At 56.2% G+C, this 115,343-nt stretch carries 81 protein-coding genes, 1 tRNA gene, 2 rRNA genes, 2 pseudogenes and 1 CRISPR repeat array (2 of these 87 running past the window's edge); of the genes and pseudogenes, 50 read left to right on the forward strand and 36 right to left on the reverse strand.

The window, feature by feature from the left end; genetic code table 11:
* From GP473_RS00440 to GP473_RS00450, 3 genes are all read left to right on the forward strand, one after another.
* Positions 1-1,000 (forward strand): 23S ribosomal RNA (locus GP473_RS00440); it begins 2,080 nt to the left of the window's first position.
* A 135-nt stretch (positions 1,001-1,135) separates the two neighbouring features.
* Positions 1,136-1,253, forward strand: a 5S ribosomal RNA gene (gene rrf, locus GP473_RS00445).
* A 113-nt stretch (positions 1,254-1,366) separates the two neighbouring features.
* Complete coding sequence (locus tag GP473_RS00450) at positions 1,367-2,941, forward strand: MFS transporter (RefSeq protein WP_246394810.1); 1,575 nt, start codon at positions 1,367-1,369, stop codon at positions 2,939-2,941.
* On the opposite strand, the gene GP473_RS00455 is transcribed toward GP473_RS00450, so the two are convergent.
* Positions 2,925-3,953 (reverse strand): pseudouridine synthase, encoded by a 1,029-nt coding sequence (locus GP473_RS00455; RefSeq protein WP_186276940.1) that lies wholly within the window; start codon positions 3,951-3,953, stop codon positions 2,925-2,927. The genes GP473_RS00450 and GP473_RS00455 overlap by 17 nt on opposite strands.
* Positions 3,954-4,251: 298 nt before the next feature.
* On the opposite strand from GP473_RS00455, the gene GP473_RS00460 reads away from it, so the two are divergent.
* Positions 4,252-5,151 carry a universal stress protein gene (locus GP473_RS00460; RefSeq protein WP_185769669.1) on the forward strand — a complete coding sequence of 300 codons (900 nt, stop codon included), beginning with the start codon at positions 4,252-4,254 and terminating at the stop codon, positions 5,149-5,151.
* 293 nt (positions 5,152-5,444) lie between these two features.
* Here the strand turns inward: GP473_RS00460 and GP473_RS09400 are convergent, their stop codons facing one another.
* Complete coding sequence (locus GP473_RS09400) at positions 5,445-5,837, reverse strand: restriction endonuclease (protein WP_343061443.1); 393 nt, start codon at positions 5,835-5,837, stop codon at positions 5,445-5,447.
* A 254-nt stretch (positions 5,838-6,091) separates the two neighbouring features.
* Between GP473_RS09400 and GP473_RS00470 the strand changes: the two are divergent.
* A pseudogene (locus tag GP473_RS00470) lies at positions 6,092-6,741 on the forward strand (TetR/AcrR family transcriptional regulator).
* Positions 6,742-6,877: 136 nt separating this feature from the next.
* Here the strand turns inward: GP473_RS00470 and yidC are convergent.
* The 4 genes from yidC to GP473_RS00490 form a co-directional block, all read right to left on the reverse strand.
* The gene (gene yidC / locus GP473_RS00475) at positions 6,878-7,693 is read right to left on the reverse strand and encodes a membrane protein insertase YidC (RefSeq protein WP_186276941.1); all 816 of its coding nucleotides are present in this window, start codon (positions 7,691-7,693) and stop codon (positions 6,878-6,880) included.
* An 82-nt stretch (positions 7,694-7,775) separates the two neighbouring features.
* Complete coding sequence (locus GP473_RS00480; protein ID WP_185769666.1) at positions 7,776-8,126, reverse strand: histone-like nucleoid-structuring protein Lsr2; 351 nt, start codon at positions 8,124-8,126, stop codon at positions 7,776-7,778.
* Positions 8,127-8,399: 273 nt separating this feature from the next.
* Positions 8,400-10,109 (reverse strand): alkaline phosphatase D family protein, encoded by a 1,710-nt coding sequence (locus GP473_RS00485; protein ID WP_185769665.1) that lies wholly within the window; start codon positions 10,107-10,109, stop codon positions 8,400-8,402.
* A gap of 185 nt (positions 10,110-10,294) precedes the next feature.
* Entirely contained in the window at positions 10,295-10,927 is a 633-nt protein-coding gene (locus tag GP473_RS00490; RefSeq protein ID WP_185769664.1) for a DUF6474 family protein, read from the reverse strand.
* A 362-nt stretch (positions 10,928-11,289) separates the two neighbouring features.
* On the opposite strand from GP473_RS00490, the gene GP473_RS00495 reads away from it, so the two are divergent.
* On the forward strand, positions 11,290-13,023 hold the full coding sequence (locus GP473_RS00495; protein WP_343061445.1) for a TM0106 family RecB-like putative nuclease: 1,734 nt from the start codon (positions 11,290-11,292) through the stop codon (positions 13,021-13,023).
* 173 nt (positions 13,024-13,196) lie between these two features.
* Here the strand turns inward: GP473_RS00495 and GP473_RS00500 are convergent, their stop codons facing one another.
* A complete protein-coding gene (locus tag GP473_RS00500) occupies positions 13,197-13,799 on the reverse strand; it encodes a superoxide dismutase (RefSeq protein ID WP_185769663.1) in 603 nt (200 codons plus the stop codon).
* Positions 13,800-13,943: 144 nt separating this feature from the next.
* On the opposite strand from GP473_RS00500, the gene GP473_RS00505 reads away from it, so the two are divergent.
* The 3 genes from GP473_RS00505 to GP473_RS00515 all read left to right on the forward strand — a co-directional run bounded on the left by GP473_RS00505 (position 13,944) and on the right by GP473_RS00515 (position 16,877).
* Entirely contained in the window at positions 13,944-14,909 is a 966-nt protein-coding gene (locus GP473_RS00505) for an L-lactate dehydrogenase (protein WP_185769662.1), read from the forward strand.
* Between the two features lie 151 nt (positions 14,910-15,060).
* On the forward strand, positions 15,061-15,885 hold the full coding sequence (locus GP473_RS00510) for a glycerophosphodiester phosphodiesterase (RefSeq protein ID WP_246394813.1): 825 nt from the start codon (positions 15,061-15,063) through the stop codon (positions 15,883-15,885).
* Positions 15,886-15,965: 80 nt separating this feature from the next.
* On the forward strand, positions 15,966-16,877 hold the full coding sequence (locus GP473_RS00515) for a DUF5926 family protein (RefSeq protein WP_185769661.1): 912 nt from the start codon (positions 15,966-15,968) through the stop codon (positions 16,875-16,877).
* A 142-nt stretch (positions 16,878-17,019) separates the two neighbouring features.
* Here the strand turns inward: GP473_RS00515 and GP473_RS00520 are convergent, their stop codons facing one another.
* From GP473_RS00520 to GP473_RS00530, 3 genes are all read right to left on the reverse strand, one after another.
* Positions 17,020-18,459 (reverse strand): LCP family protein, encoded by a 1,440-nt coding sequence (locus tag GP473_RS00520; RefSeq protein WP_186276942.1) that lies wholly within the window; start codon positions 18,457-18,459, stop codon positions 17,020-17,022.
* A gap of 88 nt (positions 18,460-18,547) precedes the next feature.
* Positions 18,548-19,324 (reverse strand): CPBP family intramembrane glutamic endopeptidase, encoded by a 777-nt coding sequence (locus GP473_RS00525; protein ID WP_186276943.1) that lies wholly within the window; start codon positions 19,322-19,324, stop codon positions 18,548-18,550.
* The gene (locus tag GP473_RS00530) at positions 19,315-20,715 is read right to left on the reverse strand and encodes an amidase (RefSeq protein ID WP_186276944.1); all 1,401 of its coding nucleotides are present in this window, start codon (positions 20,713-20,715) and stop codon (positions 19,315-19,317) included. Before GP473_RS00530 ends, GP473_RS00525 begins: the two co-directional genes overlap by 10 nt.
* 45 nt (positions 20,716-20,760) lie before the next feature.
* Here GP473_RS00530 and pheA point away from each other — a divergent pair, with 45 nt between their 5' ends.
* On the forward strand, positions 20,761-21,720 hold the full coding sequence (pheA, locus tag GP473_RS00535) for a prephenate dehydratase (protein ID WP_185769657.1): 960 nt from the start codon (positions 20,761-20,763) through the stop codon (positions 21,718-21,720).
* Between the two features lie 60 nt (positions 21,721-21,780).
* Entirely contained in the window at positions 21,781-22,617 is an 837-nt protein-coding gene (locus GP473_RS00540; protein ID WP_186276945.1) for a histidine phosphatase family protein, read from the forward strand.
* Between the two features lie 142 nt (positions 22,618-22,759).
* Here the strand turns inward: GP473_RS00540 and GP473_RS00545 are convergent, their stop codons facing one another.
* Entirely contained in the window at positions 22,760-23,110 is a 351-nt protein-coding gene (locus GP473_RS00545) for a metallopeptidase family protein (protein WP_186276946.1), read from the reverse strand.
* 46 nt (positions 23,111-23,156) lie between these two features.
* The gene (locus tag GP473_RS00550; protein ID WP_185769654.1) at positions 23,157-24,224 is read right to left on the reverse strand and encodes a septum formation family protein; all 1,068 of its coding nucleotides are present in this window, start codon (positions 24,222-24,224) and stop codon (positions 23,157-23,159) included.
* Between the two features lie 186 nt (positions 24,225-24,410).
* Between GP473_RS00550 and serS the strand changes: the two genes are divergently transcribed.
* The 18 genes from serS to GP473_RS00640 all read left to right on the forward strand — a co-directional run bounded on the left by serS (position 24,411) and on the right by GP473_RS00640 (position 53,426).
* Positions 24,411-25,685: a serine--tRNA ligase gene (gene serS, locus GP473_RS00555; RefSeq protein WP_186276947.1), complete on the forward strand. Its 1,275-nt coding sequence runs from the start codon at positions 24,411-24,413 to the stop codon at positions 25,683-25,685.
* Between the two features lie 140 nt (positions 25,686-25,825).
* Positions 25,826-26,773 carry a lysophospholipid acyltransferase family protein gene (locus GP473_RS00560; protein ID WP_185769652.1) on the forward strand — a complete coding sequence of 316 codons (948 nt, stop codon included), beginning with the start codon at positions 25,826-25,828 and terminating at the stop codon, positions 26,771-26,773.
* A gap of 35 nt (positions 26,774-26,808) precedes the next feature.
* Positions 26,809-27,681 carry an HAD family hydrolase gene (locus GP473_RS00565; RefSeq protein WP_185769651.1) on the forward strand — a complete coding sequence of 291 codons (873 nt, stop codon included), beginning with the start codon at positions 26,809-26,811 and terminating at the stop codon, positions 27,679-27,681.
* Between the two features lie 212 nt (positions 27,682-27,893).
* On the forward strand, positions 27,894-28,352 hold the full coding sequence (locus GP473_RS00570; RefSeq protein WP_260620000.1) for a TIGR02611 family protein: 459 nt from the start codon (positions 27,894-27,896) through the stop codon (positions 28,350-28,352).
* Between the two features lie 55 nt (positions 28,353-28,407).
* Positions 28,408-29,577 (forward strand): UDP-galactopyranose mutase, encoded by a 1,170-nt coding sequence (gene glf / locus GP473_RS00575; protein WP_185769649.1) that lies wholly within the window; start codon positions 28,408-28,410, stop codon positions 29,575-29,577.
* Between the two features lie 332 nt (positions 29,578-29,909).
* On the forward strand, positions 29,910-30,758 hold the full coding sequence (locus GP473_RS00580) for a GDSL-type esterase/lipase family protein (RefSeq protein ID WP_185769648.1): 849 nt from the start codon (positions 29,910-29,912) through the stop codon (positions 30,756-30,758).
* A gap of 243 nt (positions 30,759-31,001) precedes the next feature.
* A complete protein-coding gene (locus tag GP473_RS00585) occupies positions 31,002-33,056 on the forward strand; it encodes a glycosyltransferase (RefSeq protein WP_185769647.1) in 2,055 nt (684 codons plus the stop codon).
* On the forward strand, positions 33,057-33,590 hold the full coding sequence (locus GP473_RS00590; RefSeq protein WP_185769646.1) for a phosphatase PAP2 family protein: 534 nt from the start codon (positions 33,057-33,059) through the stop codon (positions 33,588-33,590).
* Positions 33,591-33,664: 74 nt separating this feature from the next.
* Positions 33,665-34,690 (forward strand): decaprenyl-phosphate phosphoribosyltransferase, encoded by a 1,026-nt coding sequence (locus GP473_RS00595; protein WP_185769645.1) that lies wholly within the window; start codon positions 33,665-33,667, stop codon positions 34,688-34,690.
* A gap of 422 nt (positions 34,691-35,112) precedes the next feature.
* Positions 35,113-36,141, forward strand: a complete 1,029-nt coding sequence (locus GP473_RS00600) for an alpha/beta hydrolase (protein ID WP_185769644.1) — start codon at positions 35,113-35,115, stop codon at positions 36,139-36,141.
* Between the two features lie 486 nt (positions 36,142-36,627).
* On the forward strand, positions 36,628-38,625 hold the full coding sequence (locus GP473_RS00605) for an alpha/beta hydrolase-fold protein (RefSeq protein WP_186276948.1): 1,998 nt from the start codon (positions 36,628-36,630) through the stop codon (positions 38,623-38,625).
* Positions 38,626-38,730: 105 nt separating this feature from the next.
* Positions 38,731-39,321, forward strand: coding sequence for a DUF732 domain-containing protein (locus tag GP473_RS00610; RefSeq protein WP_186276949.1), 591 nt, complete (start codon positions 38,731-38,733; stop codon positions 39,319-39,321).
* Positions 39,322-39,377: 56 nt separating this feature from the next.
* Entirely contained in the window at positions 39,378-40,295 is a 918-nt protein-coding gene (locus tag GP473_RS00615) for a cutinase family protein (RefSeq protein ID WP_185769641.1), read from the forward strand.
* Positions 40,296-40,685: 390 nt separating this feature from the next.
* Positions 40,686-42,539, forward strand: a complete 1,854-nt coding sequence (locus GP473_RS00620) for a FadD32-like long-chain-fatty-acid--AMP ligase (RefSeq protein WP_186276950.1) — start codon at positions 40,686-40,688, stop codon at positions 42,537-42,539.
* Between the two features lie 255 nt (positions 42,540-42,794).
* Positions 42,795-47,855 (forward strand): polyketide synthase Pks13, encoded by a 5,061-nt coding sequence (pks13, locus tag GP473_RS00625; protein WP_186276951.1) that lies wholly within the window; start codon positions 42,795-42,797, stop codon positions 47,853-47,855.
* A 77-nt stretch (positions 47,856-47,932) separates the two neighbouring features.
* Positions 47,933-49,489, forward strand: a complete 1,557-nt coding sequence (locus GP473_RS00630; RefSeq protein WP_186276952.1) for an acyl-CoA carboxylase subunit beta — start codon at positions 47,933-47,935, stop codon at positions 49,487-49,489.
* 187 nt (positions 49,490-49,676) lie between these two features.
* The gene (locus tag GP473_RS00635) at positions 49,677-51,389 is read left to right on the forward strand and encodes an AMP-binding protein (RefSeq protein WP_186276953.1); all 1,713 of its coding nucleotides are present in this window, start codon (positions 49,677-49,679) and stop codon (positions 51,387-51,389) included.
* A gap of 363 nt (positions 51,390-51,752) precedes the next feature.
* The gene (locus GP473_RS00640; protein ID WP_186277227.1) at positions 51,753-53,426 is read left to right on the forward strand and encodes an AMP-binding protein; all 1,674 of its coding nucleotides are present in this window, start codon (positions 51,753-51,755) and stop codon (positions 53,424-53,426) included.
* Between the two features lie 42 nt (positions 53,427-53,468).
* Here GP473_RS00640 and GP473_RS00645 read toward each other — a convergent pair whose 3' ends face one another.
* Positions 53,469-54,722, reverse strand: coding sequence for an MFS transporter (locus tag GP473_RS00645; RefSeq protein ID WP_186276954.1), 1,254 nt, complete (start codon positions 54,720-54,722; stop codon positions 53,469-53,471).
* A gap of 84 nt (positions 54,723-54,806) precedes the next feature.
* Between GP473_RS00645 and GP473_RS00650 the strand changes: the two genes are divergently transcribed.
* Positions 54,807-55,742 (forward strand): LysR family transcriptional regulator, encoded by a 936-nt coding sequence (locus GP473_RS00650; protein WP_186276955.1) that lies wholly within the window; start codon positions 54,807-54,809, stop codon positions 55,740-55,742.
* Here GP473_RS00650 and GP473_RS00655 read toward each other — a convergent pair.
* The 6 genes from GP473_RS00655 to trmB all read right to left on the reverse strand — a co-directional run bounded on the left by GP473_RS00655 (position 55,729) and on the right by trmB (position 63,421).
* Positions 55,729-57,816: a PhoX family protein gene (locus GP473_RS00655; protein ID WP_185769634.1), complete on the reverse strand. Its 2,088-nt coding sequence runs from the start codon at positions 57,814-57,816 to the stop codon at positions 55,729-55,731. The two genes, GP473_RS00650 and GP473_RS00655, sit on opposite strands and share 14 nt — an antisense overlap.
* 320 nt (positions 57,817-58,136) lie before the next feature.
* Positions 58,137-58,556: a DUF3054 domain-containing protein gene (locus GP473_RS00660; protein WP_185769633.1), complete on the reverse strand. Its 420-nt coding sequence runs from the start codon at positions 58,554-58,556 to the stop codon at positions 58,137-58,139.
* A gap of 88 nt (positions 58,557-58,644) precedes the next feature.
* Positions 58,645-59,700, reverse strand: a complete 1,056-nt coding sequence (locus GP473_RS00665; protein ID WP_281381135.1) for a lysylphosphatidylglycerol synthase transmembrane domain-containing protein — start codon at positions 59,698-59,700, stop codon at positions 58,645-58,647.
* Positions 59,697-61,910 (reverse strand): MMPL family transporter, encoded by a 2,214-nt coding sequence (locus GP473_RS00670; protein WP_186276956.1) that lies wholly within the window; start codon positions 61,908-61,910, stop codon positions 59,697-59,699. Before GP473_RS00670 ends, GP473_RS00665 begins: the two co-directional genes overlap by 4 nt.
* A gap of 63 nt (positions 61,911-61,973) precedes the next feature.
* Positions 61,974-62,612 (reverse strand): NYN domain-containing protein, encoded by a 639-nt coding sequence (locus GP473_RS00675; RefSeq protein ID WP_246394923.1) that lies wholly within the window; start codon positions 62,610-62,612, stop codon positions 61,974-61,976.
* A 23-nt stretch (positions 62,613-62,635) separates the two neighbouring features.
* Positions 62,636-63,421, reverse strand: coding sequence for a tRNA (guanosine(46)-N7)-methyltransferase TrmB (gene trmB, locus GP473_RS00680; protein ID WP_185769630.1), 786 nt, complete (start codon positions 63,419-63,421; stop codon positions 62,636-62,638).
* 45 nt (positions 63,422-63,466) lie between these two features.
* Here trmB and GP473_RS00685 point away from each other — a divergent pair, with 45 nt between their 5' ends.
* From GP473_RS00685 to GP473_RS00695, 3 genes are all read left to right on the forward strand, one after another.
* On the forward strand, positions 63,467-64,456 hold the full coding sequence (locus tag GP473_RS00685) for a hypothetical protein (protein ID WP_185769629.1): 990 nt from the start codon (positions 63,467-63,469) through the stop codon (positions 64,454-64,456).
* A gap of 1 nt (position 64,457) precedes the next feature.
* Entirely contained in the window at positions 64,458-64,820 is a 363-nt protein-coding gene (locus tag GP473_RS00690; RefSeq protein ID WP_185769628.1) for a DUF6802 family protein, read from the forward strand.
* Between the two features lie 106 nt (positions 64,821-64,926).
* A complete protein-coding gene (locus GP473_RS00695; protein WP_185769627.1) occupies positions 64,927-66,747 on the forward strand; it encodes a phosphoenolpyruvate carboxykinase (GTP) in 1,821 nt (606 codons plus the stop codon).
* 185 nt (positions 66,748-66,932) lie between these two features.
* Here GP473_RS00695 and GP473_RS00700 read toward each other — a convergent pair whose 3' ends face one another.
* Positions 66,933-68,105, reverse strand: a complete 1,173-nt coding sequence (locus tag GP473_RS00700) for a dioxygenase family protein (protein WP_185769626.1) — start codon at positions 68,103-68,105, stop codon at positions 66,933-66,935.
* A gap of 331 nt (positions 68,106-68,436) precedes the next feature.
* Here GP473_RS00700 and GP473_RS00705 point away from each other — a divergent pair, with 331 nt between their 5' ends.
* The gene (locus tag GP473_RS00705) at positions 68,437-69,993 is read left to right on the forward strand and encodes a YeeE/YedE thiosulfate transporter family protein (protein ID WP_186276957.1); all 1,557 of its coding nucleotides are present in this window, start codon (positions 68,437-68,439) and stop codon (positions 69,991-69,993) included.
* Between the two features lie 93 nt (positions 69,994-70,086).
* On the opposite strand, the gene GP473_RS00710 is transcribed toward GP473_RS00705, so the two are convergent.
* From GP473_RS00710 to GP473_RS00720, 3 genes are all read right to left on the reverse strand, one after another.
* Positions 70,087-72,357 carry a 3-hydroxyacyl-CoA dehydrogenase NAD-binding domain-containing protein gene (locus GP473_RS00710; protein WP_186276958.1) on the reverse strand — a complete coding sequence of 757 codons (2,271 nt, stop codon included), beginning with the start codon at positions 72,355-72,357 and terminating at the stop codon, positions 70,087-70,089.
* Positions 72,358-72,417: 60 nt separating this feature from the next.
* On the reverse strand, positions 72,418-73,647 hold the full coding sequence (locus tag GP473_RS00715) for an acetyl-CoA C-acetyltransferase (protein WP_186276959.1): 1,230 nt from the start codon (positions 73,645-73,647) through the stop codon (positions 72,418-72,420).
* A 305-nt stretch (positions 73,648-73,952) separates the two neighbouring features.
* Positions 73,953-74,759 (reverse strand): class I SAM-dependent methyltransferase, encoded by an 807-nt coding sequence (locus GP473_RS00720; protein ID WP_186277228.1) that lies wholly within the window; start codon positions 74,757-74,759, stop codon positions 73,953-73,955.
* A gap of 79 nt (positions 74,760-74,838) precedes the next feature.
* On the opposite strand from GP473_RS00720, the gene GP473_RS00725 reads away from it, so the two are divergent.
* Positions 74,839-76,104, forward strand: a complete 1,266-nt coding sequence (locus GP473_RS00725; protein WP_185769622.1) for a glycosyltransferase family 4 protein — start codon at positions 74,839-74,841, stop codon at positions 76,102-76,104.
* Here the strand turns inward: GP473_RS00725 and GP473_RS09655 are convergent.
* Positions 76,087-77,757, reverse strand: a pseudogene (locus GP473_RS09655) (MmpA family trehalose lipid delivery protein); the annotation flags it as partial. The gene GP473_RS00725 and the pseudogene GP473_RS09655 overlap by 18 nt on opposite strands.
* A gap of 254 nt (positions 77,758-78,011) precedes the next feature.
* Entirely contained in the window at positions 78,012-79,229 is a 1,218-nt protein-coding gene (gene pgfA / locus GP473_RS00730; RefSeq protein ID WP_185769621.1) for a cell envelope lipid trafficking protein PgfA, read from the reverse strand.
* Between the two features lie 161 nt (positions 79,230-79,390).
* On the opposite strand from pgfA, the gene GP473_RS00735 reads away from it, so the two are divergent.
* On the forward strand, positions 79,391-80,569 hold the full coding sequence (locus GP473_RS00735) for an acyltransferase family protein (RefSeq protein WP_186276960.1): 1,179 nt from the start codon (positions 79,391-79,393) through the stop codon (positions 80,567-80,569).
* 124 nt (positions 80,570-80,693) lie between these two features.
* On the opposite strand, the gene GP473_RS00740 is transcribed toward GP473_RS00735, so the two are convergent.
* The 3 genes from GP473_RS00740 to GP473_RS00750 form a co-directional block, all read right to left on the reverse strand.
* On the reverse strand, positions 80,694-84,278 hold the full coding sequence (locus GP473_RS00740; protein ID WP_186276961.1) for an alpha-(1->3)-arabinofuranosyltransferase: 3,585 nt from the start codon (positions 84,276-84,278) through the stop codon (positions 80,694-80,696).
* A gap of 26 nt (positions 84,279-84,304) precedes the next feature.
* Positions 84,305-84,520, reverse strand: coding sequence for a DUF2613 domain-containing protein (locus GP473_RS00745; protein ID WP_185769618.1), 216 nt, complete (start codon positions 84,518-84,520; stop codon positions 84,305-84,307).
* 93 nt (positions 84,521-84,613) lie between these two features.
* A complete protein-coding gene (locus GP473_RS00750; RefSeq protein WP_185769617.1) occupies positions 84,614-85,126 on the reverse strand; it encodes a universal stress protein in 513 nt (170 codons plus the stop codon).
* Positions 85,127-85,164: 38 nt separating this feature from the next.
* Between GP473_RS00750 and GP473_RS00755 the strand changes: the two genes are divergently transcribed.
* Together GP473_RS00755 and GP473_RS00760 are read left to right on the forward strand one after the other, a co-directional pair.
* Positions 85,165-86,415 carry a glycoside hydrolase family 3 N-terminal domain-containing protein gene (locus GP473_RS00755; protein WP_186276962.1) on the forward strand — a complete coding sequence of 417 codons (1,251 nt, stop codon included), beginning with the start codon at positions 85,165-85,167 and terminating at the stop codon, positions 86,413-86,415.
* 372 nt (positions 86,416-86,787) lie between these two features.
* Positions 86,788-88,395, forward strand: coding sequence for a VanW family protein (locus GP473_RS00760; protein WP_246394924.1), 1,608 nt, complete (start codon positions 86,788-86,790; stop codon positions 88,393-88,395).
* A gap of 1,178 nt (positions 88,396-89,573) precedes the next feature.
* Here GP473_RS00760 and GP473_RS00765 read toward each other — a convergent pair.
* The 3 genes from GP473_RS00765 to GP473_RS00775 form a co-directional block, all read right to left on the reverse strand.
* On the reverse strand, positions 89,574-90,557 hold the full coding sequence (locus GP473_RS00765; protein ID WP_186276964.1) for a nucleotidyl transferase AbiEii/AbiGii toxin family protein: 984 nt from the start codon (positions 90,555-90,557) through the stop codon (positions 89,574-89,576).
* Positions 90,517-91,083, reverse strand: a complete 567-nt coding sequence (locus GP473_RS00770) for a type IV toxin-antitoxin system AbiEi family antitoxin domain-containing protein (RefSeq protein ID WP_185769610.1) — start codon at positions 91,081-91,083, stop codon at positions 90,517-90,519. Before GP473_RS00770 ends, GP473_RS00765 begins: the two co-directional genes overlap by 41 nt.
* A gap of 392 nt (positions 91,084-91,475) precedes the next feature.
* Entirely contained in the window at positions 91,476-91,958 is a 483-nt protein-coding gene (locus GP473_RS00775) for a hypothetical protein (RefSeq protein WP_222104956.1), read from the reverse strand.
* A gap of 108 nt (positions 91,959-92,066) precedes the next feature.
* Between GP473_RS00775 and GP473_RS00780 the strand changes: the two genes are divergently transcribed.
* Positions 92,067-92,687, forward strand: a complete 621-nt coding sequence (locus tag GP473_RS00780; protein WP_185769609.1) for a TetR/AcrR family transcriptional regulator — start codon at positions 92,067-92,069, stop codon at positions 92,685-92,687.
* A gap of 109 nt (positions 92,688-92,796) precedes the next feature.
* On the opposite strand, the gene GP473_RS00785 is transcribed toward GP473_RS00780, so the two are convergent.
* Positions 92,797-92,870, reverse strand: a tRNA-Gly gene (locus GP473_RS00785).
* A gap of 69 nt (positions 92,871-92,939) precedes the next feature.
* Between GP473_RS00785 and dcd the strand changes: the two genes are divergently transcribed.
* On the forward strand, positions 92,940-93,506 hold the full coding sequence (gene dcd, locus GP473_RS00790) for a dCTP deaminase (protein WP_185769608.1): 567 nt from the start codon (positions 92,940-92,942) through the stop codon (positions 93,504-93,506).
* A 257-nt stretch (positions 93,507-93,763) separates the two neighbouring features.
* A complete protein-coding gene (locus GP473_RS00795) occupies positions 93,764-95,194 on the forward strand; it encodes a UDP-glucose dehydrogenase family protein (RefSeq protein ID WP_186276965.1) in 1,431 nt (476 codons plus the stop codon).
* 133 nt (positions 95,195-95,327) lie between these two features.
* Here the strand turns inward: GP473_RS00795 and GP473_RS00800 are convergent, their stop codons facing one another.
* From GP473_RS00800 to GP473_RS00815, 4 genes are all read right to left on the reverse strand, one after another.
* The gene (locus tag GP473_RS00800) at positions 95,328-96,572 is read right to left on the reverse strand and encodes a pyridoxal phosphate-dependent aminotransferase (RefSeq protein WP_281381137.1); all 1,245 of its coding nucleotides are present in this window, start codon (positions 96,570-96,572) and stop codon (positions 95,328-95,330) included.
* 119 nt (positions 96,573-96,691) lie between these two features.
* Positions 96,692-97,396, reverse strand: a complete 705-nt coding sequence (locus tag GP473_RS00805) for a hypothetical protein (RefSeq protein ID WP_186276966.1) — start codon at positions 97,394-97,396, stop codon at positions 96,692-96,694.
* Between the two features lie 218 nt (positions 97,397-97,614).
* On the reverse strand, positions 97,615-100,686 hold the full coding sequence (locus GP473_RS00810; protein ID WP_186276967.1) for a (Fe-S)-binding protein: 3,072 nt from the start codon (positions 100,684-100,686) through the stop codon (positions 97,615-97,617).
* Between the two features lie 150 nt (positions 100,687-100,836).
* Complete coding sequence (locus tag GP473_RS00815; protein WP_186276968.1) at positions 100,837-101,871, reverse strand: alpha/beta hydrolase fold domain-containing protein; 1,035 nt, start codon at positions 101,869-101,871, stop codon at positions 100,837-100,839.
* A gap of 266 nt (positions 101,872-102,137) precedes the next feature.
* On the opposite strand from GP473_RS00815, the gene cas3 reads away from it, so the two are divergent.
* The 9 genes from cas3 to dnaK form a co-directional block, all read left to right on the forward strand.
* The gene (gene cas3, locus GP473_RS00820; RefSeq protein ID WP_186276969.1) at positions 102,138-104,957 is read left to right on the forward strand and encodes a CRISPR-associated helicase Cas3'; all 2,820 of its coding nucleotides are present in this window, start codon (positions 102,138-102,140) and stop codon (positions 104,955-104,957) included.
* A gap of 121 nt (positions 104,958-105,078) precedes the next feature.
* Positions 105,079-106,779, forward strand: a complete 1,701-nt coding sequence (gene casA, locus GP473_RS00825) for a type I-E CRISPR-associated protein Cse1/CasA (RefSeq protein WP_186276970.1) — start codon at positions 105,079-105,081, stop codon at positions 106,777-106,779.
* The gene (casB, locus tag GP473_RS00830; RefSeq protein ID WP_185769603.1) at positions 106,776-107,489 is read left to right on the forward strand and encodes a type I-E CRISPR-associated protein Cse2/CasB; all 714 of its coding nucleotides are present in this window, start codon (positions 106,776-106,778) and stop codon (positions 107,487-107,489) included. The genes casA and casB overlap by 4 nt, the downstream gene beginning before the upstream one ends.
* A 44-nt stretch (positions 107,490-107,533) precedes the next feature.
* Positions 107,534-108,700, forward strand: coding sequence for a type I-E CRISPR-associated protein Cas7/Cse4/CasC (gene cas7e, locus GP473_RS00835; RefSeq protein ID WP_186276971.1), 1,167 nt, complete (start codon positions 107,534-107,536; stop codon positions 108,698-108,700).
* Positions 108,701-108,703: 3 nt separating this feature from the next.
* On the forward strand, positions 108,704-109,411 hold the full coding sequence (gene cas5e / locus GP473_RS00840) for a type I-E CRISPR-associated protein Cas5/CasD (RefSeq protein WP_185769601.1): 708 nt from the start codon (positions 108,704-108,706) through the stop codon (positions 109,409-109,411).
* Positions 109,408-110,076 (forward strand): type I-E CRISPR-associated protein Cas6/Cse3/CasE, encoded by a 669-nt coding sequence (cas6e, locus tag GP473_RS00845; protein ID WP_185769600.1) that lies wholly within the window; start codon positions 109,408-109,410, stop codon positions 110,074-110,076. The genes cas5e and cas6e overlap by 4 nt, the downstream gene beginning before the upstream one ends.
* A 53-nt stretch (positions 110,077-110,129) precedes the next feature.
* Entirely contained in the window at positions 110,130-111,020 is an 891-nt protein-coding gene (gene cas1e / locus GP473_RS00850) for a type I-E CRISPR-associated endonuclease Cas1e (protein WP_185769599.1), read from the forward strand.
* Positions 111,020-111,364: a type I-E CRISPR-associated endoribonuclease Cas2e gene (gene cas2e, locus GP473_RS00855; protein WP_185769598.1), complete on the forward strand. Its 345-nt coding sequence runs from the start codon at positions 111,020-111,022 to the stop codon at positions 111,362-111,364. Before cas1e ends, cas2e begins: the two co-directional genes overlap by 1 nt.
* A 105-nt stretch (positions 111,365-111,469) precedes the next feature.
* Positions 111,470-114,607: direct repeats of the CRISPR family, unit length 28 nt; unit sequence GTGTTCCCCGCGCAGGCGGGGATGAGCC.
* 433 nt (positions 114,608-115,040) lie between these two features.
* Positions 115,041-115,343 carry the beginning of a molecular chaperone DnaK gene (dnaK, locus tag GP473_RS00860; RefSeq protein ID WP_186276972.1) on the forward strand. 1,548 nt of this gene lie beyond the right edge of the window, so only the first 303 of its 1,851 coding nucleotides appear in the window; it begins with the start codon at positions 115,041-115,043; its stop codon lies off the right edge, out of view.

Genomic DNA, 115,343 nt, shown 5'->3' on the forward strand with positions numbered 1-115,343 from the left:
TTAAGCCCCAGTAAACGGCGGTGGTAACTATAACCATCCTAAGGTAGCGAAATTCCTTGTCGGGTAAGTTCCGACCTGCACGAATGGCGTAACGACTTCTCTGCTGTCTCAACCACAGGCCCGGCGAAATTGCAGTACGAGTAAAGATGCTCGTTACGCGCGGCAGGACGAAAAGACCCCGGGACCTTCACTATAGCTTGGTATTGGTGTTTGGTTCGGTTTGTGTAGGATAGGTGGGAGACTGTGAAGTGGCCACGCCAGTGGTTGTGGAGTCGTTGTTGAAATACCACTCTGATCGTATTGAGCATCTCAACCTCGGCCCGTGATCCGGGTTAGGGACAGTGCCTGGTGGGTAGTTTAACTGGGGCGGTTGCCTCCCAAAGAGTAACGGAGGCGCCCAAAGGTTCCCTCAGCCTGGTTGGCAATCAGGTGGTGAGTGTAAGTGCACAAGGGAGCTTGACTGTGAGACTGACAGGTCGAGCAGGGACGAAAGTCGGGACTAGTGATCCGGCACCGGCTTGTGGAAGCGGTGTCGCTCAACGGATAAAAGGTACCCCGGGGATAACAGGCTGATCTTCCCCAAGAGTCCATATCGACGGGATGGTTTGGCACCTCGATGTCGGCTCGTCGCATCCTGGGGCTGGAGTAGGTCCCAAGGGTTGGGCTGTTCGCCCATTAAAGCGGCACGCGAGCTGGGTTTAGAACGTCGTGAGACAGTTCGGTCTCTATCCGCCGTGCGCGTTGAAACTTGAGAAAGGCTGACCCTAGTACGAGAGGACCGGGTTGGACATACCTCTGGTGGGCCAGTTGTCACGCCCGTGGCATGGCTGGTTGGCTACGTATGGGAGGGATAACCGCTGAAAGCATCTAAGCGGGAAGCCTGTTTCGAGATGAGGTTTCGTTTGAGGTTCCCTAGAGATGATGGGGTTGATAGGCCGGATCTGGAAGCGCTGTGAGGTGTGGAGGTGACCGGTACTAATTGGCCGAGATGGTTGTTAAAGCTTGTGTGGTGGGCTTGCTTGTGTGTGGGGATGTTCGCGTTCGTTGTGCAGTGTCTGGGACAGCACCTGCACTGGCTGTGTTGGCTGCCGTTGTGGTGGTTGGTGTGGTTGGGTGTGTGTTCTTTGTTGTGTGTGTCGGTGGTTGTTAGCGGCGGGGTCACGCCCGGTCCCTTTCCGAACCCGGAAGCTAAGCCTGTCTGCGCCGATGGTACTGCACCTGGGAGGGTGTGGGAGAGTAGGTCACCGCCGGCCTAAAAACTTAAATACATGGTGGGTTGGATCCATTGCCTTAATATTAAGGTGGTGGAACCAACCCGCCATTTTTTATTTTCATAAATGTAAACACAAGTTATTTTATTCACCCTATGAGTTGTGAAAACACCGCACCTTTAGCTCCGATCACGGCAAACGGTGTAGATCTGCGTACCCATCCCATCATGCGGTGGTTACTTCTTGTTACTGTTGGAATGGGCGTTTTTCTCATTACGTTAGATAACACCGTCCTGTACACAGCTTTGCCAACACTTGTAGCGGAGCTTCGCGCTACCAACTCCCAAATGCTGTGGATTATGAACGCCTATCCCGTGGTAGTTTCCGGTCTTCTATTGGGTACGGGAACTCTTGGCGATAAAATCGGCCACCGAACAATGTTATCCCTCGGACTGGCAATTTTCGGCGTCGGGTCGATTGCAGCGGCGTTCGCACCAGACGCCGCTGTGCTTATTTTAGCCCGCGGCGTGTTAGCTATCGGAGCTGCGTGTATGATGCCCTCCACGCTGGCGCTGATCCGTCTGACCTTCCAACAGCCCCGCGAACTAGCCCTAGCTATTAGTCTGTGGGCAATGCTCGCAGTCCTAGCCAGCGCTTTAGGTCCACTCATCGGCGGTATTTTGTTGGAGTGGTTTTGGTGGGGTTCCGTTTTTGTCTTAAACCTTCCTTTCGTTCTTGCTGCCTTATGCGCTATCCCTTTTGTGGCCCCACGTACTAGTTTGGATAGATCCAAACACTGGGATTTTTATTCGTCTTTTTTGGCGTGTCTTGCCTTAATGGGAACCGTGTTGTTTATCAAGGAGCTGGTTCATTCCCCGCAGAACTGGAGACTTATTGGAGGCGCGGTCGTCGTATCTGTTTTGGGTTGGTTCCTCTTTACGCGACGCCAATCTCAACTTCCTGAACCCCTTATTAGTCTCGATATTTTTCGTAATCCCGTGTTTGTTGCAGGAACCATTGGCGCATCGTTTGCGATGTTTGGCATGGTTGGTTTGCAATTCATCATCACGCAGAAGGCTCAACTAGTGGATGGATTGACACCTTTAGAGTCCGGCCTATTAGTGACAATATCTGCCGCTGGTTCCGCGCTGACTTCACTGATCGCTGGGGCGAAGCTTCATATTATTGGCGCCCGTCTGTTAGTGGCTGGTGGGATGCTTGTAGCCGTAGCAGGAACAGTAGCAGTTATGTTCGGCGCTGCGTTCCACTGGTGGTGGGCAATTATCGTCGGGTTATTCGTCGTAGGAGCGGGTCTTGGTGGCGTAACTGCGGTGGCCTCGATGCTCATTGTGAGTAATGCTCCGCCCCACAGGGCAGGTATGGCATCGTCGGTGGAAGAGGTCTCCTACGAAATGGGCTCTCTCATTGCCGTTGCCGTATTGGGTTCCCTCCTCAGCTTCATATATTCCGTTACTCTGCATTTGCCTTCGGGTGCTCCGGCCCGTGCACATGACAGCCTGCAAGACGCGCTAATGGCAATGACCGAGGAAAAGATGAAACCCGAAGTCGCCAGTGCACTCGTTGACAGCGCCACGGCTTCTTATGAGTATGCGTTTGTGGCATGCACAGCATTAGTGGCAGCGGTTCTTTTCTTAGGATTCCTACTGACCAATACGCGCCTCAAAGGATACAAACTGCCTGAAGAAGAATCATCTAAAACAGCGAGGTAAACTTGCGTTCATCACCGGTGAGCGGATCGGTGAACTCCAGACGTTTAGCGATAAGACCCATGGGGCGAGAAAAATCTTCTGCATCCACAAAAGCAGGACGAGGGGGCTCACCTTCAGGAGTCAAAAGCGCGTGATCGGACATATCTTCATACAACGGATCGTTAAGTATGGGCAGTCCTAAAGACCGCATCACGACCCGTAGCTGATGCGTGCGGCCGGTTTTCGGTTGGAGTGTCCATACCAGCACGTCGCGCCCAGAGCGTGACTCTTGGCGTACACCGGTGACCAAAGTGCAAGCATTCATCTTGTCCAACGGAACAGACTCATCTAAATAGGTAGAGAGCCGTCCGCGAACCTTGACCATATGATGGCTCAGTTGCCACGGACGGTCTACGCTCGGGGGAGCCCACGTCTGCCAGTCACAAAGTCGGGGGATAGGTGAAAATACGGTCTTATCGGCCAGAGGAGTGATGGCCTCATAAGTTTTCCTGGGAAGACGCTGGTCAAACATTGATTGATATGCTCCTCGCGCCTCAGGTCTTACGGTCATCATCAGCACTCCACGGGTAAGGCGGTCAAGCCGATGGCAGGGAGATAAATCAGGGATATTGAACTGAACTCGAGCCTTAACCAAGGCTGTTTGCCGAATATGCTGCCCCCGCGGAAGCGTAGAAAGAAAAGGGGGCTTATCTATGACTAAAAGTGTGTCGTCGGAATGAAGGAGACGAAGTTCACCCGGTACCTCCCTCTCCGGAGCCGGCGTGCGATAGAAGTTGACGAAGGTTCCCGGCGAGAGGACATCATTGGCAGAGAGCACTTGTCCGTTGTCCAGACGCACGTGTCCGTGAGCGAAACGCTCCTCCACGGCGCGTTCGTCATCCTCGGGATGGCGATGACGTTGCGTGGAGATGAGGTGCCAGAGAAAGTCCCGAGCCAGGAAGGGCTCAGGCCAGTCAAGGGGAACCTGAGCGCGCGTGGGATTCAACCCTTCGCGTATTGGCAACGGATTCATCAAGGAATATACTTTCCGCTTATGGATATTAACGCGATTACTGATTCTATCGTTCAGTTTTTACAGACAGACTTAGGCCACAACCTATGGAATGTGCTGATGGACGTTTACCACAACCTTTATCCGGCGAACGCGGAGAGCGCCCACTAAAGAGTCGCCTAAGACCCCATATCGTGCGATCTGCAAAGGCAACCTCGTCCATTGCCGCCCATTGTGATTGACAAAGTTGGCGTTGGCCGCAGATCGGGGGGATACTAGAAGTGAAAGTACCTACGGATAACAAAGGACTTGGTTTTCCATGACCGCCCCAGTAAAGGACATTGTTGTAGCCGTTGACGGCTCTGAAGCATCTGATACCGCCGTACAATGGGCTGCCAACACAGCTCTCAAGCGTAACCAGCCATTGAAACTGGTCACCGCCTATAGCATGCCGCAGTTCATGTACGCCGATGGCATGGTTCCGCCACAGGAACTGTATGACGAACTTGAGGGTGAAGCCGGAGACAAACTGGAAAACGCTCGCCGCATCGTCAAGGAATTCGACGAATCCATCGTCGTGACTGCCGAGGTCAAGGAATCCTCACCGATCGATTACCTATTGGAGCTTTCTGAAACAGCTGAGATGCTTGTCATGGGCTCCCGTGGTCTGGGTGGTCTGTCTGGCCTGGTTATGGGATCCGTTTCTGCAGCTGTAGTGTCCCACGCCGACTGCCCAGTTGTAGTTGTTCGCAAAGATAATCACGTGACCGAGGCCAATAAGTATGGTCCAGTGGTCGTGGGCGTGGATGGGTCTTCCGTTTCTCGCCAAGCGATGGAGGTTGCATTCCAGGAAGCTCAGGCTCGTGGGGCTGTGTTGCGTGCTGTGCATGCTTGGTCCGACGCGCAATTCCACTCGTCGTATATTGGTGTGATCGAGGCTCAGTCCCAGATGGAAGCATTGATTGCTGAGCAGGAGAAGCTTCTGAATGAAGAGCTCGTTCCGTTCATTGAGAAGTACCCGGATGTCAAAATTGAGGAAATTGTTGAGAGGGAGCGCCCTATCCATTCCCTTAAGGAAGCAGCAGAAGATGCACAGCTGATGGTTCTGGGTTCTCACGGACGCGGGGGTTTCAAGGGAATGCTATTGGGATCTACGTCCCGGGCATTGCTGCAGTACTCCCCATGCCCAATGATGGTGGTACGCCCGCAGGGTAAGTAGTTTGGCAGTGAGGCGAGCCCTTCCTACACAGCGAGGAATCGGCTCGTCATTATTGTCCGGTGGTGTCCGCACAAGGTATTTTGACAAGGTTTTCTGTGATGCGCATAGTCGGATCCCATAATTAGGAGAAAAGGACTGTGGGCACCACTGAATGTCTTACCTGTTTCTTGGAGGCTCTGCAACACGGTCACTACTGATGAAATCAACCGTCGGAACTGAAGACGTTGCCGCCTTACGTGCCCATTCGGTAAAACGGCGCAAGGTCGCAATGATGGCCGGCTTGGAACCCCTTATTATGGGCGATTAGGGGCATTACGCTGGTACAGACCAAGGTCTCTCTGCCAATGGGTTTGTCCTCTGGACGAACGCTCAATCTGCACTGCTACACGAGAAGACAGCACAGGACTTAACGGAGCAGTGCCGATTGCATCAACATCCTCATCACCAGACCCACCAGTGTGTTGGAGCTGAAGTCCCTGGCGGGGCAATAGGTGGATGATAGATTTCTCAAACCCTTCTGAAGGAAGCACCGTTTGAGGATTTGAGGATCTCTTCACCAGCTCGCCATCCTCGCCCCGCACGCGGTGCCTCCCCATACACCGGGCACCCACGCACTGGGTGCCACCCCATCGGCTGGGCGGCTTTTGTGTCACAGATAATGACCGCCGGAACTGCTCAGGCGACATTATCTCTCTTTTCTGTCGGAAGCTGGCTTCATAAGCCTCGCAGATGCCCACCGTGGATGGACTGGTGTCGTCTGGCAAACACAAGGTGCTAACTGTTGTGGATGATCGTAGTGGTTTGCATTATAGGTAGGCCAGGGCAGCATGTAGCCGCCGTGTAGTTGGCCTACTAAGTTTGACGCAAGCAATAAATAGACCGTTACGTCTACTACAATGGTCGCGAGCCCTTGTGAAGGGGCGAAGGTCTTTGCCGAAAGATGGTTCCTGAAGAAAAGGTGAGGTTTATGGCTCCAGTAGCAAAGAAGACCAGCTCCCGCCGGCGTAATCGTCCGGGGCCGCGCCAACGTCTTCTGGCTAGCGCTACGAACCTTTTTACCACCGAGGGCATCCGTGTTATCGGTATCGATCGTATTTTGCGTGACGCTGATGTGGCGAAAGCTTCCTTGTATTCGTTATTTGGGTCCAAGGATAACCTGGTAGTTGCCTATCTGGAAGAGCTGGATAATAAGTGGCGCGCTGCTTGGCATGAGATCGCGGATGAGCGGGAGAAACCGGAAGATCGTATTATCGCTTTCTTTGATCTATGTATACGGGAAGAACCAAAAAATCATTTCCGAGGCTCGCATTTTCAAAATGCCGCCGGGGAGTACCCGCGGCCGGAATGTGAATCGGAGGAACGTATTCGAGCGGCAGCTATGGATCATCGTGCGTGGGTCGCGATACGATGGCCGAATTGCTCACCGAGAGGTTCGGGTACTCTTCCCGTACTCTTGCAGATCAGCTTATGGTTTTCTTAGATGGGGGATTGGCCGGCGCGAAGATGAGCCGCACCGTAGTGCCATTAGAGACGGCTCGAGGTCTAGCACGTCAGCTGCTGCTTACTGCCCCGGCAATGTACAACATTTAGCAGTCCGAACTCCACTGTTGCATTAGTACTTTCACTTCTGGATTAGTGGTTCCTCGCCCGTGATTCCCGTCTTGCAGCGGAAGCGTTTTTTTGAACCTTCACATCTTCCAGAAATTCTTCTGGGTAAGGGTGTGTCTTATTCAAGAGCGTTCACAGTGACGGCTTGGATAGCAGTCCAAAGATTATTGCAGACCCAATAGATGAGGATTGCCAGAGGCGCGGGGCCGAAGATTCCAAAAAACCAGGGGAAAAGCAGAATGATGGGGGCTAGACACCACATGATTCTCATGAGGATACGCGAAGCTTTGACAGAATAGTCAATGGTGCGGAGGCTGCGTCGGAGTGAGTAGATGTAGTTGGCCGTAGTGCAGACGGAGGCGACGAAGATTAACGGTAAAGCCACTCGGAATACCTCATCCGATGTGACGTTCAAATAATCCAGCCGTTGAGGTGGCATAGCGACATAGGCAGGTAGAGGTATACCGGAAAATGTCGTGTGGAGAAACTGCGATACATCATGGCCGGTGAGTAAACCGCGACCATGATGAACCGCATCGAGGCCTTCCTGTGGACGTGCAATATGAAGGAGCAGGCGATAAAGACCCATAATCACCGGGATTTGAATGAGCGGAGGGAAGCAACCGTCGCTGACTCGATATCCCACAGAGGCTTGCATCTCACGACGTTTGGCGCGGAGCTGTCTCTGGCTTTCTTGATCTTTCTTGTCCGAATACTGTGCACGTAATCCCCGCATGTCCAGTCTGATATGAGCTAACAGTCGCGACGAACGATATTGACGGTAAATCAGTGGTAGTAGGCATGCACGGATCGTTGCTACTAAGAGGGGAATGGAGCAGAGCCAGGCAAAGGTAGCCTCCATTCCGAAGAAGGTAGTCAGTAACCAGTGCCACGTTGTGAGGATGAAGGCAACCGGATACTCCAGGACAATCATAGGCGCGAAGAATGAGAGAAACGCCCAACGTGCTCGTTAATAACGATGCAGGCAGGGCGTTCAGTGGTCTTGTGCATGAAAATTATGCGCGGGAATTAGTTGCCTTGTTGAATTGCTCGACCACGTCGGCAGAAATGCGACCTCGCTCGGAGACAGCGATGTTGTTTTCATGTGCCCACTCGCGAATGCGCTTGTTGCGGGCAGCATTGCCGGACGAGGCGGTGGACTTACGTCCGGATGCTCTCTTTGTAGCGCGACGTGCTACAGCGATGAATGGAGCTATAGCATCGTCAAATTTGCGCTTATTTTCTGGGCCTAATTCCATGGTGTAGTCCACGCCACCGATGGAAAAATCGATGATGTTTACGTCTCCATCGGCCAGCAGAGAATTGTCAAGATCGTCGAAATACTGGGTGACTTCACGGCGTGCCATGAGCAGGATGTCCTTTCGTTAATGACAACAGTTGTAAAAAACTGTTTCGCTTTTATTGCCGTAGTGACTTACGTGGCCGGTGATCTATGTGATACACACGAGCCATTTGGTCACCATGATCTGCGCAATAAATTTTACAAGCCCGATAAATAATATCTTGCACTTCACAGTACACACTGGTTATTGAGTTCTGCAATTAGCGCCTTGGCTTTAGAGCGTGCGACGCGGAACGAAGTTATAAGTATAGACGAGGTTTATCCTGAGTAAAAAATATTAGCGTGCAGAATGAAAATGAGGATTAATAGCGTCCCCATGCTGGGAGATTCCCTTACCTCGGTACGTGCGCGCAGACATTTTCCGAGTAAGAGGTTGGTTTGGCTGTAATTTACCGTCCGGAGTGAGAAGTAGATAATCCGCATGGACATACTCAGGAGTAACCTGAACAACCGTATATCCGTGAGAATCGAAATCCAAGTATTTGATATAGCGATTCAGACCAGTAAAAGCTCCTTCGGCGGTAAGCGACAGAGGGTTATCTTCAGGCAGTTTCACAATGTCATCAATATTGGAACTAGTGATAGATGTGCACACGATTTCCACGGCGGCCGGTCTCTTGGAGGGGTATTTTCCTGGCTCTACGGGTACGTCATTAGCCCACGACGAGTGAATATCGCCGGTGAGAAATATCGCATTATCCACGCCTTTGTCCTGGAGCATATGCAGAAGTCTGCGCCGCTCGGCGGCGTATCCGTCCCATTGATCCACGTTGTAAGGCATACCTTCTTCAGGCAGGCCAAGTAACTGGGTGACAGCTAAGGACGTCTCTGGATCCAGGGGCGGGATCAGCACGGGAGTAATCATCACCGAGTTGCCAATGAGGTTCCATGTGGCGTGAGATGATGTGAGTTTGCGGGCTAACCAACTAAATTGTTCAGATCCAAGCATGGTGCGAGATTCATCGTCGACCTTTCTTATCGCGGAGAATTCCACCTGCTTGTTGCGGTAAGTGCGTAAATCCAGCATGTTGAGCTCAGCGAGTGGGCCAAAATTCAAGTTGCGATAGATGTGCCCACCAGCTGAAACCTGAGTGGCGCGAATTGGCTGCCATTCCAAATAGGCGCGCATCGCCGCATTACGGCGCGTGATCCATGGCCCTTCTGTTTGTGGATCATGCCCTTCTGCGCCGCCGCTGTAGACATCATTGGCGAACTCGTGGTCGTCCCATGTCACAATCCACGGGCATGCCTCGTGGGCGGCTTGGAGGTTGGGGTCTGTTCGGTATTGAGCGTAACGTTCGCGATAATCCTGCAGGGTGACAATCTCATGGGCAGGCAAGTGGTCGCGGACTGCCCCGGATTTACCGGTATATTCGCCTCGTTTGTATTCGTAGATGTAATCGCCGACATGCAGGGCGTAGTCTATGTCCCCGCGATCAGCCATATCTTGATAAGCGCTAAAGTACCCAGCCTCCCAATTGGCGCAGCTAAAGAGCGCAAAGCGTAGTTCTTTGACGTGTTGACCACTGGCGGGAGCGGTACGGGCATGGCCAATCGGTGAAATCTGACCTTTGTAGGGGCCAGATTGGACGATAAAACGATAGGAGTAACCGGTGTACGGCTGCAGACCAGTGGCCTCTACCTTGGCTGTCATATCTGTATCCGACGTCACGAGCACCTCGCCGGAGCTGATGATGGACGTGAAGGAATCATCTTGTGCGACTTCCCACCGCAGGTGTGTGTCGACGCCCTTATTGCGGCCAGCATAGTCACCTGGATGGGATGTGACGCGAGTCCATAAGATAACGCTGTGTGCGTAGGGGTCGCCGGACGCTACGGAATGTTGGAAGACAACGTGGTCATCCGGGGCAGTGTGGGAAGGGGTGTCTGCCGAAACGGAAGAGGTGAAGGCGGACGCGGTGGCGAAGCTAGCGGTTGCTATCACACCAGTTTGGAGAGCTCGGCGGCGGGAGATGCTCTTGGTCATGTTTCAGATAAGAACACGTGAGCCTCGGCTCTGCAGTATATGGGGGTGAAAAAAGACAAATAGCTACCCCTAGGGGTAGCCGGGCAAAGATTTATGCGACCTATGCGAGGTTACTTGCCATGCAGGTGCAGGCCTGTGCTGTTACGTATTGCGTGTGATGCAGACCTGTGTTGTATCGGCCGTTCTTATTTGCCTCGTTTGATGTCGATCTGCGCTTCCACCAGATCTAATTCGCGAGAGATTGCCTGCAGAGCATGACGGGTTTGCTCATTGTTCATGTGTGAGGTGTTTTTCACAGCTTCTTCCAGGTCGTCCATGCGTTCGTCGACATCCTTAGCAAAGCCCATGGGAAGACCGCCCTTGGATATATCCTTACGTATCTGGCGGATACGAGCCTGCTGGGGAGCGCCATCCCCTGAGAACTGTGCCATATCCTCAGCTGATACGCCATGGGATTGGGCGGTGCCGCGCTCATTGGCTTCCTTCAATTGCGTCATTCCCCGGTAAATCAAAGGAAGTAGCGCTGGCAGTGCGACACGAGCAGCGCCGAGATAACGGTTGACGTTTGAGCGGTTGAAGTTACCGGCCTTCAGCTGTTCCAGGGCTGCGGCTGCCATCTTTTCCTCATGCTCACGGCGGTTCTTCAGTTCCTTGGCATCCGCTTTACGTACCTGCTTTGCGGTCTTGCGAAGGTATTTCTCTTTGGCTTTCTCCAGTTTGGCATCGGCCTTGGCCTCCGCGAGGGCGCGCGCCTTAGCTGCCTTTTCTACAGCCTTTTTCTCTTGGCGGCGCTTACGCATTGTACTGAGCAGTCCCATGTCTCTCCGAGTCTTGTGTCTGTGTTGTGTCTTTGTGCTGTGTGTTTCGTTGTCTAGGTACCAAGCCTTAAGCGCGGTAGTTGCGTTCACACGCTGAACAGCAAAGCATGGCCGACGAAACCTAATATCCTAATACTAGTAGCCCACTGTAGCCGGAATAGGCCATGAGTGCTGTAACTGTCGTTGGAAACTGTAGCCGGAATAGGCCATGAGTGCCGTAATTGTAGATTGAACAGGTTCGTCTGCCGTCACTCGCTGCAACCTGGATATACCGGAACAGACCCCATCCGTTGGGATATCTCTCGTGATTCCCACAGGCTTACTCTTTGGCTCTGCGTTGGACGCCTAAGATGGGAAGCGCTGTGAACTATTCCATGTGCCCTGTAGACAAGCGCGAAGATCCGCCTGCGCCGCTGACTCCCGCTGACGTTGTGGGATGCCGACATAGGGCGGTGTTGCGTCGGGTAAAAAGCATCAATACACCGGAGCGAATGCGCACGCTGCAGGATCTCGAGAATCAGATCCAATATCTTTCTCACCACATTGCGGAACAAGCACGGCGGCAGAAGATCCTCGCGCAACTACCTGGAAGTCCTCGTCGTGGGGATAAAGTACGCCCGACGCGGATAGACATCAGCCCGGGACCGAATGCCGTGGAAGATACGCTGGAAGCGATGGCACGTGGAATCCGCTTGATCACCGGAGCTGTCCTCGAAGAAGGAGCGCTGTCCACGACAGTGGACATTCTGCTGCGCCGCGATATGGGACACGGCACGGACCCCACGCTCGCTTATGCCCCACTCGTAATTTCGGGGCACTCTGTGGCCCGCCGCCTGCGAGGCAAACAAGCGGCGGATTGCCTGGTCATCGACCTATCTGCCCTGAGCCTGTCCCATGGAGTGGAAGTACCCCTCCGGCACCGCGCACTGGCCGGTGATTCTCAGCGCCTAGCGATGGCCTACACAATTCTCAGCGTCTGGGGTGTGGCATCGGGCGACGTAGGGCTCATTGGTCGCGCAGGAGCTGCGGATCCGGAACGCTGCTATATTTTTCCCGGCGACTCATTACTTCCAGGCTTGTTAACAGCTCTCAGGGAACCAGTGCCCCACGCGCCCAGCCGTGTGAAGGAATGCAGCTATTGCGAATACCACAACCACTGCCGTGCACAATTACTCGAACGCCAGGACGTATCACTAATGCTACCGGGAGATAGAAACCGGGCACTTCGAGAAGCAGGTATCCGTACCCTGCCGCAACTGGCTGAGGCACAGCGTGGTGAACAAAGCGCGCTCGCGGAGGCCTGGATGAAAGGGGAAACGGCTTTACGGCGACCGCTTCGGCGCTGGATAACCGACACCGAGCTGTGGGGCGGATATCAATTCGTCATGCCCCGCCGGGGTGACCTGACCGCCCAAAAGACAGGTCAAACTCCAGAAACATCCGCTCAACCCATGCAAGAGCAGTTAGCAAACGTGATCGACATTGACATCGACATGGAAGCTCATCCTCAACGTGGCACATTCCTGTGGGGCACTTTTGACGGAGCTCAATACGTGGCGTTTGGAGATTTTTCGAGTGCAGGAGACGAAGGCGCCCACGTGGCTGAGTTCTGGGCGTGGATTCAAGCGCGGGTGGCGTCAGCGGCGGCGTCGGGAAAAAGGTTGAGGGTGTGGGTTTATGCTGAGCAGGGTGAAAATTACTGGCTGCGCCACTACGCACGGAAATTCGGAGGCCGAGCTTATACACTCGCTGATGCGACGACTGTCACCATGCCAACATTAGACGAGGTCAACAGGTTTATTGCCTCTGAACAATGGTGCGACCTCTTCCGAATTGTTAATAATGCTGTGGCCGGCACTGGCTCCCTGGGCTTAAAAACAGTCGCTCCGCTGGCTGGTTTCCAATTCAGCCAAAAAGGCGTGGACGGGCGTGCCGCCATCACTCTTTACGAACAGGCCATTAGAACGGCGCGTGGTACTGCCCAGGCAGCACGGCGCACCCTTGAGCGCTATAACGCGGACGATTGCGTGGCGAATTCCTATGTGCGCACCTGGCTACGCAAGGGAGCGCCGGGGATCCCCCAGTGCCCCCACTAGACCCCTGCTACTTGTCCTTCAGTGTGCATCACAACGTGGTTGGTACGCCCATGTGATGGCAATGAATAGCCGCGAAGTATGCAGGAAAACGCCCCCTCGCGAAGGATGATCCTCAAGGCCATTACCTCCGTGAGGGGGCGCGGTGCAATCTGTCTGGGATTACTGTGTGGTGATTACTTCTGGGCAGCGTCGTAGCGAGCTGCAACCTCATCCCAGTTAAAAACGTTCCATACGGCCTTCACGTAGTCGGCCTTGACGTTCTTGTACTGCAGATAGAAAGCGTGCTCCCACATATCCAGGAGCAACAGTGGGGTGAGGTTAACGGAGAGGTTACCCTGCTGGTCGGTCATCTGCTCGATGACGAGACGCTCACCGATGTGGTCGTAGCCCAGAACTGCCCAACCGGAGCCCTGCAGACCCAGAGCGGCACCGTTGAAGTGCTCCTGGAATGCTTCGAAGGAACCGAAGTCACGGTCGATGGCTTCAGCGAGAGCGCCGGTGGGCTGGCCACCGCCATTGGGAGAGAGGTTTTTCCAGAACAGGGAGTGGTTGGTGTGACCACCCAGGTTGAATGCGAGATCCTTGGAGAGGGCGGTGACGACACCAGCGATGGAGCCATCTTTACGAGCTGCGTCAAGCTTCTCCAGAGCAGCGTTTGCACCGTTAACGTAGTTCTGGTGGTGCTTGGTGTGGTGGATCTCCATGATCTCACCGGAGATGTGTGGCTCCAGTGCGTCGTATGCGTAGTCGAGTTGTGGAAGTTCGTACTTAGCCATTGCGCGTACGGTCCTTTCCTTGAAAGTTTGTTCGTTACTGCCTCCAGTGTCCAGATGTTTAGTGACTTTCGCAACAATTCCTTTTCGTAAAACGTTCATTGAGTTGACACGTCTTCTGTCGGGAACGGGTCTAGGGTGGGCATCATGACCCTTACAACTGGAGCGAAAATTGTATTGATCGGCGCTGGCGATGTAGGCATCGCTTATGCATATGCACTGGTCAACCAGGGATTGTGTGATCACCTGGCGATCATTGACATCAACGAACGTAAGACCTGGGGTCACGTCCAGGACTTGAACCATGCGGTGCCATGGGGTGGGCATTCCATCAAGGTCACCGTGGGCACATATGAGGATTGCGCCGACGCTGCCATGGTCGTCAACTGTGCGGGAGTGGCTCAAAAGCCGGGGGAAACCCGCCTAGATCTTGTCGGTAGAAACGTCGTCATCTTCAAAGACATTGTGGGAAAAGTTATGGATGCGGGGTTCAACGGCGTCTTCGTTGTGGCGACGAACCCGGTGGATGTGCTGAGTTATGCCACGTGGAAGATGTCTGGCCTGCCCTCTCATCAGGTCATTGGTTCGGGAACAATCCTGGATACAGCCCGCTATCGATATGCGCTTGGCCGCTATTTTGATTTAGCACCAACCTCCGTTCACGCATATGTCATCGGTGAACATGGGGATACGGAGTTGCCAGTTTTATCTGCAGGTAGCGCAGGCGGTGTGCCTTTAAAGAAGATGCTGCAGACCAGGGCGCTGGAGAAAGCGGATACCAGTGACGCGGATAAGATCTTCGAGGAAACCCGAGATGCCGCCTACGAAATTATCCAGGCCAAGGGGTCTACGAGTTTTGGTATTGGCATGGGGTTAGCGCGGATCACTCGCGCGATTCTTCATAACCAAGATGTGGTGCTACCAGTTTCCGCCCTTCTGGAAGGACACTACGGTCTGGAGGATATCTACATAGGAACACCTGCGGTTATTGATCGTCGGGGTATACGGCACGTCGTAGAACTAGACCTCGATGACGACGAAGCGGCTAAGTTCCAGCATTCCGCCGATATTCTCACGCGAGTGATGCAGGATTCTGGTTTGCGGGCACTTTAGCGCATAGAGTGCGAGGTAAGGCCGCGCCAAGACGAGATCGTCCGCACTTGAGCAGCTATGTAGCTCGTGGTCAGGGAGGGGGAGGCCAGGCAACGTAGGAAGAAAACGTCGATGAACACTGAGTAAACCCGGGTGCATAAGAGGGAGTGTGGTGACTAAAAATAAAAGCATGAAGATTGTGGCTCACCGCGGAGCTTCGGGAGAACGCCCAGAACACACCTTGGGAGCGTACGAACTTGCCGTTGATCGAGGAGCCGACGGGTTGGAATGCGATGTCAGATTGACTCGCGATGGTCACCTTGTGTGCTTCCATGACCGCACCATGGAACGGGTTGCGGTAGACCGCCTGCCCAAAGGCGAAGCAATAGTATCCACGATGACCTTGGCGGAAATGCGCCAGATAAACGTCGGTACTCCTGAAGAACCAGCAGAGGTTATCACCCTCGCCGAGTTGCTGGAGTTTTACCAAGATACGCGCCGGGAGAACCTCGATGTGCACGAAGAGTGGGCGGGGTCTGTGTCACGCGAGTTGTTTATTGAGACGAAGCACCCCAACCGCTACGGGCCGCGCGTCGAACACACCCTCAATGAGACCCTGGGAAAATTCCGCCTCGACGATGACCCAAGCGTGCGCATCATCTCCTTTAGTCCGCAGTCTCTAGTGCGCTTTACAATGATTAACCCACGTTTGCGCAGAATTTTGTTGAGGCGAGAATTTCAGCGCATGGTTCATCCCAGCCTGGAAGCAATGGGCCTGGTGGGTGCGCACGGAGTATCAATTGCGAAGGCTCGGGTCAGACCCGACATCGTTGGGCGACGTAACGTCGACACCTATGTGTGGACTGCAGACAAGGAAGACGACGTACGCTGGGCACTACGCCACAGTGTGGATTGGCTCGCGACGAACTATCCGGGACGAGCGAAAATCTGGCGTGACGATGAACTCGAAAAGGAGTTCCGGCGCGGCATTGCCTGATACCTCATGTTGGGTAGACGTTGCGCTGGTACCGCCTGGGCGTCGGTACAAAAGGCGGTTGAGAATATAGAATCGCCACCGTGGCTAAAAAGAAGAAGAAAGAAAACCTGCCAGAGGGCATGAGCCGCCGTCAGGCGAAGCTCGCAGCTCGTGCTGCTGAGCGTGCCAAGTTGGCCAAAGACACACGACCATATGACGGATACGCACTCGAAGCCGACCTCATTGCGTTGCAAGAGTTCGTTCCTTCTGCCCATTTCATCGCTGATGTGAAAGGTATTGACCGCACAGTCCATGTGGGCACGGTTCTGCCAGGTGCGGTGGCTGCCTTGGTGCGCAGTGAGGACGATGGAGGCGAGGCATTCGTTGCTTTGCAGACCCAGCGCCGCGGAGATAATCCAAACCGCGACCTCGCCTTTGCTCTGAACTGGCTCAAGAGCGCTAGGCCAGGGGAGTCGCTAGAGATCGGCATCTCTGACGGTTCTGAGCCAGATCTGTCCGAATTGCTGGAGAAAGATTCCACTCCGGAGATCGTTGTGGAACAGGATTTCAACTGGTGGTTGACGGAAGAGGCCCTGAAGAACCCACAGGTCGCGGCGACCCTCCGGCAAGCCAATGACGCCATCTTGCCATCCGACCGCATCGACGCGAACATCTCCGGTGCGGCTTGGTGGATCAACCCGGGAGAAAAAGCCCACATCCGTTGGATCCGCCCGGAAGCTGAAGCTGACCTACTGAACGCTTTAGCACGCGTACATGCGGCTGGAGAGTTGCACGTGGGTGAAGGATCCAAGTTCGCCGGTGTATTCCGTACACACGGCGTGTTGGTTCCGGTATGGGATCTTGACAATTCCAAGGAACACAGCCACTGGGCAGCTGGCCTGGAAGCTTTAGACAAGAAGATTAGCGGCGCTATCGCCTCCACAGATGCCTTGACCGCTGATGAGCATAAGTCTAAACAGACGATCATCTCCCGCGAAGTGACCATCCGCTAGTGTGCTTGTGTTCGCAGCGTTCGCAGTGGGCACAAGCTTATGGGCGCGCGTGGGTGGGTGAATTCCGTCCACTACCGTTCGCACGCTGTACGCCGGTGCATGTGGTTGGCCTATTTCGCATCGGTTATGTGGTCTGTCTGAGCTATCTGAGGGATGCGAAGAGTTGTTCCGCGCCCTGCTCGTCCCACATAACCACGTTGCCCACGTCCAGATCTTGATAACCAGCCACGGGGATTTCTACTTGCTCGGTGCCGCCAGCAATAGCCAACCCCAGCCGAGTGAGGTTCCATACATGGGTACCCTTGTCCACGGTCAGTGAGCCGGTCATCCCTTTCACCACGGGGAAGAATGTGAACGGATTGAGTAGCGTGCCTGGACTAGCGATTTTCTTGCTCAGCGCGGATACGAATTCCCGCTGACGCCGCGCACGGTCAAGATCGCCTCCGGCGGACGTGTAGCGGGAGCGTACATAGCCCAAGGCTGTCACACCGTTCATTTTCTGGCATCCCGCTTGCAGATTGATGCCCGCCATCGGATCCTGCAGTGGTTGGTCGAGGCACATGGTGATCCCGCCCACGCTATCCACCAGGCTGGCAAAGCCGCCGAAGCCGATTTCTGCATAGTGGTCAATACGCCATCCAGTGGCCTGTTCGATGGTCTTTTGTAATAGTTGTGGTCCCCCTAGGCTGAAGGCGGCGTTGATCTTATTCATACCGTGGCCAGGGATATTGACGTAACTGTCCCGGGGGAAGCTAATAATCTTCGGCTTACCGCCGAATGTAGGGATGTTCACGACCATGATGGTGTCTGTGCGCCCTGCCGAATCGTTGATTTCCCCCGCGGATAATCTCTCCGCATCCGCTTCGGAAAGCCCGGCGCGGGAATCGCTGCCCACGAGCAGCCAATTGGTGCCCTTCGTGTTGCCAGGGCGCCCGTCGTATGTGGTGAGCGCATCAGTGCGGTTGAGGGAAGTATCAACCCATATTCCAGTACCGATCACTAGGGCACAGAGCACGAGGAGAATCGCGCCCAAGGTTTTGAAAAGTGGAAAGCGACGGCGCTTGAAAGAAGTGTTTTTCGCCTGAGGGCGACGCCACCGCTGCCCGTCTCGTCCATACTGAGAGGCAGAGAGGCGTTGGTCATAACCAGCCCGGGGAGCGTGTTCTCTGTCGCGATAGTCCTGGTTATCGCCGTATCCCTGAGAAGAATAGGCGCTGTTGCGGGAACTCCGAGCAGCGTACCTATCAGGAGGGTAATCCCCAGCTGGGTACGCGGCATTGGAATAATCCTGATAGCCGGAGTGAGCACTGGAGCCTGGGGCGATGGTACGTCGGTACTGCGGAGGCTGAGGTTGAGCAGATGGGCGACGATGCCGGCCTGTGCTATTAGAGTTGGGGCTGGACGTAGAGGAGCGTCGTATGCCGGCTCGCGATTGATCGGAGTGGGAGTTTGAAGATTGTGGTCGCGGCAGGTTGGAACGGCGACGTACTGGACGGCCAAAGCGATCCACGAGGGGATTGCCGTTATGGTCGTATGCGCAGTCATCATCCTTGTGTGAGTAATCGCCGGGACGTGAATTCATGTGGGACATCGTAGCCCACATTGCGCCGCACTAGCTGCGCACACGGCCGTAGTAACCCTGCGCGCCGCTGACGAGCTGTGCTGATGAACTAGCCGGGGATACCGCCGAGCATCGTATAGCCAACGAAGGCGACGCTATCGATAAGCCCGTGGGCGATAATGAGCGGCCATACGCGGCCGGTTTTCTTCCAATACCAGAGGTAAAACAGCCCCATGACGATATTCCCCACACCGGCTGAATATCCCTGGTAGAGGTGATAGCTGCCTCTCAACAGCGCGCTGAAGAAGAAAACCCATGGCCAGGGCACTCGTAATTGCCGTAAGCGTGTACCGAGCCAGGCGACAACAATAATCTCCTCGGCAAAGCCATTAGCCCAAGAGTTGAGGATGAGCAGTGGTAGTTGCCAGACATTGTCGTCAAGGCCGGAGGGAACGACTTGCTTTGTTAGCCCTAAATGTAAGGCAGTGAAGTAAAACAGCAGCCCCGGCAAACCGATGATGGCTGCTAAGCCTGCACCAAATAGCCAGTCCTTGCTACGCATGCGCCACACGGTGCGGGGTGCGAGGTTCGTTCTTAAAGGAACATGCCTGAGCAAAAGCAAAACAGCGAGCCCGCCCCAGGCGAATAATACGCCGCTACTGCTGATCTGTAGCAAAGGGTCTAGCCAGGGCGTAGGGGACTGCTGGGCGTTAAGCGTGGCGGTTTGCTCATTGAGTTTTGTGGAGCTGAGGGTGGCGTCGATCAATCGTAAAATCGCGCGCAGCCCAGAAGCTCCATAGGTGACGGTCAAGACGATGAGGAGCTCCCAGCGTACGGCGGCGACATTGTCATAACCACCGTGTGAGGGGCGTTGGTTTAGTGACATGGACGATCACCGTGGCCATGCTCAGAAAGTGTATGGGGTGCAGGGGTAGGCCGGTAGCCGAGTTTTTCGATGTCTCCAGGTGCGGCCAAAGAAAGCGACTCCGCTGGCAACATGCCCGCGAGATGCTGCACGCTACGAGCTAATGCCAGCAATGCGCCTTCAGAGACGCGATCACTGACTGCTCCTAGCAAAAGCGAGATGGGCCAGCGCCCCGGTACCTTCGTGGGATGAACTAAAGGAACGGATACGCAAGCCCAGCCGGTCATATTCCATAGCGTTCCCCATGGTGTCCATGCAGTCTGCGCGAGGAAATTCAAGCGGGGCTCTAGGGCGGAGAATGTACCCGGAGGTGGGGGAGCGCACGCAAGCATTGGAGTAGCGACGAGATCCAGATCCTGCCAGGAGATGCTGACTTCGTGCTGAACGGCCTGGAGTTCCGCGTGCACTTTTTCCAGACGCCACTTGTCCACCATCCGTCCTTGCTCTTTAAGCCACGAGGTGATTGGTGAAAGCGGTGCAGGTAAGTCTGTGCAGTGAGAGGCGAAGAACTCCGTGAACAGAGAGAACTTTTCGGGGGCGTACGGCGCGGGAGCCTGAATGACCGATTCCACTGCCGGGGTGGAGGCTAGCAAGCCTGTTACCGCAGCAGTCGCCGCTGCGATCTGGGGATCCACAGTGGTGAGGGAATGAAAAGGCCTATTGGTATAACCGATGCGTAGCGGGGCGTCCGCGAAAGAAGATAGCTCCGGAAGTTGGAGTCCGTAGGCTCGAGCCGTGGTGTACAGATCCTTGGCCAGGAAACCGTGAGCCACCGGGGTGAAGCCTCCGATGGAATTATCGTGCACTGGTTTCAACCCCACCAAGCCGCAACAAGCAGCAGGAATGCGGATAGAGCCACCTCCGTCAGTGGCGTGAGCAATGTCCACAAGACCCCGCGCAACAGCGACCGCCGCACCGCCAGAGGAACCGCCACACATGAATTCCGGGTTGAGTGGATTGACCGGCGCCACTTGCCCAACCGGTTCGGTGTAGGCGGTCGCACCGAACTCTGAAGTGCTGCTGGCCCCGACCAGGATGGCACCGTGAGATAACAGGCGCCGAGCAGCGGAATCATGATACATAGCGGTACGTGAAAGCCGTTCACTGCCAAAAGTTGCGATCTCGCCTTCCACCTGTTGTAAGTCCTTAATGAGCACTTCCTGGCCATAAAGGGGGGACTGTTGGTGTGGCTGCGGTGGCGTCGAGAAGAAATCCGACGGGTAGGGGTGAAGACTATGCGCCCGTTCATAGACCCTGGCGATCCCTAGCTCCGCAGGGGATAGTCCAGTCACATCCACAGCATGCGCCAAGCGCTGCGCGAAAGAGGAGGAAGGAAAGGAGGTATCATGCATCGCTGCTCACCCTACTCGCTGGATGAGACAGCTACAGTGAAGTTCATGAGCAACGCAATTACTGGCACCCCGACCGTCGCTTTTCTCGGACCGCGTGGAACCTTCACTGAACAGGCCCTGCACGATCTGATCGCCGCAGGTCACTTGCCAGTAGATTGTCGGAGCACGCCGGTGCACTCTCCACGAATCGCGCTCGATAAGGTGCGTGCCGGGGAGGCGGATTATGCGGTGGTTGCTCTGGAATCCGTCGTGGACGGGCCAGTCGCTCAGACTGAAGATGCACTGGCCAATGGGTCTCGTCTTCAGGTCATCCGTGAAACCTTGGTGCCGATCGTCTTCTCCATCCTGGTCCGTCCGGGAACTCAACTACAAGATATTAAGACTTTCACCACCCATCCTGTCGCTGAGGCTCAGGTGCGCAGTTGGGTGAGAGATCACCTACACAATGTGGATTTCATTCCCGCGTCGAGTAACGCAGCGGCAGCTCAGGCCGTAGCGGAGGGCAAGGCTGATGCAGCGGCCGCCCCTGCGCGTGCCGGGGAGCTTTTTGCCTTGGAAGCGCTGGCAGAGGGAGTGGCCGATATGAAGGGTGCTTTCACGCGTTTTGTTTTGGTTCGACAGCCGGGTGAGATTCCCGCTCGTACCGGCGATGACCGTACCGGGGTGATTTTCACACTGAAGAATGAACCCTCTAGCCTCATGACGGCCTTAGCAGAGTTAGCTACTCGTGGTGTGGACATGTCCCGTATCAGCTCCCGACCCACGCATAGGGAAGGCAGCCCGTACAGTTTCCATGTGGGCATCGTGGGGCACATCGAAGATGATTCTGTGGCGGAAGCTTTGGCCGGACTGAAGCGCAGCACCCATGAGCTGAGGTTTATGGGTTCATGGCCGCGCGCAGTGTTGGACGCTGACGGACGTATTCCTCCGGCAGGACATACCCCTCCGGATTACGCTGAGTCTAAGGAATGGGTGCGCCAACTGCTGCACCGGTCTAACCTCTAACCGTTCCCGTTTCCACGATCACGCCCCCAACGACACCATGCCTGGAGAGGATCGTTGCCAGTGAGCCACCTGTTTTTGGTCAGGCACGGACAGACGACATCGAACGAAATCCGCGCGCTGGATACAGCCTTGCCCGGTGCAGATCTCACTGAATTGGGGCGTGAACAAGCCACCAGCGTGGGGCGCATTCTCGCGCAGCGTTCGAGCTGTCTTCACGTTCTATCTAGCCAGGCTGCGCGTGCACAACAGACTGCGGCGCAGCTGGCAGCGAGTTTCGTTGACTTCGATGGCTGTTTGGCGCCGTCTGGCCCTGGCTCAGCTTTTTCCTCCTTCTTCACAGGGAAAGATCTTTCTTCTTTTTCCGACGCCACCGCGACTTTTCTCGCTGGGGAATTGGGTGAGAAGCTAGCGATGATCCACGGTGTGAGTGAGATTCCCGCTGGTAACTATGAGATGAAAACCGACCATGATTCCCTCGTGGGATACCACACCATCCTTGGTTCATGGATGGCGGGGAACGTGGAGCTCTCGATGCCCGGCGGTAGCACTGGCGCCCAGGTTTTGCGGACGTATGTGACGCAGTTGCTGGCTCTCATGGCCGCAGTGAAAGTAGAAGAACAGATGCACCCGGCGGGGACGAAAGGCTCCGAATCAGCAGAGATTGCACTGGTTAGCCACGGCGCAGTGATCCGTTTAGTGGCTCGTTACTTGGGGGCTGTGGATCCAGAGTGGGCCTTTCAGGGGTATTTGCAGAATTCGCATTTTATTCAGCTTGAGATTCCCCACAATGTGGACCAGCTTGCAGAGGCCATTGCGCAGGATTTTCTGAAGGGATACGGTGCCTTCACCATCGTCGAATGGGGTGAACATGGACGCCCGCAGCCCTATTCGCCATAGACCCATTCCCCACGAACTCAATAGTCCTCACGTGTCGAAGAATCACCGCAGGAAACCCAGTAGTCCTCACGTGTCGAAGAATCACTGCGGGAACCTAAGAGTCCTCACAGGAGAGATTCCACAGGAGATACATCACGGCCGCCTAAGCCCAGCCCAGTTCGTGCAGGCGTTCGTCATCGATACCAAAGTGATGAGCCAGTTCATGAATAACGGTAATGGCGACCTGTTCGACGAGCTCCGTATGGTTGGCTGCCATCTCGCATAGCGGCTGCCGGTAAATAGAGATCTTGTCCGGAAGGATGGACGTGTATTCACTGGTGCGGTCGGTGAGCGCAACGCCCTCATACAGCCCCAGAATAGTGGGGTCCTCACTGTTGGCATCCTCGACGACGATCGCCACGTTAGTGACGTGGCGCAGTATTTCCCGAGGGATGCGTTGCAGCCCTAAGTCAACGAGTTCGTCGAACTCTTCCTCGGTGACATACAACGCCATGGTGAGTGTTTTTCCTGTGAAGGGGCTGGTAATTCTCAGCGCGACCCTATTGTCCCTGCGCTGGTGACGTGCCGGAATTATTGGTTCCGGCACCACTGTCCGTGGGGGCTTGGTTGTTTGCTTCTGAGCGCAGTGGATTACGCTTGGGAGGAGTAACCGGTTGCTTGCCATCAATGGTGAAACCCTGGCGGACATCGCCATTTAAGACAGCGAACCCTCCGCCTTCGCGACCGAAGGTGAGTGCACAGTTCACGGTGCGGGAACCTGCTTCCCAAGACTGAGCGTGGATTGTTGTCCAAAACGGTGTCAAGGTGGAGTAGTAAAGATTGTCATCGCTGCCGAGGTACTTCTGGGCAGCTTCCGTGCATCGTTTATTGAGAAACTCGTTTTGTTTATCGTCATTCGGCCATGCATCTGGGAAGGCGCTAGCGAGGTTCACAACGTCCGTGACCTGCCACGTGTGATCCTGGTTGCAGGGAACTTGGACGGGAACGTTGTTGTCCACGCGTACACACGTATCTGCAGGATAGGCTCGTGCCTGGTCGGTTTCTGCAGCTAGTCCCACAGTCTCAACGGAACGACCATTCGCGTCGGGAACCATCACCCCGCAGAGCATTGTGCGGTCGCCCTTTTCCCAGTACGAGGCCGGTGGGAGAATAGGGGAGATTTGATAACGTCCCTCAGGATCCAACTTGCCCTTTAGGTAGGCCAAAGTTGGGCCGTTGCATAGCTCGGCAGTGAGCTGCTGTTGACGTTCTAGGCCGGGCCGTTGTGCATCTTTACCGAATTCACTGGTGGGGTACTTGCTGAGGTCTTCACGAGCAGAAACCTCAAAGCGATGCGGCTGCGCACACTCCACACTGGTAAACCCCGTATTGAGGCCGTCTTTACCGGGAGTCCAGTTCACGCAGGAGCCGGTGTCTGCATCTGTGAATGTTGGGACCTCGGGTTCTGCGGGAGCTTTGGTGTTATGAACCTGGGCTGCCAGAGGGTTGGAATCCTTTGGCGACATGTACCCGTAAGCACCCGCGCTCACACCACCGCACAGCATCGCGGTGAGAACCACAGTGAGAGAGCGCGAACGTCGTGCGCGCTGTGAACGGCTAATGCTCAAGGCTTTTCACTTCCGATTTCGGCAGGTAGTGGCGTCGGTCAGGTCGGGCATTAAGCGAGTCAGCATAAAGCTCCACGATGCGGCGCGAGGCTAATTTGACAGCGCTGCCTTCCCATAGCGGGGTGATCCAATAACTGGGTTGAGTTAAGTGGGTCTCGTACGGCCACTATAGCTAAGCTAAGTAGCATGATCGATCTTAAGCTCCTGTGGGACAATCCTGAACTCGTGCGCGCATCTCAACGGACTCGAGGAGAAGATGAGGGGTTAGTGGATCAGCTGTTGGAGGCTGATTCCCGGCGTCGTGAAGCGATTGCAGCTGCCGATTCCGCTCGTTCCGAGCAGAAAGCTTTCAGCAAAGACATGGGCAAGCTGATGCGGAGCGCTTCAGATGAGGACAAGGCGAAGCTTCGCGAGGAAGGTAAGGCCAAAGCTGAGCGCGTCAAGGAGCTAGAGGCGGAGCAGAACGCCGCTGAACAGGCTGTGTATGACCTGCAGATGAAAATTTCCAACGTTGTGGAAGAAGGCGCCCCCGCTGGAGGCGAAGAGGACTTTGTTGTCCTCGAGCACATTGGGACCCCTCCGGAATTCGACTTTGAGCCGAAGGATCACCTAGAACTGGGCGAATCCCTCGGGCTCATCGATATGAAGCGTGGAACGAAAGTCTCCGGGGCTCGTTTTTACTTCCTCACCGGTGATGGCGCTCTCTTGCAACTGGGAATGCTCCAATTAGCCGTTCAAAAGGCGATGGCTCATGGTTTTCAACTCATGATTCCTCCAGTGTTGGTTCGGCCTGACATTATGGCCGGCACTGGTTTCTTAGGTGCCCACGCTGATGAGGTTTATCACTTGGAGGAGGACGACCTTTACCTCGTCGGTACCTCTGAGGTTGCACTTGCCGGTTATCATTCCGATGAGATTATCGATCTGTCCGACGGGCCGGTGCGCTACGCGGGATGGTCTTCGTGCTTCCGCCGTGAGGCAGGCTCCTACGGTAAAGACACCCGTGGCATCATCCGCGTGCACCAGTTCGACAAACTGGAGATGTTTGTTTACTGCAAGCCGGAGGAGGCTCACGAACAGCACCAGAAACTCCTGGGGATGGAGAAGGAGATGCTGGCCGCCATGAACGTTCCATACCGGGTAATCGACGTGGCGGGTGGCGATTTGGGCTCCTCCGCTGCGCGTAAGTTTGATACAGAGGCGTGGGTTCCCACCCAAAATACTTACCGTGAGTTGACCTCGACCTCTAACTGCACAACATTCCAGGGTCGCCGTTTGAAGACTCGTTACCGTGATGAAAATGGCAAGCCTCAGACCGTTGCCACGCTGAACGGTACGCTGGCTACCACTCGGTGGCTGGTAGCTATCTTGGAGAACAACCAGCAGTCCGACGGCTCCGTGGTGGTTCCGGAAGCTCTGCGCCCGTTTGTAGGCAAGGATGTCCTCACGCCTGTGCACTAACCCCTACGGGCCAAGGGAGTCTCAGTAGTGAAACCGTCAGCACAGCTAGGCAAGGATGGCTCCCCTCTGCCTACTCCCTTTTCGATTCTTTTCTTGTAGCCGACTTTTTCCGACGCCAACCTTCGTGTCTTGTAGAGGATATGTTCGCCGTGAGTAACTTTCACTTTCCGTCCGATTTCACCCCGACCTTCAGCCACCCTGAGAGTAAGGAGTTGGTGTATGGGCGCATTGTTATTCCTTTCGCCAAGTTCTGGATGAAGTATGTTCAGCGGCTTGAGGTGTTCATCAAGCATGCAGAGCGTATTCCGCAGGATGGGCCGGCGATGATCGCAATGAATCACACGGGGTATTGGGACTTTGTCTATGGCGGCATCCCGGCTGCATTCAACGGTGGACGTCTGGTTCGCTACATGGCGAAGAAGGAGATCTTTGATACCCCTGTTGCCGGCCAGATTATGCGGAGTTTGAAACACATCCCAGTGGATCGTGAAGCAGGGGCGGAGTCCGCACGAGAAGCCGTACGCCGTTTGAAGCAAGGGCAACTTGTGGGCATTTTCCCAGAGGCCACCATCTCTCGCTCTTTCGAGATTAAGGAGTTGCGTGAGGGGGCAGCACGTATCGCATATGAAGGCGGTGTACCGCTCATCCCGCTCATTTTGTGGGGATCGCAGCGAGTATGGACCAAGGGCTACCCCTCCGTATGGCGTCCGAAAAATGCCAAGATCATTATGTACGTGGGTGAGCCGGTAGAAGTCACCGCAGATGCGAAGGAAACTACGGAGCGACTACGTACTGCTATGCAGGAACTGTTGCTCAAGGCCCGCAATGAATACGTGGAACGTTTCGGCCCGATGCCTGAGGGTGAATACTGGGTACCTGCGTCTATGGGAGGCAGTGCTCCAACTCTCGAAGAAGCAACCATACAGGACCGCAAAGACGCTGAAGAGCGCAAGAAGAAACGCGCTGAGCGCAACGCCATGCTCGGGGTGCAGCAAGCCACAGACCGGGCTGAATTGGCGAACGCCACTGGTGTGAAAAAGTTATTGGTGCGGGTGAAGCAGCGCCTCCGGAAAATCCGCACAAACTAAACTCGCCGTTTTACGTATTTTTGGAGCCACGGTTTATGCAGCGCACCGCCCCACTCGCAGAACGTCCCGCTCCGCTGTTCGTCGTGTCAGATATTGACGGTACATTCCTCAACAGCAAGGAGCGCGTCAGCCCACGTTTGCGTAACGTCGTGGCAAACATGAAACGCCAGGGCACAGTGTTTTCCCTGGCGACAGGCCGCCCGGCGCGCTGGCTGCTTCCGGTGCTGGAACAACTTGTAGTCAAGCCCTTGTGCGTGTGTGCCAATGGGGCGGTGATTTACGACTCGGCCAGGGACAAGATCATCCGGGCAGTGGAGCTGCAACCCGCCGTCTTGACCGATACGGTGGCGAGGTTGGCGTCGGATGTGACAGCAAATCAGGAAGAACCTGCGCTGGAAGGCGTGACATTTGGCGTAGAACGGGTAGGAACTAGCGCATTTGACCGAGCGGACGAACTATTCTGCGTGACACGGTCTTATGATCATGCGTGGCTCTCTGAGGAGCATAAGGAGATGAGCCTGGAAGAGCTGGTGGCGCAACCTGCTGTGAAATTGCTGGTGCGCAATCCGCGCGTGTGCTCACAAGAGCTCTATGAGGCAGTTGCTCCCAGACTCAATTCACAACACGTGAACGTCACATTCAGTTGGGATGGTGGACTGGTGGAGATCAGCGCGCCGGGGGTTTCCAAACAATCGGCCTTGCAGTGGATCGCGGAGCAGATGGGTGTGACGGGCGAGGATGCGGTGGCCTTCGGGGACATGCCGAATGACCTGGAAATGCTCACTTGGGCGGGGGTAGGGGTAGCGATGGGGAATGCACATGATGATGTGAAAAACGCCGCGGACATCATCACCGGTGATAACGACAATGACGGTGTGGCCGAGATTTTAGAAACCTGGTTTCTTTAGGATTTCCGGCGACGGCGCATGTGTACTGAGGTTTGCGTCTCGGATGCGAAATCTCCGGTCATGAGTGCGGACGGTACCTGCGCCCCGGGGTGTGCCTCTCTCGCGTGATGTCCAGCCTGGACGAGAATGGGACGGTACTTGCGCACGGGGGTTTGCGGTCCAAAATATCTGTGGGGTGCGGTGACTGCCGTAGGGTGGAACTTATGTCAAAAATGGGTGAGGCGGTAACGCGCAAAGTAAGCAAAGTGCACATGCATCACCGCCGTCTCAAACAGAAGAAGCATGGATGGCTCGTTCGGCCATTGACCTTGGTCGGTGGCTGGCTCGTGGTTATCTTTGGTCTTATTACCATTCCATTCCCTGGGCCGGGCTGGTTCACGGTGTTTTTGGGCGTCGGTATCCTATCGCTAGAACTGGCATGGCCAAACAACGTCCTTGCATTCGGTATCCGTCAGTACGACAAATTTGAGGATTGGTGGCGCCCCCAAAGCAAAGCAGTCAAAGGATTTTGGATAGTTGTGATGCTCATAGTTATCTGGATTATCTTCATCGGCATCTTCATCATTATGTGGCGAACTGGCTCCTTGGAATGGACAGAAAGGTGGCTGCGTCCTCTGGTGGAGAAACTGCCTGACTGGGCTCTGAGGTGGCTTGGGGAGAAACAAGGGTGACCCGCCCAGCGTAATTGCTGCATGTTGTGGAAGTTCGCAGGTAGTGTGAGTGAGCATGAGCGGAAATGGCAAATATGACCTGATCGTGGTTGGTAGTGGTTTTTTCGGTCTCACTGTGGCCGAGCGAGCCGCCAGCCAGAAGAACGCGCGCGTGCTTATCGTCGAGAAGCGTAACCACATTGGTGGTAATGCGTACTCCGAGGCTGAGCCAGAGACTGGTATTGAAATCCACAAGTATGGAGCCCACCTATTCCACACCTCCAATAAGCGCGTGTGGGATTACGTGAACCAGTTTACGGACTTCACTGATTACCAGCACCGAGTGTTCGCCATGCACAAGGGCACTGCCTACCAGTTCCCGATGGGATTAGGGCTGATTAACCAGTTCTTTGGTAAGTACTACTCCCCGGACGAGGCTCGGCAGCTTATTAAGGAGCAAGCAGGCGAGATTGACGTGGACGAGGCACAGAATCTGGAGGAGAAGGCGATCGCTTTGATTGGCCGCCCCCTGTATGAGGCGTTCGTTCGCGATTACACCGCCAAGCAGTGGCAGACCGATCCAAAGGAGTTGCCGGCGGGGAACATTACGCGCCTGCCAGTGCGCTATACGTTCAACAACCGTTACTTCAACGACACGTACGAGGGACTGCCGGTCGAGGGATATACCGCCTGGCTGGAGAACATGGCGAAGCATGAGAACATCGAGGTGCGTTTGGAAACGGACTGGTTCGCTGTGCGTGAGGATATCCGATCCGAGTCTCCCGATGCTCCGGTGGTGTACACGGGCCCGCTGGATCGCTACTTTGATTATGCTGAGGGGCGTTTGGGTTGGCGCACCCTGGACTTTGAGACGGAGGTGTTGAACACTGGCGACTTCCAGGGCACTCCAGTGATGAATTACAACGACGCAGAGTTCCCGTTCACTCGCATTCATGAGTTCCGTCACTTCCACCCGGAGCGCGAAGACAAGTATCCGAAGGATAAGACGGTCATCATGAAGGAGTTTTCGCGCTTTGCCGATGACGACGATGAGCCGTACTACCCAATTAACACCCCGGAAGACCGCGAGATGCTGTTGAAGTATCGTGAATTAGCCGATGCTGAGACAACTAACGAGAGGGTGTTCTTTGGCGGACGTCTGGGTACTTACCAGTATCTGGATATGCACATGGCTATTGGCGCCGCTTTGTCCATGTATGACAACAAGTTGGAGCCGCTACTGTAGGCCGATCCCACATTGACCCGCTCTGGGTTCCCGGTGAGTCTGAGTTCCTGGTGACAGGTATTCCTCGCAAGGGGCACGGGGCGGGTTGCATGCTGTTGCTATAAATATGAAATAAAATATGGTGACTTCGGGAGGGGAGGATTAGGTAGTTGGGAGGGGAAAGGCCAGGTAGCTGAGTGGGGGAGGATCGGTTGATTCTGAGTGTGTAACAGAATTTTATGTGTGGGCGATAAGGCGAGGGTATTGTTTTGAAAACACACAGAAATGTTACGCAAGTGACAGATGAGGTTGGTTGAGTGACCTCACCTGAACGTTTTGATCGGAGAGACTGAATGACCAAGCAGCGTGCCTCCTTCAAGGCCACCCTGGTTGCCGTCGCTACTGCACTGGCAACTGCTGTGTCCCTAGCCCCATCGGCTGAAGCAGCACCACGCAATATCGTCCTATTCGGCGATTCAATGACCGCCAACGCATACGCGGGCATCACTGAGTACGTCCAGGGGCCAGGCAAAGTCTCTCCGAATGTGCCAGCTGAAGGACGCTGCCCGCGGGGAGCTGAACGTATTGCGCCGCATTTGGCGTGGGCGACCGGGCTTCCCGTCGATGATTTCCCTTGTAACGGCGCGGTCGCTTATGCCCCGGAAGCACCAGAGAAGCTTCTCAGCACCCAGGTTGACCAGGCAATCGGTCAACGCAAACTCACTCCCAACACAGCGAAAGTCGTTTTCCAGATTGGCTTGAACGACACCTATAAGGGCTTGGATCTCTTCGAGACTCAACAGCGCCGCTACCTTGACGCCGTGGGTGCTCAGATTGATCGCGTACGTGCAATTTCTCCAAATGCACGCATTACGCTCATGGGATACCCACAGTTGGCGGGTCCTAATGGTGAGTTCTGCCCAGTGCACTTTAACGGCATCGAATCTGGCGCTCTCCCGGTGATCCCAATCCGTAACATGCTTAATGCAGTGCATGCATGGATGCAGGAGACAGCTCGTGTAAAGAGAGTGTCTTTCCAGAGCTTGGAGGCAGAGACCGCTGGTCACGATACTTGTGCGCCTGCCGATCGCCGTTGGGTCTCTGGCATTGTGGACAACGAGTCCACTCCGTACAACATGACCAACCACTTGACCCATGAGGGTTCTCGTCAGGTGGCCTACATCATGGCTCGGAAGATTTAACGCACGGTGCCCATAGATATACTCAGGATCCCCGCATGTGAAATGACATGTGGGGATCTGTGCAATGAGAATGGACGAAGTCCGTCCAGTAGTCCGCGCCAAGAGTTGAAGTGAAGTGGGCGCGGAAACCCACAGAGGATAGAAACGCGAAAACTAAGGCGTGGCGAATTAAGCCAGCCGGGTTGAAATAAGGGATAATCAACCCTGTCTTATTGTCTACTCGTGAAGGCTAGCGCTTTTTCCATGTCTGATTCCACCCCCGGAACTGATCAAAAGGCATTTGCCACGGTTGATACCACCCGCCTTGCTCGCATCATTCTGCCTCAGCGCGGAGAGCCACGTGATGTACGTTCCCTGTACATCGTTGAGAATGAATCGACCCCTGGTCGTGTCACTGCCCTCTCCCGCACTGAGTGCATCATCCCAGCGGGTACCGAAGTATCCTTCGAGACTTATTTCAATGCTTTTCCGGCGAGCTACTGGCGTCGCTGGTCGCAGTTGACCGAAGTACAGCTGCGCGTAAGCCTGAGCGGTGATGCACGCATTGACATCTACCGCTCCAAAATCGACGGTTCCCGCATCGCTGTGACCGGGGACATCGTTGAGGTGGACGCCGAAGGAAACGGTGAAGCGGAATTCACCATTCCTCTGGATAATTTCGAAGATGGTGGTTGGATTTGGTTCGACATCACAGCAGAATCCGAAACTACTATTCACCATGCTGGGTGGTATGCCACCAAGGAAGCCGGCGAGCAGGTCGTGAAAACTCCCACCATCTATCGCGACATGGCGACTGGTGAGACACGACAACTGGAACCGGGTGATACCCTCCCGGCGGCGGAATCTAAGGTGACTATCGGCATCCCCACATTCAACCGACCAACCGACGCGGTCGCGGCACTCGAGGCTCTTTCCTCGGACCCGGTCGTCGACGCGGTAGTTGAGGCCGTCATCATGCCAGACCAGGGCAATCAGCATCCGGCAGACCAACCCGGCTTTGACACAGTAGCAGCTCATTATGGCGACCGCTTGCGCATCATCCAGCAGGGTAACCTCGGCGGATCCGGCGGATACTCCCGCATCATGTATGAAGCTCGCCACGATGAGCGTGGTACCACCAGCCCATACATTCTTTACATGGATGACGACATTGCGATTGAGCCGGACTCCATCTTGCGAGCCCTCGCAGTTGCTCGATATGCCAAGTCCCCCATGCTGGTCGGAGGACAGATGCTCAACCTCCTGGAACGCAGTCACCTGCATACCATGGGCGAAGTTATGGATTGGCAGAACTTCATGTGGGGCGGGGCGCCGCACACCCACTATGACCATGATTTTTACAAGCACCCATTGCGTGACTGCTCCGAGGAAGGAGCTCACGGCACTCCTACTGATAGGTCTCCAAATTCTAGGAACCTGCACCGCCGTATCGATGTTGATTACAACGGTTGGTGGATGTGCATGATTCCACGCGTGGTTGCGGATACCATCGGTCAGCCCTTGCCGTTGTTTATTAAGTGGGACGATAACGAATACGCTCTGCGTGCCAAAGATGCGGGCTACCCAACTGCATCGTGGCCAGGAATCGCTATCTGGCACATGGCGTGGACCGACAAAGATGACGCGATTGACTGGCAAGCCTACTTCCACCTGCGTAATCGACTGATTGTCGCGGCCATCCAGGGGCTTAAGGATCCAAAGCGCTTAATGCTGTCCCAGGCTAAGGCAACTGCTAAGCATCTGCTGTGCCTGGAATACTCCACCGTGGCCATCCATAATGAGGCAATGAAGGACTTCCTGGCTGGGCCAGAGCATTTGTTTGAGATCCTCGAGTCTGCTCTGCCTCGGATCAACGGGATGCGTAAAAATTATTCCGACGCCACGATCATCCGTTCGGCGGCTGATTTACCGAATCCCACCGGCGCACGGCCAGGTCTCACAACGATTCCGTTGAATCCCGTGTCCAAGATTAAGACATTAGCTCAGGGGCTGTTCAATAATGCGAAGACGGCGGATCCGCGCCACCACGAAGCTCCGCAGGTAAACCTCACGCCTATCGAGGCACGTTGGTTTAGCTTGTCGCGCGTCGATGGCGCCACTGTCACAACTGCTGACGGTAAAGGTGTTGTCTACCGCAAACGTGACCGTGATCAGGCGCTGGCTTTGGCAAAGGAATCCGCGGCTTTGCAGAAGAAGGTGCTGGAGAAGTTTGCTGAAATGCGCGACCGCTACCAAGCCGCAGCTCCTGAACTTGCTAGTCGGGAGGCCTGGAAGCAGATCTTTGAGCCGGAGGCTTAAATGAGCGCTCAGATTAAGGGCGATCCGTTCGGCGAATCCCGCGTGTTGGTGTCCCTCCAGGATGTGTTATTCGACATACCTGGTGCATTGACAACGGCACGAGGGATGAGCCATTTTGGCGAGCATGCCCTGGGCTGGTTCGCTTTGTCCGGTCTAGGCTATGCAGTCGAGAAGAATCCTGATCGCAGACCGGAATGGGTGGCAATGGGAGTGTCCGCCTTCGTGGCGCATGCTGCATCTGTGGTGATCAAACGGGTCATCCGCCGTCCGCGCCCGCATGCATCGGACATCAAGATTGGGGTGGGAACTCCTTCCCGGCTGAGTTTTCCTTCTTCTCACGCAACAAGTTCAACAGCAGCTTTGGTATCGCTGAGTGACATCACCGGCAGAAAGATGCCATTGCTGGGCGTGCCGGCGATGGCCTTGTCTCGTATGGTGCTAGGCGTACACTACCCAACGGATGTAGTTTCCGGCAGCCTCATCGGTTTTGCCACAGCGAAGATTGTGCGTCACTTTGGAGTGAAGAAAAAGTAGCCAAGTGATCCCCGCCGAGGTGGGGAGATGCGGAATTACACACAGATACACTCACACAACTACAAGGAGAAACGGTGAGCGAACGCTCCAGCGAATCTCAAGCACAACCGTTCCTTGACCCCGAGCCGCATACTTCGGGTCTTGAGAACAACAGCGCCACGAGCACAGGTACGGATGCGAAGACTCCACAGCCTCCGAAAAATGTGGTCGACGGCATGATCAAGGCTATGCGCCCGAAGCAGTGGGTAAAAAACATCTTGGTGGTAGCCGCACCTCTGGCCGCGGGGAGTGAATCGCTGTTTTCCACAAGGGTGGTTCTGGATGTATTGATCGCCTTTATTGCGTTTTGTTTGGCTGCGAGTTCTATTTATCTCATTAACGATGCACGGGATGTGGAAGCCGACCGTGCGCACCCAACTAAGCGTTTCCGTCCCATCGCAGCTGGAGTATTGCCGGTTCGCGCGGCATATGTGATGGCTATGGTGCTCATATTGGCCGCAGTCTGCGGGTCTTTCTTAGCTAGTTCAGGGTATGGACTCGCGATCGTCGTCGCTGTTTATATTGCACTTCAACTGGGATATTGCTTTGGCTGGAAGCACCAGCCGGTGATTGATATTGCGTTGGTCAGTTCTGGATTTATGCTGCGCGCGATGGCCGGTGGAGTGGCCGCAGCGATCATCTTGTCCCAGTGGTTCTTGCTGGTGGCAGCATTTGGTTCGCTGTTCATGGCTGCTGGTAAGCGCTATGCGGAGCTCAAATTGTCTCTCCGCTCAGGCGCTAAGATTCGTAAGTCCTTGGAGAGCTACACGTTGACGTACCTGCGATTTGTGTGGACATTGTCTGCAACTGCCGTGGTGTTGAGCTACGCTCTGTGGGGCTTTGACCTATCTCAGCAGGTCAACGGTTCGGAAGCAGTGTGGTACCAACTGTCAATGGTTCCGTTTACGGTGGCTATTTTGCGTTATGCCGCTGATGTGGATCGCGGTGACGGTGGCGCGCCAGATGAGATTGCGTTGACTGACCGCACCCTCCAGGTGCTTGCCGTTGCTTGGCTCGCTTGCATTGCGGTCGCTGCATATGTGATCCCGGCGTTGTCGTAGGAGAGTAGGAACCAATCTTTCGGTTCCAGGGTGTTTCCTGTCGCTGTGGTTATGGGTTTGATTTCTGTCCCTCTTGCGTAAGCACAGGCTATGCGATCCTCGGCAGCTGATATGTACGTCTCCTTATGGGGATGATAGCCTCAATTTAAAATTGATGAGGATATATTCCCGCACCGCATAAGTAGAGGATCGCAGCCATGTAATGGCCAGCAAGCGTGCTTATTTAATAAAACGCGAGCCGCACAATAGATATCTCTAACAAGATATCTATTGCATAAAAATTGCCGGTTCTACACAGCGGATTGTGTGCTGCTATTAGCCTTCGTTTCCCCTGGTGCAAGGGGAGATCGGGCAGCGTTTGGCAGCCGCATAAAGGTTTGGTAACGTAACCATCCGATAATCCTCTGCAGGAGAAGGAATATATGACATCTACACACACTTCTCAGCCGCTGGTGAAGCGCCTGGTATCTCTGCTGGTTGCGGTGGCAACTGCCCTTGGCTTGGCTGTTGCAGCTGCTCCGGCTGCATCTGCAAATCGCGACCAATTACGTAAGGGTTGTACGTGGGGTCCGGAGAACTGGTGGGTTCAGAACTGCTGGCTCTATTCCCAATCGATGGGGCAGATGATCCAGGTACAGATCCGTGCTGCTAAGAACGGCGGAAACGCAGGACTGTATCTGCTGGACGGTATGCGGGCTAGTTCGGTATACAACGAATGGTCGCGCGCTGGCCGGGCTCCTCAGACTTTCGTGGATGACAATGTGACCCTGGTTATGCCAGTGGGTGGTATGGCTCAGTTCTATACTGACTGGAATGGTTCATTTGTTGGCCCAGATACTCATCCGAAGAACCCTAAGTGGGAGACCTTCCTCACTCGCGAATTGCCTGCGTATTTGCAGTCTAACTTCGGCGTCTCCCCAACCAACAATGCTATTGCTGGCCTGTCTATGGGTGGTACCGCGGCTCTGAATCTTGCCGCAAATCACCGCGACCAGTTCAAACAGGTGACTTCCTTGTCTGGTTACACAAGTACTGCAGATCCAGCGATGTACGCCGCTCTCCAGGTAGCCATGTTGGATGTGGCTGGTCCAGGCGCGCAGATTTGGAACATGTGGGGAGTGCCAGGTTCGGAGCAGCTTACTCGCAATGATCCAACTACCTCTGCTGTGATTGGCAAATACAAGGGCATCAATATGTTCTTGTCCGCTGCTACCGGTGTTACGACCCCAGAAGAGCTTGGTCTTTGGGTTCAGGATCCCGGTGGAGTGCTAGCTGGTATGGGATTGGAGTTCTTGGCTCGTGCCACCACGAGTGCTTTTGAAGCTTCTGCCCGTGCCGGTGGGGCCAATATTGCAACCTCCTATCCAGCGATGGGTATCCATAACTGGGGTCTGTGGTCTAATGAGCTTGGCGCAGCCCGTGGTCAGATTAAATCTTCTGTTGGAGCTTAAGAGGTTTGATCTCGCATACCCGCAGTTGCTGCCTTAACCTCGAGAGAGACAAGGTGGTGCCGAGCCATCACTGACACCATAAGCGCACCCTCCCACATAGGGTGCGTTTTTTCATGCAGGGGAGTTGGAAGAGATCGTGTATGGTTGCGCGGATACGTTCGTGTAAAACCGGAGCCCATAAACTTATCGTTTTCTCCAGCTGGTCAGGGAATTCTGATAGGCTAAACCTCAAGTAAAACTTGAGGTTTAGGGCGTGTTGCCGAGAAACCGACGAGAACCTTGCCATAATGACATCCGTCACATGCCGAAACTGCATTTCGAAGCGGGAGGGGAACTCGCTTCGAAGAGCATGAGACGGACCGTAGCTCACGCGCACGGAACATCTCTAGGCTGCGTCGGCTCTAGGCGGGCTACACGTACCACGGACAACAAAAACAGCGTTCGCTACGGACGCTCACCTGACGCTCATCTAAGGAAGTAAGACTTATGCGCATTGCCGCGATCCTCCCCCCACGCCGTACTACCGGTGCGTCTGCCGGTGCGCGATCCAGCCGTCGCATTAAACCAGCAGCGCTGGCACTGCCATTGGCTGCTGTATTGGCACTTCCGCTGATCCCAGCTCCAGCAGCCGAGAGCGTCCTGCCAACGGCCCATGCTCAGTCCGCAGTGCCAGCCGGCTCCGGAACTGATTACTTGAATCCAAGTAATCCTCCAAAACGTACCCCGACTGAGGTGACCGGGCAGGATCTCAAAGGTTTACCGGAAGGGGTATCTGTGGATCGAGTTGAGTGGATTACCGACCGCTGGGCCAATGTTTTTATCAACTCAGCAGCAATGCCGGGCAAGCCCATTAAGGTACAGTTGCTGCTCGCTCGCGACTGGTATTCCCAACCCAACCGTACATTTCCTACCGTGTGGGCTCTTGACGGACTCCGTGCCAAAGAAGAAGAGTCTGGTTGGACAATCGAAACCAACATCGCATCCTTCTACTCGGACAAGAACGTTAACGTCGTGCTGCCAGTAGGCGGAGAATCGTCCTTTTACACAGACTGGCAACAGCCAGATAACGGTAAGCACTACAAGTGGGAAACCTTCCTGACTAAGGAGCTGCCAGCAGTTCTTCGTGAAGGATGGCGCTCTAATGATGAGCGCGCTATCACCGGTCTCTCCATGGGAGGCACCGCCGCTATGAACCTTGCGGAACGCTTCCCACAGATGTGGAAGTTTGTGGGGTCTTTCTCTGGTTACTTGGATGTGTCCTCGTATGGCATGCCACAGGCCATCGACTACGCCACCCATGACGGTGGTGGATACGATGCTCAGAAGATGTGGGGGCCATATGGTTCTCAGGACTGGATCGACCACGATCCAAAACTGGGAGTCGAGCATCTCAAGAATATGAGCGTTTACGTCTCCGCCGGTAACGGTAACACTGGCGCTTTTGACAAAGATGGCCCAATCCCAGGCGTGCCGGAGAATACGGTGGGCATGGGCCTAGAGATGATGTCGCGAATGACGACCGAGACCTTCGTCAATTACGCCAAGCGCGCAGGCGTGAACGTGGTGTCCAAATTCCGTCCATCGGGCACCCACTCCTGGCCTTATTGGCAATTTGAGATGACGCAAGCATGGCCGTATATCGCTAATGCTCTCAGCCTGCCCGCCGGAGACCGTGGTGCGAAGTGTGAAACGAAGGGCGACATTGGGCGGCGTATTGGCGAATTCCCTCAGTTGGGAGCCTGTATTTCGAATGAATATGATGGTGCCGATGGAGGCAAGATCCAGGACTTCCGTGGAGGGCGCGCATTCTGGAAGCAATCCTCTGGTGCTCACTTCCTGTGGGGCCGTATCGGTGCTCTCTACTCCAGTATGAACGGCACCCAGTCCTGGCTCGGATACCCCCTTACTGAAGAAATAGCGCTGAAAAAGGACAATGGTCGCTTCGTAAAGTTTGAAAACGGCCACATTTACTGGACACCACAGCTGGGAGCTGTTGCTGTCAAGAATGACTTCATGAAGGAATGGGGCAAGACTGGCTACGAGAATGGTCCACTGGGCTATCCTGTGGCAGCCGAACGCCAGGTGGCGGGTGGAGCTGTCCAGCAGTTCCAAAATGGTGTGATCGTCCGCAAGCCAGACGGTTCCACGCAGTATGTGCAAGGTAAGATCGCCGAGAAATACATGGAACTCGGCGGACCAGAATCTGGGCTGAAGTGGCCAAAGTCCGATGAACTGGATACCCCGAAGAACGGCAAACGCTCCGAGTTCGATGGAGGAGTGATTTACTGGTCCGCTGAAACCGGCGCACACTCTATTCTGAACGGTGCGATCCGAGACGCATGGGCTCAAGAGGGGTTTGAGGTAGGTCGCTTTGGTTTCCCAGTGGCTGACTTCGCTGCAATCCCCGCCGGCGGTAATGAGGTGAAGTTCCAAAATGGCGTGATCCGTGAGATCAACGGACATATCCAGAAGGATCCGCAGTAGAGGCTCGCAGTAGAGGACATCGTCGGGGTGGAGATTCTCTTCGTTGACGAGTCCCCACGAGAGTAGAAGAGTCTTCACGAGAGAAAAGGAAGTAGGCTGGCGTTCATGTCATTCAATACTCTGCGAGTACGCACCTCAGCACTCAGCAATCGTCATCCGCATCGGCGGGCGGCGCGCGGAATGGTGTCCGTCATTGCTGCAAGCTCCTTGCTGGGGCTCACCGCGTGTGGCGATGACTCCACCGTGGATAATTCACAGTCAGCTCCTTCTGTTCCGAGCGTGAGTAAACCTGCCGACGCCACTGAGTCTCAATCGTCAGAATCCAAGAAGGACAACACGTCTGAGGACACTGCTAACCACGGGGGTTCGCTGCCTCAGGATTCCGGTGCTGAAGAAGTGGAGGACGTTCCCGGTGGGACAAGCCGTTCAGAGCAGGATAATGACTATCTCAAGCGACTCAAAGATGGCGGTATCGATCTAGGTACGGTGCAGGGAGCACAGCAGCCGGGAGGAGTGGAGGATCAGCTTATCGCAGTAGCCCACGGTTATTGTCAGACCAAAGCAGCTGGCACCCCAGATGTCTTCACAGCTCTGGCCGCCGGCCAGCTGGAGACTCAAGGCGTGATTAAAAACCGCAAGGCTGAAGAAATGCAGCCAGTCATTGCAGACGCCGCGACCGAGGCATACTGTAAATAACCAGATCACGCCATAAATGAAGCAAATCACGTTCCGCTAGTTAGGACTAGCATTCTATGCGCAAAATTCTCACCATCATTGGGGTGGTGATCCTTTCGCTCGCCATCGTCGTTGGTGTGGGGCAATGGATGACCTCAAACCAGGGAACCCACGGTCCCGGCGGCCCGACACCCCCTGACAAGACCCAGGCGGAAAACCCGCCCGGGTGTTCCGCGTACGAACTGATAGCCATCCCCGGTACATGGGAATCTCGAGCAGATGATGACCCAATGAACCCTACCGCCAATCCGAATTCCCTTTTGCTGACCATGACGAATCCCCTCAAGGGAGAGTTCAAGGAAGATCAGCTGAAGGTATGGACGGTTCCTTACACTGCGCAATTTCGCAATATTAATGCGCTGCAGGAGATGAGCTATGACGATTCGCGTAATGAAGGCAAGAGTCGTGCGAGCGAAGAACTCAGAGCCACTCACACAGCCTGTCCAGCTACCCATTTTATCATGCTGGGGTTCAGCCAGGGTGCCGTCATTGCCGGTGATTTAGCCTCGGACATTGGCCAAGGCCGTGGATCGGTACCCGCGGAGTCCATCGCGGGTGTGACTCTTATCGCAGATGGTCGCCAGGAGGATGGCGTCGGGAAACTTGTCGGCAACAAGGCAAACAAGGGGGTTGGCGCAGAGATCGCTCTCAACCCGGTATCCGGTATCATTCAGCCGATCGTGCCCGGCGCGACCATGCGAGGACCACGTCCGGGAGGATTCGGTGAGCTGAACGACCGCGTGAATAATCTATGTGCGCCATCAGATCACGTGTGTGACGCCCCGCGTGATCTAGGCAATGCAATTCAACGCGCTCAAGATCTGATCACCAACAACGCAGTGCATGCGCAGTATGCCACTAATCCGAACGTCGTGCCGGGAGAAACCACGCCCGAGTGGGTCATCAGCTGGGTGCGGGGCCTCATCAACGGCTGAGTGAGATGGCAGCCGACGTGCGGGTCCTGGCCGGGTATTATCCACGGCCAAGCGGGATGAACGATTAACCCCAAGTCGGGACGCGCGACCACCCCGAGTGAGAAGAATGACAAACCCCAAGTCGGGATGAACGGATAAATTCGATTAACCAAGTGGGGTAATGGTGCGCTGCTAGGGCATGTCACAGTGCGCGCATGTGGGCAGCTAGCGGATGGAAAAGCACAGGAAAAACACCCAAATGTCGTCCTCTGGTCATTTCTTATGCTTCACTTGTTGGTGCCTAGAAAATAATTAACTGATCCAGTAGACAATTTATGACCGTCGAGTGCCTCTGTGCACAAAAGGACGTCGAGACACACCGTACAAACCGTATAGAGAAGGGGAATACGCATGGATATTCAAGCAGCAATGGGACAGTTCTTCGATGAGAAGGGCAACATTAATGTCCCGGATCAGCTGACCCTGTCCGGGATGTGCGAGATGCTCTATGCCATGGCGCAGATGGAGGGGACTCACGAGAATCCGCTCATTCGTTACTGGGACTTCTCTGACTCCCGCGAAGGCACGGTCCACGAGATCGACCGAGCAGCTGTCAATACCCGCATCAAAGCTGTGTGCGTGCGTTTGCAACAAGTTGCACAACCAGGCGATCGAGTAGCAATCCTGGCAAATAACTCTCCGGAATACCTGTACTCCTTCTTGGGAGCAATGTACGCCAGGATGGTTCCGGTGCCCCTTTATGATCCGAATGAGCCAGGCCATTCCGGTCACCTCAAAGCAGTACTGGGTTCGTCTGAGCCAACCGTTGTGTTGACCAACAAGCGATCAGCCGCGGCCGTGCGCACATACTTCTCAGACACCCCAGCTGGGAAACGTCCACGAGTGCTCACTGTCGACGCGCTACCTGATTCCCTGGCGCAAGAGTGGGTCAACCCGATGGTCGCGATCATGCAAGATCCATCGTTGGCCCCCCAATCCACCGACGAAGCCTTCCTGCAATACACGTCTGGATCTACCCGCACTCCTGCTGGTGTGATCCTCACTCACAAGTCCATCGTGACAAATGTGTTGCAGATTTTTGCGGCAGCTAAGTTGCAGTCTCCGATGCGGTTGGTGACTTGGTTGCCACTCCATCATGACATGGGAATCATCCTGGCTGCCTTCGTGATACTGCTAGGCGTGCCTTTCGATCTGATGAGCCCCCGCGACTTTATCCAAGACCCCGCGCGCTGGGCGCGACAGCTGTCCAAACGCAGCGACGATGAGAACGTATATACCGTCGTGCCGAATTTCGCGATGGAATTAGCTAATCGTTACGCTAACCCGGAGAATGTGGAGTCCTTGAAAGACCTTGATCTCTCCCGTGTCGATGGTGTGATTAACGGCTCCGAGCCGGTGACGAAGGCCTCTGTTGAAAGGTTCTTGGAGATCTTTGGAAACTATGGCTTAAAACGCGAGGCCATGCGCCCGTCTTATGGTCTGGCTGAGGCCACGCTGCTGGTTACTACTCCGCAGACCTCAGATCGTCCAAAGACTGTCTATCTGGACCGCGAGAAACTCGCCACCGGCACCGCTGTAGAGCTTGCCGACGGGGACGATAAGGCCATGCCACTGATGTCTGTCGGGCAGGTCTGTTCCCCTCAAGTATTGGTTATCGTTGACCCAGATACGGGGAGAGAACTCGAGGACGGGAAGGTGGGTGAGATATGGGTCAATGGAGAGAATATGGCCGCCGGCTACCTGGGGCGCGAGGACGAAACCACCGAGACGTTCCGTAATGCATTGCCGCAATCGCATCGCACAGAAAATAGCCGCGCGGGCAATGCTCCAGAGGATAACTGGATGCGCACCGGTGATCTGGCTGTGATTGTGGATGACAACGTCTACATCACTGGGCGTCTCAAGGATCTGATCATTGTGGCTGGTCGCAACCACTATCCACAGGACATCGAGGTGACCGCTGACGAAGCGACATCTCAGGTTGCTCCGGGAGTAGTGGCTGCGTTTTCTACGGCGGGCGCAGACATTGAAGGCTTGGTCATCGTTGCTGAACGCGACCCCGATGCAGAGGAATCTGGTGATGCTGGCGCCATTGATGCGATTCGCGCAGCAGTGACAAAGATCCATGGCGTCCAACCGGAAGATATTCGCATCGTCAACCCTGGTGGTATTCCACGTTCCTCGGCGAACAAGATCGCTCGCCGTGTGGCTGCTAAGGCATACACTGACGGCGCATTTAACTAGGGAACGTTCTACCTAGGTTCTTTCGACCCCGACCACGCGTCCATTAGGTAAGAATTCTTGCCCTGACGTGGGCCGGGGTCGTAGGTTTGAGCCCTTTTCCTCGTTAGGATGTAGCGAGACTGGTGGCTCTTCTTAAGAGTCGTGAGGTGGTCTTGTAAGCGCGCTACGACGGCGCGCGGCTGGCTCGCATTCATCGTGCGAGCCGATGACGAGACCCAGTGCAGTGTTAACCCGAGGAAGGAACGTACACTCCGCATGGCAGATAATAGCGCGATGAACCGCCCTGCTACCGTGCAGCAGATGCGCGAATGGTTGCGTCAGTGGGTCTCAGATACCACCGGGCAGCCGGTAAAGGATATTACCGACGAGCGCTCGATGGAAGAGTTCGGCTTATCGTCACGCGACGTGGTGGTGCTATCTGGTGAACTGGAGCGCCTCATGGGCATCACCTTGGATGCAACGGTGGCTTATGAGTTTAACTCCATCGCGTCTCTGTCTGACTACCTGATTAATGGTCGCTCGCGTCCAGTTGCCACTCCGGACGCATCGGTTCGTTCGCGGTCGGGCAGTGCATTGGCGGCTGAGGATCGCGATGTGGCGATCGTCGGTATGGCCGGTCGCTACCCAGGTGCCAATAATGCCGACGAAATGTGGGACATGTTCGTGGGCTACAAGACTGGCGTCGGTGACGTGCCAGCTGGGCGCTGGTCAGAGTTCTCCGGCGACGAGGATATGGCGCGTCGGATCGATGAGGCCACGCTGACGGGTGGGTACATCGAAGACATCGCCTCCTTCGACGCCGAGTTCTTCGGCCTGTCACCGCTGGAGGCCGCGAACATGGATCCTCAGCAGCGGATCATTCTGCAACTGACGTGGGAAGCGCTGGAAAATGCGGGTATCCCGGCGAATACCTTGCGCGGACGTCCTGTGGGTGTGTTCATGGGCTCCACCAACAACGATTACGGCATGCTCATCGCAGCGGATCCCAAGGAAGCACATCCTTATGCGCTGACCGGCAACTCAACCTCAATCATTGCTAATAGGGTGTCCTATACCTTCGATTTCCGCGGCCCGTCCGTAGCGATGGATACCGCGTGCTCATCTTCTCTTGTGGCGATTCACCAAGCTGTGCGTTCCTTGCGTGATGGTGACTCTTGTGTCGCTATCGCCGGTGGCGTGAATCTATTAGCGAACCCCTTTGCCACCGTGGCTTTTTCCGAACTGGGTCTGATGAGCCCGACGGGTGCGATACATGCTTTTTCCGAGGATGCCGATGGCATTGTGCGTGCTGACGGTGCCGGCGTCGTGGTTCTTAAGCGTTTATCTGACGCTCGACGCCACGGCGATCATGTCCTCGCTGTCATCAAAGGTTCGGCTATCAACTCCGATGGCCGCTCAAACGGTTTGACGGCACCGAATCCGGATGCTCAAGTGGCCGTCTTGCAGGCAGCGTATGCAGACGCTGGACTTGATCCGACATATGTGGACTATGTGGAAGCCCACGGTACGGGCACTATTTTGGGTGATCCGATTGAAGCGACTGCCCTGGGAGCGGTGCTCGGCAAGGAACGTGATGCCGGAAGCCCCGTCCTGCTCGGATCGGCGAAGACTAACTTTGGACACACCGAAGCCGCTGCTGGTGTGGCTGGGGTGATGAAGGTTGCCATGGCCATGCGCGAGGGCATCCTCCCGCCGAGCATTAACTACTCGGGGCCAAACCCCTACATCGACTTTGAGCGGGAGCACCTGGAAGTCGTGGAGGATGGTCGCGAATGGCCTGAATACTCTGGCCGCCCACTAGCCGGTGTGTCCGGCTTTGGCTTCGGTGGCACGAATGCACATATCGTTATGGCTGCTCCGGATGAGGCGGATGCTAAGGGGCTGGCTGGCGTCGGTAAAAAAGAACCAGGTCACGAGCCAATCGGCATTGATACAGCCGACGCCGAAGGAACAGAACCCACATTCTTGCTGCCGGTCAGTGGCCTCTTACCATCGCGCCGCCGTGCTGCCGCCGCCGAGCTCGTCGCTTGGCTGGAAGAAATAAAGGATTCTCCGAAGGCGCCGTCCATGCACACCATCGCCCGGGGACTAGCCGGCCACAACCACGGACGTTCCCGTGCCGTAGCTCTGGCGAAGAACATCGATGACGCCATTGATGGTATGAGCCGGATCGCCGCTGGTAAGCAGACAGGAAAAACGAAGTCGGCCGACTCCTCGAACACCATGGGAGCCGTGTGGGTGTACTCCGGGTTTGGTTCTCACCATCGCAAAATGGCAAAGGACCTGTACCAGCTATCTCCATTCTTTGCCGCTCGCCTGAACGAGCTGGATGAGATCGTGCAGCGGGAGTCCGGCTGGTCCCTGGTGGACAAGGTGCTCGATGATGAGCAGAACTACGATCTAGAATCTGCGCAGGTGGGAATCACTTGTATTCAGGTCGCATTGACCGACCTGCTACGCCGCTTGGGGGCCAAGCCTTCGGCTGTTGTTGGTCAGTCCATGGGAGAGATTGCCGCCGCCTATGCCGTGGGAGGACTGTCGCAGGAAGACACCATCCGGGTGGCCGCTCACCGTTCCCGCCTCATGGGTGAGGGCGAGTCATCACTGCCAGAAGACAAGCAAGGTGCCATGGCCGTGGTGGAATTTGGCGTGGAGGAATTAGAGAAATTCACCGCTGAACACCCCGAGTTTTCTGCGATCGAACCGGCTGTCTATGCCGCGCCGGGTATGACCACCGTGGGTGGTCCGAAGGAGCCGGTGGCGAGGCTGGTTGAATACCTGGAGGGGGAAGGGAAATTTGCCCGCCTGCTGCAGGTGAAGGGAGCGGGGCACACCTCCATGCTCGACCCCATCCTGGGCGAACTACATTTCGAGATCTCCGATATCGAAGCTCGTCCGATCGAGGTGCCCCTGTATTCCACTGTGGATCGCAACCGCGTGTATCAGCCGGGGGAGAAGATCCACGACGCTGACTACTTTGTGCGCTGCACGCGCCAACCGGTGTGGTTCTCCGACGCTACCGGCCAGCAGTTCGACGACGGTTACCGCACCTTCGTGGAGATCTCCCCCAATCCGGTGGCGCTGATGCCGATGATGAACAACTCCTTTGCCCACAATGCGATGGACTCTCAGCTGCTCTGCGTCCTCAAACGCAAAGAACCCGTGTCTGAGACCTTAGGTAATCTCCTGGCTGAGTTGTATGTTCAGGGGCAAGATGTCGACCTTAAGGCGCTGGTTGGCCCTGGTGAAATGGCGGATGTTCCCGGTATTCAGTGGAATCTCACGCAGTATTGGACAAATGCCCGTCCTTCTTCCGCCCCAGTTGTTGACATGCCTGGCACACGAGTGGATCTGCCGGGTGGTGCCATTGCATATTCTGTGAACGCAGATATGGTTCCGTCGATGTTGGCTTTGGCGGAGGCGATTGCGGAGGATCTGGATCCCGCCGCGGCTGTCCTGGCGACCGAAGAACATAGGCCATTGCTCAGTTCCGGCAAGCTCACCACTATGGTGACGCGTTCTCTGGGTGGTTGGGCTGCGAATGTGTATGATGCCGAGACGCCTGACATGCCGTTGGTGGGCGAGGCGTTCATCTCTTCTCTTTTCGATGCCACCACTGGCGCAACCGCAGCTCCTCAAACTTCCGGGGCTTCTGAGTCTCCAGAGGGGGGAGCCGTAGCTAGCGGAGCAGCGGCTGGTGTCGCCTCAGCTGACGAGAGTCTCTCGGTTTCTGCCGGCAGAAGTACATCGGCGCAGTCCGCTCGCAATAAGCTCCCGGAGGTGGACACTGATGCGCAGCGCTGGGATCCGAACTCTGGGCAGTCCGTGTCTGAGCGTCTTCGGGAGATCGTCAGTGAATCCATGGGGTATGACGTGGAGGATCTTCCTGGCGAGCTACCTCTTATAGACCTCGGCCTTGATTCCCTGATGGGTATGCGTATTAAAAACCGGGTGGAGTACGACTTCGACATTCCTCCATTGCAGGTGCAGGCGTTGCGTGACGGTTCCGTGGATGACGTGATTGCCATCGTGGAAAACATGGTGGAGCAACGGTATGCCGCTGAGACCCTAGCTGGTGGAGACACAGCCGGTGCCACCTCGGCCGCTGAGACCCTAGCTGGTGGAGACGCGGCCGGCACCACCTCGGTCGCTGAGACCCTAGTGACCGGAGGCAGGGAAGAGAAAACCCCCGATTACACAGCCACTGCCGGGGGAGTAGCTCCGCGTGATGCCTCAGAGCGCTTAGTGTTCGCGACGTGGGCCAAAATCACAGGTAAGGCTGCTGGGGGAGTGACCTCTGTGTTGCCGGATATCTCGGATTCTCAGGCTACCGCTATCGCGGAGCGCTTGTCGGAGCGATCCGGCGCGGAGATCACAGCGGAAGATGTTCACAGTGCTCACTCACTTGCGCCTCTCAGCGACAAGGTGCGTGCACAGCTGGAAACAGAGGTTGAGGGCAATATCCGCGTGCTGCGGGAGCGTGCGGAAGGAGACCAGAGCACCCCCTCTGTGTTCCTATTCCATCCCGCCGGTGGTTCTTCGGTGGTGTACCAGCCGTTGGTGCGCCGACTCCCGGACAACGTCCCGGTCTACGGAGTGGAACGTGTGGAAGGCTCGCTGGCTGAAAGGTGTGCAGCTTACATTGACGAGATCACTGAGTACTCGGCAGGCCAGCCCATCATTGTGGGAGGCTGGAGCTTCGGAGGAGCGTTAGCCTACGAGATGGCCAGCCAGCTGCAGCAGCGTACCGAAGCTGGACAGACATCCGCACAGGTGCAGCGCATTATCCTGCTAGATACCGTGCAGCCGAAACACCCTGCGCCGGATACTAAGGAAGAGATGCACGCCCGCTGGGATCGCTATGCCAACTTTGCGCAGAAGACCTACGGCTTGCCGTTGGAGGTTCCCCACGATCAGCTTGAAGAGCAGGGGGAGGACGTGATGATGCAGCAGTTCCAGGAGATGTTGGCCTCTCCTCTGGTCAGCCAGCTCGGTCTGCCCGCGGGGGTGCTGGAACACCAGCGGGCAAGCTTCGTGGACAACCGCATCCTAAACTCCCTCAATTTCAGCCAGTGGGCACAGGTCGATGTCCCGGTCACCCTCTTCCGTGCGGAACGAATGCATGATGGAGCCATTGAATTGGAGCCGGCTTTCGCGGAGATCGCAGAAGATGGCAACTGGGGAAAGATTGTCCGCGATTTAGAGATTGTGAAGCTCCAAGGGGATCATTTGGCGATCGTCGACGAGCCGGAGATCGCTACTGTCGGAGCGGTGCTGACTCGATACCTTCAGGGTTCTGAAGAAACTGCTGAGTGAGTGTTTGGTGGCGTCGGACTAAAAGAGACGGATTAAAGACCCGGACCAGAGAACAGACTAGAAGAAGGAAGCTATTCGTGACGGACACAACGGCAACGACCGCAGCCAAGCTCGAAGAACTCCAGCGCCGTTTAGACAAGGCGCAGGATCCGGGCTCGGAGCGTGCCAAGGCCAAGCGTGACGAAGCTGGGTTGACCACCCCACGCCAGCGCATCGACACGCTGCTGGACGAGGGCACCTTCATTGAGATCGGAGCCCTCGGCAAAGCCCCGGGGGATAAGGACGCTCCTTATGGCGATGGGGTGGTAACTGGCTATGGCCAGATCAACGGCCGAACTGTCGCGGTATATGCGCACGATAAGACCGTTTACGGTGGTTCGGTGGGTGAGACCTTTGGCAAGAAGGTTGTGGAGATCATGGACATGGCTACCCGCATAGGCTGCCCGATCATCGGTATTAACGACTCCGGTGGCGCGCGCATCCAAGACGCCGTGACCTCCCTGGCGATGTACTCCGAAATTGCCCGACGCCAACTTCCCCTCTCAGGCCAATCCCCACAGATATCGATTCTCCTTGGTCCGTCTGCAGGCGGAGCTGTCTATGCACCCGTCACTACCGACTTTCTTGTCGCGGTGGATAAGCGCACGCAAATGTTTGTCACAGGACCCGCTGTTATTGAGTCGGTGACGGGTGAAAAGATCTCCCACGAGGAGCTCGGCGGGGCTCATGCGCAGGCACGCAATGGCAACATCTCCTACGTGGCACCGAGTGAGGAGGAAGCTTTTAACTATGTGAAAGACCTCCTCGATTTCTTGCCATCGTCGATGTACGACGAGACTCCGCAGTTCTGGGCACCAAGTGATGACCTCATCGAACGCGATAGTGAGCTAGCCAGCGTGATTCCAGACGACCCGAATGCCGGCTACGACATTCTCGAAGTGCTCACGCGCATTTTTGACGATGAAAATGTACTAGAGGTTCAGGATGAATACGGGCCGAACATGTTCACTGGTTTCGCGCGCATCGATGGACAAGCCGTTGGCGTGGTAGCTAATCAGCCGATAGTTCTGGCGGGGTGTATCGACGCGGATGCGGCGGACAAAGCTGCGCGTTTCATCCGTATCTGTGATGCCTACAATATTCCGCTGGTATTCGTAGTGGACACTCCCGGATACCTCCCCGGCGTGGAGCAAGAAAAGGTCGGTCTGATTCATCGAGGTGCGCGGTTGGGTTTTGCGATGGTGGAAGCGACAGTGCCGAAGATCACCGTCATTGTGCGCAAAGCCTTCGGAGGTGCTTATGCAGTTATGGGTAGTAAGAACCTCGGGGCGGACGTGAACCTCGCGTGGCCGACGGCTCAAATCGCCGTAATGGGAGCTGAAGCGGCAGTGGTGATGATGCAGGGCAAGCAATTGGCACAGATGCCTGGGGAAGCTCGTCCGGCAGCTCGGAAAATGTTCATGGATTTTTATAACGCACATATGACGAGCCCTTACGTCGCAGCTGAGCGGGGGTATTTGGATGCGATTATTGACCCGCAAGAGACTCGAGTTCGCTTGCGTAGAGCACTGCGTCAGCTGAAGAATAAAACGGTTTTAGAGGCGGAAAAAAAGCACACCATTATGCCTATGTGATGTGCGCGTGAAGCGATTTTCACATTCAATTACCCGAAAAGTCTCGACAATAAGTTGAGGAATGTAGAGTGGTACGGGTAGTAATTTCTTTGTCAAACATTCAGTGTTTGGCGTGTCGCATTTCCATGTGATCACTACACACACGGAATGTGAAAAGTACCCACAACCAATTGTTAGGACTGTACCTGTGGCTGAATCTCAACCAACGGCGACTCTCAAGCAAAAACTCGCGAAGAAGAAATTTGACGCAGAAGGCGTGGCACTCAACGTCAAGCACACCTTGTCAGGAATTCCGAAGCTGCTGAAGTCCGGAATCGTGGTGAGAAACAAGGGGGCCATGGGCAAGGTTAACCTCTTCCGAGGCATCGCCCAGTACCGCTTTTCCTGCGCACGACAGCTCTGGTATTCCGCCTACGCAGAGCCAGATCGTGTAGCAATCATCGATGACTTTGGCGAAATCACCTACAAAGAGATGCTGGATCAGGCCAAAGCTCTGGCGCGTTATCTGCAGGCCAACAACATGGGCGTCGACGGACGCGTGGGAGTGATCGCGCGAAACTCACGCATCATTCCTCTGCTGCTGTCAGCCAAGGGCTTCTGCGGGTTCAACGTCTACCTGCTCAACGTTGCATCCTCCCCACATCAGCTCCAAGAATGCATCGAGGAGCATAGTTTGGATGCTGTGTTCATGGATGAAGAATTTGGCTATCATCTTCCCGCTGACTGGTCCAAGTCCAAGACCTATGTGGCTTATGCCGAGGACATGGACAACCCAAAGGTGGCCAACCCCGAGTGGCAGACTTTTGAACAACTCATCGCCGCTGCCCCGAGCCCTTCCGAGGAAAAACTGGCGACGTTCCCTAAACAGGGCGACATCATCATCATGAGCTCCGGTACCTCCGGTACTCCGAAGGGAGTACGTCTGCGCGAGCCCATCTACCCCGTCGCGTTGCCATCCATCATCGAGCGTGTGGGATGGAAGGAAAACCTCGTTATTCAGCAGACGGCGTCGCTTTTCCACGCATGGGGCTGGGCTAACGTCAATATTTCTATCGCTCACCGTTCCACCGTGATCCTGCGCCGTGTCTTCGATCCGGTACAAGCCATGGAAGATCTGGAGAAGTACCGCTGCCGAGCCATCATCACGTCGCCAATTTTCATTAAGGAACAGCTGAAGGCGGCCAAGGCTGGCAACTACGACATCGAGAAGCAAGAGTTCGTGGTCAACTCAGGCAATATTTTGCACGAAGATCTCCTCCATGACCTCGTGGGCTTCTTTGGGCCTGTTGTCCGTAACTTCTACGGCTCTACTGAAAACTCTGTGGCCACCCTGACCGACGCTGAGGATATTCTCAAATATCCGATGACCACCGGAAAGCCCGCTGGTGGTACGCGTTTGGAGATCCTGGATGAGAAGGGAAATCCATGCTCACCGAACGAAGTTGGTCGCATTTACTGCCGTAACGTGATGAGCCTGCGGGGTTACACTAATCCGCGGGATAAGGCCATCATGCAACGGGGTCTCTATGAGATCGGCGATAAGGGCTATGTGGACGAGAACGGACGTTTGTTCGTGCTCGGCCGTGCTGATGACATGATCATCGTCGGCGGCGAGAACATCTACCCGCGTTCTGTGGAAGAATGCCTGTTCTCAATGCCAGGTATCAGGGATCTCTACGCCCATGGTGTCAGTGATGAGAACACTTTCCAGCGCATTAAGGTATGGCTCGTGCGCGATGACAATGAGGCCGGCGCCGCACTGACTGAGGAAGCTGTTCAGGAATGGGTTCGTGAGAAGCTGATGGATCCTGCCGTCCCCCGCGATGTGGAATTCATGGATGAGCTGCCTCGTAACCCCACGGGTAAGGTGATGCCTCGTTTACTCCCGGGGCTGGATTAGACCTAGACGAGTCTAGGCTTGTTACGCAATTCGCCTCACCAACTACTTCGCGATACATGCTTTCTGTGCACGACAATCGCTGGGGTTGTTGGTGAGGTTTTGCTTTGCGTGAAGACGTGTACCTCGTGAATATTCTTTGCCGTGTTTTAAAAAACTCTGCGATTGTGGGTAACTTTTTTCCCGTTGCATACGTTGTATTAGAACGCTGAGCATCCGCGAGCTTCCGAAAGGTTGCTTACAGTGGATGCTTTTTGATGGCTGATGACGCTACTGCATGACCACACAAAGACGATAACGACGAGAATAGACGAGGATTTTTCTGTGTCACGAGGTACTAATCCGCACACGCTGAAGAACAAGCTAATGAACAAGGCGTATCAGGTGGAAGGCGTAGCCGTGGACTTGAAAACCCTTGCCACGAGCATTGTCCCCCTACTGCGTTCCGGAGTGACCATTAAGAGCACCGGTCTCAAGGGCAAGTACAACTTTGTTAAAGGTATTGTGAAGTACCGTTTCACCTGCTCCCGTCAGCTGTGGTACTCCGCTAAGGGAGAACCGGATCGCGTCGCTATCATCGATGATTTCGGTGAGATCACCTACGGTGAGATGCTGGAACAGGCCGAAGCGTTGGCTCGTTATTTCGAAACTCACGGTATGGGTGAAGGAAAACGTATCGGCGTGATGGCTCGGAACTCCCGTATAATCCCTCTGTTGCTGTCAGCAAAGGGCTTCGTTGGCGCAGACATCTATCTTCTCAACGTCGCGGCCTCTCCTCACCAACTGCAAGAGTCCATCGTCGAACACGACCTGGATGCTATCTTCATTGACGATGAGTTCGGCCATCATCTCCCTGCTGACTGGGACAAATGCCAGGTTTATTTGGGTCACCTGGCAGATCCAGCAGCACCTCATGTTTCTAACCCTGAATGGAAATCGATCCACCAGCTTATCGAGGAGGCACCTTCCGAATCTGAGGTGAAACTCAAGGCCTTCCCTAAGCAGGGTGCCATAGTCATTATGAGCTCCGGTACGTCTGGCACCCCGAAGGGAGTGCGTCACCGTGAACCTTTGTTCCCAATGGCGATGAACGACATCATCCAGCGTATTGGCTGGCGAGAGCACATGATGATCCAGCAAACTGCGTCCCAGTTCCATTCCTGGGGGTGGGCAAATGTGAATATTGCGATTGCACACCGGGCGACGGTAATCTTGCGTCGAGTATTTAACCCAGTGCAGGCGATGGAAGATCTAGAAAAATACCAGGCCACCGCGATAATCAGTTCGCCAATCTTCCTGAAAGACCAGCTAAAAGCTGCGAACGAGGGGAACTACAACGTTGCGAACCTGGAGTTCATTGTCTCTTCTGGCAATGCCATGCACGTTGATCTTTTCAAAGGATTGGTGGACTACTTCGGTCCCGTAGTCCGCAATTTCTATGGTTCGACTGAAGTGTCAGTGGCGACGATTGCCGACTGCCAGGAACTGCTCGCCCAGCCGGAGACCGCTGGTAAACCAGTTGGTGGTGTGCGCCTGCGCATCCTTGACGAAGATGGCAAGACTCTCGGGCCGAATCAGCCGGGGCGTATTTTTTGCCGAGGCATTATGACTATGCGGTCTTACACCAATCCACGCGACAAGATGCGCATCGAGCGAGGTCTCCTGGCCATCGGAGATAAGGGTTATGTCGACAAAGGGGGGCGTCTGTTTGTTTTGGGTCGTGCCGATGACATGCTCATCGTCGGTGGTGAGAATGTCTACCCACGCTCGGTAGAGGAAGTGCTCTACTCTATGCCTGGAATTAAGGACCTCTTTGCTCACGGCGTGAAGGATGAGGACACTTTCCAACGCGTGAAAGTGTGGCTCGTGCGGGAGGATTCTCCAGAAGGTGAAGCTCTCACCGAAGAGGCTGTGCAGAAATGGGTGGGTGACAACTTGTTGGCGCCCGCTATCCCTCGTGAAGTTGTCTTCATGGATGAACTCCCTCGTAACCCCACGGGAAAGGTCATGCCGCGGAAGCTACCCGGCATTGATGATTAAAACCGGAGGCACTGCGCGCAGCAACTGGGATAGCTCGGGAAATTAGTGATTCCTGCGGGAGCGCCAGATCAGCACGCTGAGGATCAGGGCCATCCCGAATAGCGCGCAGAGCCAGGACAGGAGAACAATCCAGCCACCGGCGAAGAAATAACCGGAGATCCAGCCGATGATGGAGGACCCAAGATAGTAGCTCAGCACGTAGGTGCTTGATGCTTCTGCGCGGTCATGCGTGGCGACGAGACCCACCCACGAGCTGGCGGTGGAGTGGGCTGCAAAGAAGCTGGCGGTAAACAGGAACGCTCCCAGGATGGTGGTCCATAACCACGGAGCCATGAGGAGCAGCAAACCCACGAGAGCCAAAGAGACCGAACCAGCCATCACTGTGCCACGACCGAATTTGTGCATGTACGTTCCGGCGCGGGCGGAGGACCACGTACCGGAGAGGTAGAGGATAAAAACGAATGCGGCGAGGGATTCGGGTAATCCGAACTGAGAAATAAGGCGGAATCCCAGGTAGTTGTAGAGAGACACGAAGGCGCCCATGATCAAGAAGGGCAGGATGAAGAGTTTGATGAGGGTGGGGTTGCGAATGTGTGATGTGAATGCTGCAGTCTCGCGGGCAAAGGTGATCTTCTTCGGGGTAAAGTAGCGCTGTTTAGGCAAAATGGCGGCAGTGAATAGCGCGGTGGACAGCGCGAAGATAGCTGAGACGATGGTGGCTCCGCGCCAGTCGAGGATTTCCAGTGCAAAGCCGGGGATCAGGCGGCCACAGAGTCCACCAAGGGTGGTGCCGGCAATATAGAACCCCATGATTTTGGGCAGGTATTCTGAGCGGATTTCCTCGGAAAGATATGCCATAGCTACGGCTGGCACACCAGCGACGGCCACGCCTTGTAGAGCGCGTAGGGCAATAAGGGCTCCGATGCTGGGCATGAAAGCGAGTAGTAGGGAGAGCACTGTGGCAACGATGACGGAGACTTGTAGCACTAGCCGCCGCCCCACGCGTTCACTGATGATGCTTGCTGGCACCACGGTGAGCGCTAGCGCACCTGTGGTTGCAGAGACGGTGAGCGCGGTGGTGGTAGGGGTGACGCCGAAATCGGTTGATAAGCTCGGCAGAAGCGCTTGGGTGGCGTAGAGGGCGTTGAAGGATGCTAAGCCTGCGCACATGGCTCCGAAAAGTATTTTCCGGTAGCCGGGGTCACCTGGACCGTATCCTTGTGCTTCACCGGAGGCTTCTTTATCGGCGACTTCTCCACCGGTAGCTGGCGCCGAGGTCTCTCTCGTTTGGGTCATGCCTAATATTTTCCACTCCCCCCTTTGATACCCTAAATGCAATAAGCAACGCATAGTATCCCAAGTTGTGCAATACTTTGGGTTATGAAAGAGCTTCAGTGGTTCCTCGACCTAGTGAGCACCCAGAACATGGTGGATTCCTCCGTCAACTTGGGAGTCAGCCAATCTGCGCTATCGCGGCGCTTAGCGGCTTTAGAGTCTGAGGTCGGAGCACCGCTTTTCGACCGTAACGGCCGTCACTTAGCTCTTAACGAATGTGGAAAGGCCTTGGCTCGCCGGGCGCAGGATGCCACCAATGTGTGGCAGCGTGGTGTGGAGGAAGTGCACCGCCTCATGGACCCGGAAAGGGGTACCGTGCGCCTTGATTTCATGCACTCATTGGGTACGTGGATGGTTCCTGATCTGGTGCGGGCGTATCGCGAAAAGCATCCATACGTGACTTTTCAGTTGGTACAGGGGGCGGCGCAAACGCTTATTGATCATGTGTTGGCCGGGGAGGCGGATGTTGCTCTGGTGGGACCAAAGCCTGCCGCTTTCGTCGACTCGGGTGAGTTGGGGTGGAAGCAATTGGCGACGCAACGCTTAGCTCTCGCCGTGCCTTCTACCCATGAGTGGGCTGGTCGTGACTCCGTGAGCATTGCGGAAGCCTGTGATGAGGATTTTGTGGCAATGCTGCCCGGCTATGGCACGAGGATGCTGTTGGATGAATTGACGGCGCGCGCGGGGTTCCGCCCCAAGCTGGTTTTTGAATCTATGGAGCTGACAACCCTCGCTGGCTTGGTGTCTGCAGGGCTGGGGGTGGCTGTGTTGCCACTGGGGGACCGTAACATCGTGATTCCCGGAATGGAGCTGATCCCTCTGAAGGAGAAGCGCGAACGCGAGTTGGGCATGGTGTGGCGGAGAAAAGTCTCGCCCGCGCTGGCGGCTGAGGCTTTTCGGGAATTTGTGTCTCAGCGACCGGAGATCCGCTTGCAAGAGGGCTATCCGACTTGCGGAACCAGAAGGCCTAGGCACCAATGACGCCAAAGTCATCCTTCCACGCGACCACAGTGGAGGGTCTGGTCAGGGATGTCCCGCCATCTGGCCAGTGGGACGTGGTAGATTCCACCGTAGCTTCGTCGTCTTCACCCGGGTGTTGGACATTGACGATCACACGCTTATCAAATACCAATGGGCCACAGGTTTCGGCCCCCGCGGGCACAGTGAGGAACTGCTTGGTTTGTCCGCGGGTCTCTCCTTCCAAAGAGACGGCGAATAGGCCGTCGTTGGAATTCAAGGCATTGCCATCGGTGGAGATCCATAGATTCCCGAAGGAATCGAAGGTGAGGTTGTCAGGGCAGGAGATAGGTGAGACGCGCGCCTTATCGAAACCACCGAAGTACGTCTCGGCCTGGGCAGGATCGCCGCAGACCAGCAGAAGGTTCCACGTGAACTTTTCACCCGCATGATCGTCATCAATTTCCATGACCAAACCGTTTTTGTTCTCTTGGATCGGCGCCCATTCGGCAATCGGAGCGTCGTTTTTACCCTCTCGGTTTGCACCTCGGTAGTCGTTGTTAGTCAACGCGGCATACACCTTGCCGCTGGTTGGGTGGGGCTCCACGTCTTCTGGCCGATCCATCTTGGTGGCTCCCACCTTGTCCCCAGCTTCACGTGTGAAGACCGCGACTTCTTCCGCGGACATCCCTTCCACGTGTGATTCTGCAGAACCATGAGCTGTGACAGTGAGGAGTTTCTTCCAGGTGCCGGTGCCGTCATATTTCCCGTCTTTGGGCAGCTTCCCGGATTCTGTGAAGTCAGCAGAGTTACCTTCAAAATGGGCGACATATAGTGTGCCCTCGTCCAGAATTTTCATGTTCTCAGCACGGTCTTCAGCGGTGTGGCCGCTGCGCATCCTCCGCGAAGAGACGAATTTGTAGAGGTATTCGAAGCGGGAGTCGTCACCTGAGTAAGCAACAACGGTGCCGTCGGAGGTGACGTGAATATTGGCGCCCTCATGCTTAAAACGGCCTAGCGCTGTGTGCTTGACGGGCGTGGACGTCGGATCCCAGGGGTTCACCTCCACCACATAGTTAAAGCGGTGTGGTTCATTCGGTTCCTTGCGGATGTCCCAACGATCCTCGAAGCGCTCCCACTTGCGCTGGGTCTCCGCGTCTTCCATGCCATAGCGCTTATAACGATCGCGAGCTTGTGCATTCTTCACCTCACCACCGCCGGCGAAGTATTGATCCACGTTTTCTTCACCAGAGAGGATGGTGCCCCAGGGTGTTACTCCGCCGGAACAGTTGTTGATGGTGCCTTCCACCTTCTTGCCTGTCCGGTCTTTGGAGGTCTTGGCCAGATCACTTCCCGCGACGGGGCCGCGTAACTCGAAGGGGGTGTGGCCATGGATGCGGCGGTTGTACTTCCCCATCACTGGTTTGAGCCGCCCGTCCTTATCATTGCCCTCGACTTCGACGATGGACATTCCGTGGCTGGCGAGCTCGATCATCACCTGTTCTTTGGTAGGGTTGTCCGGGTCGTAGCCTGTGAACATCTGCTGCGGGGTGGTGTATTCGTGATTCGACACCAAGAGGAAATGGTTCTTTTTTCCCTCGATAGGCAATAACGCAGCAAAGTCACAGTTGAAGCCGTATTGCTTCTGAGCATTCTCTACGCTCTGGTTGTCGACGGACCACTCTCCAGCACCCTCGACGACCTTATCCCCCCAGCGGATGACGACATCACTGGAGTAGCCCTTTGGAACGACGACAGCATCTTCAGTGTTGGGCTTCACCATCTCAAAATTCAGGCCGGGAGGAGCAGCTACATCTGTACCGGCTTGTGTGGTGGCAGACGTGGCGTCGGTACCAGTGGCGTCCGCACATGCAGCGAGAAACGACGCCCCTCCGACCGTGACCACAGCTGCGCCGCCTGCGCGCAAAGCAGTGCGACGCGAATACTCCCGCGTGAAGAGATCGCCAAAGTAAGCGTTGTCGGAGGTGTTGGGGACTGGTTTGAAGCAGGCATCGCCACATTTGTATAGGCAGGTGCGGTGGGACCTGCTGGAACGGAAATCCAGAGCGCTCAGTAGGTTACGGCCTTGTAGACCCATCGTTGTTTTCTTCCAATCGTCGCGTCGTCCTGTGCTTTGAGCCTGGATGGCTCTGTTCGAGACACAGTGAGTTATGGAACCGCGACAGACTTTAGAAGATGCGAATAAATTCGCACTTGACGCCAGGTGTACACCCCATGAACGGTTGATGGGTAATCGGTGAATCCGTTTTACCTGGCGTTCAACTATTCTGCTCCTGGCCGCTGCGAGCCCCAGCTAGCAGGTGTGTGAACTACTCGTGAGCAGGCGCGGATGCTGCTCCTTGGCAGGCGCGCAGGATCCTCTCATTGAGCGACTTGGGCGCAAAGAATGCGGATAAATTACTTGCGCACAAATGAGGCAATGAGTCGCCAGCCGAAGATCAACAGTGCCCCCATCACCGTGGCAACTAGAACAAAGGACCAGTGCGGAACTGCCGCGTGGCGGATAGCCCAGATGATCAGCCCAGAAGCGACCGCAAAAATCCATACGATAGCTCCCACTCGGTAGTCGAATCCCCTGACCGCATCTTTACGGAGAATAGCCCAGGCTAGGAGCACTCCCACCCAAAACGGCCAGGTGGTGCTGAGCCATCCTAGGAAGTTAAACGGCATATCAGGCGACTGGTGTGCATAGCGCGCCGCGAGGCCGAAGAGGGCGATAGCAACGAGGTCAAGAATAAAGGGGAGAATACGCGCAGAGCCGTGTGGGCTCTGAGACGGCGAAGGGGAGTGAGAAGATGAGGAAGCAGAAGCGGTCATGTCTCTAGTCTATGTCCCTCGTCGTCGTGGATCACTTTCGAACAACGACCATCCTCGAATCGCGACCGTTCTTGTGTGTTGATCATCCTCACGCATCGTCTGTGGCCGGGCACGGGCGAGTTGGGTCCGTATCAAAGATGGGACGTGCCAATTTTGCACCGAAGTAGATGAGCCATCCCACCGCGGTGAGACCGATGAAGCCGATCATGCGGTAAACAATGACCGCTGCGAAAGCTTGGACAGAGGTCATCGCGGCGATGGCCACCAGCGAGGTGGTGAGAGCGACGTCCACAGGGCCTAGGCCACCGGGTGTGATCTGTGCCTGGCCCGCCAACTTGGCGAGGAGGAAGCTCAGAACCACGCCTGCGATCGGAGGCTCACCGGCGACAGCCAGGATGCAGGCCAGCAGGCAGAAGATCTCAAATATCCAGTTGAGCAGGCTTGCGGCAATCGCCATAGCTAATTGGGGGAGCGGGAGCTGTATAGCGGACAGTTGATCTGCAAAACCCCGGATGTTGTCAGTGTAATAGTCCTTGGGCTTCTTCCTCCATCCAGCGAAAACTCGGGCGCAGGAGATGAGCCAGTTTTCCACCTTGCTCGGGTTGGAGGCGATCCAATTGGTAAAAAAGGCCAATGCTGCCAACGTCACCAGTGATAGGACAAGGGTAAAGGGCTGGACCTTCAGACCGAGAAAAAAGATAGAACCAATTGCCAGAATGGCCATCCCGGCTCCCGATAGCACTCCGGAAAGCACCATGTACCAACTAGCGATGACGGGAGTGGCGCCCCACTTCAGCTGTTCGCGGAAAATCATCGCCACGCTCATCGCCGGGCCACCGGGGAACGTGGAGCTCCAGGCATTTGCTGCCATGCAGAGGACATTGGCCGTGCGACGTTTCACATTCACACCCGCCGAGCGCAATGGAATCACCATCACCTCTGCCTGGGCAACCATCGATAGCGCTACGAACACACAGCCTGCCAGGATCCATTTCAAGTCGGCAGTTTTTAATGCACGCCACCCTTCACCGATGAAGTACATGCGGTCGCGAGCGAACCACATGATGGCTCCCAGCACTATGAGCACGAAGGCGCTTCGGGCGCGTTTCGTGCTCGCGATGTGGCTGATTTTCTGCCAATTCACAGCTCGTCCTTGTCCTCTTGCATACGTTTCATCAGTTCGGAGAACGGTAAGTTGCGGGAGTGAGGAGAGACCGTCGTGGGAGTAGCGAGTTGCTCGTTGTGCCCAATCTTCTCAGAGAGCTTCTTAATCCATGCGGGTGCCCACCAGTTGTCCTCGTGGAGCATGTGCATCACTGCCGGGACAAGCAACATGCGCAGGATGGTGGCGTCGAGAATAAGGGCGATGACCATGCCGAAGGCGATGTATTTCATCATCACGATTGTGGAGAAGCCGAAAGCGCCGCACACCACAATCATGATCAGCGCTGCTGCGGTAATGATGGATCCCGTGGTCGCTGTGCCGAAGCGAATAGCCCGATCCGTGGACAGGCCACGCGCTCGCGCTTCCACCATGCGAGAGACCAAAAAGACCTCATAGTCAGTGGATAGGCCAAAGATGATGGCGACGATCAGCACCAGAACAGGGCTCATCAACGGCCCTTCGGTGAAATTGAAAAGGGTAGATCCCACGCCATCGACAAATAGCAAAGTGAGAAGGCCGAGGGTGGCTCCGGTGCCGAGGATGTTCATAATCACAGCCTTGGCCGGAATGATCAGCGAGCCGAAGATCAAAGACATCAGCAGGAAGCTGACGGCCACGATATACAGCAGCATCCACGGGAGTTTGGCGAACAAGGCGTTGATGGACTCCACCTCCAGAGCAGGCGTGCCCGCCACGTAGATGTCGGCTCCATCGTAGGAGAGGTCGTGCAGGTAGTTGACCACGCGAGAGTAGTTGTTGCGGTCTGCTACAGAGCCACTGAGGACAGTGACCCCGTCCTTGGTCGCCTGGGAGATCTGGAAGGGACCGGATAGCCCTTCAGCTTTGTTGGCTTGCTGGTAAATCTGCGAGACTGCTCGAGGATCATCGGACTTCACCACGAGTTTCACCGGGTCGGTGCGCATGGTGGGGAAGTGCTCATCAAAATGCTGCTGGGCTACGCGGGTGTCCTGGTTGGGCGGAAGGTAGGTCTCATTGAGGCCGCCCAGTTTGATTCCGCCTAGAGGAATGGCCATGAGCAGCATGCCAGTCACGATGATGATGGTCACAATTGTGGAATGCCGCATGGCGAAGGTCGGGATGCGACCCCAGATTCCTCCGACTACCTCTGAGCGCTTGCGGGTCTGCTTTTTGAGCGACCACTTGTCGATATTTTCACCGAGGAGCGCGAAGATGCTCGGAAGTACAGCCACTGATAACAATGCGGCTAGCCCTACGGCGGAGATTGCCCCGAAGGCGACAGATTTGAGGAATGCCTGCGGGAATATCAACAGTCCGGAGAGCGCCACAGCCACCATTAAGGCGCTGAACACCACTGTTTTACCTGCAGTGGCGGTGGTGTTTTTGACCGCGTCACGGATGGTATTTCCCTCTGCGAGTTCCTCCCGGAAGCGCGACACCATGAATAGTCCGTAGTCGATGGCCAGCCCGAGCCCCAGCAACGTGACGACGGATTGTGCGAACACGTTGATTTGGGTGAACGACGCCAAAATTGCCAGCACACCCGCGGATCCCATGATGGAGAGCAGCCCCACGAGAAGCGGCATGCAGGCGGCGATGACGCCGCCGAATACGAGGAGTAGTAACAGGCCGACGGCTGGCAGCGCGTAGACTTCGGCTCGCTTGATGTCACGGGACATGCCCTCATCGAGGGCATCAGAAACGGCCGTGGCGCCAGCGATTTCTACAGTGGCGCCAGCAACTTTGATGTTACGTAGATCTTTCTCCACTATGCGGAAGTTCTTGAGAACATCCTCGCCAGTACCGGCCATGGCCACGGAGGCGAAGGCGGCGCGTCCGTCTTCTGTGGCCATTTGCTTCGGCCCGTTATCGAAGTAACTGGTAATTGGCCCGAGGTTATCCGGATACTTCTGTTTCAAGGCATTGAGTTGCACCGTCATGGAGGATTTCACCTCAGGGCTGGTAGCACTGTGGGGTTCATCGCCCCTGACGAGTACGATCACGTCGCCTTTGTCGTCGCGGCCGAAAATCTCCTGCTCTATGGCGGCGGCTTTGGTGGATTGGGAATGGGGATCGTCCCACCCCTCTTGACTCATTTTGTCACCCAATTGAGTACCGAAAATGGCAAAGAGCGCAACGATTGCTGCGATGATCACCAACGGAATGACGCGACGGAAGCGATATGCGTAGTCGCCCCAGGTGCTGAACATCCGGTGGATCTCCTTCCGAAAGAATAAGTACTAAAGGAAATAAGTACTAAACGCCGTGAGACGTTAGTCGAGCAAAGCGCTCAATGGACGGAATGGGGTGAGCCAAGCTCCGCCATCGGGCAGAGCATCCAGTGTGATGCGCGGCAAACGCTCGCGAAACACTCCTGGAATTTCCTCGAGATCGACGAATTCCACGGCTTCTGAATCTACAGCCCACGTGGCGTGCTCTTCGAAACCGAGTACGGTGACGGGGATCTCGTCGGCCAGTTCTTCAAGGAGATCCTTGAAATTACGTCCATCGGCACTGGCGACGATGAGCGCATCCAAAACGCCTTCCTCGCGGCGGCGACGAATGTGCACCAACATGTCCTCGTCCACGTCAGTATCGTCCTCTACCTTTGGTTTGGCGAAGACAGCAAAGCCGATATTGCGTAACGCCTCCACCCAGGGGCGGACAGCGTCAGCGCTACCAGGAACTATGTTGGTAAAGACGGTTGCTTCTGGCAAGACCTCGCTGCCGAATTCCTCTTTGAGTTCTGCGGCGCGCTTGATCAGCCAGCGGCCAATGGCGTCGAAACGAGGACGGAAGGCTGCGGTGGGGCGACCCCCTAGGATGGAACCCAATCCCATATCGATGTTGGGTGCATCCCATACCAGCAAGACCGCAGGTACGGTTTGCGGGCTGCGGCCATACTGAGCGATCTGCTCCGAGAACTCAGTGGTGTTTACTTCTTCCGCCACAGGTACTCCTTGATCACATGGTTCTTATCCAGGCCTTTTCCTTCGAACTTGGTGATGATCTGACGGTCAAGCAGCACCGGAATGTCGGATGTGTCCTCAGGCCAGCCCAGATACTCTAGCTGCGGCTCAACCTCCACCAGTTCATCGATCCACTCGGCGTACTCGGCGTGATCGGTAGCCACATGCAAAATACCCCCCGGTTTCACACGCTCCGCGATGAGATGCAGCGTGCCGGACTGGATGATTCGGCGTTTGTGATGGCGTGCCTTGGGCCACGGATCGGGGAAGAAGATGCGGACCCCGGTTAAGGAATTCGGGGCGAACATACGCTGGAGTACCTCCACACCATCACCCCGGATCAAACGAACGTTATCGAGGCCATCACGCACGATGGAACCCAGTAACTTGGCATGACCGGCCTTATATAGTTCCACCGCCACGATGTTGGTGTCTTTTTCTAAAGGAGCCATCGCTGCGGTGGACGTGCCTGTTCCCGAACCGATCTCCACAATGGTGCCATTCGGCGCGCGGCGCCCAAACCATGTATCGAGGTCAATGTGCTCGTCGGAGAGCACTTTTCCTAGCCGAGGCCAGTGCTCATCCCACAGTGCGGCTTGATTGTCCGTGAGTGTGCCACGACGAAAACTAAAGCTACCCAGTCGCGGATAATCGCGACCATCGTTAAACTCGGTTTGCAGCGGGCGCCCATGGGGAAGTGCCCCAATCTCAGAATAATTTTTGGTATTTTGCGGATTATCAGGGTTAGTCATCCCGTATATTCTTGCAGACATGGGGTTATTTAGGGGGATCCACACGTGAAGACTATTGCGGTTATTGGGCCAGAGCAGCGCCGTGCCCAAACATTAGCCACACAATTAATGCGCTGTCGGGTCAAAGTGGGCGCAGGCCCACAGGATAATCCGGACGGAGTGATCGCCGTTGTCGGTGAATGGTCACCGCGGGATCAGGAGGTCGTGGACGCGGTGTCACAGGCTATGGGGGCGCTGGTGCTCTACCGGCCATCGTCCAAGCAGGAGGGGAGTAACCCCTGGCCACAGCAGCCAGGGGTGTATCACTGCACGAGTGTTGCCGAGGTGCAAAGCGCAGTCGATTCACTCTTTCTCAACCGGAGCCGTTGGTATGCGGATGCGCGCCGGGCGGACCTTGAACGGGAAGATCGCGTGCGTATTGCCGTTCGCTTGGAGATGAGGAGGGTGGCGACGAGTTTGGCTGAGCATATGGAGGATGTGAACCGGGCGCATGAGAGGTTTGTAGCTCATCTACAGGTGGCGTTATTGCGCCATGGTTTGGCGTGGCCAACGATTGAAACGACGAGAGAGGTAGGGGAGATGGAAGTCACTCGCAACAAGATGGGGGAAGCTGTCGCGGTTGCTGCGGGACTCCTTGGCGGTGTGGCGTTGGGATTTGGACTTGGGCGCGTGACGGGGCAGCCGCTGCTGGGGTTGTTGTGTGGCGTGTTGGTGGCCGCGGTGGGTGCCGGTGTGCGTGTGGCTATGGTGCGTACGCAACGGCGAGAGGCGGATCTGGCGAAGTACAGGGCGAATGTGCGGGAATCGTGGATGGCTTTGGTGGCTGATGTGATGTCCCGTGCTCACATTCCGCGTGTTCACGAGTCACTGGCGGCATCGGCTCTGGGTAGGGTGACGCCACATGGGCCGACCTTAGGCACCACGACGCCAAGTGGAGCGTCCTTAGGCATCACGACGCCACATGGAGCGACCTTCGGCACCACGACGCCACATGGAGCGTCTTTTGATAGCACAACGCCGGGCGGTGGGCGCTAACATGGACTTTTCTTTTTCCGACGTCACCCCTCACATGTCAGACATCCCCCCTATCTCTGGGGTGGAACCAGAGGATACTCTGCTGATGGGTGTGGACGGGGTGGACTATGAAATCCCTATATTTCGCGACGAAGAGTCTGCCACATTCACCGATGATGAGGGAATGAGCATCCTCGCTGACACGGACGGGGATGGACGCGTGGATTTTGTTTCAAACGTCACATTTAACGGTCATTTTTCCGCGTGGAGGTGGCAATCACCGCAGGAAAACGGATTGCCACAGCCCCATGATGCCCCCGAGTGTGGGGCTGAATCATGGAAAGCAGAGCGCTGGGTCTGTGTAGAGCGGGGGGAATGGGGTTAGGCTGGGTTGTGCAACTACCCCTAGACGGAACTTTGTGTCCAGCTAGGGCCTGAAATAGTCGATATTCTGGATATCTAGAAAGTATCCAACCTTAGGGAGAGATTCGATGACCATCCGTGGGCTTGTCGGTGAAGCGCCAACCAACCACCAGGAAATGCTCGAGTGGATTGAGAAGAGTGTCGAGCTCTTCCAGCCGGATAAGGTTGTCTTCTGTGATGGCTCTGACGAGGAGTGGGATCGCCTCGCAGAAGAGCTCGTAGAGGCTGGCACCCTGGTCAAGTTGAATGAGGAGAAGCAGCCTAATTCTTACTTGGGCCGTTCTAACCCGGCAGACGTCGCCCGTGTGGAGTCTCGCACCTTCATTTGCTCTAAGAATGAAGAGGATGCCGGTCCGACCAACAACTGGGTGGATCCGCAAAAGATGCGTGATGAGATGCTGGAGCACTTCAAGGGTTCCATGCGCGGCCGTACTATGTACATTGTTCCTTTCTGCATGGGACCTATCACTGATGAGTCCCCCAAGCTGGGCATTGAGATTACAGACTCCGCCTATGTGGTGATGTCCATGCGCATCATGACCCGCATGGGCAAGGAAGCCCTGGACAAGATCGGCGACAGTGGTGAGTACGTGAAGGGCTGGCACTCTGTCGGTGCTCCTCTGGAAGAGGGACAAGAGGATGTGGCATGGCCTTGCAACGACACCAAGTACATCACCCACTTCCCTGAGGACCGTGAGATCTGGTCCTACGGATCTGGCTACGGTGGTAACGCCATCCTGGCCAAGAAGTGCTACGCATTGCGCATTGCATCCGTGATGGCTCGCGATGAGGGCTGGATGGCAGAGCACATGCTGATTCTGAAGCTGATTTCCCCTGAGGATAAGGCCTACTACATCTGTGCAGCGTTCCCATCCGCATGTGGCAAGACCAACCTCGCTATGATCACCCCAACTCTGCCGGGCTGGAAGGCCGAGGTTGTCGGCGACGATATTGCCTGGTTGAAGTTTGGTAAGGACGGTCGGCTGTACGCCGTGAACCCGGAAAATGGCTTCTTCGGCGTGGCACCGGGCACCAACTACTCTTCCAACCCAGTGGCTATGAAGTCTCTGGAGCCGGGTAACGCGCTGTACACCAATGTTGGTCTCACCGACGATGGAGGCGTGTGGTGGGAAGGTCTGGAGAACCGGCCTGATCACCTCATCGACTGGTTGGGCAATGAGTGGACGCCGGACTCCGGCGAGAACTCCTCTCACCCTAACTCTCGCTACTGTGTTCCAATTTCCAACTGCCCAGCTGCAGCTCCGGAGTATGACGATCCGCAGGGCGTTCCAGTGTCCGCCATCCTCTTCGGTGGGCGTCGTCCGGACACCGTTCCATTGGTCACTCAGGCTCGTGACTGGAACCATGCCACGTTCATCGGTGCCACCCTGGCTTCCGGTCAGACCGCTGCTGCTGCCGAGGCTGCTGTCGGCTCGTTGCGCCATGATCCGATGGCTATGCTTCCGTTCATCGGCTACAACGTCGGTGACTACTTGCAGCACTGGATCGACATGGGCAACAAGGGCGGCGATAACATGCCAGCCGTGTTTCTCGTGAACTGGTTCCGCCGCGGTGAGGATGGTCGCTTCCTGTGGCCAGGATTCGGTGAGAACTCCCGCGTTTTGAAGTGGATCGTTGATCGCATTGAGGGCAAGGTCGAGGCTGAAGAAACAGTCGTTGGCTACACCGCCCGCTATGAGGACATCGATACCGATGGTCTGAAGGAGACTGAGGAAGATATTCGCGAAGCTTTGTCCGTGAACCCAGCCGACTGGGAGCGCGACCTGGCTGACAACGAAGAGTGGCTCAAGTTCATGGGGCCGAAGGTTCCTGCTGAGGTGTGGGATGAGTTCAACGCTCTCAAGGCCCGCATCGAAGAAGCTAAGTAGGGCTTTTTCGAAGGTGGGACATTAGATGGCGCCCTTCAGCCTGTATGAGTCCGTGAGGAAAACTCCAGGGCTGTGCGGGCTGCTTCGGGACACCTCAGGTTTCCGCAGAAGCGCTATAAAATGAGGCTCACCAGCAAAAGGACATGAATAGTCTCGCGCGTCGTGTACGCGCGAGACTATTTTTCTTACGCAGCCTGGCTACCCGCTGAGGTGCTGGTTTGGGAGCCAGCGCTGGAGGCGTTGCCGCTTGCAGGGTTTCCGTTGGCGGTATTTCCGTTCGGTGGATTGCCGCTAGGTGGATTCCCACTTGGAGGATTCCCCGTAGGCGGGGTTCCGCCCGGTGGGTTGCCCGCTGGCGGCTGGCCGCCTGGTCCGCCATTCCCGCCGCCTGGTCCGCTATCGCCACCAGGGCCTGCCATAGTGCCGCCGGTCTGCTCCGTTGTGGTGTCTACACCAACGGTGATAGTCATCTCGAATCCGGACTTCACGCCGCCCGTGACCGTGGGTGTTTGCAGGTCAGCGCCATCGCCAAAGACATTATCTTTGTCCAGAGTCATGTGAGACTTTGGAGTGACGGAACTGGCATAGTTGTCCGTGGCATAGGTTGGCTCCGTTACTGCGTCGGGAACAACAATTTGGGAAACCAGAACGTTGTTGGATGCGTCCGAGATGCTGTCGATCTCTGGGAATACTTCGAAGTGAATGTGCGGGTATCGTCCTTCGTAGCATCCGGGGACGATGGTGGTGAATTCTACGTAGCCTTCGTCGTTGACAGTTTGCACACCACGTAGGTAGGTCTCATTCTCCAAGCCTTCGCTGTACATGGAGTAGCGGCCAGTGGCGTCGCAATGCCAGACGTAGACCGCTGCGCCGGTCATCGGGCGGTTATTGTTAGCCATGTCCACGATATTCATTCGCAGAGTCGCCGGAACGCCATTGGCAGTTTCTCCTCCTCCGATGCTGCTTCTGATGTCCTTGCGTTCCACACCGACTTGTTCCAGCACATCAGGTCCGTTGGTACCGTCTGCTGGATAGGGTCCGTTGGTTTCTGTGGGCATTTCAGCGAGTTCATCAGTAGCGGCCGTGCTTGTCGCAGAGGTGCTTGTGCTACTGCTTGCGGTTGAGCTGGAGGAACTGTTGATTCCGCAGGCGGTGAGAGTTGCGCTGCCTACACTGAGTCCGAACAGGCTCAAGAACCCTCGACGGCTGACAGCGTTGAGGCGGCCGGTGCGAGCTTGGCGGTTCTCCAGGGTGCGCAGATCAAAGGCGAGTCCTTGATCTTCGATGTCGTCATTCGGGCGGGCAAGAGGTCGCCCTTCAAAAGTGGGCGCTTGTGAAGTGCTGTTTTTCGTACTCATGACTTTGAGGGTAGAAGCATCAACTGGGAAAACATGAGTCTAGAAATATGCGTTGCGCTCTAGTGCGGTGTGAAATCAAGCCTTGAAAGTTTCTTGCCACTGGTGAAGGGGGTGTGAGAAGGCTGTGGGTGGGGAACCTGATGAAAAGTAGACAGATCTGACTAGACAGACCGGTATGTTCTGTTTTATTGTGGGACAACGATTCGGGAAACCATCCCACTTTCCTCTCAGAGGGTGGGCTCGCCGTCTCAATTCCGAGCGAAAACCAAACCCATCACTCAGCACCCCGAACCCCATAACCCAGCACTCACGATAGGAAGAAAGGTCTGACATGCTTCTTACCGGCCTCGCCCTCGGCGTCGTTCTCGGATTTGTCATGCAACGCGGACGCTTCTGTGTGACAGGCATGATTCGCGATATTTTCACCCAGAACTCGTGGCGCGGATTTAATGCATTACTCATCGTCATTGCCGTTCACGCCATCGGTCTCGGTGCCCTAAGCTCAGCGGGGATCATTACCCCTGCGGTGAAGGACTTTGCTCCCTTGGCTGTGGTGATCGGTGGAACCCTCTTTGGCATGGGAATCATTCTTGCCGGTGGCTGTGCGTCTGGTACCTGGTATCGCTCTGGTGAAGGGCTAGTTGGTTCGTGGATTGCTTTAGCTATGTATGCGCTGACTGCAGCCGCCATGAACGCAGGCGCTCTCACTTGGCTAGACCGGGCTGCGACCTCTTGGACCATTGAGCAATCCACAATCCACGGCACCTTGGGGGTTTCCAGGTGGTGGCTCATTGTTCCCTTTTCTGCGTTGGTGGCCTATCTGACCGTCCACTTCCTTAAGCAGGAAAAGCATCGCCCGCGGATGGCCACTCTGGCTCCGAAGAAGCGTGGAGTGGCCCATATCCTTACGGAGAAGCCGTGGCACTTTTACAGCACAGCGGTGGTTGTGGGATTGCTGGGGGTGATCGCTTGGCCGTTATCTGCCGCGACTGGGCGCAACTCCGGTCTAGGCATCACCACCCCCTCGTCCGATGTCGCTCGATTCATCACCACCGGAGATACGGCGCGCCTCAACTGGGGTACCTTGTTGGTTCTTGGGCTATTGGTGGGGTCTTTCATCGCGGCGAAGGCCTCCGGTGAATTTCGTGTCCGTGTGCCTGATACAACACAAGCCACACGCTCCGTTTGCGGTGGAGCGTTGATGGGTATTGGCGCAGTGATGGCCGGTGGTTGCAACGTGGGCAACGGCATGGTGCAGACCTCTTTGTTCAGCTACCAGGGTTGGGTTGGCCTCGCGTTCATCGCCGTGGGTATTTGGGTGGGAGCGAAGCTGTGGCTTAAGCCGTCGGAGTTTAGCATCGCTGGCAACGAGCCGGCCGTCTCTTCTTCCCCCGACGCTACCTCTGCCAGCCTTTCGGTTTCCCCGTCTACCTTTGATATTTCCATTGCCCCAGGCGTGTTAGCGGGGTCAACCGGTGGCGGTGTTTTGACTGCAGAAAAAACCAATGTGGCAGAAAAAACCAATGTGGCAGACAAAACCGACGTGGCAGACACAACGGACGTAGTAGATAAAACGGACGTGGCAGGCGCAACCGGACTGAAGCCACAGGCTCGCTCCGCTGAGGAATCGAAGAGTATTGCTGGTCTGCGTTCCTTAGGAGCCGGGCAGTATGCACTCGACACCTTGGGAGCTGTGTGCCCGTTCCCGTTGCTTGACGCCAAAGATGCAATGAAGCTCTTGGAGCCGGGAGAGGAACTGGTCATCGATTTTGATTGCACTCAGGCTACAGATTCCATTCCACGCTGGGCGTCTGTCGATGGCCATGAGGTCACTAATTTTGAAGCCACGGGCGAGGCCGGCTGGACCATCACGGTGAAGAAGGGCTGAGAAAAGACCCGTCACCACGGGGGAGTGACGTCCCCGCTCCATCGGCTAGCACATGCTGAGCTAGCCGATGTGAAGCGGTTCACCACCGGCGATTTAGCCCTTTAGAGACGCTGGCGGGGTGAAACGCTCACCGTACTTAGCGGCGAGTTCTTCAGCGCGGGCAACGAAGCCAGCTACGCCCGTGGTTGGGTAGTCACCACCATCAACATCTGCGACCTTGCCCTCAGGCAGGGCAGCGGCAGCTGGACGAGCGTAATTCTTGATGTACTGGCGGGTGCCGCCAGTCCAGGCTGGGAAACCAATGCCCATGATGGAACCGATGTTGGCATCAGCATCGGACATGAGAACGCCCTCATCGATGACCTTTTGAGTTTCCAGAGCCTCAGAGAAGAGCATGCGCTCGATGAGATCGATCAGGGCTGGACCTTCACCAGTTGCAGTATCCAGGCCATGGCCGGAGGTGGTGGATTCTGCGTCGGGAACCTTCACAGACCCCGCACCGAGCTGATCCCACAGGCCACGCCACAACCCACTACGGCGGCCTTCCTCGTTGTACTCGTAGAAGCCCTTGCCCTCGAGCTTGCCAGGGCGGTCGTACTCGTCCAGCATCTTATCGACGATTTCGGTCACGCCGCCATCGTCCACCTTGATGCCGGCAGCTTCCTGAGCTGCGCGGGTTTCAGAGCCGATCTTGCGAGCCAGCTTGAGGTTCAACTCGTCCTGCAGCTGCAGCGGAGGAGCAGGGTAACCGGCCTGACGGCCAGCGGCCTCAATCACGGATGGATCGATACCCTCAGCCAACATGCGCATAGCCTCGTTCAGGAAGAAACCAATGACGCGTGAGGTGTAGAAACCACGGGAGTCATTCACCACAATTGGGGTCTTGCGGATCTGGCCCGTGAAGTCCAAGGCAGCGGCAACGGTCTCATCCGATGTCTCCTCACCCTTGATGATCTCCACGAGAGGCATCTTGTCTACGGGGGAGAAGAAGTGAATACCAATGAAATCCTTCGGACGTGTCACCCCAGCGGCCAGTTCGGTGATTGGCAGAGTGGAGGTGTTGGAACCCAAGAGGCAGTCTTCAGGCACGGCGGCCTCGATCTCGGCCCAGACCTTGTGCTTGAGTTCGGTGTTCTCAAACACGGCCTCGATGACGATGTCGCAATCCCCGAGATCAGAGTAATCCACGGATGGCGTGATGCGATCCAGCAGAGCCTTGGATTTCTCTTCGGTCGTGCGGCCGCGTTCCAGAGCCTTAGCTTCAAGCTTCTCGGAGTAGCTCTTGCCCTTTTCGGCAGCAGCCATTTCGATGTCTTTGAGGACAACCTCCATGCCGGCCTTAGCCGCCACATAAGCGATGGCGGCGCCCATCATGCCAGCGCCAACCATACCGAGCTTCTTGAATTTCTTCTTCTCGATACCCTGTGGACGGGAACCGCCGCCATTGCAGTGCTGTAGATCGAAGAAGAACGCTTGCATCATGTTCTTCGCGGTGGAACCGCACACGAGCTCGACGAAGTAACGAGTCTCGATGATGGTTGCCTCTTCGATATTGCGCATCTGGGCACCCTCGACAGCGGCCTTAAGGATGGCCTGTGGAGCAGGCATCGGTGCACCCTTGAGCTGTTTGGTGATGTTCGCCGGGAAGGATGGCAAAATGGCTGCCAAGGCTGGGGTGGTTGGGGTGCCACCAGGGATCTTGTAACCCTTAACATCCCATGGCTGGGTTGCATCCGGGTTGTCTTTGATCCACTGCTTTGCCGTGTCAATCAACGAGTCTGCTGGAGCGATTTCATCCACCAGACTAGCCTTGACTGCGGCTTCAGCATTGAACTGACGCCCGGTGGTTAGCACCTTGAGCAGCGCATCCTGCAGACCCAGCATGCGTACCACGCGGGATACGCCACCACCGCCAGGCAGCAGGCCCAGGGTGACCTCGGGGAGGCCGAACTTGGCACCCTTGGCGTCGGTAGCGATGCGGTGATGGGTGGCCAGAGCAATTTCCAGGCCGCCGCCCAGCGCCGTGCCGTTCAAGGCAGCGACCACGGGAACGCCTAGGGTCTCTAGCGTGCGCATCGTGGCCTTCATGTCGTTGAGACGCTGAGTTAGTGGTGCGGCATCGTCCGGTCCTGCGGTGATCATGGACTTGATATCTCCGCCAGCAAACCAGGTGGACTTAGCGGAGCTAATTACGACACCCTTGACTTCGCCAGACTCCACGGATTCCTTTACCTTGTCAATGGTGGCGGGGAAGTCGGCAAAGAAGGTGTCATTCATGGTGTTGACCGGCTGATTGGGATCATCCATGGTCAGGGTGAGGATGCCGTCAGCGTCGATCTCCCACTTGAACATGTTGTCGCTCATTGTTTCTCCTGTATGTGTCTTTCAGGTGTGAGTGTTATCTCGGAAAAAGGGGAGTCGCGCTTACACGCGCTCGATGATGGTGGCCACGCCCATACCGGCAGCAACACACAGGGTGATGAGTGCGTAACGGCCACCAGTGCGGTGCAACTCGTCTACGGCGGTGCCGGTGATGATGGCGCCCGTTGCTCCCAGTGGGTGACCCATTGCGATGGCGCCACCGGAGATGTTCAGCTTCTCGTCTGGAATGTTGAGTTCCTTTTGTGCACGCAGCACAACGGAGGAGAAGGCCTCGTTGATCTCCCATACGTCGATGTCCTCAGGCTTCAGGCCGGCCTTGGCCAGAGCGGCGCGTGCCGCCGGGGCTGGGGCGGTGAGCATGATGGTTGGCTCTACGCCGGTAGTGGCAACGGACACCACCCGGGCGCGTGGTTCCAGACCCATGTCGGAGCCGGCCTTTTCAGAGCCCACAGCGATCAGGGCGGCACCGTCTACGATGCCGGACGAGTTACCGGCATGGTGGATGTGGTTGATGCGCTCGATTTGTGGGTACTTGGTTTGGGCAACGGCGTCGAAACCGCCCTGTTCACCGACAGCAGCGAAAGCTGGACGCAGGCCGGACAGGCTCTCGATGGTGGTTCCTGGGCGAATGGTTTCATCACGATCCAGAAGGGTCACGCCGTTGATGTCCTTGACGGGGACGACGGTGCGGTCGAAGTGACCGTTTTCCCAGGCTTTGGCTGCGCGCTCGTGGGAGCGAACTGCCAGTCCGTCAATGTCTTCACGGCTCAATCCATCGAGGGTGGCGATGATATCCGCGGAGATGCCCTGCGGAATGAAGTCATTGTGGAAGTTGGAGGCAGGGTCCAGGGCGAGAGCGCCGCCGTCGGAACCCATAGGGACGCGGGACATAGACTCCACGCCACCGGCAAAAACGAGCTCGTCCCAACCGGAACGGACTTTCTGAGCGGCGAGGTTCACGGCAGTCAGGCCGGACGCGCAGTAGCGGTTAACCTGAACACCGGTTGCGGTGAAGGGGAGGCCGGCGTTCAGTGCGGCGGTACGGGCGATGTCCATGCCCTGGTCTCCGACTGGGGTTACGCAGCCTGCGATGATGTCATCGATGCGTTCTGGGTTGAGTCCTGGATTGCGTTCGAGGAGTGCCTCGATGAGGCCGCTGAGTAGATCAACAGGCTTGACGGTGTGGAGAGAGCCCCCCGGCTTGCCCTTGCCACGCGGGGTGCGGACTGCGTCGTAGATGAAGGCCTCTGGGGCGCCAGTGGTACTGGTCATGACGTTCCTTAGGTTCCAATCTTCTTGTTGGTTGTGGAGAGAGCCGGTGCTGGATTGGATCCTGTGGGCGGCGGGGTTGAGGTTGTGTCTTATCTCGACGCCAAAAGTGTTCCAAGCCAACACGGCCGCTTCCGTGTGTCATACGTCACTCTACCTAAGAAAGGACAATTTAGTTGTACCAATATGTGTTTTTAGTACCCCCATCCCCCAAGCGCCCGCTTCGTCTACATGACAAACGAAAGCACATGCTTTGCCTATGTTTTTACGATGGAAATATGCGTAGGAAATATACGTAAAAATTCCTGCTACTTTTTGCGGAAAACCAGAACTAAGTTAGACACCGCAAACTCGCGGAACCCAGGGATGTGAACCATCCACCAGGCCCACCACGGATGGTAGCGAGGAAAAGCGGCGAGAAGTTCGGCGCGCGGCTCAGCCTCACCGCTGATGCGTTCGGCGTACCTTAAGCCGTCGGCACACCCCACGTTGAAGAGGCTTTCACCCCACCGATTTTTCGGTTCTTTCCCGTGCTTCTTCTTATAACGGCGAGCGGCAAATTCACCACCGACATAGTGCTCCCACAGCCCTGTCTCATGGCCTCCGAAGGGGCCTAGCCAGCAGGTGTAGCTGTAGATCATTACCCCACCCGGCTTCGTCACGCGTAGCATTTCGTCGGCCATGCGCCAAGGCTCCGGCACGTGTTCGGCGACATTGGAGCTGTATGTGATGTCAAAAGCGCTGTCGCGAAACGGTAAATCTAGCCCGGAACCGCGGACAGAGGATTGCAAGGTGATGCCGGCTGCTGCCATCTCACCGACGTCGGGTTCACAGGTGATGTAATCGGTGCCTGCCTTGTCGAATGCCACGCCGAAGTAGCCGGGTCCTCCGCCTACGTCGAGGATGCGGGTGCCAGTTAAAGACTCCTTGCCGCTGCCTTTCCAGATGGCTTCAATGAGGCGCACGGTGTCTCGCGCAAGCAGTCCGTAGAAGCGGTCGGGATCTGGTTGCTCATATTTAAATGAGTCGAGCAGCGCGAAGGAACGGCGCAGGTGGGCCTGCTTTTTCCATGGTTGCAGAACCTTTGGAATGCGCAGGGCGGCATGCAGTTTCATGGAGGATTGTGAGGTCTTTTTCAGCATTTTTATTATTCTCCCAGCACAAAATGTCTCAGCCGGTAAGGTACTACACATCATGAAAGTAGTACTTCTTTGCTGGAGAGACACGAACCACCCAGAAGGTGGAGGCAGCGAGAGGTACCTGGAGCGTGTTGCACATTATCTTGCCGAACAAGGCCACGAGGTAGTGTTCCGCACCGCCCGTTACCCAGGTTCCGCGCGCCGCGAAGTGATTCGAGAGACCCCTGAATCCAAGGGAGTGCTGTTCTCCCGTGGCGGAAGTAATCTCAGTGTGTACCCCCGGGCGCTAGCGGCTCTCCTGGCCGTTCGTTGTGGCATCGGCCCGCTGAGGGATTTCAAAGATGCCGATGTGATCGTCGATACGCAAAATGGCGTGCCTTTTTTTGCCACTCTGGTGGCAGCAGCGCCGACTATCGTGCTCACCCACCACTGCCATCGTGAGCAGTGGTCTGTGGCCGGCCCTATTCTGTCACGAATTGGCTGGTTGATTGAGTCGAAGATTTCGCCGTGGGTTCATCGCGCGTCGCGTTGGGTGACTGTGAGCCGTCCATCTGCCGATGAGCTGGTGGGCCTGGGGGTGGATGAGGATCATGTGGAGATTGTGCGGAATGGCGTGGATCCTTTGCCACCGATTGACTTTGAGGGCGACGCCACTAGTAACACCGTGCACCTGGTCACGCTTTCTCGTCTAGTTCCCCACAAGCAGGTAGAGCACGCCATGGATGCGGTTGCTGCGCTGGTACGTAGGCACCCAAATATTCGCTTGGACGTGATTGGCGATGGCTGGTGGGCCAAGAAACTACGGGAGTATGCCCATGATCTCGGCATTGAGCCATATGTGATCTTCCATGGTCATGTCACGGAAGAAATGAAGCACCGTATTTTGCAGCGGGCAGATCTACACATCATGCCGTCACGCAAGGAAGGGTGGGGGCTGGCTGTTGTGGAAGCAGCTCAGCACGGTGTGGCGACTGTGGGCTACAAGTCTTCCGCGGGTTTGCGTGATTCTGTCGTGGATGGTGAAACCGGCTTATTGGCTGGCTCCGAGGGAGGCCTCATCAACGCGGTGGAGTGGTTGTTGGATAACCCGGAGGAGATGAAGAAGATGGGGAAGGCGGCCCTCGGACGCGCGGACGGGTTTAGTTGGAAGGCCACCGGCCGTGCGTGGGAATCAATTCTCCGGGAAGTGGCGGGACTACCGCCCGCTGATGTTTCCCCAACGCCACCAGCGCCGATGATGCGAGCTCCGCGCCAGGAATTGCCACAGCGCCAACCCCAGTCCCAGCACGAAGACCAGCCCGAACATGGTCATGCCCACTAGCAGTGGCATGACGGACTGCGTGTGTGGCAACGACGTAGGGTGAGCAACGTGGTAGAGCTCGAGCCCGCTATCACGGACAACGAGGCGGTGGTGGCTCAGCACTTGATCTGCCTTGCTTATATCTACGCCTGAGTGTGGGGAGGTACGATCCACGACCACCCACTCCACCGCATTCTTAGCGAGGATGTCTTCGCCGCGCATGGTCAATCTCAGCAGGTGCATGGTGTCTGGATTCCCGTCCACCAACTGGTCGTTGACGATGAGGTACCCGGGGTCGAGCGGGCGTCCGGGCATGAGTTTCAATGCTGGATCGAGCACGGGAACTCCGTTGTCCAGGCGATAGTTGCCTGGAGGCAGCAGTAGCGTCGAATGATCTGGAGAACTAGATACTGCCTCTACGATGCGCTGCCACGCCGGGTTGAGTGCACGTTGTTCCAGTGGGCGGACGTCGCGTGGGAACGTGGGCACGGTAGCGATCACCAATGCGGCCAAGACCGCACTCAACACCCGGGTGATGTTTTTTGACGAAGCGGATTTCTGTGGTGGGGCGACGCTCTGCAACGCATAGGCGAACATCAGTACCATCCCTGGCAACGCCAGGGCGACGAATTTCTGAGAGTCTCGAAAGAGACCAGCGCCTGGGATATGTTCCACGAACATTCCGGCCACCACTAGCCCGCTGGTGGTGGACAAGAGCCAAGGTATGACTATGCAGGCTACGGTGATTCCCGCGACGACCGGAAACGCACGACAGAGCTGCCGGAAGCCGATCAACATGAATGCACAGATCCCCACACTGAGCCAGGCGACGAGCGCGGTACGGGAGGAAGGAACTGCTTGCGCATTCCAGATGCCTCCCAGACCCGCGAGGCCACCAAGCGTGCCCACGCCCTCTTCCGCGCGGGCGGCAAAAGCCTGCACGGATAAGGAATCGGATTTGACGTTGGGGTTGTTGATGACGGTGATGAGTGCCCACGGCAGGGCCAGTACAGCGAGAGTCACGAGAGTACCCAGGCGATAGCGTGTGCGACGTTCGAATGCCAGCGCAATCACCCCTCCGAGGAACCATCCTGTGGGCGTGAAAGCGCAGAAAACCAGCGCGATTTTCTGCATGCCCCGCAGCCCAGCGATGGAGAAATACGCCAACGGGGCAAGTAGCCATGCCGCCGTGGCTACGGTCCAATGGCCTTGGAGCAGACGCTCGATGCTGTAGGGGTTCCAGATGGTGAATAGAGAGACAACCATCTGGATAGGTAGAGCTGCATGTGCCGTATGTTCCACCAACCGAGCACTGAAAATCACCCCCAGAATGCTGCAGAACACGATGAACCAGGAGGTAAATACCGTGGCGGGGATTATCGGTGAGAATAACGCCAGGATTGTATCCTGCGGAACCGCTCGGGGCGCGCCTTCGGAGATTCCCTTTGCCAGATCATTCAACGGCATGTGATAGGGGATCATCATGTCCCTGACCATGTATGCGTAGTTTTCGCGGGAGAGAAAGAGCCCCTTCCAGAAGGGCCAGAGCGTGACCACCGATACGCACACTGCCCATAAGGGGATGATGAGGCGGTTGTGCGTCTTTGAAGGAGAGAGGTGGTTTAAAGAGAACGCGGAGGTCTGCGAGGAAGTTGGGCGAGTGGGCACACCCACATCCTAGGTAAAGGTGAATGGGTACAGGAAAAGAACAGCAAAAAGACGCCCGTGACTTCCGGTGAGGAAGCCACGGGCTGGAAGTGGGGCGAGGCTGGGAACAGCATCCTCCGCAACCTGAGAGGTCAGGACCCCAGTGTGCGGGTGAGCTGGGGTGTTTCTCGCAGCCTCTGCCTCATTACGCCGTCAGAGTTGATGAAGCACTCTGAGCGTGAAAGGAATATCTTCCCGCTGGGGAAGAACTTCCCCTGTGACTAGGAGCGGCGATGGAGAACAAAGCCGATAACTGCAAGCAGGATGCCGACGATGCCCAGGATCCATGGGAGGGTGGTGCCCATGGTGGTGAGGCGATCAGCGTTTTCCTTGGCCTTGGCGCTAATGCGCTCTGCGGTTGCGTCCGACCACTTGCCTGGGAAGTACATGGCGGTGCGCTGTGGGTTAGCCATCTCACGTTCGCGGTTCTCAGGCTCGGCGAGCTTATTAGCCTCGTCCTGATCCTGCGCGTAGTACATCCAGACCTCTTCCTGGCCCATGACGATCATGCCGGTCTTTGGCTCGACATTGATGATGCGCTTGATGGTGTAGTAGCGGGACATCTCCACATCAGGGTTGTCCTTGTCCTCGCTATTTGCAGCGCCCTCGGCCTTCTTCTTGATTGCGGATGGCTTGATGTCATCCTTCTTCAAGCCCCACTTCTTTGCAGGGAAGGTCAGGCGCAGGGTGGATAGAGCTGCTTCGTCAGCCTTGTCGATCTTGCCGTCGGCAGCCAGCATGTCGTGAATACCAGGGTAAATTTCGACTGGTGGGACGTCTTGTTCAAAACGGTAAGTCTTCAGACCGCGGAGATCTTCTTCTCCCACGAAGTCGATATCGTGCGTGGTCATGGTCTGAATGTCGAAGTATGGGTAGGACTTCTTGTCAGTGCCCATTGGGAACTGGTACTGAACGCCTGGGCGTACGAATGGCTCATTGGAGGACTTGAAGCCGCCCTCGCTAGATTGAGCCTCACCTGGCTGAAGATCCACAGTGGAGACGGGATCTTCGACTGGCAGCTGGGTCTTGCGATCCAGCTGGATGCGCTCGACAGACGCAGAGAGCAGGTTCTGTGGTTCCTTGCGATCCGTACGGATCACGGAGTTACCGACCTCAAGGGTGACGATGTCCTTGTTTGAAGGTTCCTGAACCACAACGAAACGCTGGGACTGTACCGGGGTGTCCTTGCCGATGAAGCAGGAGACCTCAGGATTCTTGCCCTTACATTCCGGCTTGGAAGCGTTCTTGCTTAGAGGCTTATCTGCAGCAACTGCGGAGGAATCTAACAGAATGCCTGGGGTTGGTACAGTGCCTGAGGAGGACACGGTGTTCAAAGGGATTACCTTGCCCTTAGGAACAACGTAGGTTGGAAGCGCGATCGCGAACACCAGGGAAGCGGTGCCCAGGAAGATCAGCGCGAAGGAGAGAATCTTCTTCATTGACTCATTTCCTGACCGTTGGATGTGTAAAACATGTGTGCCTTATGGCACGCAACTGGTCATACTTTAGCGAACGAAAACAGTATGCAAGCAAAAATGAACATATTTCTATTTTCGGCGTGTTTAGAAACAACCTTCGGATACGATGTCTCCGAGACACTATGGCTAAAACATCCACGCCGTTTCTACCGGCACTCGAAGGCCTCCGCGCGATAGCTTGCTGCGGAATTATCGTCACTCACGTGGCTTTTCAGACTGGAGCGGACACGGGTTCCCTCTTTAACCGCATGATGGCGCGCACAGATTTCTTTGTGCCCGTCTTCTTCGCTCTGTCTGGCTTCCTGCTGTGGCGGCGGCACCGTGCCGATTTTTCTTTCAATGTGGCCGACGCCAACAACCGCCTCTCTCTGCTTGGTTATTACGTCAAACGCATAGGTCGCATCATGCCCGCCTATCTGACCACGGTTGTCCTGGTTCTGCTCCTTTTCCCGGTGGCGGGTTCTCCCAGTGTCCTGGAAGTGATCTCCAATATCTTCCTGGTGCAGATCTACGTCTCTGGGGGGTTGCTGGGTGGCCTGACACACTTGTGGTCGTTGTCTGTGGAGATGGCGTTCTACTTAGTCCTCCCCTTCATCGCTGCGTTGTTCGGGAGGAGAAGCTGGCGGGTGAGGATGATCTGCATCGCGGCTGTGGCATTAATCAGCTACGGCTGGGCTTTTCTTCCCCCTTTTGCACATGCTCCAGGGCCGGGTGAACTGAATCCCCACATCATGCCCCCGGCATTTGCGGCGTGGTTTGCCGTAGGGTTTCTCTCCGCGGAATTGGAAGGCACACTCCGCCCGGTGGCGGTGCGGTGGATTGCTAAGTATCGTTTTGTGTTCTGGCTGTGTGCTCTTGCGATGTTGGCAGTGGCGGCGTCGGATGGGCCGGAGGGGCTCACCCACGCTGAGCCGGCGGAATTCGCACGCCGTACGGTATACGGCACCATTTTTGCCGCGTCGCTGATTATGCCTTATGCTTTGTCGCCACGTTCGCCATGGTTGGAGAGTGCGTGGATGCAAGCGCTGGGGCGTTGGTCCTACAGTATTTTTCTCTGGCACATGTCCCTGCTCTCCTTGGTATTCCCGCTGCTAGGCATCAACTTGTTCAGCGGCCATACTGCCCTGGTGATGCTTGCGACCTTCCTGCTCACGGTTCCCGTCGCAGCCTTGAGCTATGCACTGATGGAGGAGCCGGCGCGGCGTTGGATTAACACCGCGTGGTACGAGGTGAAGGCCGACATTGAAACCCAGAGGAAGAACAAAGAGCTCAAGAAACAGCGTGCCGCGTTTAATTCTTGAACCAAGTTGACGCTCAGGTTGTGCGGAAGCCTAGGCTCAGCTGAAGGTCGCATCCAGTTGCGCAGGCTGAGTTGAAAATTCCAGACCGAGTGTGAGGGAGAACTGAGGTTTCGGCTACTGGATGTCAGCGGCGGAAGAAGCGACTGTGAGCCAGGTACACAGTGATGAGCGCGATGCTGAGGCAGCCATTAACCCACCAAGAATCGCCTGCATAACTAGGGGTACCCCAGTTCCCACGCGCTGCCACGATGGTGGCAAGAGCAGATGTACCCCAAAATACGCCACCGAGATATGTACGGGGTGTGCGTCGCCGGAACAGAGAAGGTTTGGGGGCAGGAGTTGTATTCTCAGCGGATTCGGCAGCCGGTGGTTGCGAAGGGGTTGAGAGTTTCGCGTCGCGGTGGCGTCGTTCCTCCGAGAGAAGACCACAATGCCGGATGATCATGAACAACCATACGGTGACCACAATGAGAGCCAACAGCAGCCCCACGGCAAGCCATCCTTGATAAATGGTGGTCGCAGCGAAATTCACGCTAAAGGTGCCGGATGCCCCAGCGGGGATGATCCAGCCCTGCTGCCACCCATTGACGGTGATCGGTTTCAACTCCAGCGACGTCCCATCTGCCGCGTGCAGAGTTCCCTTCCGAGCCGTGTTGGTATCACTGGGGGTGAAAATGATGCGATCCTTTGCCGAAGCGGGGATGTCGAACTCATCCCCGTCGAGGGTGGAATCGCCACCGGAGGTGGTTGTCAGAACGGGAAGCGCCACCCCCGCGTTCATAACCGCCTGTGCATACAGAGGCTCCGCAACGCTCAGAGAGACCCAACGATGGGTGGAAGAGACTGTGTGCTGGCCTGGCGTAAGCTCGACGACCTGGCCGCAGGTATGGTCTTCTCCATCGATGGTGATGGCTGAGTCTGCGGTATCTGGGGTATCAGTGGTGCAGGAATCTGCCTGAACCAACAGTGCCGTAGAGCCGTTCGGAGCCACGCCCATACCTCCGGAACGCTCAGGGAGCGTAAACGTGCGCTTCATGACGCCCTCGGCGATTTCCTGCCCGAACACCCAACGGTTGACCGTGCGGCCTTCCGCTTGAGTGGCCATGCCGAATTCCGGAACTGTGATGGTGCGCGTGGGGGTGTAGTCCTCCCCGGTGCGTCCATCGACCAGCTTGAGTTCGGAGATTCCGAAGTCGCCGAATGCGGTGAGAATGGTGATGCGTACCGCGTTAGCTTCTGCGATAGGCAACGCCACCTTCGTCGGATTCTTTGGGCTTGTGGTGACAGTGGTGGAGGTCTGTATTTCCTCCTGAGTCTCCTTGTTGGAGTAGGGATTAGACTCGGCGTCTCTTTTTAGTGAACTGACCTGTACGCGCGCCGGGGAACCTTGGGTGGTGAATGTCAGATAGAAACTTCTGTGGGAATCTGGAGTGTGCAACTCCAGCCATTCACCGCTGGTGTTTCCCTGGCTCGGGCGCCAGGCGGTTTCTTTTTCTCCATCGACTGCGGCGTTGAGGCCGCTGATAGTCGTGGCACCGCCAAAACCTGTCGGGTCGGCGGCTGAGCTGGAGGCTATGACGGCACCATGGCCTTCAACCTGGGTCAATGTGTCAGCGCCCCGGACTGGGTAATCCGTGACAGGATTGAAAATTTGGTGACGGTCATCTTTGCTGCGAATGTCGGAATCCGCGTTGGTGACGTTGCCGTAATTATGATCCCGCACGGCCGGAGTGTCAGTGATTGTCTGCAAGTCTTGTGCACTGGTTGCATTGCCGTCCGGATTGTCTTCACCTGCTAATAGGCGGGTGCGGGCCGCTCCAGTGCGACCCAAAGCTGCGTCTGCTTGGTCTAGGCGGGACATAGATTCTGGACCGGCGGCCACTGTCTCGACCTGATCTCGATCGACGATTCGCAGATCACCTGCCGTGCCCATAGCCTGAGAGAAATCACCGAATTGTGGGGGTTGCACATGGAAAATACGAATGGCTGGGGATTTGCCATCCCCTCCTTGGCCGTCGCCAAAAGAGGCCACTTCTTTGAAACCGCCGGATGTCTCTATGGTGCGCACAATTCCCTTCGACCCGGGTGTATCGGAACTCTTTGTCAGATCCGTCCGCACCAGTAGTTGACCCACCCCCTGGTTCCATAGCGTGGCCGCCAACGTGGGGATGGCGGCACCGGACTCTAATTCGCGTTGCACGCCGTCGAGACCGCGAATGGCTTCCGGTTGTACAAGAGGAACAGAATCACGGACAACCCACGGCACATCCAGGAGGGGCTGCGCGGGTTCATCACGGGTATTACCCCACGTTTGGCGAGCAAAGCGCGCTTTCGGCAGGATCATCGTGCGCGCTACTTGGTGGTCTGCTTGGTTTACGCCGTCGGCGTTATCGTTCAGCCAGTCGGCGGCTTCTTGCCAGTAGCTGGGAACGCGAGTGAAACCATCCTCGGGGGCAATGCGGCCCGACCAACCAGGCGCGGTGGCTAGAACCACGAGCAAAGTAGTGGCAATAGCTCTCACTACCGTGGGGTTCTTCTCCGGATTGAACCACAGCCGCCAGCGACTCCCTGAAGTTCCAGGCCATTGAATATTCCGTAGCGCATGGGAAAAACCAGCCATGAGAGCGAGCCGAACCACCGGATCAAACTTGTGCAGGTTTCGCAGCGCAGCTCCCGCCCCATCGAGGAAGTTGCGGTAGGTTCCTGCCACCGGGGAGAAAGGTTCGAAGGCCAGGATCATGGCCAGAGCACCGATGGCCAGGATTGTTAGCCAACGGCGTGCCTGGGGCATGGTGCGCTGGGCTAACCCCCATAGGCCGATGAGAGCTACGAGCAGGGTGCTCACGATGAATACGGGTTGGGTAGCTAGCGCGTAGCCTCCCACGCGTTCGGTGGATAGGAAGGGGGTCCAGCTGGTGGTGCCCCGCAGAACTTCCAATACATTGAGCCATCGAGTGGTCAACTTGGAAGATTCGATGAAGTCTGTGAAGGGAGGGGAATAGGCTCCGAGCACCAGCAGTGGTCCTACCCACCAGAATGCGGCGAATATGCTGGCGGGCACCCACCATGCCCCGAATCGGAGTGCTGCTTTTCGGGAGGTTTTCCGGGTAACAGAACTGATCCACCACACTAGGGCGGGAATAACGACAACCACCGTAGCCACAGCATTGACAGCGCCCAGGCACAGAATGGCCAAGGCGGAGCTGAGGGCCATGAGCCGGATGTAAGCGGGACGTCGTGACTCCGCCATGCAGATAACCGGAACTAACACCCACGGGGCGATGGCAACGACCCACGCCTCGGAACTGATCGCTCCGAGGGTGGTGAGAATGCGCGGGGAGAGGGCGTACAGCACACCGGCGAGGACGCGCGAGCCGCGCGAACCGATGCCAGCGCACTCTAAAACCTTCACCATGCCGGAAAAAGCCAGGCATAGCAGAAGCGCCCACCATAAGCGCTGCGTGATCCAGTCGGGAGCCCAGGAGAACAGGGCAAAAAACAGGCCTTGCGGAAACAGGTAACCATAGGCCTGATTCTGGAGCTGTCCCAGGGGGAACACATCAGTCCATGGCGATAAAGCCTGCCCTAAAAAGCCCCATGGATTGGCGGTCAGATCGTGCTTCGTGTCAGCGACCGTCAGCCCTGGGGCTTGGAGAAACGCGAAAAGGAGCCACGCAAGGAACCAGAAGAACCATGCGCGGTGGGTCAAACGAGAAACGGGACTAACCCCTCTATTTACTCGCCGCGGAGATCACGGTCACCGTATTGCACGGAACCCATGAAAGCGTTATCGCGGTTCACTGCGATCTCTTCTGCGGAAGGCAGCTGGGAATCGTCAGCCATTGCGCCAGCGGCGAAGGCAACGCCACCGCCGATAATCACGCCAGCAACGACGGCAGCGATAGCTGGGCCGACAGAGCGGCGGGACTCAGACTCAGTCTCGTAAGGCATGTCTTCTAGTTCCTGTTCTTATGGATTCTTATGGACGGACGTTATGTGGCGTGCAGCAGTTCAGCCACTGTGCGTTGTGGTAGACCGCGAATACTATTCGTCTTCTTCGTTGAGAGGAGGGACGATCAGTACTGGACGACCTGCATGTTTGATGATGCTATCCGAAACACTGGTCTGAAGTATTGATTTCCAGCCAGAAAGTGCTCTGGTGCCCGTAACGATGAGGTCGACCTGCAATTCCTCTGCAGCGTCAACGATGGCGCTCCAGACGGCTGTTGCAGACTCTACCAGGAAAGGTTCGGTCTCAAAGCCGTTTTGGTGAGCAAATTCCACACCTTGGGTGCAAGTAGCCACTGCTTCGGCATATGCAGGGTCATCTTGAGCGGGATTATCGCATTCGCTCTTCCACTCGTGCTGCATCATGCCGCTCATGCCTGCGGCACGCGCTGTTTGCCGTTGGATGGGTTCCCACACGGTGAGGATATAGGCCTTCGTCGTGGAGAGAAAACGGCCTGCATATTCGATAGCGGCTTTGGATTGTTCGGATCCGTCGTAGGCAATAAGTATGGTGTCACCTGTGGTCTTGGTGCCTTGTGGGTTGGTCATCGTGCTCCTAACGCTGTTTTTGTGTCTAGGTTAGTATTATGCGCCGTTTCCTCATTGCTCTTTGTGTACTTGTCTTGGTGGGGTGCTCGGCTGATTCCACTCCGCCGTCGTCCTCGCCAGCCGATTCCGACGGCTCAGCGGCGGCAGCATCTGCTCAGTCACCATCGGATTCCGCGAAGAAGGGTTTTTCTCAGAACCCAACTTTGGGGGAGTGCCAGGCGCTCGCTGAGCGGGATCGCATTGTGGCTGAGGAGTGCGTGAATGCGATCCCGGCGGAGGATTTGTCCGGTGCGTTACTCGCGGTGGGAGTGACCACCTATGAGCAAGCTGAGCACGCAGTAGACCTCGGCGTGCGTCATCTTTTCTTTGGAACGGGTGCGGATTTCTCCATGTTGAATGGGCGGGGTGACCCATCTCGCTCGCTGGATGCGTTGCAGAAACGCTCAGGTGGACGCTTGGTGATCAGTGTGGATGAAGAGGGAGGGGAGGTTCAGCGTCTCGCTGACATTATCGGAAAGATCCCGTCTGCCCGCCAGATGGCGGAAACGATGAGCCCGCAGCAAGTGACTGACATGATGCGCGAGCATGGTGAGAAGATGAAGAAGCTGGGGTTCACCATGGACTTCGCCCCGATTGCGGACGTAGTAGGGGCGGGAGATGTGCAGGCCAACGCTATCGGTTCGCGTTCCTTCAGCGCTGACCCGGCTGTGGTTGCGGAGTACGCCAGGGCCTATGCGCTGGGGTTGCAGCAGGCTGGTATCGACGCCGTATTTAAGCACTTTCCAGGGCACGGACACACGACGGGGGATTCTCACGAGCGTGCTGTCACTGCCCCTACACGCCCAGAGCTTGAAGCCAATGATTTGGTTCCTTTTGCTCGTTTGTCTGACATGAGCCACGTATCCATGATGGTGGGGCACATGCAGACACCGGGTATTGATGATGCATCACATCAGGTGTGGGGTGCGCAGACCCCGGCGTCGTTAAATCCGGCGGTGTACCAGCTTCTCCGCGAGGGTAAGTACAGCCCGGGTGCGCGCGAGGGCGGAGCAGCGCCGTTTCGTGGGACGATTTTCACGGACGACCTCACGGGGATGAAAGCCATCACCGCTCATCATCCAGGACCTGATGCGGCGGTGGCGGCGTTGCAGGCGGGGGCGGATCAGGCCTTGACGGCATCCGGTGCTGTGGCTGTGCTGGATGTGGTCGGGGCAGTGCGGCAAGCAATTATCGATGGGCGTATCCCTAGAGCGCACGTGTATGACGCGGTAAAGGCGGCTCACCTGTAGCCGACTGTTTGTAACCGACCATTGACGACCGCTCGCCTGTGAAACCTGGTGTAACCGGTAGTGGTCGTGCCCTGGAGGGGTTGCTTCAACCTTCTCTAAATTCTCTGGTTATCTTCGGGCAGTTCCCTCGATTCAATTCTTCCACCCTTGGAAGGAATTCATTCAAGCGATTCCCAGCTTTCCTAGAGAGCCGTTAGACTTAGCAACGTGAAAAAACAGCACACCGCTGGTAGCACCGCTGCCGCTCACTCGAAAAAGGTGACGAAGAAGACTGTCAAGAGTCACAAAAAGCGTCGCCTTATTTCGCCGTGGGTGTGGGCGCTGCTCTTCATCCTGGGGTTGGGGGGCGTGCTCTATGGGGTGGACATTGCCATGTCAGAGGGGCGTGTTCCCCGCGGTGTGACTGTGGGTGGGGTGGATATCGGTGGGATGACTGAGAGTCAGGCTGAGCAGCGGCTTCGCCTGGATTTGGGTGAAAAGACGCGCAAGCCGGTGACTGTGAAAGCCGGCAATATGTCGACAAAGCTGGATCCGCCACAAGCGGGTCTCCAAGTGGATTGGGGTAAAACGGTAAAACAGGCGGGGCAGCAGCCACTGAACCCCATCACGCGCATTCGGAGTTTTTTTGAAACGCGTGAAGTGGGCATTATTTCTGCGGTGGCGGAGGAGCCTTTCAATCGCACGATGGATCGCCTTTCCCGCGAGCTTACGCGAACCGCGGAAAACGCTGAACTCACGTTAACTTCTGACGGAAAACCGAAAGTAAAGCCCGAAGTGGCTGGACAGACGATCAACTCCGATGAGCTGCATGATCTGGTGCTGGACAACTGGTTGAACACCTCCCGCACCGTGGAGGGTAAGGCCGACGTGGTGGATGCCAAGATTACGAAAGACAAAGCGGATAAGCTCATCCGTGATGTGGTGAATCCGGCGATTGCCACGCCGATTACTTTCAAGGGGCGCGACAATGTGACCGCTCGCATTGATGCCGCGAGCATGAGCAAGATTCTGTCCTTCAAGCCGAACTCTGACAAGCCGGAAGATGCGACCGACTTGCAGCCGGTATGGAATAACGACGCGGCGAAGGCTCTGTTGCAGGCACAGTTGGCGTCGACGGAAAAAGAGGCACGCGACGCAAGTTTCACAGAAGTCGGGGGTTCCCTCAACGTCATTCCTAGCGAAGATGGCTGGAAGATCAAATGGGATGAGACCCTAGGGAAAATTGAAGACAAGGCACTGAACACACGCACCCGCGACTGGGAGGTCTTCTATGAAGAAGACAAAGCTCAGTACACCACTGAGCAAGCCAAGCTTGCACGGTTTGATGACGTGGTTGGTGAGTTTACGACCGGTGGGTTCTCACCGGCATCTGGTGTGAATATTCGCCGCGCGGCTGAAATGATCAATGGCGCGCTTGTGCTGCCTGGGCGTACCTTCTCGCTCAATGGGTATACGGGGCCTCGCGGAACTGCGCAGGGTTTTGTGGAATCCGGAATCATCATCGACGGACGCGCCTCGGAGGCCGTTGGCGGTGGTGTGAGCCAGCTGGCCACCACGCTCTACAACGCAGCGTATTTCGCCGGCATGGAAGACGTGGCGCACACCCCGCACTCCTACTACATCAGCCGTTACCCAGCGGGGCGTGAAGCGACCATTTTCGAAGGTGCGATCGACCTGCAGTTTAAGAACACGTTTGACACCCCGGTGCGGATTGTGGCGTTTGCAGACGATCACCAGGTGACAGTGCGCCTCATGGGAGTGAAGACCGTGAACGTGGAATCCATCACCGGACCTCGCACCAACCCCACCTCCCCAGAGAAGCGTGTTATCGATAAAAAGGATCACTGCACGCCGTCCAGTGGCGCGCCGGGCTTCACCATCACGGATACCCGCGTGATTCGTGATCTCTCCGGCAAGGAGTTATCACGGGAAACTCAGACTACGGTGTATGACCCTCAGCCGATTGTGGAATGTAAGTAAGTAGGTAGACAGACCTCGCGCCTTGTAGTGTCGTTGCTGTTTGGGTACCTAGTAGTGCCACCGCCATTCCGTACCTTGGAGTGCCACCGCGGTTTCGGTGCCTAGTGGTGCCACTGCCATTTCAGAGAGGCTGAGAGAGCTGGTTGATGTTGCTGGCTGATAGAACACTGGGAAGGTAAAATAGTTCGCTTGGGATGCCACGGAGTTGCCTCGCCATCGTAGTTGTCCGAAATAGGGGTACACCGTTTACCGGTGGTCTGTTTCACTGAAACTGGTAGTGGATCTGTGGGTATACCAATCAGTCACTCAAAGGGGAAGTATCTAAACTGTGGCAGCGACCTGGATAAATAGTTCCATGGGGGCAGGCTCAGATCCGCGTTCTTTCTTTCAGCCCGCTTTGAGTTAGCAGGTATGCAACATGCACTCGTGGCGCACAGTAAGAGCAGTGATATTTGGTAAACTACGGGAGCGTTTTTGTTCCTGCACCGTTGTGACGAACCGATCTATCGGTTTATCCAGGATGGCTGACAGGCCAGAGACAAGTAAAGGCGACGAGTCTTTCACACCTGGGTGGACACTACCTCTGAGGTCGAGACAGATCCGAGAAGGGCCTTTTGCTTTTTGATCGGCACGGCAGCTGTGGTTATCACCAAACTCACCGAGGAAAACCCACGATGTCTAACTTTGAATTCCTAAAGAACAATTTCCCGTCTTTAGAGAACTTGGGCACTCTAGCAGAGACCTACCTTTACACTGACCCGAGTTCGGCAATAATGAAGCTTGGCATCTTGTGTGAGAGCATGATTAGGTTGATCTACCAGTACGATCGAGCCCTACAACACCAGTAGTTCGCACCCCGACATAAACCGGCTCTCTAGGTTTCCGCTGCTTCTGACATTCACCGAGTACACCTGAACTACCCGAAAACCTAGCTAATAAGAAACTCCCTGCCTGCCCCACCTTTTGGCTCAATTAGTTGATGTATATTGGGTGTCTAAACGGACTGATAGTGCCTTATGTGGGATAACAAGGGGCTGAGTGAGTACGGTGTTCACGGCATTTCTATAGATTGAATTCACTAGGTTTGTGTAACCGTCATGTGCATTATCTCTACTGAAACGTCGTTAATTGAGAAACCGTTCGTTATCCATGTTCGCCCGGTTGGTCTCACAGTTCTCTTATGAATTATCGATTGCGCTAATCCAGTTATTTATCTCGGCTACAGCGGATTCTAGTGGGAGGTGGATGCCACCAGGTTTTGCTGCCCGCGCATAGTCATTGCCCCAGTGCTTGTGGGCAATGATAGTCGGCGGCCAGCTTCTGGCGGGATAACCCAATATGTCTGCCTCCTTAGCGCGAGAATCGAAGATAGCTTGTCCTGCCTCACGCACTTCAGTGAGTGTCGGGGTGCCGGTTGCGGTGATGAGATCCCGTAGCAAGATCAGGTCTACAAGGTCCCGAGCACGGTCGTTCTTGAAGGTGGGAGGTTCATGCGGGTCGGAAACCGCATGGAGTTTCTGGGCTATCTGAAATCGCATTGTTATCCCGACTAATACGTCAGGGGTAGGTAGACCAAAGCCACTTAGTAGCGGTGGCTCGATGGCTTCCTGTTCCGCACCGATACCCGCCTCATCGGGTGAGATCTCAAAGTCTATGCTCCGCCAGCTCCGTCCTTTCAAGTCGATGGTGATGTTGAACCGGCGCGGCTTGGTGATTTTGGTTGGTACATTAATTGTTTTCACCTCGCCTCTACGCAGCTCTAATGGGCCCCATGGTTCGTCGAGTACCTCTTCGAGTGCCGCGAAGAATGCGTCCATGTCGCCGCGGATCAATCCATCGACGTCTTTGGTGGCGCGAGCTGTTGCGTTGAGCCGGTGCTGGAGTAGAGTACCACCTTTGAGTAGAAATAGGCGCCGACCATTCTCATCAACAGCGCGCTGAACTGCGGCGATCGCTACCGATGAAGCGACCAGCCAACCGAGTCGACCGCCTTTCGCATCCTCGCCGAGTTGCGCTTCGGCTTGGGTGATCCAATTGCGGAGTATGGTGGCCGACGCCGGCTGCTTGGTCTTCGATTTCAAGTCTCCCAACTGGTCATTGAGGCGGGAACTCACAGGCTTGTCATCCATGGCGCGCCTCCAATAGGCCGGATAGTGTGTCACGTTGGGCATTCTTCAAATACCCCCGAGCGTGGCCTCGCTCGATAGCCTGGCGTAGCAGATATGTTGGCGTGCCGTAGTGGATGCACTGCTTGATCGCCGTCGCTGGAGTAACAGTCGGTATCTCCTGCCACCAGCCGATCTGTTTAGCGTCAAGATCCTCGTAATGGACGATGTAGTCCTCTCCGCCGGCACGCCGAAATCTACGCTTTTTACCTACAGTAACGTGGATGCGATTGGGATTAATGTCGCTGATGCCATAACAGTCGAGCGCGGTCTCATGTGAAAGCACTGCCTCGGGCACTCGCGTCCATAGCACGGCAAGGGCAAGATGGTTGAACTCATCTACTGGGTACTGAGGGAATCGATAGACGCCATGGGCTGCTCGTTCCAGTGTACCTCGATGAACGAGCATCTGGAGTGCCTGCTTGCTGATGCCTAACTCACTAGCTTGTCGTGCGGTTGCCAAACCGTGCTGTGTGGTTGCGATGTCCCACAGCTTGTCTCTCGCCAATGCTCCCATAGTCATGGCAATAGTATAACGAAAGCGTAGTACTTTTGCCGGGCTTGTATGTGGTGATTTTTGCCTCTGCTGTTCTTCTGTTAATTACCCATCGGATAAACCGGGATGTTGCTGCGGTGGGTTAGTTTGGTACCGATATAAATGTGTGCTTCCTACCGGGAGGAATAGTGGCAGGTTTTCCAGATGGGTGGTGTTTTCGGTCGGAGCTTGCTGGTGTACAGGGTAGGAATACCCTGAAAGCCGGTGGTAGTCGGAGGCAGCAAGTTCCTAGCGATGGTTGCAGCATCTATCGAGCCGCGGCGAGAGAGAATGGGTCATCCTGGCTGTTGACTATTGCGGTAGAACGGTCAACTGTGTTGTAGGAGGAGCTTCTCTGTTGTTGAGGAGTGCTTTTCTTTCTAGACCAACCGTAGTAGTCCTGTTGCTGCAAGGGTGAAGACAACTCCCCAGAGGATGATGGACACGATTTGCCAGATGATGACGCTGCGCTTGGAGGCTCCGAATCCGACCATGGCGGCTGACGTTATTTGCGATGGTAAGACGGTTTGTCCGATCAGGCTCACCACCGCGACTCCAAAGCGATCGAAGAGTTTCTTAAGTAGAGCGCGTTTGTGTGCTGTGCGGCTTTCCGTTGTATTTTTCGTCAAGCCGGTGCGGGTTAGATGGGAAAGGTTGACCGCGATCAGCATGGAGATCACATTGCCGATAATCGCTGCTGCGCATGCCAGGACTGGATGCACTCCGACAATCACGCCGATGCCACTTGCGCCATAGGATTCGACGAAAGGAATCGCGGCTGACAGCATAACTCCGCCCCACTGGATCGTTGTAGGTAGGGACTGAACGAATTCAGTCATGGTAGCGATCAAATCATGAATCATTATTTCTCCTTGGCGGTGGTTGTACTAGTTAGCGTTTTAGTACGCTGTACTATGGAAGGTTACTACAAGTTAGTACGATGTGCTAGTACAGTGTGCTAGGAGGTTGTTATGGGAAGACGTGAAGAGATTATTGAGGCGGCTCGCAGTATCATGGCCGAAGCTGGGATCGAGGCGATGAGTGTCCGAAACGTGGCTGCTCGTGCGGGGATCGGAGCGTCCACCCTGCGTTATTATTTCCCCTCTCACCAGGAACTACTTGATGCTGTTGCTAGTGATGCAATGATCGGGATACTTCAGGATTGTCGGATCCATGACCAGTCCCTTCCTGCAGATGAGCGCCTGATTGAGTGTCTTGCCCAGTTCCTTCCGATCCGTGAGGAACAGCATGCTTCTTTGGAAACCCTACTTGCCGCTTACGCTTCATGTTTTGATCACGGAAAGCTTGTCGGGAATCAACATCTACGTACCGTCATATCGCAGGGAACCACGCAGATCATCCGCTGGCTTACAATCCTGCAATCTGAGGGGCAAGAGCTCCGTTCCGGCCCAGAAACAATTGCGGAGGCTCTGATCATCCACCTGGATGGTATCACCCTCAGAATGATCAGTATGGCGCCGGACTTCACTCACGACGACGCACTCACTCATCTCAAAGTAATAGTCGATGCAGTACTGGTCACCCTTAATAACAACCCTGAATCAAGCACGTCAGAGGTTTGCGACGGATGACCAGGTGAAGATTCGACGGTGAATGGAGCTCCTGATTTTCGGCTCGAGAGGCCTCAGCTTTTATTCGGGCACACGTCTCGGTGTGCCTTGTAGAAAGGGATTGGGTAAGTGGAGCCGATGACGGGAATCGAACCCGCGCCGCCTGCTTGGGAAGCAGGAGTTCTACCATTGAACTACATCGGCATGCGCGAACGCGCTTCTTATTGTACGCGCTGTTCCTCACAGTGGGGGAGGACACGCTAGTCTAAGGGTGTGCTTCTTTCAGATCGTGATCTTCGCGCAGCTATCCACTCGGATGAATTAGTTCTGGATCCCTTCGATGAGTCAATGATCCAACCTTCCAGCATCGATGTGCGGCTGGATGGGCTTTTCCGTGTGTTCAATAACTCCAAGTACACCCATATTGACCCGAAGCTTCCGCAGGAAGAACTGACCACCCTCGTCGAGGTTGAGGGTGACGAGCCGTTTATCCTGCACCCTGGGGAGTTTGTTCTGGGTTCCACCCTGGAGAAATTCAGCATTCCGCATAGCTTGGCGGGCCGCCTGGAGGGCAAGTCTTCTCTCGGCCGCTTGGGTTTGGTCACCCACTCCACTGCGGGTTTCATCGATCCTGGCTTCACGGGGCACATCACGCTGGAGTTGTCTAACGCTGCGAACCTACCGATTGCGCTTTATCCCGGTATGAAGGTGGGGCAGTTGGCGCTGTTCAGGCTGACTAGCCCGGCTGAGGAACCATATGGTTCGGGCGCTTTAGGCTCTAAGTACCAGGGGCAGCGCGGTCCTACACCTTCGAAGGCGTATCTGAACTTTCAGGACTAGCAGGACTAGTGGCGCGAGCCGGCCACGGTAAAACTCTGGCTGCTCTGCTGGTCACCGCTGGATGGTGGATAGCCTCGCCAGCTACCGTGAGATGCTGGCTACGGTTCCGCCCGTAGTGGATCGGTGGATAGCTCGCCGGCCACGGTGAGCTGGTGTTTAGCTTTCAGCCCTGCGCCAGCACAAGTTTCCTTACCCGCGGTGACACCTTCACTTCGTTGTCACCGCGGGTTCACCTGTAGAAAGTAGCGTGTGATTCTATGCGTATGACTGTGTTTGGCACGGGCTACCTGGGCGCCACCCATGCTGCTTGCATGGCGGAACTAGGGCATGACGTGCTGGGTGTGGATGTGGACGAAGCAAAGATCAGCGCTCTGATGGGAGGCACCGTTCCATTTTTTGAGCCTGGTTTGGAGGAGGTGTTGCGTCGGAATATTAACAACGGCCGGCTGCGATTCACCACGAACTACAAAGAAGCCGCAACCTTCGCATCGGTGCACTTCATCGCGGTGGGAACTCCTCAACGCAAGGGAGCGTACGCCGCGGATACCTCGTACGTCAGCGCGGTGATAGAGAATCTCGCCCCGCTCATCGAAGGTCATCACACTGTGTTCGGCAAATCTACCGTCCCCGTTGGTACCGCCAACCAGCTTCAGGAACTCGCCGATAGATTACTGTCTACCTCCTCCGATTTTTCTCTGCCTGCCTCCTCCGGCACCTCATCTTCATCCCTTTCTTCCCCCGATCCCCTGCCTTCCTCCTCCGACGCCACTTCTTCCGCACCCAGCATTGACATCGCCTGGAACCCTGAGTTTCTACGCGAGGGGCACGCCGTGAAGGACACGCTGCATCCTGACCGGATTGTGTTGGGAGTAGGGCGGTGCGAACAGGGGGGCGTGGAGGAGATCGCGCGGGAAATTTACCAAGACGCCCTCCACGCAGGTACCCCATTCCTTGTCATGGACTTGCCCACAGCCGAACTGGTGAAAGTCAGCGCGAATGCATTTCTCGCGACCAAGATCAGCTTCATTAACGCGGTGAGTGAGATCTGTGAAACCGTGGGCGCTGACGTGACAAAGCTCGCTGATGCCATTGGCTACGACGAGCGTATAGGGCGAAAATTCCTAGGAGCCGGCCTGGGCTTTGGGGGTGGCTGCTTGCCGAAGGATATCCGCGCCTTCATGGCCCGCGCCGGTGAGCTGGGGGCAGATCAAGCAATGACGTTCTTGCGTGAAGTGGATGCGATTAATATGCGGCGTCGGGAAAAGATGGTGGAGATGACCAGGCAGGTCTTCGGCGGCGCCGTGCTGGGCCACAACGTAACGGTGCTGGGCGCAGCGTTCAAACCAAATTCCGACGACGTACGTGATTCCCCTGCGCTGAATGTGGCCGGGTCACTATCCCTCGGTGGCGCGACCGTCACCGTGTATGACCCCGAGGCGATGCCCAACGCCCGCACACTCTTCCCCACACTCAATTACGCATCCTCCGCGGAAGAAGCCTTGGAAGGGGCGGAAGTAGTGCTGGTTGCCACCGAATGGCGCGAATTCCAAGAACTAGATCCGGCGAAAGCCCGAACGTTGGTGAACCCGCGAATTGAAAATCCCGTGGTCATCGACGGGCGCAACTGCCTGAACCAAGAAGCGTGGACCGCCGCTGGTTGGCAAGTCCGAGCACTCGGCCGCGGATAAGGCGGCAATAGACGGGGAGTGCGGTGACTCGACCGCGGATAAAAGTGCCGCCGTGCCGCAGCCCCGCCGACGTCCGGCCGCGATTGAAACGGCTGGAGAGGGGGAACGCGGTGAACGAAATGCTACTGTTTGGCTACTGCTTGTAGCTGGCGAGGAAGTTCCCCAGGCGTTCGATGGCGTTCTCCAAGTCACGTGCCCACGGCAAAGTCACGATGCGGAAGTGATCCGGAGTTGGCCAGTTAAAGCCGGTACCCTGCACCATTTGGATCTTCTCAGCACGGAGGAGATCGAACATGAACTTCTCATCATCGTAGATTTCATGCACATTCGGATCCAGCTTGGGGAACGCATACATGGCACCCATGGGCTTCACACAGCTCACCCCCGGAATCTCGTTGAGCTTCTCCCATGTGACGTTGCGCTGTTCCAACAGGCGACCGCCCGGGAGGACGAGGTCTTCAATGGATTGCCGGCCGGAAATCGCCACCTGAATAGCGTGCTGTGCCGGAACGTTAGGGCACAAGCGGGTGGAAGCCAACAGAGTAATCCCTTCGATGAACCCTGCCGCATGTTCCTTCGGGCCAGTGATCACCATCCAGCCTGAGCGGTAGCCTGCCACGCGATAGGCCTTGGATAGACCGTTGTAGGTGATGCACAACAGGTCGGGGCAGAGGCTGGCGATATTGATGTGCTGGGCGTCGTCGTAAAGAATCTTGTCGTAGATCTCGTCGGCGAGGATGAGCAAAGAATGCTCGCGGGCTACGTCCACAATCTGCTCGAGGACCTCCTTGGAGTACACCGCACCCGTTGGGTTATTCGGGTTGATGACCACAATGGCTTTCGTGCGTTCCGTGACCTTCGCCTTGATGTCCTCAATGGAGGGGTTCCAGCTGTCCTCCTCATCGCAGAGGTAGTGCACGGGCTTACCACCAGCCAACGAGGTTGCTGCAGTCCACAGAGGGTAATCCGGCGAAGGGATGAGCACCTCATCGCCATCATTCAGCAAAGCTTGGGTGGTCATGGTGATGAGCTCGGAGACACCATTGCCCAGATACACATCTTCTACGTCAAAAGAGGGGAAACCGGGGATGACCTCGTACCGGGAGAAGATCGCACGACGTGCACTGATGATTCCCTTCGACGTGGAATAGCCCTGAGCGGTGGGCAGGGCGGCAATCATGTCGCGCATGATCACATCTGGTGCTTCGAAGCCGAACACAGCAGGGTTGCCCGTGTTGAGCTTGAGGATGCGGTGGCCGTCGGCCTCCATGCGCTCGGCCTCGGTGTTCACTGGTCCACGGATTTCGTAGAGGACATTCTGGAGCTTGGTCGATTGATCAAGCGTACGCAGCTCACTAGGTCGAAGGGGTCTATTCATTCTCTCAATTGTGCCAGCACATTGGCTATCCATCCATAGGTGGTCGGATGTTTTTGAGGTTTTCGCTCGTGGTCATTGTGCTGGATTGCGCCCAGTGTGTTGATCGGGGCTCGTTGTGGTTACCTCGCTGATGGTTTTTCTGGTTGCGGCTCTACCGGGCTGTTTCCGCCTCCATTCCCGGGATCGGTTCCGCCTCCTCCGGGGTTCGGGCTAGGGTGCTCGGAGGTGGGAAGCGGGGCGGGGCTGATGTGGGTCGGAGTTGGAACTGAAGGTGGCGACGACGGTTGTTGGCTGGAAGGGCGGGTATCGGATGGCTTTGGTTTGGATTCGGAAGGCTTGGTGGATTGGCTACTCGTACTCTTCGGAGATTCCGAGGTAGTGCTGGTGGTCTGTTCCGGCTGGTAGTCGTAGTCCGGCACGTATCGCTGCTGGGAAGCGGCAGGCTTGTCCGTATCGTTGTCGTATTTACCGGTCGTGGTAGCCGCGGGGTACTTCACCTGCACCTGGGAGGGTTTACCGTCTGGGCCAGCGTTACCGACCTGCAGGTTACTCATCGTAATGATGGCACCACCAACCAGGATAAGGGCCATGACTAGGCCAAAACATAGGATCCACGCCCAGAGTGGCATGAACTCGAGCATTCGGCGGATGAAGCCCTTGAAACCCTTATACCTATCAGAGTTTGCGGGGCGTTTCCCCGGGGTTTTTCCATTAGTGCCCGGCTTCATCGCAGCGTCTTTCTTAGACATCACGGAGGTCTTATCAGCAGCGTTGGCCGAGGGCGTGGCGGGCTGTGGCTTGCGCTTTGGATCGCCAGCAGACATAGGTTTGGGCTTCCTTGAGAGTGTCTTGGAAAAACGTTAGTGAGTTCTGCGCACACTAACTGCGCGGAAGTGTGTGCGTGTAATTCCTCTATCTTATGTCACGCAGAAAAATGTTACGAGCCCGGTATCCAAAGAAAGTGGGATTCACTTCTCGGATACCGGGCTTCGTCTGCTCGGAAACTAGTGAGAGCTAGTTAATCACAATATATGGCCTAGGGCTATGAAGCTCCTGGGGCGCCGGGGGCTCCCGGAGCTCCTGGGTTGTTTAGTTTGATGACGCCATCGGTCACCTCAGCGGTCCCTCCATTGCTGGAAGGGGCTGCTTGTTCCGCAGAACCCTCAGGAGTGTCATCGCCAGCAGGGGCTGCATCCTGCTCCTCTGCCGATGCCTGCTTAGTATCTGGAGTTTCAGCGTCGGCATCAGCTGGTGGTGCTGCTGGAGCGGCCGGGGCAGATGGAGCCCCTGGTGCTGCTGGAGCGCCTGCAGAAGTAGCTCCAAGCTTTAGTACACCGTCTACAGTTTCAGCGCTGCTGGACTGCGTGGATGTCTCGGGAGCAGATTCTTCCTGAACATTGTCAGCCTGAGGTGCAGTGTCAGCGGACTCCGCTGTTTGTGCTGGAGCAGATGGAGCTGCTGGAGCACCCGGTGCAGAAGGAGCGCCTGGAGCAGATGGAGCACCCGGAGCACCTGCGGACGGTGCACTTGGAGCTGCTGGAGCACCTGGAGCAGCCGGGGCACCTGCGGACGGTGCACTTGGAGCTGCTGGAGCACCCGGAGCAGATGGCGCAGCTGGGGCACTTGCGGACGGAGCCCCTGGAGCTGGGGCACCCGGTGCTGCTACTGCGCCGGCAGCGGCACCGCCAGCAGCTCCTGCAGCAGCTGCTTTCTTAGCGTCTGCGGCCTTCTTCTCCTCTGCCTTACGCTTCTTTTCTTCCTCTGCCTTGCGTTTAGCTTCTTCTTCGGCTTGTCGTTCGGCTTCTTCGCGAGCCAGCTTTTCTTCGTCCACCCAGCCACGTTCTGGCGCTACGAGGAACTCACGCTCAGCAGGAGCAGGCAGTTCACCGTCGACCAGGATGGACTCGCGGAACATCTGGGCGATATCCAGAACCTGGGTACGCTCCTTCTTGTCCTCAATGTCCGCCTGACGGTTGTTGACACCGTCGGTTATCATGGTCTTACAGAATGGGCAGCCAATTGCAATTGCATCGGAACCTGTAGCCAGAGCCTCGTCCGTACGGTTGAGGTTGATGCGCTCACCGATGTGCTCTTCCATCCACATGCGGGCGCCACCTGCACCACAGCAGAAGCCAGTGTTGCGGTTACGGTCCATTTCGATGAGGTTTGCGCCGGAAGCGCCGATGAGCTCACGAGGAGCCTCGAATACCTTATTGTGGCGTCCCAAGAAACATGGGTCGTGGTAAGTCACAGTACGGCCAGCCTCTGGGGTGGATACCGGCTGCAGGCGGCCTTCACGTACCAGCTTGTTCAGTAGCTGGGTGTGGTGAACTACCTCGTAGTTACCTCCCAATTCTGGGTACTCGTTACGCAGTGTGTTGAAGCAGTGCGCACAGGTCACAACGATCTTGCGCTGCTGTGGAGGAACACCTTCGAAGGCCTGGTCGAGCATCTCGATGTTCTGCTCGGCAAGCATCTGGAATAGGAACTCATTACCTGCGCGGCGAGCGGAGTCACCTGTACAGCCTTCTCCCTCGCCGAGGACGGCGAACTTCACGCCAGCGGTGTACAGCAGATCAGCAACTGCGCGGGTGGTCTTTGCGGCGTTGTCGTCGTAGACACCAGCACACCCGACCCAGAAGAGGTATTCGGTGTCGTCGAAGTTCTCAATGTCTTGACCGAAGACAGGAATGTCGATGCCCTCGGACTTAGCCTTCTCGATCCACTCGGAGCGCTTGTTGTTGTTCTGACCCCAAGGGTTGCCCTTGGTTTCCATGTTCTTAAACAGGTTGCCCAATTCGGTTGGGAAGTCAGACTCAACCAGAACCTGGTAGCGACGCATATCCACGATGTGGTCGATGTGCTCAATGTCCACAGGGCATTGTTCCACGCAGGCGCCGCAGTTGGTGCAGGACCAAAGGACATCCGGGTCGATAACACCCATCTCGCCGGAACCGACCAACTGAAGTAGTGGCAGGTCGGCGTGTGCTTCGGTGGCGGGGTCTGCCGTCAGTACGTCAGTGCCGCCGCCTTCAGCGCCTTCAGCCCGCGCAGCCTTGATGTACGGGGCGGACTCCAAGGTGTGGTCACGCAGGTTGGTGATGAGCAGTTTTGGAGACAGCGGCTTGGCGGTGTTCCACGCTGGGCATTGTTCTTGGCACCGGCCACATTCGGTACAGGAGGTGAAGTCCATGAGGCCCTTCCATGTGAAGTCCTCGACTTTGCCCACACCGATGGTGTCTGTCTCCGGGTCGGCATTTTCCATGGTCAGAGCGCGACCGCCGGAGGTCATTGGCTTGGCGGCGCCGAGGGCGTTGCGGCCGTCGGAGTTGCGCTTGAGGAAGATGTTGAAGAACGCCATGAAGCGGTGCCATGCGACACCCCACTTGATGTTCATACCGACGATAAACAGCCAGATCATGCCGGACAGCAGCTTGATCAAGGCGAAGATGGATACCAGCAGAGGGGACTCGGGCAGGATCTTGGCAACCTGCATGGTGAAGAAGTCGGTTGCTACGTGTCCGCCCTCGTAGGAGGCAAAGGTGGCGATCTTAGATGCCTTCACCAGGACCATGCCCAAGCCTTCGATGAGGACCACGGCTTCCACGAAGTAGGCAGCTTTGGCGTTAGAGCCGTAGAAGCGTGCTTTCTTCTCAGAGTTGCCAATACACTGGCGGACGATGATGAGAGCAATGATGCCTACAACGGTGCCGATGCCAAGTAGCTCATCGACGAAGTGGTAGAAGCCCCACGTGCCGATGATCGGCCAACCGCCTTCTGGGTTGAAGATCTGGATATAGGCCTCAAACCAGACCACGAAGCCGAGCAGGAAGCCGACCATCACCATCCAGTGTGCGATAGCGATGCCAGGTTTCTTGGCCATCTTGGTGTGGCCGACGATCTCCTTAATGAGATTCAAAAGACGACCTGCAGGGTTGTCGTTGCGCTTGAGCGCTGGCTGACCCATCCTGATGGTCTTGTAGATGTTGATAGCGCCGCGGATGAAAAACACCCACGCTGGGAGGGAAAGCAGTGCGCCGATGATGCCGAGCGGTACCGTGATGCCCCACGGGATGTCGGCAGAGGTCGCCTGCCCTGCTGCAAGCAGGTCCATGGAAGAGCTCCTAGCTAGTGCAGTTATGTATGAACTAATTACTTCGCTAGTGAGACTATCAACATTGGGGGCTACTTTTGAAACTTTTATCGCAGGTGGCACCCATTTTTTGGCTCTATTTAAGCAACAGGGATGTAGTGAAAATAGACGCTAGTCGCGCGGAGCTGCTGTGTTAAGCGCGATACTGATCATTTTCTTGCGCGCTGAACGTCCCTCGCGGGATTTCGTCAGGTGGAACATGTGGATGGCTCCAGGCTGAGTATGCAGCGTGGTTTCCACTCCCTGTTCCTTCATTTTCGACGCCAAGAGCTCCGCGTCCGCTAAGGAAATATCTCTCGTTCCGCAGAAGATGTGAACATTCGTGGAGCGGAAGGTGGTGGCAAGCGTGGCGTCGGGAAGAAAAAGGGGACTTACTGTGGGGTGCGAGGTGGCGCTGCCAGGGTCTTTCACCACTCCGGTGTCGCTCAGACCTCGCGCCCACATTTCGCCCTGGGGGATGAGGCTTTCCGGGTTGAGCAGAGGGTCAGAATCGAGGAACTCAGCGATACGGGGGTTGCGCATAGCGAGGTCGGCCCACGGTGCGTTGAGGATAAGAGCTGCGGGGGCAGCGAGTGGCGTATCGGAGGTTGACGGAGTGGTTCCTGGAGAGTTCTGAGCGAATAAAGGTTCGCAGTCTGGAGCGAAGATGCCCAAGGCTAGTGAACCTCCGGCGGAGTCGCCGATAATCGTGACGTGTTCCGCGCCATGTTCAGCGATGAGCTGCTCATATACGGCACGGATGAGAGGTAGCCCATCCGCGGCGTTGTACTCAGGAATGAGGCCATAGAGAGGAATATCGACTCTCAGGCCGGCCTCCGCAAGTTGGCCGATGAAATCCCAATTGCGCTGCTGAATAGGTTTAGCAAATCCACCAGGCAGGAGATAGAGGACTGCTTTGGTAGCGGAATCGGCGGGGGCAAGCTCATCTAGCGCTTCTGCATGTGGATCGTAGTGCGTAACATCCGCGGCGGAGGTTTCGGCGAATTTCATGGGGGCGACCGAATACACCTCAAAGCCGTGAACTTCGCGGGTAGAAACAGCAAAGTGCTGGCGTAGCGCATGGGGTGGTTCTGCGGGAGCATCTGGGGCGTTTGTGGAAGACTCGCCGGAATTGAACAATGAGGTGACTCGATCCAAGAAACTCATGGCTCACACAGTAGTTGATGGTTGATGAGCCGGGAGGGTGGTTGACTCGATGGATAAGCAGGGATGGTGGTTAATTGTGCCCGGAGTGGGTCTCGGCTGTGGCGGGTAGCGCATGACCGTTGGTCATATATGTTGGTCATATATGTTTCCGAAAGGAAAATTGGCCGCCCCGCGCTACGCTATTGATGACAAACGCTACGCTATTGGTGACAAATTGATTCGCCGGTAGGTTGAATATTTCAGAGTAGGAAATTCTGAGGTCTGGCGTGAGTGTAGCGAGCATCCTGAACAGCGCTGATCAGTGGCGCGCCAGCCGCAGTGCGCAGGCCAATGCGTTGTGGGCGAAGTCCGGTAATGAAGACGCGTACCTGCGATTACCGCAGCATCTTATAGATGCTGCCTGTGTCGCAGAGTGGCTCTGGGAACATTGGGTTTCCCGCTCTCTCAAGGCGACACTGAGTCAGCTCTGGGGCTTGGAAGAAGAGTATGTGCGGCGGCTCTACTGCTTCCTTGCCGGGACCCATGACGTCGGCAAGGCGACAGTCAGTTTTCAGCGATTGGTCAAAGACAGTCCGCGGGAAAACGTCCTTCTCCCTCCTTTGTACGATGTGGGCCTTTCGTTGGACTGGCCACAGGGCGAGGGCCCGGATCGTAAATTCCCGCATGGCATGGCTTCCGCTCTTTTGCTGCGCCAGTGGTTGGCAGACCGTGACGTGGAGAAGATGCGCAGGGTGGCCGTGTCGTCGGTCGTGGACGCGCACCATGGTTTTACCTCCGATGCCCAAGGCCTGGCTAATTTTGCCGAGGCTATCTCGGGTCGACAGAGCTGTTTTGATGAGATTGCCACGGAGTTTCTGGATTCGATGGCGGAGCTCACCGATATTGATGAGGTCCTGGAGGAAATTGATTTCGGTGATGTTCCCGTGGCTGATGCACTGCAGCTTATGACGGGTCTGGTCATCATGGCTGACTGGATAGCATCGAATGAAAAAGCGTTCCCTTACACCCCACTCCACGCTCAACGTCAGCGGTTGGAAGAAGCAATCGCGTACATCAATCTTCCAGGTCCCTGGATACCGCTGGATGTACCGGACGATACGGTTGATCTCTACCGTCGTATCTTCGCGTGGTCCGATGGCTTTCAGCCACGGCCGGTTCAGGCTGCTGTAGTAGAGGCAGCGCAGAAAACGCAAGGACCGGCTTTGATGATCATTGAAGCGCCGACAGGTGAGGGGAAAACCGAAGCGGGATTAGCCGCGGCACATGTGATGGGACAACGATGTGGCGCCCAAGGTGTGTTTCTGGCGGCGCCCACCATGTCCACGGCAAATGGACTGTTTGAGCGCACCGCGAACTGGGCTCGCCGAAGTTCGCGGCAGGGAGAAGTGGCATCTATGTTCCTTGCTCATTCGAAGAATCGATTGGTCACAACTTTTGAGTCCATGCGTTTTTCAGGGATTGGTGAGGACGGTCAGGGCTCGGATACGGGTCAAGGTGAAGGAGCCGTGGTCGCCACGCAGTGGCTCTGCGGAGCAAAAACCGGCGTGCTCTCTGATTTCGTCGTGGGAACGGTTGACCAAGTGCTGATGATGGCACTGCAGGCGCGGTTTTCCATGCTGCGTCACGTCGGCCTAGCCGGAAAAATTATCATTATTGATGAGGTACACGCGTACGACACCTACATGTCGCAGTATCTCTATCGTGCACTCGAGTGGCTCTCCCGGTACGGGGTCAGTGTCATTCTCATGTCTGCAACCCTGCCTCCGTCTCAGAAGAAAAAACTCGCGGCAGCGTACGCATCGCAGTTAATCGAGGACGCCGAGAATGCCGTCGAGGTTCTGGATACAGAAGGCTACCCGCTGGTTAGCGTTGTGGATGCCACAGGTGTCCGCGCAACCGACGTAGAGCAACGCCCCACTGACACCGAAATGACGATTCATCACCTCGATGATTCCCTGTCTGAATTGGCCAGCACGCTAACTGAGCAGCTTGATGACGGCGGAGTTGGCCTAGTCATATGTAACACTGTTGCGCGTGCACAGGAGGCATATCGCGAGTTAGCGGGGCACTTCCCGGGTGAAGCGGAGCTACATCACGCGGCGTTCATTGCTGCAAGCCGCAGCGATAAGGAAGATAGCCTGCGAGAACAATTGGGGCCGTCTGCACACAGGGGAGGGCTCCGCCCATGGCGAAAGATTATTGTTGCGACGCAGGTAGCAGAACAGAGCCTCGACATTGACGCTGACTTGCTGATTACAGATATTGCCCCCATTGACCTGATGATCCAGCGGGCTGGGCGTGTCCATCGTCATCACAGGCCGGCAACGGACCGCCCGTCGAAGCTGCAGTCTCCGAAGATATACGTCCGCGGTATCGAAACGCGGATTCCGGTTCCTCGGTTCGATGGTGGAGCGACGGCGATTTACGGGGACAAATTACTTCTGGCGACGCTGGCCTGCTTACCGGATGTATTCCGTCGGCCAGACGATGCTGAAGGTCTTGTGCGGGAAGTGTATTCGTCCCAGCTGACAATTCCGGAAGAGTGGGCGGATGCGTGGGATGTAGCGTGTGCAGATGACAAGAAAAAACGGGACCGAGCGGAAGCCCGAGCTAAAACATACCGGTTCCCAAGCCCGACCTATGCCGCAAACTTGAGCGATCTTTTTAGCCAGCTCCACAGCAATACGGAAACGGTCGGAGGAGAAGAACGCGGCAATGCCCAGGTTCGCGACGCCGATTTCACCATCGAAGTTGTAGCCATCGAGACCACGGAGTACGGCTATTCCCCGTTAGTAGGCGACGCGACAGTGCTAGAGGGAATGGAACCCTCTGCCCACGCTGCCCGCCAATTGGCTGCCAGTACCGTGCGGCTGCCGGCGCGTATGACTCGTCGCGAAGTAGATTTTGACCAGATTATTGATGAGTTGGAAGGGCAAACCCCAGGGGAGTGGCACACGTCGAGTCTCCTCAGAGGCAGTGTTGCGCTGCGCTTCGATGCGCAAGGTACAGCGACGGTGGGGCGGTTCGAGGTGTCGTATGACAGCGAATGTGGCCTATGCGTTTTAGATGAAGTTCCCAGCCCGTAAAACCGATTCACCCAGCCCGGGTGGCAATGCGTTAATTTTAATGATGAAATGTAATTAATCATAAAAACTAAGCAATTCCACTATGGCGGATACTCTTTCACCAAAAAGGAAGGAGCTCTCAGTGTTTTCACTGTTGGATGATCCCTGGATTCAGATCGTTGATAGCGACGATGAGCTGAAACTGGTGGGGATCCGGGACATCTTCACGGGGGAGGTGAAAGCGGTCAGGCTGCAGGGGGAGTCCCCGGCGCAGGACTACGCGGTGATGCGCCTATTGCTAGCAATTTTCTGGCGGTCACACAGCGATGAAGCACGAGTAATGCCAGGGAAGACCTTCAATTTTGCGGATTGGTTCGCCAGGACGCGGAAGCGGTTGCTCAGCAAAGGTGCTGACAAAGCTGTGCTGGAGTACCTGGACAAATACAGTGATCGCTTCGAACTTTTCGACTCGACTGCGCCATTTATGCAGGTAGCTGGGCTGCATGTGAAGTCAGGTGAAGCCAAGCACATCACCACTATCGTTCCAGAATCGCAGAGTGACTATTTCTCCATGCGGGCGGGACGCGCGCGTGACACCCTCACCTTTGCAGAGGCGGCACGGTGGCTTGTCTACGTGCAGGCCTACGATTATTCCGGAATCAAGTCCGGTGCTGTGGGGGATACACGGGTCAAGGGTGGAAGGGGCTACCCGATTGGAACCGGCTGGACTGGAATGACAGGTGGAACGCTCGTTATGGGAGGCAACCTGCTGGACACCCTGATTCTCAATACCGTGCAGGAATCACTGACGAATCCGGATGACCGCCCTGTGTGGGAACGGGTCGCCGATGGCCCGGATGTCAGGTCGTCAAAGGGTGAGAAAAACGAACCGCAGGGGCCAGCGGACCTGGCCACCTGGCAGTCACGGCGTGTGCTTCTGCACAACGACGGCGACAAAGTCGTCGGGGTTGTGGTGTGTAACGGTGACAAAATTCCTGACGCTGGCGCGAACGTATTGGCCGATCCCATGACGCCCTATCGATATTCCTCGAACAAATCGAAGAAAAACCTGGACGTGTACTATCCGCGCCCGTATGACGTGGAGCGGACAATGTGGAGATCCTTGGATTCGCTCGTCGTCGCTGAAACGGATGGCGGGTTCAGCGGTAAGGAAAAGGCGCCGAAGCGCCCGGGAATCTTGAGCAATTTAGCGCAACTCTCGCAGCAAATAGAGGGGCTGCCAAGCGTCCTGAACGTCGAGCTCTTCTCTGTCGAATACGGTCCTCAATCCTCATCAGTCGCGACGACGTACGCTGCTCGAATGAGCCTGCCCGTCGTTATTTTGATGGAGAACTCGGCTTATCTCCGCACCGAGATTCGTGCCATGGCCTCGGCGACGACGAACGCAGCCGTAGCACTGGGACGCTTCGCGGGGAATCTTCTTGTTGCGGCCGGTGGGGATTATGAGTTTAAGACTGCAGTCACAGACCGAGTGCTCGCCGAGCTTGAGCCCCGCTTCAACGACTGGCTTGGCAGCATTGCGGACCTCCCCGACGATGCAGCGCAAGCTGAAAGCGAGGCTGCACAAGCAGCTGTGAAGCAGTGGCAGCAGACGGTACGGGCTGTCGTTGATGAGCATGCCCGCACGCTTCTCCGCGGTGCCGGTCCGAAGGCCTTCTCCGGCCGCGTGATTGTCAGTGGACCTGATGACACCCGGGGAAGATTTGTCTCCGCCGCCACCTTCTACCAACTTCTGCACCGATCGTTGAATGAGGCTTTGCCCGCGACTGCGGCTGAGAAAGCTACCCAGAAACAGGAATCTCAGAAGGAAGCTACAGAATGAGTGACCTAAGAAGTGACCTAAATGCAGCGCCGTCCGAGCGCACCGATGTACTCCGCAACGCGGTAGGCGCCACCTGCCACCGCCTGCAAAACAACTATTTCTCCACCCCCTCCTCCCGCGAGTATCACGTTGCCCGCGCTTCGCTCGCCCAGATGCGCCGCAACGCCAGCATCGACATCAAACGCAATCCGTTGGGTTTGGCCACCGCACTGTTCGAAATGGGTGGTGATTTTGACACGAAACTCGCCGGGAAGGGCGATGAACCGTCGCCATCAGAACGTGCCGCGTATACCGCGCTGACACTTTTTGCAGTGCACATGCAGTCTGCGACGTCGCCCGTCCATGTTCCATCCGTGAGCTTTGCGACGGCATGTGGGCGGCTGCACGCCCTGGGAATCTCTGATTCAATCAAGCCCCGAATTGACGCCATGCTGCTGGCCGGCAGCGAGTCGTCTCGGATTGCGCACATCCGCTCCCTTATCGCCTTGCTCCGTACGAATGATCTCGGTTTCGACTATGGGTTGCTTGCGCGCGATCTTCGTGGCCTAGCAAACCCAAAAACCAAGTCCGGAATTCAGTTGCGGTGGGGTCGTGACTTCGCGCACGGCTACTTTGCCGGAACCAAGTCTGGCCACAGCGACACCGTTCCCGATGGTGCGGCACATGCGGAATCAGCTTCGTCAGGTTCTGCCACCACAGGCGCCAGCTAGAACAAACCCACACAATATTCCATCACCTGAAAGGCATATAAGACATGACCCTCGTTGTTGACATCCACGCCCTGCAAACGGTCCCTCCGAGCTTGATTAACCGCGATGACACTGGAGCCCCCAAATCCGCCATCTTTGGTGGGGTACCCCGCCAGCGCGTGTCTTCTCAATCCTGGAAGCGCGCCATCCGTCGCCACTTCGAGGAATGCGTCGGCGACAGTACCGTCGGACTGCGCTCTCGTGAGTTGCCGGAGCTGATTGCGAAGAAAGCAGCCGAGCTAGCTCCCGATGCCACGATTGACCAGGCAATCGACGGTGTTCGAAAGCTATTTAAGGCGACCGGGAAAGAGGGTATCAAGCTTGTCGATCCCGACAAGCCGAAGAAGGCGAAGAAAGGGGAGGAAGCTCCTGTCGACGAACACCCGAAGTTCCCGACCACTGCGGCACTGCTGTTCTTAAGCCCTCACCAGATCTCCCGGGCCGCAGAGGCAATCGCAAATAAGCTGCAGGGTGGAGAAGATCTGAAGTTCGCAAAGGCCGAGGCTGTCGATCTGCTTGATACTCACCACTCAATCGATATGTCATTGTTCGGGCGCATGCTTGCAGACGCTCCGTCGTACAATATTGATGCCGCTGTGCAGGTGGCACATGCTCTGAGTGTTCATGAATCACAGCCGGAATTCGACTACTTCACCGCCGTTGATGATGTCGTGGAGGATGCCGAGGAAACCGGAGCTGGCATGATCGGTACCACCCAGATGATGTCCTCGACTCTCTACAGGTTCGCAACGGTCAATGTCGATGCTCTTGCCCAGAATCTGGATGATCGGGAGATTGCACGCGAGGCCACCGCAATGTTCCTCACCGCGTTCATCGAATCGATGCCGACGGGTAAGCAGAACAGTTTCGCAAACAACACCCTTCCTGAATTGGTCTACGTCGCGGTTCGCGATACTCGGTCAGTATCTCTTGTCAACGCTTTCGAGGAGCCGGTTACTTCTGAGTCTGGAAGTCGCCGTAAAGCTGCTGCTGAAGCACTGGCTAACGAAGAACGCGACATTGAACAGGCCTACGGAATGAAGCCGCTCGCAGCATACGTCCTGGGTGTTAAAGGCTTGGGTAATGCATTCGAGGGGCTTGCCGAAAATGTGAATAAGCAGGAGCTCCTGGATCGGCTCGGCAAGCTTCTGGCTGAAGAGGAAGCAAACTAGTCCATGTCATATTCACTTCTACTGCTCCTTAAAGGCCCAATGCAGTCATGGGGTGACGAGTCCCGCTACGGTACTCGGGCTACAGGAAACACTCCGAGCAAGTCTGGCGTGATTGGGCTTCTCGCCGCCGCGCAAGGTCGGCAGCGAACGGATCCGATTGAGGACCTTGTCCGCCTGGACTTCGCCGTACGCGTGGACCAATCGGGTTCGCTCATGCGGGACTACCAGACTGCCCAGCCTTGGCAGCGGAACCTGAAAGCCAATGCATCTTTGGTGACTCGCCATTACCTTTCCGATGCGGCATTTGTTGCTGCAATTGGCTCGGATGACCGAGCACTTCTTGAAGCCCTGCAGGAACAACTGCGTAAACCTGCGTACCCACTGTTTCTTGGGCGTCGCTCGTGCCCCGCACCCGCGAATCTGGACCTGGGAATCGTCAATGCGCCTGTTGTGGAGGCATTGCTTAGCCACGACCGGTGGCATGCCACGCTTGCCCACAAAAAGGAGCGTTCAACCAGGGTGGAATTACCCATTTACCGTGATGGACGCCCAGGCGAAACCGGTACTCCACGTCAGGATGTTCCTCTCTCCTTCGCGCAAGAACACCGTAAATACGGCTGGAGAACCGTCGTCTACGCGGGATCAAAGGAAATGCTTAATGATCACGGAACCAGCCGCGACCCATTCTTTGAGGCAGTGATTTCATCATGACGACGTTTACGAAGGTTTTGATTAACCCCGCACGGCGCCAAGGAAGGACCTACCTAATTAATCCAAACGCGCTCCACGCCGCAGTGCGGTACTGCTTCCCTGCCGATATTGATCAAACACAGCAGCGCATCCTGTGGCGTTTGGACAATAGAGACCACGAGCATGTGCTCTACATCGTCGGGCCAGAAAAACCCACCACAGCGCATATTGTTGACGAAGCGGGTTGGGAGACGCGACCACAGCAAACGGCAGATTATGATCGCATGTTGTCCCAACTCACGTTGGGACAACGGTGGCACTTTGAGCTCCTTGCCAACCCGACCAAAACTTTGAATCAAGGGCGGGATAAGCGCGGCAAAGTTGTCGCCCACCTCAGTGCCCACGAGCAATTGAAGTGGCTCCACCGCAAGGCAGAGTCTATGGGCGTGAGTTTTGGCTCGGTCGAGGAGAGCACTGCCAGAGTAATTGAGAGTAAGAAACTCAGCTTCCGTAAACTCCGGCAGGACGGGAAACAAGGTCACAGTGTCCACCTGATTACTGCCCGGTACGCCGGAACTCTAGAGGTGGTGGACGTCGATAAATTGCGGGAGACACTTACCAACGGTGTTGGGCGTGCGAAGGGATACGGCTGTGGGCTTCTAACCCTTGCCCGGGGAGAGGAATAACTGTGCCGGGGCAGCCAAGCAGCACACCGCTTGATCGGCTTCTGCTGCCGCGAATGGAGGATAGGATCTCGTTCCTTTATGTCGAACGTGCGGTCCTCAACCGTGATGGCAATGCTGTGACCATCCAAGATTCCCGGGGTATTGCTCATGTGCCGGCAACAGAATTAGCAGTCGTGCTTCTTGGCCCTGGCACAAAGGTCACTTACGCAGCCATGGCGTTATTGGGGGATGCTGGGGTATCCGCGGTGTGGGTAGGGGAGAAGGGAGTCCGTTACTACGCTCATGGGCGCCCAGCTGCGAAGACGTCGAGGTTCGCCGAAGCGCATGCAAAAATTTGGTCTAACCAGCGATCGAGATTGCGATGTGCCCGGAGAATGTACGCCATGCGTTTCCCCGGTGAGGACGTATCAGAACTGACAATGGCTCAGTTGCGTGGCAGGGAAGGTGCGCGGATGAAGCGCATCTACGCTGCCGAGGCACAACGAACGGGTGTCGAATGGTCCCGGAGATCATACGACCCCATGGACTTCGACGCGGGTGATCCCATCAACAGGGCTTTGACTGAAAGTTCTGCTGCTCTTTACGGCATTGCGCACGCGGTGATAGTCGGACTCGGGTTTCTCCCTTCTCTCGGAATTGTGCATACGGGAACCGATAGATCCTTTGTTTACGACGTCGCGGATTTGTACAAGGCAGAGATTTCTATACCAGCAGCTTTTGATGCTGTTGCCGCCGCTTCGGCTGGGGATTATTTCAACGTGAGGAGGCTGGTTCGGGACAAGGTTGTAACTACACGTCTGATACAAAAAATGGTCCGCGATTTACAGGAACTAATGGATATTCCCACTTCAGAGACATATTCTGATGCCGAATTAATGCTGTGGAATGAACTAGAAGTCATCGCGGCAGGTATTAACTGGGCAGATGAAAGCGGTGTGCCCTGATGATGGTTCTGACAGTCACCGCAGTTCCAGCCGGTTTACGCGGTGATCTGACCAAGTGGTTGATGGAAATTGCCCCGGGTGTTTTTGTAGGAGACCCCAGCGCCAGGATTCGAGATTTGCTGTGGGAAAGGACGATTGGCCTTTGTAAAGATGGCCGTGCTCTGTTGATCTATTCGTCAGATAACGAGCAGGGGATGGAGTTTCGCACTCACCGACATAACTGGGAACCGACCGATTTTGACGGGATTACTCTGATGATGCGTCCCAGTGAAAAGAACGCATATCAAAAGTACCCCCGCCGTACGGGATGGTCTACAGCACGAAACGCACGTAGGCGTCGTTAGGGAACGCTAGCAAAGGGTTGTCTCGGATTGAGACTCGTGCGAAGCGGTGGGAAGAAGTCGTATGTAAAATGACAATGGCTCTACTAAAACTGCTGATCCGCAAGTGTGTTCCCCGCGCAGGCGGGGATGAGCCCCGACGGTGATCCATCATGCACCTCACTGCGATGTGTTCCCCGCGCAGGCGGGGATGAGCCGTCATCGGTCATGCCGCTACGCTCCAAATCAGCGTGTTCCCCGCGCAGGCGGGGATGAGCCCCTGCCTCACCAAATGCTCGTTGGCCTGCCACACGTGTTCCCCGCGCAGGCGGGGATGAGCCTCCGTATCAGAAACCGCAGGCCCATACTCTTTCGTGTTCCCCGCGCAGGCGGGGATGAGCCCGCCTTCGACCTCGTACGAATCCACCGCTTCGGGTGTTCCCCGCGCAGGCGGGGATGAGCCCCGGGAACCCATTCTCAAACACCCCGATAAGCAGTGTTCCCCGCGCAGGCGGGGATGAGCCGGGGCGGGGTTTCTTTTATGTGTGGCCGGTAATGTGTTCCCCGCGCAGGCGGGGATGAGCCCCACGCGGGGCGGAATTTAACGGGCACGTATTCGTGTTCCCCGCGCAGGCGGGGATGAGCCCACTGCACACCCGCCCCTCAACACGAACACCCCGTGTTCCCCGCGCAGGCGGGGATGAGCCGTTAACGCCCACTGATGAGCATCACCTGGACTAGTGTTCCCCGCGCAGGCGGGGATGAGCCCAACCAGGACGGTGTGTCCGTTAGCCTCCTCGAGTGTTCCCCGCGCAGGCGGGGATGAGCCGGATGTAGATTTCTTCCCATGCGCTACCCCATGGTGTTCCCCGCGCAGGCGGGGATGAGCCCCCCTTCTTTTCTCTCTCACCTCCCATCTTGAAGTGTTCCCCGCGCAGGCGGGGATGAGCCCCAGACGAGGATGTGCCCGCCTGACTGGAGGTTGTGTTCCCCGCGCAGGCGGGGATGAGCCCATGCATACCGCATCACTTTGGCTGCGCTATATGTGTTCCCCGCGCAGGCGGGGATGAGCCTGAGGGGTGTTGCAACCAGTGGTTATCGTTTGCGTGTTCCCCGCGCAGGCGGGGATGAGCCGTGTTCGAATAGGTAACGCTAACCTGGGGAGGGGTGTTCCCCGCGCAGGCGGGGATGAGCCCTCGTCGATGCCAGACCGGGAACTACATGGGCGGTGTTCCCCGCGCAGGCGGGGATGAGCCCGAGCAGACGCGGCACAGCGGGCTAATGAAGTAGTGTTCCCCGCGCAGGCGGGGATGAGCCCCTAGCTGTTGACCGTCCCGTGTAAGGACAATGGTGTTCCCCGCGCAGGCGGGGATGAGCCCTCCTTACCCATCACGTCGATAATGCTTGACTCGTGTTCCCCGCGCAGGCGGGGATGAGCCCGCCGCGAGCAGAATGTTGCCCATATATGTGTGGTGTTCCCCGCGCAGGCGGGGATGAGCCGCACGCCGCAACGGGCAACGCCTCGACGACCAAGTGTTCCCCGCGCAGGCGGGGATGAGCCCCGCTGAAACACATCCAACGCCATCACATCAGGGTGTTCCCCGCGCAGGCGGGGATGAGCCCCGGTCGTGAATACTGGACAGCCGCACAATGCGGTGTTCCCCGCGCAGGCGGGGATGAGCCGTTGCGGTTAGAAAAGCCGGCTTTGCTCCTCGTGTGTTCCCCGCGCAGGCGGGGATGAGCCGGACACCCACAATGACCATAACCTACAGCGACCGTGTTCCCCGCGCAGGCGGGGATGAGCCCCATCCGAACTGGTGAAACGCCACGGATCACCGGTGTTCCCCGCGCAGGCGGGGATGAGCCCATTCCTTTGCGGAAAAAGAGGGGAAGAAAATCGTGTTCCCCGCGCAGGCGGGGATGAGCCTTGGGAGCGCCGTAAGCGCGAGAACGGAGGGAAGTGTTCCCCGCGCAGGCGGGGATGAGCCCTGGAGGAGTACATGCCTTCTGTGCAGGTCGCTGTGTTCCCCGCGCAGGCGGGGATGAGCCCCCCGACCCTCATCATCAGCAAGATTCCACAGTGTTCCCCGCGCAGGCGGGGATGAGCCGAAAAGAAAGTTGAGCTAAGAAAACTATGAAGAGTGTTCCCCGCGCAGGCGGGGATGAGCCCTATCTTAGGGTCAGTGGTTCAGACAGTACTTGGTGTTCCCCGCGCAGGCGGGGATGAGCCCAAACGCCTCAACCAATAACCACCCCGCTTGCGGTGTTCCCCGCGCAGGCGGGGATGAGCCCCTCGGTTGGAAGATCACCATGCGTATTGTGGTGTGTTCCCCGCGCAGGCGGGGATGAGCCCTACTGGAGGTCGAAGGCTACTACGCCGACGACGTGTTCCCCGCGCAGGCGGGGATGAGCCGGTGGTCATGGGGATAGTTATATTCTTTGGCTGGTGTTCCCCGCGCAGGCGGGGATGAGCCCCACAAGCGCCCAGCATTGAGGAAATCGGATCCGTGTTCCCCGCGCAGGCGGGGATGAGCCCGACTCAGATAACGCCCAGCTACGCCACTACCTGTGTTCCCCGCGCAGGCGGGGATGAGCCCTTGTCACTGTTTCTAGCCGAAGTGAAGAGCAAGTGTTCCCCGCGCAGGCGGGGATGAGCCCAACAAAGACAAAAACTCAAGCAACATCCAGAGGTGTTCCCCGCGCAGGCGGGGATGAGCCCACGTGAACTACAGGGAGTACTTGACAGACTCAGTGTTCCCCGCGCAGGCGGGGATGAGCCGGCTTCACCGCACCTAAACGGCAACCCAATTTCGTGTTCCCCGCGCAGGCGGGGATGAGCCCCCCAGCGGGATCTTTCCTGCTTTCCAGTCGGAGTGTTCCCCGCGCAGGCGGGGATGAGCCCGCCGCTTTCGCACACTGCCTCACAACGGGGCAGTGTTCCCCGCGCAGGCGGGGATGAGCCGGCTTCACCGCACCTAAACGGCAACCCAATTTCGTGTTCCCCGCGCAGGCGGGGATGAGCCCGCACCCAACCTCACCAAAGCCCACCCACACGAGTGTTCCCCGCGCAGGCGGGGATGAGCCTAAGAAGATGTCCACTTTCTAAATAAGGGGGTGGTGTTCCCCGCGCAGGCGGGGATGAGCCGAGCTTCTTGAGCGGATGAACTCTGCAGCAATGGTGTTCCCCGCGCAGGCGGGGATGAGCCCTCGCAGAAAACAAACAACAAAACCCCAGGCAGGTGTTCCCCGCGCAGGCGGGGATGAGCCCTCACACACATAAGAAACCAACCTTGCCATAATTTGTTCACACGGAGGGGGCAACCGGATGTGAGAAGGTGCTGGTTGCGTGGCTGGTTTATAGGGGGCTTGTGGAACAGATGTAGAGAAACTTCTTAGGCGGATCGAGGCAACAGTAGGGCTCTAGCGGTTGATTGTTGTTGATAAGGGCAATGGAGTAAGTGGCGGATAGTATCGGGTGCTCTAGGGGATTTTTATGGCCGTTGATCAGGCGAAAAAGAAAAAGTTGAGTGAATTGGGAACAACTTTGAACTGTTGCGAGTTGTATAGGTTGTCAAAGAGTTGAGTTGGTGAGACTCAAGATGACTTGACGTTAGAGAAAAAATGCGGATACTAGTCATCGTGACTTGAGTCGCTTTCACTAAAGACTCGAAATAACGAACCGACACAGGAGGAAAACAACATGGGACGCGCAGTAGGCATTGACCTTGGAACCACCAACTCTGTGGTCTCCGTATTGGAAGGCGGCGAGGCTACCGTCATCGCCAACTCTGAAGGCTCACGTACCACCCCATCCGTGGTTGCCTTCGCAAAGAACGGCGAAGTGTTGGTCGGCCAGTCCGCAAAGAACCAGGCTGTTACTAACGTTGATCGCACCATCCGTTCCGTCAAGCGCCACATGGGCACTGACTGGACCGTGGAGATCGACGACAAGAAGTACACCGCGCAGGAGATCTCCGCTCGCACTCTGATGAAGCTGAAGCGC

This window comes from Corynebacterium anserum, from assembly GCF_014262665.1.
Lineage (GTDB): Bacteria > Actinomycetota > Actinomycetes > Mycobacteriales > Mycobacteriaceae > Corynebacterium > Corynebacterium anserum.

Bases quoted from the DNA above. Each gene is read 5' to 3' on its own strand.
- GP473_RS00450 (WP_246394810.1), top strand. From the start codon at position 1,367: ATGAGTTGTGAAAACACCGCACCTTTAGCTCCGATCACGGCAAACGGT.
- GP473_RS00455 (WP_186276940.1), bottom strand. From the start codon at position 3,953: ATGAATCCGTTGCCAATACGCGAAGGGTTGAATCCCACGCGCGCTCAG.
- GP473_RS00460 (WP_185769669.1), top strand. From the start codon at position 4,252: ATGACCGCCCCAGTAAAGGACATTGTTGTAGCCGTTGACGGCTCTGAA.
- GP473_RS09400 (WP_343061443.1), bottom strand. From the start codon at position 5,837: ATGTCGCCTGAGCAGTTCCGGCGGTCATTATCTGTGACACAAAAGCCG.
- yidC (WP_186276941.1), bottom strand. From the start codon at position 7,693: ATGATTGTCCTGGAGTATCCGGTTGCCTTCATCCTCACAACGTGGCAC.
- GP473_RS00480 (WP_185769666.1), bottom strand. From the start codon at position 8,126: ATGGCACGCCGTGAAGTCACCCAGTATTTCGACGATCTTGACAATTCT.
- GP473_RS00485 (WP_185769665.1), bottom strand. From the start codon at position 10,109: ATGACCAAGAGCATCTCCCGCCGCCGAGCTCTCCAAACTGGTGTGATA.
- GP473_RS00490 (WP_185769664.1), bottom strand. From the start codon at position 10,927: ATGGGACTGCTCAGTACAATGCGTAAGCGCCGCCAAGAGAAAAAGGCT.
- GP473_RS00500 (WP_185769663.1), bottom strand. From the start codon at position 13,799: ATGGCTAAGTACGAACTTCCACAACTCGACTACGCATACGACGCACTG.
- GP473_RS00505 (WP_185769662.1), top strand. From the start codon at position 13,944: ATGACCCTTACAACTGGAGCGAAAATTGTATTGATCGGCGCTGGCGAT.
- GP473_RS00520 (WP_186276942.1), bottom strand. From the start codon at position 18,459: ATGAATTCACGTCCCGGCGATTACTCACACAAGGATGATGACTGCGCA.
- GP473_RS00525 (WP_186276943.1), bottom strand. From the start codon at position 19,324: ATGTCACTAAACCAACGCCCCTCACACGGTGGTTATGACAATGTCGCC.
- GP473_RS00530 (WP_186276944.1), bottom strand. From the start codon at position 20,715: ATGCATGATACCTCCTTTCCTTCCTCCTCTTTCGCGCAGCGCTTGGCG.
- pheA (WP_185769657.1), top strand. From the start codon at position 20,761: ATGAGCAACGCAATTACTGGCACCCCGACCGTCGCTTTTCTCGGACCG.
- GP473_RS00545 (WP_186276946.1), bottom strand. From the start codon at position 23,110: ATGGCGTTGTATGTCACCGAGGAAGAGTTCGACGAACTCGTTGACTTA.
- serS (WP_186276947.1), top strand. From the start codon at position 24,411: ATGATCGATCTTAAGCTCCTGTGGGACAATCCTGAACTCGTGCGCGCA.
- GP473_RS00560 (WP_185769652.1), top strand. From the start codon at position 25,826: ATGTTCGCCGTGAGTAACTTTCACTTTCCGTCCGATTTCACCCCGACC.
- GP473_RS00565 (WP_185769651.1), top strand. From the start codon at position 26,809: ATGCAGCGCACCGCCCCACTCGCAGAACGTCCCGCTCCGCTGTTCGTC.
- GP473_RS00570 (WP_260620000.1), top strand. From the start codon at position 27,894: ATGGGTGAGGCGGTAACGCGCAAAGTAAGCAAAGTGCACATGCATCAC.
- glf (WP_185769649.1), top strand. From the start codon at position 28,408: ATGAGCGGAAATGGCAAATATGACCTGATCGTGGTTGGTAGTGGTTTT.
- GP473_RS00580 (WP_185769648.1), top strand. From the start codon at position 29,910: ATGACCAAGCAGCGTGCCTCCTTCAAGGCCACCCTGGTTGCCGTCGCT.
- GP473_RS00585 (WP_185769647.1), top strand. From the start codon at position 31,002: ATGTCTGATTCCACCCCCGGAACTGATCAAAAGGCATTTGCCACGGTT.
- GP473_RS00590 (WP_185769646.1), top strand. From the start codon at position 33,057: ATGAGCGCTCAGATTAAGGGCGATCCGTTCGGCGAATCCCGCGTGTTG.
- GP473_RS00600 (WP_185769644.1), top strand. From the start codon at position 35,113: ATGACATCTACACACACTTCTCAGCCGCTGGTGAAGCGCCTGGTATCT.
- GP473_RS00605 (WP_186276948.1), top strand. From the start codon at position 36,628: ATGCGCATTGCCGCGATCCTCCCCCCACGCCGTACTACCGGTGCGTCT.
- GP473_RS00610 (WP_186276949.1), top strand. From the start codon at position 38,731: ATGTCATTCAATACTCTGCGAGTACGCACCTCAGCACTCAGCAATCGT.
- GP473_RS00615 (WP_185769641.1), top strand. From the start codon at position 39,378: ATGCGCAAAATTCTCACCATCATTGGGGTGGTGATCCTTTCGCTCGCC.
- GP473_RS00620 (WP_186276950.1), top strand. From the start codon at position 40,686: ATGGATATTCAAGCAGCAATGGGACAGTTCTTCGATGAGAAGGGCAAC.
- pks13 (WP_186276951.1), top strand. From the start codon at position 42,795: ATGGCAGATAATAGCGCGATGAACCGCCCTGCTACCGTGCAGCAGATG.
- GP473_RS00640 (WP_186277227.1), top strand. From the start codon at position 51,753: ATGAACAAGGCGTATCAGGTGGAAGGCGTAGCCGTGGACTTGAAAACC.
- GP473_RS00645 (WP_186276954.1), bottom strand. From the start codon at position 54,722: ATGACCCAAACGAGAGAGACCTCGGCGCCAGCTACCGGTGGAGAAGTC.
- GP473_RS00650 (WP_186276955.1), top strand. From the start codon at position 54,807: ATGAAAGAGCTTCAGTGGTTCCTCGACCTAGTGAGCACCCAGAACATG.
- GP473_RS00655 (WP_185769634.1), bottom strand. From the start codon at position 57,816: ATGGGTCTACAAGGCCGTAACCTACTGAGCGCTCTGGATTTCCGTTCC.
- GP473_RS00660 (WP_185769633.1), bottom strand. From the start codon at position 58,556: ATGACCGCTTCTGCTTCCTCATCTTCTCACTCCCCTTCGCCGTCTCAG.
- GP473_RS00670 (WP_186276956.1), bottom strand. From the start codon at position 61,910: ATGTTCAGCACCTGGGGCGACTACGCATATCGCTTCCGTCGCGTCATT.
- trmB (WP_185769630.1), bottom strand. From the start codon at position 63,421: ATGACTAACCCTGATAATCCGCAAAATACCAAAAATTATTCTGAGATT.
- GP473_RS00690 (WP_185769628.1), top strand. From the start codon at position 64,458: ATGGACTTTTCTTTTTCCGACGTCACCCCTCACATGTCAGACATCCCC.
- GP473_RS00695 (WP_185769627.1), top strand. From the start codon at position 64,927: ATGACCATCCGTGGGCTTGTCGGTGAAGCGCCAACCAACCACCAGGAA.
- GP473_RS00700 (WP_185769626.1), bottom strand. From the start codon at position 68,105: ATGAGTACGAAAAACAGCACTTCACAAGCGCCCACTTTTGAAGGGCGA.
- GP473_RS00705 (WP_186276957.1), top strand. From the start codon at position 68,437: ATGCTTCTTACCGGCCTCGCCCTCGGCGTCGTTCTCGGATTTGTCATG.
- GP473_RS00710 (WP_186276958.1), bottom strand. From the start codon at position 72,357: ATGAGCGACAACATGTTCAAGTGGGAGATCGACGCTGACGGCATCCTC.
- GP473_RS00715 (WP_186276959.1), bottom strand. From the start codon at position 73,647: ATGACCAGTACCACTGGCGCCCCAGAGGCCTTCATCTACGACGCAGTC.
- GP473_RS00720 (WP_186277228.1), bottom strand. From the start codon at position 74,759: ATGAAACTGCATGCCGCCCTGCGCATTCCAAAGGTTCTGCAACCATGG.
- GP473_RS00725 (WP_185769622.1), top strand. From the start codon at position 74,839: ATGAAAGTAGTACTTCTTTGCTGGAGAGACACGAACCACCCAGAAGGT.
- pgfA (WP_185769621.1), bottom strand. From the start codon at position 79,229: ATGAAGAAGATTCTCTCCTTCGCGCTGATCTTCCTGGGCACCGCTTCC.
- GP473_RS00735 (WP_186276960.1), top strand. From the start codon at position 79,391: ATGGCTAAAACATCCACGCCGTTTCTACCGGCACTCGAAGGCCTCCGC.
- GP473_RS00745 (WP_185769618.1), bottom strand. From the start codon at position 84,520: ATGCCTTACGAGACTGAGTCTGAGTCCCGCCGCTCTGTCGGCCCAGCT.
- GP473_RS00750 (WP_185769617.1), bottom strand. From the start codon at position 85,126: ATGACCAACCCACAAGGCACCAAGACCACAGGTGACACCATACTTATT.
- GP473_RS00755 (WP_186276962.1), top strand. From the start codon at position 85,165: ATGCGCCGTTTCCTCATTGCTCTTTGTGTACTTGTCTTGGTGGGGTGC.
- GP473_RS00760 (WP_246394924.1), top strand. From the start codon at position 86,788: ATGTCAGAGGGGCGTGTTCCCCGCGGTGTGACTGTGGGTGGGGTGGAT.
- GP473_RS00770 (WP_185769610.1), bottom strand. From the start codon at position 91,083: ATGACTATGGGAGCATTGGCGAGAGACAAGCTGTGGGACATCGCAACC.
- GP473_RS00775 (WP_222104956.1), bottom strand. From the start codon at position 91,958: ATGATTCATGATTTGATCGCTACCATGACTGAATTCGTTCAGTCCCTA.
- GP473_RS00780 (WP_185769609.1), top strand. From the start codon at position 92,067: ATGGGAAGACGTGAAGAGATTATTGAGGCGGCTCGCAGTATCATGGCC.
- GP473_RS00795 (WP_186276965.1), top strand. From the start codon at position 93,764: ATGCGTATGACTGTGTTTGGCACGGGCTACCTGGGCGCCACCCATGCT.
- GP473_RS00800 (WP_281381137.1), bottom strand. From the start codon at position 96,572: ATGAATAGACCCCTTCGACCTAGTGAGCTGCGTACGCTTGATCAATCG.
- GP473_RS00805 (WP_186276966.1), bottom strand. From the start codon at position 97,396: ATGTCTGCTGGCGATCCAAAGCGCAAGCCACAGCCCGCCACGCCCTCG.
- GP473_RS00810 (WP_186276967.1), bottom strand. From the start codon at position 100,686: ATGGACCTGCTTGCAGCAGGGCAGGCGACCTCTGCCGACATCCCGTGG.
- GP473_RS00815 (WP_186276968.1), bottom strand. From the start codon at position 101,871: ATGAGTTTCTTGGATCGAGTCACCTCATTGTTCAATTCCGGCGAGTCT.
- casB (WP_185769603.1), top strand. From the start codon at position 106,776: ATGAGTGACCTAAGAAGTGACCTAAATGCAGCGCCGTCCGAGCGCACC.
- cas7e (WP_186276971.1), top strand. From the start codon at position 107,534: ATGACCCTCGTTGTTGACATCCACGCCCTGCAAACGGTCCCTCCGAGC.
- cas5e (WP_185769601.1), top strand. From the start codon at position 108,704: ATGTCATATTCACTTCTACTGCTCCTTAAAGGCCCAATGCAGTCATGG.
- cas6e (WP_185769600.1), top strand. From the start codon at position 109,408: ATGACGACGTTTACGAAGGTTTTGATTAACCCCGCACGGCGCCAAGGA.
- cas1e (WP_185769599.1), top strand. From the start codon at position 110,130: ATGGAGGATAGGATCTCGTTCCTTTATGTCGAACGTGCGGTCCTCAAC.
- cas2e (WP_185769598.1), top strand. From the start codon at position 111,020: ATGATGGTTCTGACAGTCACCGCAGTTCCAGCCGGTTTACGCGGTGAT.